We start from the raw sequence: 113825 nt of genomic DNA on the forward strand, positions 1-113825 counted from the left end.
TCATCACCGACGCCACCAAGGCCGAGATGAAGAAGATCCTCGGCGAGATCCAGGACGGCTCCTTCGCCAACAACTGGATCGCCGAGTACAACGCCGGCCTGCCGAAGTACAACGAGTACAAGAAGGCCGACGAGAGCCACCTGCTGGAGACCACCGGCAAGAAGCTCCGCAAGCTCATGAGCTGGGTGGACGAAGAGGCGTAATGCCGCCCGCGGTTTGTACGGTCCCGGAGGCGCCGCGCCTCCGGGACCGTCCGCTTTGGCCACGTCGTACACCCTCGTGCGGGTGATCCTTCCGTGATGGCGCAGGATGCGGGGCCCGCCGCCGATACACTCCCTTAACAAGCGCGTCAGGCTCACAGCGTCGTGCGTCTTCCACGCGGCATGCCATCTCCCCTCCACCGCCTCCGGCCGTCGGGACGCGGCCGCCGGCCAGGGACTAGTGAGGACTCACGTGAGCAACCCCGTCGTACTCATCGCCGAAGAGCTCTCTCCCGCCACCGTCGAGGCCCTGGGGCCGGACTTCGAGATCCGGCACTGCAACGGCGCGGACCGAGCCGAGTTGCTGAGCGCGATCGCCGAAGCCGACGCCATCCTGATCCGCAGTGCCACGAAGGTCGACGCCGAGGCAGTCGCCGCCGCCCCCAAGCTCAAGGTCGTGGCCCGCGCGGGCGTCGGCCTGGACAACGTCGACGTCTCCGCCGCCACCAAGGCCGGCGTCATGGTCGTCAACGCGCCGACCTCCAACATCGTCACCGCCGCCGAACTCGCCTGCGGTCTGCTCATCTCCGTCGCGCGCAACATCGCCCCGGCCAACGCCGCGCTCAAGCAGGGCGAGTGGAAGCGCAACAAGTACACCGGCGTGGAGCTGGCCGAGAAGACCCTCGGCGTTGTCGGCCTCGGCCGTATCGGCGCGCTGGTCGCGCAGCGCATGTCGGCCTTCGGCATGAAGATCGTCGCGTACGACCCCTACATCCAGCCGGCGCGCGCCGCCCAGATGGGGGTGAAGATCCTCAGCCTCGACGAGCTGCTGGAGGTCTCCGACTTCATCACGGTGCACTTGCCCAAGACCCCCGAGACGGTCGGCCTGATCGGGGAGGAGGCGCTGCGCAAGGTCAAGCCGCACGTCCGCATCGTCAACGCCGCGCGCGGCGGGATCGTGGACGAGGAGGCGCTGTTCGCGGCGCTCAAGGAGGGCCGGGTCGGCGGCGCGGGCCTGGACGTGTACGCCAAGGAGCCGTGCACGGACTCGCCGCTCTTCCAGTTCGACAACGTGGTGGCCACCCCGCACCTGGGCGCCTCGACCGACGAGGCCCAGGAGAAGGCGGGCATCGCCGTCGCCCGCTCGGTGCGCCTGGCCCTGGCCGGCGAGCTCGTGCCGGACGCGGTCAACGTCCAGGGCGGCGTGATCGCCGAGGACGTCCGCCCGGGCCTGCCGCTCGCCGAGAAGCTGGGCCGCATCTTCACCGCGCTCGCCGGCGAGGTGGCGGTGCGCCTGGACGTCGAGGTGCGCGGTGAGATCACCCAGCACGACGTCAAGGTGCTGGAGCTGTCCGCCCTCAAGGGCGTCTTCGAGGACGTCGTGGACGAGACGGTCTCCTACGTCAACGCACCGCTGTTCGCGCAGGAACGCGGTGTCGAGGTGCGCCTGACCACCAGCAGCGAGTCCCCGGACCACCGCAACCTGGTGACCGTCCGCGGCACGCTGTCCGACGGCACCGAGGTCGCGGTCTCCGGCACGCTCGCAGGCCCGAAGCACGTCCAGAAGATCGTGGCCGTCGGCGACGACGACGTGGACCTGGTGCTCGCCGACCACATGGCCTTCCTCCGCTACACCGACCGGCCCGGTGTCGTCGGCACCATCGGACGTGTCCTGGGCGACGCCGGGGTCAACATCGCCGGCATGCAGGTCGCCCGTGACCAGGCCGGTGGCGAGGCCCTGGTGGCGCTGACGGTCGACACCGCCGTTCCGGCGTCGGTGCTGGGCGACATCGCCGCGGAGATCGGGGCCACCTCGGCCCGCGCGGTCAATCTCGAGAACTGACGGCGGTCCCGCTCCGCTGGGGGCGGCCGTCCCGGGAGATCCGGGACGGCCGCCCCTGCGCTGTCATGAACCGCACGGCCACCGCGGCGAGGAAGAGCAGTCCCAGCACCGGGTACGGGGACGCGAACGGCTGCAGCCACCACGCCAGGTGCAGGTCGAGGTCGCCGGCCTTCGGTACGAGCCACAGGCTGCGGGCGACGAACACCACGGCGGTCACCCGCAGCACCCAGCGCGGCGCGTCCGCGGCCAGCAGGATCAGCAGCGGCACGCACCACACCCAGTGGTGGGACCAGCTGATCGGCGTGATCAGCAGGGCCGTCACCGCGCAGCTGACCACGCCCCAGGCCTCGTGGCCCTGCCGCCCCAGCCACACCGACAGCGCCAGTCCGCCGCAGGCCACGGCGAACGCCGTGGCCGCCCAGATCATCCCCGGGTGCGGGGTGTGCAGGACACGTGCCACCAGGCCCTGCAGTGACTGGTTGTCGACGATCCAGACCTTGCCGATCCGGCTGGTGTCGAAGATGCAGCGGGTCCAGTAGTCGACGGTCGCGCCGGGCAGGGCCAGCGCGCCGAGCAGCGCCGTTCCCGCGAAGCTCGCCCCGGCCACGGCGGCCTCCTTGCGGCGGCCGGTCAGCAGCAGGTACAGGGCGAAGATCGCCGGGGTGAGCTTGACACCGGCCGCGATGCCGATGGCCACGCCCTTGCCCCGGGCGCCGTCCGGCCGGCTGAGGTCCCACAGCACCAGGACCGCGAGCAGCAGGTTGATCTGGCCGTACAGCATGGTCTGGAACACCGGCTCCAGCCACAGCCCGAGCGCCATCGCCAGCACCACCACGGTCCACCGCGTACCGCGCGACCGCGGCCGGCCGACGGTGCGGCACGACAGGTGGGCGAGCAGGCCGAGCAGGGCCAGGTTGCCGGCCATGAAGACGAGCTTGAGCAGCGGGACCGGCAGCCAGGTCGCCGGGACGAAGAGCATCGCGGCGAAGGGCGGGTAGGTCGCCGGCAGGTTCCACTCGGTGACCGTGAAGCCGTACAGGTCCGTGCCGTTCACGACGGCCGCGCCCTCGGCCCGGTAGACCTGCATGTCGGCCATCGGCACGGGCATCGACAGGCACAGGGCGGTGAAGGCGGCCAGCGACAGCGCCAGCAGCACGAGGGAGAGCAGCAGCCGGCGGTCCGGTCGCGGCCAGGTGGGGGAGTCCTTCGCGGGCATGCCGGGCCGGGTCGTGCGCTCGCGGTCGAACGCCTCCGTGGAGTGAGTCACCGGTTCCCGATCCCCTTGTCCCGCCGTCGGCCGAGCCGGGCGCGGGATCCCCCCGCGTCCTGCGCGCGCTGGTCAGACCCCCCGAGGCCCCGCGCCACGTTACTTGTGCCCCCTTCGGTCGGCAACAGTCCGGTCAGTCGCCGAGGCGCGCGGCCTTGAGCGCCATGTGGAGCAGCAGGCGGTCCTCGCCGTCGTCCAGGTCCAGGCCGGTGAGGCGCTCGACGCGCGACAGCCGGTAGTACAGGGTCTGCCGGTGGATCCGCAGCTCACCGGCGGCGCGACCGGCCTGTCCCGCGCAGTCGAGGAACACCTCGGCGGTGCGGGCGAGTTCGGCGTGCGCGGCTTCCAGCAGCGGGCGCACCGCCGGGTCGACCGCGCCGGACGGCAGCGCGGCCAGCGTCCGGTAGGGGCCGATCGCGCCCCATTCGGCGACGGGGCCGAGCCGCGGCTGCGCCCGGGCGGCCCGGGCGGCGGCCACGGCCTCGTGCCAGGCGCCGGGCAGGGCGTCCAGGCCCTGGCGCGGCGCGCTGACCCCGGCCCGTGCGTCCGGTGCGGCCTGCCGGGTGCCGTTGCCCTCCAGCAGCCGGCCGGCGGCGCTCACGGCGGGGGCCGGGACCGATGCCGACCGCAGCCGTACGAGCGCCGCGAGCCCGGGCAGCGGGACGCCCTCGATGTCGCCCGGAGGGAGTACGCACAAGGCGGCCGCGCCCGGCACCGTCCGCGGCCCCGGCGCCTCGGCGCCGTCTCCGGCTCCCTCGCCGGACCGCCACGGCAGCACGCACACCAGCGCGTGCACCTCCTCCGCGTCGGGCCCCAGGGCGGCCCGCAACTCCTCGCGGGCGCCGTCCCGGCCGCGGCCCGGACGGGCGGTGAGCAGGGCGGCCAGCGCGCGGCCGGCGTCGGCGCCCGCCCGGGACTCGGCGGCCAGCAGCGCGCCGATCCGGGCGGCCACGTCCATGGCCGCGGCGAGGTGCGCGGGGGTGTGCCCGGCGCTCTCCAGCAGCCACACGTAGCCGTGCACCACGCCGCCGTGCCGGGCCGGCAGGCACAGCCGGGGGCGGAAGACCCCGGCGTCGGCCTCCGCGGGGATGTGGACGGGGCCGGTGGCGCGGGCGATGCCGAACCGTTCGAACCAGGCGCGGACCTCGGCGGTGGAGCGCCGGGTCAGGATGGAACGGGTGCGGACCGGGTCCATCACCGCGTCGTCCTCGCTGTCGTGCGCGCCGAACGCGATCAGCCGGAAGTCCCGGTCCTCCAGGGTCGCGGGTGCGCCGAGGAGCGCCGACACCTCGTCGACCAGCTCCTGGTAGTCACCTCGCACGCCGTCATTCTCCCTCATACATCTGTATGAGGGACGCCGTTCCCACGCGTGACAGGTGTCGATGGTGACGGGGGTAGGCGAACCCTAGATTTCACGGACGACGCTGCCTGTCCCCTGGGCAGCCCCTGCCCCAGGAGGAGACCGTGCTGGGTCCCGTACTGCTCGCCGCCTCGCGCAGCGACCGTATGCGCCGCGTCGTCGCGGGCGCGCCGATCACCCGTCCGGTGGTCAACCGCTTCATCGCCGGCGACGAGCTGGCGCCCGCGATGGAGACCGTGCGCTCGCTGACCTCGTCCGGCCTGGAGGTCACCCTCGACCACCTGGGCGAGGACGTCACCGACAAGGCGACGGCCGTGGCGACGCGGGACGCGTACCTGCGGCTGCTGGAGGCGCTGCGCGAGGAGGGCGCAGGCACCCGCGCCGAGGTCTCCGTCAAGCTCTCCGCCTTCGGCCAGGCGCTGCCGGTCGGCGGCCACGAGATCGCCCTGGAGAACGTCCGCCCGGTCGCCGAGCTGGCGAGCGAGATCGGCACCACCGTCACGCTCGACATGGAGGACCACACCACGGTCGACTCCACGCTGGCGATCCTCGCCGAGCTGCGCGAGCGCCACCCGGGCACGGGCGCGGTGCTGCAGTCCTACCTCTTCCGCACCGAGGAGGACGCCCGCCGCCTCGCCGTCACCGGCTCGCGGGTCCGCCTGGTCAAGGGCGCGTACAAGGAGCCCGCCTCCGTCGCGCTCCAGGACAAGGGCGAGGTCGACCGGGCCTATGTGCGCTGCCTGAAGATCCTCATGGCGGGCGAGGGCTACCCGATGGTCGGCTCCCACGACCCGCGGCTGATCGCGATCGCCCAGGAGCTGGCCCACCGGGCCGGCCGCAAGCAGGGCTCGTACGAGTTCCAGATGCTCTACGGCATCCGCACCGCCGAGCAGCGGCGGCTGGCCGAGGACGGCGAGCGCATGCGCATTTACGTCCCCTACGGCGCAGACTGGTACGGGTACTTCATGCGCCGGCTCGCGGAGCGGCCGGCCAACCTGGCCTTCTTCCTGCGGTCCTTCCTCCCCTCCCGCTGAGCCCACGCCCCGATCCCCCAAGGACACAAGGAGATGTCTTTCATGGACGCCGTGACCCAGGTCCCCGCCCCGGTGAACGAGCCGGTGCACTCCTACGCCCCGGGGAGCCCGGAGCGGGCCCGCCTGGAGGCGAAGCTGAAGGAGCTGGCCGGGAACCCGGTCGAGCTGCCCATGACCATCGGCGGCGTGAAGCGCATGGGCGGCGGTGAGCGCTTCGACGTCGTGCAGCCGCACAACCGCGGCGCCCGCCTGGGCACGTACGCCAACGCCACGCAGGACGACGCCCGCGACGCGGTCGAGGCGGCGCTGGCCGCCGCGCCGGCCTGGCGCGCGATGTCCTTCGACGACCGCGCCGCGATCATCCTGCGCGCCGCGGACCTGCTGGCCGGCCCCTGGCGCGAGACGATCGCCGCCTCCACGATGCTCGGCCAGTCCAAGACCGCGCAGCAGGCCGAGATCGACAGCCCCTGCGAGCTCGTCGACTTCTGGCGCTTCAACGTGCACTTCGCCCGGCAGATCCTGGCCGAGCAGCCGATCGCCAACTCGCCCGGTGTGTGGAACCGCCTGGACCACCGCCCGCTCGAGGGATTCGTCTACGCGATCACCCCGTTCAACTTCACCGCCATCGCCGGCAACCTGCCGACCGCGCCCGCGCTCATGGGCAACGTCGTGGTGTGGAAGCCCTCCCCGACCCAGACGCACTCCGCCGTGCTGCTGATGGAGCTGCTGGAGGAGGCCGGGCTGCCCAAGGGCGTGATCAACCTGGTCACCGGTGACGGCATCGCCGTCTCCGAGGTCGCCCTCGAGCACCCGGACCTGGCCGGCATCCACTTCACCGGTTCCACCCGGACCTTCCAGCACCTGTGGAGGACGGTCGGCACCAACATCGAGAAGTACCGCAGCTACCCGCGGATCGTCGGCGAGACCGGCGGCAAGGACTTCGTCGTCGCGCACCCGTCCGCCGACCCGGCGGTGCTGAAGACCGCGCTGACCCGCGGCGCCTTCGAGTACCAGGGCCAGAAGTGCTCGGCCACCTCCCGTGCCTACATCCCGCGCTCGCTGTGGGAGAACGGCTTCAAGGAGGAGTTCGCGGCCGAGGTCGACGGCCTCACCATGGGTGACGTCACCGACCTGTCCAACTTCATCGGCGCCGTGATCGACGACCGCGCCTTCGCCAAGAACAAGGCCGCCATCGACCGCGCCAAGGCCGACCCGTCGGTCGAGGTTGTCGCCGGCGGCAGCTACGACGACAGCGTCGGCTGGTTCGTCCGCCCGACCGTGCTGGTCTCCTCCGACCCGGAGCACGAGATCTTCCGCGAGGAGTACTTCGGCCCGGTCCTGGGCGTGCACGTCTACGAGGACGAGAACTTCGAGGCGATGCTCACCCAGATGGAATCGGTCGCCTCCTACGCGCTGACCGGTTCGGTCGTCGCCCGTGACCGCGCCGCGGTCGCCGACGTGATGGCCAGGCTGCGCTTCGCGGCCGGCAACTTCTACATCAACGACAAGTCCACCGGCGCCGTCGTCGGCCAGCAGCCCTTCGGCGGCGGCCGTGCCTCCGGCACCAACGACAAGGCGGGCGCCGCGCAGAACCTGATGCGCTGGACGTCTACGCGGTCGATCAAGGAGGCCCTGGTGCCGCCGACCGACTACCGCTACCCGCACATGGGCTGAGCTCCGGCCCCCGGTTGACCCGCAAGGGGCAGGGCCCGGCATCCCCCGATCGGGGGGTGCCGGGCCTTCGCCGTCTCAGATAGTAGGAAGTCCGAGTAATTGTGGAGACAGACGAGCCGTGCTGTCCTAGCTTTGTAGAAGCCGAACGTCTCGCTCCACCAGCGACCGGCGGTCGTGAGCCGCGCACCTCTGGCAGGTCACCCCCTGCAGCGCCGCTCCCCGCCCCGTTCTATGGCGACGCAACCCTCCTCTTCTGACCTGGGAGATGTTCACCATGGACGAGACCGCCCGCAAGAACGCCGCCGAGGCCCTGCAGCGCGCCCTCGACCGCCGCGACAACGGCGGCTCCACGGGACACGAGCAGCGATGACCGCCACCGTCCCCCACCCCTTCCGGCGTCTGCGCCGGCTCGCCTACCTGGCCGTGTGCGCGATGGTGAAGTGATCCGTCCGCACGATCCGTCCGCACGTCCCGTCCCTGGTGCCGTGAGGGTGCACGCCCGCCCGGCGGGCCCGGCCATCCGGTTGGGCGCCGTCCGGCCGGGTGGGCGGGCTGCCCACCATGCGGACATCACGTGTCATCCAGTGGACGGCCGAGTAAGGTGACCGGCATGTCTCGCAGCATCAGCCTCGCAGTGATCCCCGGTGACGGCATCGGCCAGGAAGTCGTGGCCGAGGGCCTCAAGGTCCTGTCCGCCGTCCTCCCTCAGGACGTGAAGCTGGAGACCAAGGAGTACCTCCTCGGCGCCAAGCGCTGGCACGAGACGGGCGAGACCCTGCCCGACGCGGAGCTGGAGCAGCTGAAGGCGCACGACGCGATCCTGCTGGGCGCGGTCGGGGACCCCTCCGTGCCCTCCGGTGTGCTGGAGCGCGGGCTGCTGCTGAAGCTGCGCTTCGCCTTCGACCACCACGTCAACCTCCGTCCCTCCAAGCTCTACCCGGGCGTCAAGGGACCGCTGGCGGGCGACCCGCGGATCGACTTCGTGGTGGTCCGCGAGGGCACCGAGGGCCCGTACGTCGGGAACGGCGGCTCCCTGCGCACCGGCACGCCGCACGAGGTGGCCACCGAGGTCAGCCTCAACACCGCGTTCGGCATCGAGCGGGTGGTCCGGGACGCCTACGCCCGCGCCCAGGCCCGTCCGCGCAAGAAGCTGACGCTGGTGCACAAGAACAACGTCCTCGTGCACGCCGGCCACCTGTGGAAGAACATCTTCGACAAGGTCGGCGAGGAGTACCCCGAGGTCACCACCGACTACCTGCACGTGGACGCGGCGACGATCTTCTTCGTCACCCAGCCCGAGCGGTTCGACGTGATCGTCACCGACAACCTCTTCGGTGACATCCTCACCGACCTCGCCGCCGCCGTGACCGGCGGCATCGGCCTCGCCGCCAGCGGGAACATCAACCCGGGCGGCGCGTTCCCGTCGATGTTCGAGCCGGTGCACGGCTCCGCCCCGGACATCGCCGGCCAGGGCAAGGCCGACCCCACCGCGACGGTGCTGTCCGTCGCCCTGCTGCTGCAGCACCTCGGCTACCACGCCGAGGCCGAGCGCATCGAGAGCGCGGTCGCCGCGGACCTCGCGGGGCGCTCCGGTACGCGCAGCACCAGTGAGATCGGCGACACGCTCGCCGCACGAGTAGCCGGCTGACCGCCGGGTCAGCCCCTCAGTCGGCCCGGACGGTCAGCGCACTCCCACGACTGACCAAGACCTCTCGGGCCGCACATGTATGTCCACGGCCCCACCGCTGCGATAATCGGCGGTGGGGCCGCTGTGCGAGGGGAAACTCGGATGTCCTGGCACCTTGGAGGACTGCGGGTGCGGTCCGCCATGACCAGACGCGAAGGACATCATCTATGACGATCCCCACGATCGAGCTCAAGCCCTCCTCGCATCCGCTGCCGCGGGCGCAGCGCGAGGCGATCCTCACCAACCCCGGGTTCGGCCGCCACTTCACCGACCACATGGTGACGATCCGGTGGACCGAGGGCAGGGGCTGGCACGACGCGGAGCTCGTGCCGTACGCGCCGCTGTCCATCGACCCGGCCAACATGACGCTGCACTACGCGCAGACGATCTTCGAGGGCCTGAAGGCCTACCGCCAGCCGGACGGCTCGGTCGCCACCTTCCGCCCCGAGGCGAACGCCGAGCGCTTCCAGGCCTCCGCGCGCCGCCTGGCCATGCCCGAGCTCCCCGTCGAGACCTTCATCGCCGCCTGCGACGCGCTGGTCACCCAGGACCGCGAGTGGGTGCCGAGCACCGGCGAGCAGTCGCTCTACCTGCGGCCCTTCATGTTCGCCACCGAGGTGGGGCTCGGCGTGCGGCCGGCCAACGAGTACCTGTTCATCGTGATCGCCTCCCCGGCCGGCGCCTACTTCCCCAGCGGCGTCAAGCCGGTCTCGGTCTGGCTCTCCGAGGAGTACGTGCGCGCGGCGCCCGGCGGCACCGGAGCGGCCAAGGCGGGCGGCAACTACGCCGCGTCCCTGGTCGCCCAGGCGCAGGCCATCGAGCACGGCTGCGACCAGGTCGTCTGGCTGGACGCGACGGAGCGCCGCTGGATCGAGGAGATGGGCGGCATGAACCTGTACTTCGTGTACGGGGACAGGATCGTCACCCCGGAGCTGACCGGCTCGCTGCTGCCCGGGATCACCCGCGCCTCGCTCCTGCGCATCGCGGAGGACCTGGGCTACGAGGTCTCCGAGGGCCGCATCTCCGTCGACGACTGGAAGAACGGCAACGCGGACGGCTCCCTGACCGAGGTCTTCGCCTGCGGCACCGCCGCGGTCATCACACCGGTCGGTTCCGTGAAGTCCACGCGGGCGGACTGGAGCGTCGCGGACGGGAAGTCCGGCGAGGTCACGATGAAGCTGCGCAAGGCCCTGCTGGACATCCAGACCGGACAGGCCCCCGACACGCACGGCTGGATGCACCCGCTGGGTTCCTGACCCCTCGCGGGGCGCACGACGTCCGAAGCGGCCGCACGCGGTCCCGGAGCACTGTCCGGGGCCGCGTGCGGCCGCTTCGCGTTTCCCGCGTCTCCCCGGCGCGGTTGTCCGTGCGGGATTCCTCGAACGCCGTTCAAGGTGGAGCTGCAGCGCCAGGACGGGCAAGGGCTGGCCAGAGTTTCCCTCATCGGACGTCGCGCTTTAGAGTGGCGTTCTAAACGGTGTCCCGGCGACCCTCGTGGGAGGTGCGGAAGCGTGCGGCTGACCCCGACAGAACGTGACCGGCTGCTGCTCTTCGGCGCGGCCGAACTGGCGCGGGCGCGCCGCGCCCGGGGGCTGCGTCTGAACGTGCCGGAAGCCACCGCGCTGATCGCCGACGCGGTCTGCGAGGCCGCGCGCGACGGCGCGCGTCTCGCGGAGGCCGTCGCGGCCGGCCGCGCCGTGCTCGGTCCCGACGACGTGCTGCCCGGTGTGGCGGACATCGTGACCGAGGTCCATGTCGAGGCCGTCTTCGACGACGGCTCGCGGCTGGCCGTGGTCGGCGACCCGATCGGCGGCGGCGCCCTGCGGGAACGGGCGCCCGGTGCGGTGCTGCCCGGCCCCGCCCTGCCCGAGCGGCCGTCCGAGGTGTTCTTGACCGTGCGCAACACCGCTCCGGTCCCGGTCAGCGTCACCTCGCACTTCCACCTCTTCGAGGCCAACCCCCGGCTGGACTTCGACCGCTCGGCGGCCTACGGCATGCGGCTGAACGTGCCGGCCGGGTCCTCGGTGCGCTTCGGGCCGGGGGAGGAGCGGGAGGTGGGCCTCGTCCCGATCGGCGGCGACCGGATCGCGATCGGCTTCGCGGGGCTCGTCGACGGGCCGCTGGACGCGCCCGGCGCGCGACAGGAGGCACTGCGGCGCGCCGCGGCGTGCGGCTATCTGGGGGCGGAGCGATGAGCATCGATCCGTACGAGTACGCCGCCGTGCACGGGCCGCGCGCCGGCGACCGGGTCCGGCTGGGCGACTCGGGCCTGGTGGTCCGCGTCGAGTCGGACTCGCAGCGCCCCGGTGACGAGTTCCTGGCCGGCTTCGGCAAGACCGCCCGCGACGGGCTGGCGCTGAAGGCCGCCGCCGTACGGGAGACCTGCGACGTGGTGATCAGCAATGTGCTGGTCATCGACACGGCGGTCGGCATCCGCAAGGTCTCCATCGGCATCCGCGAGGGCCGCATCCACGCCGTCGGGCGGGCCGGCAACCCCGACACGCTCGACGGGGTGGACGTCGTGGTCGGCACGGGCACGTCCATCGTCTCCGGCGAGGGGCTGATCGCCACCGCCGGCGCCGTCGACACCCACGTGCACCTGCTGTCGCCGCGCATCATGGAGGCCTCGCTGGCCTCCGGCGTGACCACGATCATCGGGCAGGAGTTCGGGCCCGTGTGGGGGGTCGGCGTCAACTCGCCCTGGGCGCTGCGGCACGCCTTCAACGCCTTCGACGCATGGCCGGTCAACATCGGCTTCCTGGGCCGAGGTTCGTCCTCGGACCCGGCGCCGCTGGTGGAGGCGCTGGCCGAGGGCGGCGCCTGCGGCTTCAAGGTCCACGAGGACATGGGCGCCCACACCCGCGCCCTGGACACCGCGCTGCGGGTCGCCGAGGAGCACGACGTCCAGGTGGCGCTGCACAGCGACGGCCTGAACGAGTGCCTGTCGGTGGAGGACACCCTGCGGGTGCTGGAGGGCCGCACGATCCATGCCTTCCACATCGAGGGCTGCGGCGGCGGCCACGTCCCCAATGTGCTGAAGATGGCCGGGGTGCCGAACGTCATCGGCTCGTCGACCAACCCCACGCTGCCCTTCGGCCGCGACGCGGTCGCCGAGCACTACGGCATGATCGTCTCCGTCCACGACCTCAAGCCGGACCTGCCCGGCGACGCCGCGATGGCCCGCGACCGCATCCGCGCGGGGACGATGGGCGCCGAGGACGTGCTGCACGACCTGGGCGCGATCGGCATCACCTCCTCCGACGCCCAGGGCATGGGCCGCGCCGGGGAGACCGTGCGCCGCACCTTCGCCATGGCCGGGAAGATGAAGGCCGAGTCCGGCCCCCTGGAGGGCGACGGCCCGGACGACGACAACGCCCGCGTCCTGCGCTACATCGCCAAGCTGACCGTCAACCCGGCCATCGCCCACGGCCTGGCCCACGAGATCGGCTCGATCGAGCCCGGCAAGCTCGCCGACATCGTGCTGTGGCGGCCGGAGTACTTCGGGGCCAAGCCGCAGATGGTGCTCAAGTCCGGCTTCCCCGCCTACGGCGTGACCGGCGATCCGGGCGCCGCCACCGACACCTGCGAACCCCTGGTGCTCGGGCCGCTGTTCGGGGCCCACGGCGCCACCGCCGCCGACCTGTCGGTGGCCTTCGTCGCCCGGGCCGCACTGGACCTGGAGCACGACCGCATGCCCACCCGGCGCCGGCGGGTCGCCGTGCGCGGCACCCGCGGCATCGGCCCGGCCGACCTCGTCCTCAACTCCCGTACGGGACAGGTGGACGTCGACGGGCGCACGGGCCTGGTGACGCTCGACGGCGACCCGCTGCGCTCCGAGCCCGCGGAACAGGTGTCGCTCAGCCGTCTCTACTTCTTGTGACAAGGACCAGCACCATGCCCGCAACCCCCGCCGCCGACGGCTACGTGATGCCCGCCGAGTGGGCCCCCCACGCCCGCACCTGGATGGCATGGCCGTCCCCCAGCACGACCTTCGACGGCGCGGAGGACCTGGCCGCGTCGCGTGCCGCGTGGGCCGCGGTGGCGAGGGCGGTCGCCCGCTTCGAGCCGGTGACGGTCGTGGCCCGCCCCGAGGACGCCGCCGGGGCACGAGAGGCGCTGGGGACCGCCGCCACGGTCGCCGAGGCGCCGCTGGACGACGCATGGATGCGCGACATCGGCCCCACCTTCCTCACCGGCGACGGCCGACTGGCCGCCGCGGACTGGACGTTCAACGGCTGGGGCGCCCAGGAATGGGCGTCCTGGGAGCACGACGCCCGGATCGGCGCCCTGGTCGCGGAGAAGGCCGGCGCCCGCCGCTACGCGACCTCCTTCGTCAACGAGGGCGGCGGGATCCACGTGGACGGCGAGGGCACCGTGCTGCTCACCGGGACCGTGCAGCTCGACCCGGGCCGCAACCCCGGCTGGAGCCGGGAGCGGGCCGAGGCCGAGATCCACGCCTTCCTCGGCACTCGCGAGGCGATCTGGCTGCCGCGCGGCCTCACCGCCGACTACGGGCGCTTCGGCACCCGCGGGCACGTGGACATCGTCGCGGCCTTCGTCCGCCCCGGCGTCGTCGTCGTGCACGACCAGCGCGACCCGTCCCACCCCGACCACGCCGTCTCGCGGGAGGCCGCCGCCCTGCTGCGGGCCGCCACCGACGCCCGGGGACGGCGGCTGGAGGTCGTGGAGCTGCCCGCGCCGCGGGTGCGGGAGAGCGACGGCGAGCCGGTGGACCACAGTTACGTCAACCACTACCTCTGCAACGGCGCGGTGATCCTGTGCGCCTTCGACGACCCCGCCGACGAGGTCAACAAGGCGATCTTCGAGCGGCTCTTCCCGGACCGTGAGGTCGTGCTCGTCGACGCCCGTACGATCTTCGCGCACGGTGGTGGCATCCATTGCATCACCCAGCAGCAGCCGCAGGTGTGACACGACCGCCCCCGAAGGACACAAGGTGACCGGATCCGCCCGCCCCCGGAGGCGGCTCAAGCAGCCGCGCGAGGAGGTGATGGCCGCCGCCATGGCGACGATCGCCGAACGCGGGCTGGCCGAGCTGACGATGGCGGGCCTCGGCCGCCAGGTGGGCATGAGCAGCGGCCACATCCTCTACTACTTCGGCAGCAAGGACGAGTTGCTGCTGCAGACCCTGGAGTGGAGCGAGGAGCAGCTCGCGGCGGAACGCCGGCGCGTCCTCGGCCGCACCGCGTCCACCCGTGAGCGGCTGGACGCGGTGATCGGCCTCTATCTGCCGGGCGGCCGCCGCGATCCGCGCTGGACCCTGTGGTCGGAGGTCTGGAACCGGACCACGGCCGCCGAGGACGTCCTGCGCCGCCAGCTCGAACTGGAACTGGTCTGGCACCGGGACCTGGTCGCGCTGCTCGCCGAGGGCATCTCCCGCGGCGACTTCCGGCCGGTGGATCCCGAGCGGACGACGGTGCGGCTGCGGGCGCTGCTGGACGGTTTCGGGGTGCCGCTGGTGATCGGGCTCCCGGGCATGGACCGCGAACAGGCGCTCGGGCACGTCAAGGAGTTCCTGGACGAGGCCCTGTCGCCCGCATAGTGAGACCGTGTCCCACCCGTCGGCGGGCGTGTGGCAGACTGCGAACGTGCCCTCGTTCGTCATGATTATTGGCAGCAGGCGCGCCGGTCCTCAGTGACCGCTCACCGCAGACCTCGGCGGAAGCGATCACCGTGTCCCAGACCCGCGCGCAGACCTCTCGCACCCGCGAGAGGTTTTTTCGTTTCCCGGCCCACCCGTGCCGGGCGCGGACCAGCGCGAGGGAAAATGGGGGCAAGTGGATCCCGGTTTTCCGGAACCACTCACCCGACAGGAGTTGGATCAGACCATGACGGCCGTACTGGACGACAGCTTCCACGTCTTCGACACCACGCTGCGCGACGGCGCGCAGCGCGAGGGCATCAACCTCACCGTCGCCGACAAGCTGACGATCGCCCGGCACCTGGACGACTTCGGGGTGGGATTCATCGAGGGCGGCTGGCCCGGCGCCAACCCGCGCGACACCGAGTTCTTCGCCCGGGCCGCCGGCGAGCTCGACCTGCGCCACGCGCAACTGGTCGCCTTCGGCGCCACCCGCCGCCCCGGAGGCAGCGCCGCCGAGGACCCGCAGGTCAAGGCGCTGCTGGAGTCCGGGGCCCCGGTCATCACGCTGGTCGCGAAGTCGCACGACCGCCATGTCGAGCTGGCACTGCGCACCACGCTGGAGGAGAACCTGGAGATGGTCCGGGACACCGTCTCCCACCTGCGCGCCGAGGGCCGCAGGGTCTTCGTCGACTGCGAGCACTTCTTCGACGGCTACCAGGCCAACCCGGTCTACGCCAAGGCCGTCGTCCGCGCCGCGCACGAGGCCGGCGCCGATGTCGTCGTGCTGTGCGACACCAACGGCGGGATGCTGCCCGCGCAGGTGACCGCCGTCGTCCGCACCGTCCTGGCCGACACCGGCGCCCGCCTGGGCATCCACGCCCAGGACGACACCGGGTGCGCGGTCGCCAACAGCCTCGCCGCGGTCGACGCGGGCGCCACGCACGTGCAGTGCACCGCCAACGGCTACGGCGAGCGGGTCGGCAACGCCAACCTCTTCCCCGTCGTCGCGGCGCTGGAGCTCAAGTACGGCCGCACCGTGCTGCCCGAGGGCGCGCTCGCCGACATGACCCGGATCTCGCACGCGATCGCCGAGGTCGTCAATCTCACGCCCTCCACGCACCAGCCGTACGTGGGAGTCTCCGCATTCGCCCACAAGGCGGGTCTGCACGCCTCCGCCATCAAGGTCGACCCCGACCTGTACCAGCACATCGACCCCGAACTCGTCGGCAACACCATGCGCATGCTGGTGTCCGACATGGCGGGCCGGGCCTCCGTCGAGCTCAAGGGCAAGGAGCTCGGCGTCGACCTCGGAGGGGACCGCGAGCTGATCGGCCGGGTCGTCGAACGGGTCAAGGAACGCGAACTCGCGGGCTACACCTACGAGGCGGCCGACGCCTCCTTCGAACTCCTGCTGCGCGAGGAGATCGAGGGCCGGCCCATCCGCTACTTCCGCGTCGAGTCCTGGCGCGCGATCGTGGAGGACCGCCCCGACGGCATCCACGCGAATGAGGCGACCGTCAAGGTCTGGGCCGACGGCCAGCGCATGGTGGGCACCGCCGAGGGCAACGGCCCCGTCAACGCCCTGGACCGGGCGCTGCGTGTCGCGCTGGAGCGTACGTACCCGCAATTGGCGAAGCTGGAGCTGGTCGACTACCGGGTCCGCATCCTGGAGGGCAAGCACGGCACCGAGTCCACGACCCGGGTGCTCATCTCCACCTCGGACGGCACGTCCGAATGGTCCACGGTCGGTGTCGGCGAGAACGTCATCGCCGCCTCCTGGCAGGCGCTGGACGACGCCTACGCGTACGGGCTGCTGCGCGCGGGGGTCGAGCCGCGCCGGGACTGAGCGCGGGGCGCGGTGCCGGGAAAGGAGCAATGCGGACGCGGGCCGGGCCCGCGTCCGCATTTTCCGCGCATTTCCCATGGGCCGTCAGAAATGCCTGCGGAGAGGCGTACCGCGTATTGATTGCCACAGGCATCCACCTTTCCGGCAGCGGATGTTGGAGCGGTTGACGAATCAATCAGGTGCGTTAGCCCAAAGGTGGACAATTTCCCCAGGGGTGGCTACGGTCGAAATACGGACGCCGCCGTTGCGGAGAGTACAAACCGCAGCCGTACGGTGGCGGAAGCCGGAATCCGCCGGCTGGACGGTGCCCAGCGCATCGCAGTGCAGTTCTTGCTCCCTGACTCATCACGGCACGACTCGTGCGCCCCGGTCAGGTCGAGGCACCGTCCGTGCGTTCACGGTCTCGAAGGAAGAAGACACGAAATGCGCGTGAAGCGAACCATCGCACTTCTGGCCAGCCCGCTCGCCGCAGCCACGGCTCTCGCGTTCTCGCCCGCCATGATGTCGCAGGCCTCGGCCGCACCCACGCACGTGGACGCGGCGGCGACCGCCTCGCACGGCAAGGTCGTCCCCTCGCTGACCGCCACTCAGCGCGGCTTCCAGCAGGGCAACCGGGACGGGCTCTCGGACGCCCAGCAGGGTGCCCCCGGATCCTGCAACGCGTTCGGGTTCAACTTCAACCCGAGGGAGCCCGGACAGGACTACCGGACGGGCTACCGCAACGGATACAACAACGGTTGGACGCAGATCTGCGACCTCCCGTAACGGGCGGATGCCCGGCCGGTCGGCCCGCGAAGGCCCCGCCGCACGCTCAGCGGGGCCTTCCGCGTGAGACCGTCCGGGTCCAACTCCCGCGCATACGCGCGTAGAACGCGGGAACACTCCTCCTGCTCCACCTGCACAGCCGCCCCACAGGATGCACGGTCATCAGCAGGAGGGTTCCCCCATGAAGTTCCGCTCCGCCGTGAGCGCGCTCGTCCTCGCGCTCGGCGTGCTCTTCGCGCCCGGCGCCGGGCTCGCCGCCCCGCACGACGCGTACGCCGTCACGAAACTGACGCACGCCCAGGCCACGGCCATGTTCCGGTCCGCCGGGATCACCTGGTCGTCGTCCGGCGGCTGCTCCAACCGCAACAACGCCACCTGTACGTCGTTCGACCAGCTGAACCAGGCCACCGCGCAAGGTGCCGTGACGCTCAAGCACGCGAGCGGCTGCGCCCTGAACATCACCGGTGGCACCGAGACCGGGCACGCGAGCGGTACGTACTCGCACTGGAACGGCTACAAGCTCGACTACGGCAAGAACAGCTGCGTCACCAACTACATCCACGGCTCGTTCGCCTACATCGGCCTGCGCGGCGACGGCGCGCCCCAGTACCAGTCGGGCTCCGGCAACATCTACGCCGACGAGGGCAACCACTGGGACGTCCTCTACTACAACTGCGGCGGCTGCTGACCTCAACAGCCTTTCGAAGAAGCGCCGTTGACCCGGCCCGGTGGCGCGAGCGCCGCGCCGCCGGGCCCGTGCGCGCCCGAGGCCGCGACGCCGGCGCTCACTCCCACGCCTGGACCTCGATGCGGTCGCCGACCGCGACGACTCCCGGCCGCAGCACGGCCGCCTTCATCGCGAAGCTCACCCTGTTCCCGTACTCCGGCTCCCGCCGGTAGTCCGCCAGGGTGCGCACCGGCTCGGGCCCGGCGCTGCGCCCCGTGGCCTGGTCGACCATCGGGACCGCGCAGCGGACCGCGCGGACGGAGTACCCCAGCACCGCGCTGCCGGCGGTCATGCGGCGCACCCGGTCCTCGGTGTGCGGCTCGGACCAGCCCTCGACCACGATGTTCGCGCGGAAGCGGTCGACGGGCACCGGGGCACCGCCGCGCTCCCGGATGCGCCGGTTGAGCTCGTCGAGCGAGGCCAGCGACGCGACCGAAAGGGCGTGCGCGTCCGCGAAGTTGACCTTTCCGGGGTGCTCGCCCCAGCCGTCCCGGTCGAAGCCGGGCCGCACCCGCACCAGCCGCGAGGGCTGCCCCAGGGCGTCGGAGAGCCAGCGGGCCGCCTCCTCGCCCTGGTCGACCGCCGTGCCGAGCGGCCGGTCGAACATGCTCACCTCGCGCAGCGCCCCCTCGTGCGCCACCTCCACCCGCAACTGCCCGGCGCCGGGCGCCGCCAGCGCCAGGTGCTTGCCGTCGTCGGCCACCTCGGCCCGGACCACGGCCATCCGCGGCAGTTTGCGCTGGCTGCGGAAGGTGCCGTCGGCGGCGTCCACCACCATGAACACCCGGTCGTGGGCCAGTCCGGTGGCGGTCACCTCGGCACGGCTCACGGGCACGCCCGCGCAGCCCTTCACGGGGTAGTGGGTGAGGCTGTGCACGGTCGCGGCGGTCATCGGCGGTGTTCCCTCCCGGATCGGCGGAAAGCCCATTCGACCACGCCCGGGGCGCCCTCGGGGGCCGTGCGCCGTCACCCGGACGGCGCACCGGCGCGCCGCTGCGTGCCCCTGTCGCCGCCGGGGCCGTGGACGCTCGGTGACCAACAGCACACGTACTGACCAGTAACGCCGAACCCCGGCGGATCATAGGGTGAACGCCGTACGCTCCCCACCCTCGAACCCTGGGAGACCGCATGCGTTCCGCGAAGGACTTCTTCCGACCGCTGGCCGTGGGGGCCCCGGCCCCCGTACGGGAGGTACCGTTCCGGCCCTCGCGGATGATCCACTTCTTCGATCCGGGCAACGAGAAGATGGCGGCCAAGGTCCCCTCCATCGCGCCCACCGTGGACGTCCTGCTGGGCAATCTGGAGGACGCCGTCGCCGCCGACCGCAAGGAGGCCGCGCGGGCGGGCCTGGTCGCGATCGCGAAGGGCACCGACTTCGGCGACACACAGCTGTGGACGCGGGTCAACAGCCTCGACTCGCCGTGGGCCCTGGACGACCTGATCACGCTCGTCACCGAGATCGGCGACCGGCTCGACGTCGTCATGGTGCCCAAGGTCGAGGGCGCCGAGGACATCCACTACGTCGACCGGCTGCTCGCCCAGCTGGAGGCCCGGGCCGGGGTGCGCCGCCCGATCCTCGTGCACGCGATCCTGGAGACCGCCTCGGGCGTGGCCAATGTCGAGGAGATCGCCGGGGCCAGCCCGCGGATGCAGGGCATCTCGCTCGGCCCGGCCGACCTCGCGGCCAGCCGCCGTATGAAGACCACCCGCGTCGGCGGGGGACACCCGGGGTACCTCGTGCGGGAGGACCCGAAGGACCCCGATGTCGAGCTGCCGCGGCTGACCTACCAGCAGGACCTGTGGCACTACACCATCGCCCGCATGGTCGACGCCTGCGCCGCGCACGGCATCCTGCCGTACTACGGCCCCTTCGGCGACATCAAGGACACCACGGCCTGCGAGGACCAGTTCCGCAACGCCTTCCTGCTGGGCTGCGTCGGCGCGTGGAGCCTGCACCCGGTGCAGATCGACATCGCCAGGCGGGTCTTCTCCCCGGCCCCGGCCGACGTGGCCTGGGCGCGCAGGGTGATCGACGCGATGGGCGACGGCACGGGCGCGGTGATGCTCGACGGCAAGATGCAGGACGACGCGACGGTGAAGCAGTGCAAGGTCGTCGTCGACCTGGCGGACGCGCTGGCCGCCCGGGACCCCGAACTGGCCGAGGCGTACGAGGCCGCCTGGAAGGAGCAGAGCCGATGACCGAGGCGACCCTGCGGCCCCGCCGCTCCGTGCTGTACATGCCCGGCGCGAACGAGCGCGCCCTGGAGAAGGCCAAGAGCCTCCCCACCGACGCGCTCATCCTCGACCTGGAGGACTCCGTCGCCCCCGACGCCAAGGCCGAGGCCCGCAAGCGGGTCGCCGCCGCGGCCGCATCCGGGGAGTACGGGCCGCGGGAGCTGACCATCCGGGTGAACGCGCCCGGCACCCCGTGGCACGAGGACGACCTGCGGGCCGCCGCCGAGGCCGGCCCCGACGCCGTGGTCGTCCCCAAGGTGGACTCCGCGGCCACCGTGCACGCCGTCGAGCGGGCCCTGGAGGCCGCGGGCGCCCCCGACCGCACCGCGATCTGGGCGATGGTCGAGACCCCGCGCGCCATGCTGGACGCCCGTGCCGTCGCGGCCGCCTCCGAGCGGCTCACGGTGCTGGTGATGGGCACCAACGACCTGGCGAAGGAACTGCACGCCGAGCACGTCCCCGGCCGGGCCCCCCTGCTGACCGGGCTGTCGCTGGCCCTGCTGGGCGCCCGCGAGGCGGGCAAGGCGATCCTGGACGGCGTCTACAACGACGTGCAGGACCTGGCGGGCTTCGAGGCGGAGTGCGTCCAGGGCCGGCAGTTCGGCTTCGACGGCAAGACGCTGATCCACCCGAAGCAGGTGGAGGTCTGCAACAGGGTCTTCGCCCCCTCGGAGGAGGAAACCCACAAGGCCCGGCGCATCATCGAGGCGTTCGAGGCCGCCGCGGCCGAGGGCCGGGGAGTCGTCACGGTCGACGGGCGGATGATCGAGAACCTCCATGTGGATGACGCCCGGCGTGTCCTCGCGCTGGCCGCGGCGGTGACCGGACGCTGACCGTTCACTGAAGTCCGGGTGGACGACCGCTACAAAGAAAGGGCCTCGCACGTGCCGTGCGGGGCATTTCTTGTGTTGGTTCTGTCCAGATGCTCCATGATGCGGGTCCGGACACTGTACGAAGTGGACGCCGTTTCCGAGGGCCCTGCGCTCGTATGGTCGATGTCATGAGCGTTTTGGACGAGGTGCCGACCCAGCCTGCCGAGGCCGAGGACGGCGGCGAAGCCGCCCAGCCGGCGAACGACGCGCGCGGGCGCGTCGCGGAACTGCACGCGATCCGCGAGCAGGTCCGGCTCGGCCCCAGCGAGAAGGCCACCCAGGCCCAGAAGGCCAAGGGCAAGCTGACCGCCCGCGAGCGGATCGACCTGCTGCTCGACGAGGGGACCTTCAGCGAGGTCGAGCCGCTGCGCCGGCACCGTGCCTCCGGTTTCGGCCTGGAGGCGAAGAAGCCGTACACCGACGGCGTCATCACCGGCTGGGGCACCGTCCACGGCCGCACCGTCTTCGTGTACGCACACGACTTCCGGATCTTCGGCGGCGCGCTGGGCGAGGCCCACGCCTCCAAGATCCACAAGATCATGGACATGGCCATCGCGGCCGGCGCCCCGCTGGTCTCGCTGAACGACGGCGCCGGCGCCCGTATCCAGGAGGGCGTCTCCGCGCTCGCCGGCTACGGCGGCATCTTCCAGCGCAACACCCGCGCCTCCGGTGTCATCCCGCAGATCTCGGTGATGCTCGGCCCGTGCGCCGGCGGCGCCGCGTACTCCCCGGCGCTCACCGACTTCGTCTTCATGGTCCGCGAGACCTCGCAGATGTTCATCACCGGCCCGGACGTCGTCCAGGCCGTCACCGGCGAGAAGATCACGCAGAACGGGCTCGGCGGCGCCGACGTCCACTCCGAGATCTCCGGTGTCTCGCACTTCGCGTACGACGACGAGCAGACCTGCCTGGAGGAGGTCCGCTACCTGCTGTCGATGCTGCCGCAGAACAACCGCGAGAACCCGCCGTCGGCCCCCACCAGCGACCCGGCCGACCGGCGCGGCGACGTCCTGCTGGACATCGTCCCGGCCGACGGCAACCGCTCCTACGACATGCACCAGGTGATCGAGGAGATCGTCGACGAGGGCGAGTACCTGGAGATCCACGAGCGCTGGGCGACCAACATCATCGTCGCCCTGGCCCGCCTCGACGGCCAGGTGGTCGGCATCATCGCCAACCAGCCCGCCTCCCTGGCGGGTGTGCTCGACATCGAGGCCAGCGAGAAGTCGGCCCGGTTCGTGCAGATGTGCGACGCCTTCAACATCCCGCTCATCACTCTTCTGGACGTCCCCGGCTTCCTCCCGGGCGTCGACCAGGAGCACGGTGGCATCATCCGGCACGGCGCCAAGCTGCTGTACGCGTACTGCAACGCCACCGTGCCGCGCATCTCGCTGATCCTGCGCAAGGCGTACGGAGGTGCCTACATCGTCATGGACAGCCAGTCGATCGGTGCCGACCTGACCTACGCCTGGCCCACCAACGAGATCGCCGTGATGGGCGCCGAGGGTGCCGCCAACGTCATCTTCCGGCGGCAGATCGCCGACGCCGACGACCCCGAGGCCATGCGCGCCCGCATGGTCAAGGAGTACAAGTCCGAGCTGATGCACCCGTACTACGCGGCCGAGCGCGGCCTCGTGGACGACGTGATCGACCCCGCCGAGACCCGCGAGGTCCTCATCCGCTCGCTCGCCATGCTGCGTACCAAGCACGCCGACCTGCCGTCCCGCAAGCACGGCAACCCGCCCCAGTAAGGGAGACCGACCCCGTGAGCACTCCTGCCGACAGCTCCGCCGCGGCGCTCGTTCGCGTCGAGCGCGGCCACGCCAGCGACGAGGAACTGGCCGCCCTGACGGCCGTCCTCCTCGCCCGCGCCGCGGCCCAGGGCCAGGACGCGACCGCCTTCGTCAACCCCCGCTCCACGGCCGGCTGGCGCCGCCTGGAGCGGCAGTCCGGCTTCAGCGCGCCGCACAGCTGGCGCAGCTGACCCTCCGGTCCCGTTCACGACGGTGGCGCGGCACCCCCCGGGGTGCCGCGCCACCGTCGTTTCCGGGTTCAGGACGCCGTGGGGGAGGTGCCGAGCGCGGCGACGCCCGCGGTGCCGGCCACGAACAGGGTGCCGTCGCCGGAGAGCGCGAGCGCTTCCGCACGGTACGGGGGCACCACCGCACGCCGGGTGCCCGCCGGCAGGTCCCACAGGTGCACCTCGCCGTCGGACCAGGCGGCGGCGGCCACGGGCCCCGAGGGGGTGTCGGCGGCCGCGAGCGACGTCACGACGGCCTCGCGGCGGTCGACGGGCTCTGGCATCGGGTCGCCGCCCGTCTCCCACAGCCGCAGCGTGCCGTCCGCCCCACCGCTCAGGCACAGGGCGAGACCGGCGGCGTCGACGAGGGCCACCGCCGTGAGGGGCGCCGGGTGCAGCCTGCGGGTGACCGGGCCGCGGTCGTGGGCCGTGGCGTCCCACACGTGCACACGGCCGTCGGCGTCCCCCACGGCGACGCGGCTGCCGTGGGCGGCGACCGCGGTGGGCGGCGTCCGCGCGGTGTTGTGCACGTCGGCCACCCGGGACAGGGCGTTGGACATCGGGCCCGCCGTGTGCAGGGTCTCGTCCGCGTCGAGGAGCAGCAGACCGCCGCCCGCGGCCGGCGCGATGCCCGCCGGACGCAGGGCGGCGTCGAGCGGGAGGCGGGAGAGGACCGCGCCGGTCGCGGGGTCCAGCACGGCCAGCCGGCCCACCGGGTCGGCCACGAGCAGCCCGCCCCCGCCGGGTGCCAGGGCCGTCGCCGGCCCGCCGGCGACCCACCGGGCGGTCCAGGAGTGCAGGCGGGCCAGGGGTTCGAGGTACGCGGCCAGTTTCGGGTCCTCGGCCAGTGCGGCCGTGTGGAGGACGGCGGCGCGCTCGGGCCCGGTGAGGCCGAGCGCGGTCAACGCGGGGGCCGCCCGCCGCCACACCGCCCGCAGCCCGCGGGGCGCCGGTGTGCGGGGGTCGGCCAGGGCGGCGGTGATCGAGGGGGCGGGACCGTGCACGAGGAAGCCGGGGTCGCCGGTGAGGCGCGCGGCCGTGCCACCCGCCAGGGCGAGCTCCAGGACGCGGGACCGGACGGCGTCGGGGGCCCGCTCCCAGTCGGGCGTGCCCGCAGGGCCGAGGGGGACGGCCGCGAGCATGCGCTCCGACTCCGCGCCGGCGTCGACCGGTTCGGGCGCGGTCCCGGAGCCGGTCACGGCGACCGTGCGGCACGGCAGCGTCCAGGCGGGCGCACCGCTGCCGGCCACCTCCGCCAGCAGCCGTACATGGGGGAGCGCGAGCAGTGGTTCCAGCAGGCCGCGCACGATCTCCTGGGGAGCCGTTCCGGCCGCCCGGTGCAGATCGGCGGCGGCCAGCAGCACCGGCCGGGTGTCGCGGGCCAGTCTCAGCAGGATGTCCGGGGCGCCGACCGCGCCGTACCCCAGCTGCCGTCCCAGCTCCCAGGCGAAGACCTCGGCCGTGAGCCCGGCCGCGGGGACGAGCGCGTGGACGCGCAGCGCCGGATCCGGGGCGGTGCCGGTGACGTACCAGGCCAGCAGCCGGCTCTTGCCCGCCCCCCGGGCACCGGTGAGCAGGCAGAGCCGCGGGGCGGCCCGGTCGCGCGCCCAGCCGGTCAGCTCCTGTCCGGCCGGGGCCAGTCCGGCGTCCAGCGGTGGCGGGCCCGCCCCGTCCGGCGCGGTCATGCGTCCGCGCTCTCGCGCAACCGGCGCAGGCCCTCCGCCCGTGACGCGGCGGTCTCGCCGTAGGGGAACTCATGGGTCAGCCCCGCGCCGGGGAAGACCCGGCCCAGCCACATCGAGCAGTAGTGGCCCGGCATGAAGCACGCCTCCAGGTCGGTGTGGATGCGCGTCACCTGCTCCGGCTGGACACCCGCCGCCTGCAGCGAGGACCACAGCCGCTCCTCCGGGTGCAGGCACACGGCGCTCGCCTGGGTGAAGATCTTCTTCTCCCCGGTCGCGTCCGCCACCTCCATCGCGGCGAACCACTGCGCGCTCGCGGTGTCCCGGATGTCGTCCAGCACCAGCGGCCACCAGTTCTCGCGGTCCGCGAACGCCTCGGCGTCCGCCGCGCGCAGCCGCTCCTCCAGCCGCCGGAAGACCTCGGACGCCGCGGCCGGTTCGTCCGCCGCGGCGATCGCGCCCAGCGCGAGGTCGAGTTCGAGAAGTCCTGCCGCGAAGGACTCCGGTGAGGAGGAGACGAACCGCGACGGTTCGGTCCAGCCGAGCAGCACCGCGTGCACGGTCCCCCCGGCGCCGGCGCAGATCTCGTACCCCCGGTCGTCCCCGAGCCTGCTCCAGGCCTCGAACTCCGGCTGTCGCAGCGGGCGTTCGACGGACGCGGCGTACGCGCCGAGGGCGACCGGGTCCGCGGGGTCCGTCCGGAAGTAGGGCCCCACCTGGAGCGGCAGGACGTGCTCGTCCACCCGGCGCAGCCCGGCCTCGCCGAACCGTTCGCGGAGCCGTTCGGCGAGCGTCACCACATCCCTCCGGAGACCTCGTCGTGGACGGTCTCCCAGACCCCGTCGCCGTCGGCGTACGGAACCGGGTCGACCTGCGAGAGGGCTTCCCTGATCTCCTCGGCGACGGCGATCAGGTCGTCGATCTCCGGGAACTCCTCCGGGGGGTCGTAGTCCGGCCGGCGGCGCTCCAGGAGGTACATGCCGTAGGCCATGCCGGAGAGGTCGGTGTGGACCTTCTCGATCCGGCGGGTGTCGAGGTTGACCGCGTGGACCGCCCCGGTCCTCCCGTCGAGCACCACGTCGCTGGAGAACGCCCGGCCCAGGTGCGGCCAGCCGCGCAGGTCGGGGGTGAAGCCCTCGAAGTCCACCAGCCGTTCGACGTCGCGGTGCGCCGACAGCGGCGTCAGTCCGTCCGCCAGGTCCTCGCGGAGCTCGAAGAGCAGCCCCTCGGCCCGGGGCAGGCCCACCTCGGCCAGGAAGCGCGCCGTGTCCTGGTGGACGAGCAGGTCCCCCTGCCGGTCGAGGGGGACGCGCACGATCGTCTCCGGGGCGAAGACCTCGGCGAGGAGGGCGGGGGTCACGGGGGCGATCACGGTGATTCCTGTTCGACGGATCCGGGCGGGCGGTCGTGCGGGCTCATGCTAGCGGGCTCGGTGGAGCAGGCTCAGGTACCGTCTCATCTCCTTGTTGCCGTCCGCCTGGGAGGCGCGCAACGCCGCGTTGCGGGCCTCGTTGTCCGCCTTCTTGTCGCCCGTGGTCTCCCACGTGGCGTCCTCCCCGTACTCGAAGCTGTGCGACATGTCCGTGTCCGGGTAGTACTTGTGCAGCCACTCGCCGCAGTACCGGTTCAGCGTCCGGCAGGGCGCGCGTTCGCTGTAGCCGTCCACCACTTGGTGCTGCATGCCGCTGTTGATGAGGGGGACGCCGAGCACGCGCTCGGAGTGCGGACCCCCGCTCCGGCCGACGAGGATGAAGTCGTTCTGCCCGTCGCTGTAGCGGAACGCCGCGTAGTTCTTGCCCTTGTAGTCGTTCTGGATGTGCCGGGCCAGCTGGGTCGCCCGGGACAGTTCGTCGTCGCCTGAGACGACGGCGGTGGAGTGCTTGCGCGGCCCCTCCTGGTCGGGGACGTCGCGGTCGAGCGGCGCGTCCGTGTTCCGGTCCGAGGGGAGGCTGTCGACGTGGATCTTCTTCCCGTCGGGGGAGATCTGGTGGATCCTCCCGGCGTCGTCGACCAGGTAGACCGGCGTCTTGTCCCCGGTCTTGCGCAGCTGTTCCATGGAGTGGACCTTGTGCAGGCCCTCCAGGTCGGCCGCGGTGCGGTCGTCGTTGTCCTTGTGGTTCTTGTGCATCTGCCGGACGCCGCGCCGCATGTCGCCGGTGATGTGCCCGGTGGCGTTGTCCAGGCCGGTGCGGACACCGTTGACCAGGGTCTCGATGAACTGCTCGGCGGCCTGCGTGAGTTCCCCGCCCTTGCCCTTGACCCGGGCGTGGCGTTCGTGGGCGCGCCGGATCCGCTCGCTGCCGCGGGACCGCATGTCCTGGCCGTGGCTGTCGACCTGGGTGTCGAAGTCGGCGTACGCGCTCTCGTCGTGACGGATCTGACCGCTGCCGGCCCCGTCGCTGCCCCCGCTGCCGGAGCCGCCGCCCCCGGAGCCGCCACCGGCGGAGGCCAGTACGAAGCTGCCGTCCTTGGCCCCGGTGAGCTGGTGCCGGGAGTCCTCGACGCCCTGCTCGAAGCCGCCCTTGCCGGCGTCGGCCGCACGGCCGAGGTCGACGCCGTGCTGGATGCCGAGGGCGTTGGCGCCGAGCTGGATGGCCAGGTCGCCGGCCATGGTGCCGAGTGCCGCGTACACCGGCCCGGTCGCCAGCCCGATCACCTGGTCCAGGGCCTGCTGGGCGGCCTCCTTGAACAGGCGTTTGACGATGAGCCGGGTCGCCTGGGTGGCCCCGGCGGCGCCGAGTTCGGACAGACCGAGCGTGAAGGGCGCGGCGGCCTGGGCGGCGATCACCTCGGCGGCCAGGATGCCGAGCTGCACCACGGCGGCGATCTTGGCACCCTCGACGACGAGGGCCACCCCGTCGAGCGCGGTGGCGCCCAGCCGTCCGGCATCCGCCAGATTGCCCAGGTGGGAACCGACCTTGTTCCAGTGGGAGTTGAAGGCGTCCACCGCGGGGCCCTCGGTCGCCCCGAGCAGGCCCGCGACCGCCTCGTGCAGGCCGCCCCCGCCGTGGTCCACGTCGTCGGCGAACTCCCGCAGGGCCGTCGCCATTTCGCGGTAGTCGTCCTCGTCGACGTTCGGCCACATGATGCCGATCAGGTCGAGGAGCCACGCCAGTTCGTCCGGCAGCACGACACCCATGGGCCACCCCCGTCGGCTCAGGCGCGCAGAAGCGCCTCTTGCGTTCCACTTCTATCAAACGCCGTGCGGGGCGTGGCAGTTGCACGACAAACATGGCACAAACGCGAAGGCCCCGCACTCGCCGTGCGGGGCCTTTCGCGTCGTGCGGATCCGCCGTTACCGCAGCCGCGCCATCAGCGCGTGCTCCACCAGCGTGATGAGCGCGCTCTTCGCCTCGCCGCGGTGGCGGGCGTCGGTGGTGATGATGGGGGCCTCGGGGCCGATCTGCAGCGCCTCCCGGACCTCCTCCGGGTTGTACGGCTGGTGTCCGTCGAAGCCGTTGAGGGCGATGACGAAGGGCAGCCCGCTGTTCTCGAAGTAGTCCACGGCCGGGAAGCAGTCGGCCAGCCGGCGGGTGTCCACCAGGACGACCGCGCCGATGGCGCCGCGCACCAGGTCGTCCCACATGAACCAGAAGCGGTCCTGACCCGGCGTACCGAACAGGTACAGGATCAGGTCCTCGTCCAGCGTGATACGGCCGAAGTCCATGGCCACGGTGGTCGTGGTCTTGTCCGGCGCGTGGGTCAGGTCGTCGATGCCCGCCGAGGCGGAGGTCATCACGGCTTCGGTACGCAGCGGGTTGATCTCCGATACGGCACCGACGAACGTGGTCTTGCCCACGCCGAAGCCGCCCGCCACCACGATCTTCGCCGAGGTGGTTGAGCGAGCTGGACCGCTAGAGCTTGCGAAGTCCACTGAGCACCCTTTCGAGCAGTGTCACGTCTGGCTGTCCGCCCGAGGCATCGTCGCCACCGGGCTGGTGAATGGCGACGAGACCGGCCTCCGCCAGGTCGGCGACGAGGATTCGGGCGACGCCGAGGGGGATGGAGAGAAGCGCGGAGATCTCCGCGACCGACTTGATCTCCCGGCAGAGGATGCAGATCCGCTGGTGCTCCGGCAACTGCCCCCGCAGTTGTGACGCCTCCGCGGTCGTGCTGACCAGTGCCTCGAGGGCGAGCTGGTAGCGCGGCCGGGTGCGGCCACCGGTCATCGCGTACGGGCGGACCAGCCCGGACGGGGAGGTGCGTCCGGCCGGGGCCGTGCGCGGTGACGGTGCCTGCGGGGGTTCGTACGGCTGGATCCTCGGCTGCCGATGCGACGGCCTGCCGCCCGGGTCCTGGGTCCCTCCGCCGAAGGCGGGGGGTGGCTCCGGGGTGGGCGCCGAGGGGAAGTTGAACCGCTTGAGGGGCGGCTGCTGTTGGTGATTGCCGTACTGATCTCCGCCTGGGGGCGTTGCCACGGTTCCTCCTCCAGCTGGGTAGCGCGTCCGAGAACCCTACGGGTCCCCGGACGCGCTCGCATGCCTGTCCGTTAGTTGAGCAGGCTGCCCTGCAGTTCCGCGCGCAGATCGGGGGTGAGCACATTGCCCGCCCGGTCCACCAGCAGGGCCATCTCGTAGCCCACGAGGCCGATGTCGCACTCGGGGTGCGCGAGCACGGCCAGCGAGGATCCGTCGGAGACGGACATGATGAAGAGGAAGCCGCGCTCCATCTCCACGACGGTCTGGTTCACATGGCCGCCCTCGAAGATCCGCGAGGCCCCCGCGGTCAGCGAGGTCAGCCCCGAGGCCACCGCGGCCAGCTGGTCCGCGCGGTCCCGCGGGAACCCTTCGGACATCGCCAGCAGCAGGCCGTCGGCAGAGACCACAACCGTATGGGAGACCCCTGGGGTCTGGTCCACGAAACTGGTGATCAACCAGTTCAGGTTCTGTGCCGCCTGGCTCATCGGACTCAACTAACGCTCCTGGTGCTTGGGGCCGAAGCCCTGGCCGTTCGTGTCAGTTCCCGCAGTACGCCCCTGCTGGACACCGCGCCGCAGATTGCTCAGTCGGCCGCGGACGTCCTCGGGTGCTCGGGAGACCATGGGGCCGCCCTGCGGAGTCTGCTGTGCGGTGCCCGGGACCAGGTTGGCCTTGGGGACCCGCCGGGGCAGGCCGGAGGGGGTGACCCCGCCGGCCTTGGGCTTGCGGGCCTGTTCGGCCCGCTGCCAGTTCTCGTCGTTCGTGGAACGCCAGTCGGGGGACTCCGCCGACAGGTCCGGCGTCCCGGCCGGCGTCGCGGGCGCCGGCTGCGTGGGGAAGCCGTTCGCCGGCTGGGGCTCCGACTGGGCCGGCACCGACGGTCCGGACTGCTGCCGGCCGCGGTCGCGGCGCGGCAGGCCCGCGTCCGTCACGGTCGTGTGCAGCGGGCCTGAGGACGGTCCCGGCCCGTCGAAGCCTACGCGCTCCGGGGCCTCGAAGGGGGCGGCAGTGGCGGAATCGGTCGCAGGCGCCTCGGGGTAGGCCGTGGCCTGGGACATCTCCTGCTGCTGCGCGGGCTGCTGGGCGCTCCAGCCGTCCTGCGCGTAGCCGTTCTGCTGCTGCCAGCCGTCCTGGCCGTAGCCGGCCTGGGCGGCGTCGTACTCGGGTGCCGGGGCCGGGAAGCCGCCGTCGGTGTACGAGGGCTCCTGGAAGGGCGCGGCCTGCGTGTCGTAGCCGTGCTGCTCGGCGAAGCCCTGCTGCTCCGGGAGGGGCTGCGCCGGGAATCCCTGTGCGTCGAACCCGGGCTGCGCGAAGGCCTCCTGCGCGAAGGCGTCCTGGGAGAAGGATTCCTGCGGGAAGGATTCCGCGGCGGCCGGGGTCTCGAAGCCGTCGAAGGCCTCCTGCTGCCCGGCGGCCTCGTCGCGGAACAGCGGGCGCTCGCCGCGGTCGTTGGCCGCGGCCTCCAGCTGGGCGCGGCGCTCGCCGCGCTTCAGGGAGCGGCCGACCGGGTCCAGCGCGCGGGCGTCGCCCGGCGCCTCCGCGCGCTCGTAGCGGGAGTCGTCGAAGCCGAGCTCGGCGGCGGTCGGCCCGTACGCGGCGAAGGACTCGGTCTCGGTCTCCGGCATCATCCGGGACACCGTGAAGTCGTCCTCCAGCGGTATCTCCTCGCCGCCGCCACCGTGGGTGATGGGCTCGGGGAGCATGACCAGCGACGTGGTGCCCGCCTGCTCGCCCGAGGGGCGCAGCTGCACGCGGATGCCGTGCCGGTCGGCGAGGCGGCCGACCACGAACAGGCCCATGCGCTTGGAGATCGAGGCGTCGACCGTGGGCGGGTCGGCCAGCTTGTGGTTGATGTCCGCGAAGTCCTCGGCCGTGAGGCCGATGCCCTTGTCGTGGATCTCGACCATCACACGGCCGTCGGGCAGCCGGGTCGCGGTGACGCGGACCCTGGTCTGCGGCGACGAGAACGTCGTGGCGTTCTCCAGCAGCTCGGCCAGCAGGTGCACGAGGTCGGTCACGGCGGTGCCGTGGATGTCCGTCTCCGGAATGCCGACCAGCTCGATACGCGCGTACGCCTCCACCTCGGAGGCCGCGGCGCGCAGCACGTCGACCAGCGGGACCGGCTGGTTCCACCGGCGGCCCGGCTCCTCGCCGGCGAGGACCAGGAGGTTCTCGCCGTTGCGGCGCATGCGGGTCGCGAGGTGGTCCAGCTTGAACAGGCTCTCCAGCTGGTCCGGGTCGCCCTCGTTGTTCTCCAGGTCCGTGATCAGCGTCAGCTGGCGCTGGATGAGGCCCTGGTTGCGGCGGGAGAGGTTGGTGAAGATCGCGTTGACGTTGCCGCGGAGCAGCGCCTGCTCGGCGGCGAGCCGCACGGCCTCGCGGTGGATCTGGTCGAAGGCGCGGGCGACCTCGCCGATCTCGTCGTTGGAGTTGATCGGGATGGGCTCGACCCGGGTGTCGATCTTGCCGGGGTCGGTCCTGGACAGCTGGTCGACCAGGGCCGGCAGCCGCTGCTCGGCGACCTCGAAGGCGGAGGTGCGCAGCCGCCGCATGCTGTTGCTCATCGAGCGGGCCATCATCGCCGCCACGATGAAGGCGATGATCAGGGCGACCAGCACGATGGCGGAGTTGACGATGGCCTCGATACGGGCGCTGTCGGCGATGTCGCTGGAATCCTGCAGCGCCTGGTCGGCCAGGTGCTTCTCGACGTTCTGGTACGCCTCGAAGCCCAGCGTGGTGGCGCCGAACCAGCTCTGCGGCGTGATGCCCTGGGCCGCGAGGCTCTTGGGGTCCTGGCCGGAGGCGATCAGCCCGATCATCTGCTTGATCTCGGGCGGGGCGACGAAGGTCCGGCCGGCGTCCTTGGCCGCCTGCGCGGCCTGCGTGGCCTGCTCCGCGCCCTTCTTGCGGGCAGCGGCCTGCTCGTCCTGGAGCCGCTGGTAGTCGGCCGCCGTGCCGCCGCCCTGGTACTCCGCCTCGGCGACCTGCTGGAGGTAGGCGTACGAGGCGAAGGAGGTGAGCTGGGTCTGGCGCTCCTCGGGGGCCAGCTTGGTGCGGTCCTCGACCAGCAGGTGGGTGCCGATGGAACGGGTCAGCGACTCGGCGGCCTTGGCGAGCTCGATCGCGTACAGCGTGCGTCCGTAGGAGGCGACGCTGCTGGTTCCAAAACCGAGTTCGTTCGCCAGCTCCATCAGCGGGTGCTGGATCTCGACGTACTTCTCCTCGGTCTGCACACCGGGCAGCTGCCGCGTGAACGCGGTCTCGCGCAGCTTCGGCAGGACCTTCTCGCCCAGGCGGATATTGGCGACACGGCGTTCGAGGCGTTCGTCCGCGGGCAGCTCGCGCACCGTGGCGTCGAAGGCGGCGGCGGCCGCGTCGGTGGCGGCACGCGCCGCCACCACGGTCTTGTTCTCCTTGTCGCCCTGGAGCAGGGGAACCACGCTGACGTCGCGCTCGTTCAACACGGCATTGGCGTAGTCCACCGCGGCCCGGACGGCGCGTGCGGTCCGCACCGCGTCGTCGGCGTCCTGCCAGGTCTGCACGGCCGTCTGCACCCGGAAGCCGCCGAAGACCAGGGCGACGAGCACCGGGATGAGGAGGATGACGTTCAGGCGGGTGGCCACCCGCCAGTTGCGCATGGCAAAGCGGCTGCCCGACGCGGCGACCGGCTCCGTGATCTCGGGAGCGGTCTCGGTCTGCACCGTGCCGTGTCGCGCGGGCGGGGTGAAATTGCCACGCGGGTGGTCCGCGGGACCCGGCTCTGCGCGCCTCGTGTTCCTCACTCGACCAACAACCTCTCGGCGACGACGCCGGCGGCGTCGTTCCTACTCTCGGGTTTCGATGAATTCCAGCACGTCATGGGGGTGCTCCACAAACCTCCGGCGGCGATGCCGAACCCATGATCACGCGCTTGTTAAAAGGGGCATAAGCAAAAAGCGGTGGCATTTCAGCAGGGTGATGTATGCGCAGTGAAGCCGGTCGGGCGCGGGCGGTGTTCGAGATGTTCCGATTCGCGGTCGAAACGTTATGAACAGAAGGACCGGCCATGTCAAAAGACACAGCCGGTCCGTACCCGAAGTGGCAAGCTGGAGTGCTTACTTGAGGCGAGCGAGCAATGCGTGTTCCACGAGCGTGATCAACGCGCTCTTCGCCTCCGCGCGATGCCGCGCGTCGGTGGTGATGATCGGCGCCTCGGGGCCGATCTGAAGTGCCTCGCGCACCTCGTCGGGCGTGTACGGCTGGTGGCCGTCGAACCCGTTGAGCGCGATGACGAAGGGCAGACCGCTGTTCTCGAAGTAGTCCACGGCCGGGAAGCAGTCCGCCAGCCGGCGGGTGTCGACCAGCACGACCGCGCCGATGGCGCCGCGCACGAGGTCGTCCCACATGAACCAGAAGCGGTCCTGACCCGGCGTACCGAACAGGTACAGGATCAGGTCGTCGTCGAGCGTGATACGGCCGAAGTCCATCGCCACGGTCGTGGTCGTCTTGTCGGCCACGTGGGTCAGGTCGTCGACACCCGCGGACGCGGAGGTCATCACGGCCTCCGTGCGGAGCGGGTTGATCTCCGAGACCGCTCCGACAAACGTGGTCTTGCCCACGCCGAAGCCACCGGCCACCACGATCTTCGCCGAGGTGGTGGCACGGGCCGCGGGCGGCGCACCGTACGCCGCCTGCTGCCCCGGCCTAGAGCTTGCGAAGTCCACTGAGCACCCTTTCGAGCAGTGTCACATCAGGCTGTCCGCCGGCCTCGCCGCTGCTCGGCTGGTGGATGGCGACCATCCCGGCCTCAGCCAGGTCGGCCACCAGGATCCGGGCCACCCCCAGCGGAATCGCCAGCAGTGCGGAGATCTCGGCGACCGACTTGATCTCCAGGCACAGGTGGCAGATGCGCTGGTGTTCGGGGAGCATCCCCTGGTAGGCACCCGGCTCGGCAGTGGTGCTCACCAGCGCCTCGATGGCGAGCTGGTAGCGCGGCCGGGTGCGACCACCGGTCATGGCGTACGGCCGCACCAGCGGCTGGTCGCCTTCGCCCCCGTACGGCGCATGGTGGGGCGCGCCGTACGGGCCGGGCGAGGCAGGCGGCGGTGTCATGAAGGTCCTCCGGATAAGAGCGGACGCGGTTCTCTTGTCATGGGGCGGTTGTCGGCCGGGCTCGCACGAGCTCAGCCCATCAGACTGCCTTGGAGTTCAGCGCGCAGATCGGGGGTGAGGACGGCGCCCGCCCGGTCGACGAGCAGCGCCATCTCGTAGCCGACGAGGCCGATGTCGCACTCGGGGTGCGCGAGAACGCACAGCGAGGATCCGTCGGAGATCGTCATCAGGAGGAGGAAGCCGCGCTCCATCTCCACCACCGTCTGATTGACGTTGCCGCCCTCGAAGATGCGGGACGCACCCGCGGTCAGCGAGGTCAGACCGGAGGCCACGGCCGCCAGCTGATCGGCGCGGTCCCGGGGGAAACCCTCGGACATCGCCAGCAGCAGGCCGTCGGCGGAGACCACCACCGTGTGGGACACCCCGGGGGTGTTGTCCACGAAGTTGGTGATCAACCAGTTCAGATTCTGTGCCGCCTGGCTCATCTGGCTCAACTAACGCTCCTGCTGGTGAGTGGTGCCAAAGCCGCGGCCGTCGGTCGTGCCCGTACCGGCCTGGCGGCCTTGCTGAATACCGCGCCGGAGGTTGGTCAGGCGTCCGCGCACGTCGTCGGGGGCCCGGGAAACCTGCGGACCACCCTGGGGGGCTTGCTGGGTCGTACCGGAACCGGGCACGAGGTTCGCGCGCGGCACCCGGCGGGGGAGGCCGGAGGGGGTGACCCCACCGGCGGAGGGCTCACGGACCTGGCCGGCCCGCTGCCAGACCTCGTCGTTGGGCGAGCTGCGCCAGGCGGCGGGCTCACGACGGGGCGGCGGCGGGACCTGCTGGGTCTGGGGCTGCTCGGCGCGGACCCGCTGCGGCGGTTGCTGCGGCTGCTGCGGGTGCTGCTGCCGCGGCGGCTGCTGCGGGCGCTGCGGCGGACGGGTCGGGGCACCGCCGGAGAGCGGACCGCTGCCGTTCTGCTGCGGGGCCACCGGGCCCTGCTCGACGTGCACTTGCTGCATGCGCTCGGCACGGCCGGTGCGGAACCAGTCCGACTCGAGGGAGTCGAAGATCGGGCTGGACTCGTCCGCACGGACCGGGGCCGGCGGCAGGGCCATCGGCTCGGACGCGGCCGGCAGCGGGTGCCGCTGCTCGGCGGGCCGCTGCTGCTGACCGGCGGCCGGACCGCGCTGACGCTGGGCCTGCGGGGCCGGAGGCATGGGCGCCTGCGGCATCGGGGCCTGGGGCATCGGGGCCTGCGGCATCTGGGCCTGCGGACGCTGGAAGACGTCGCTGCGGGTGAAGGTGCCCGTCTGCGGCGGCTGCTGCGGCTGCTGGTTCTGGTCCTGCTGGTACTGCGGCTGCTGGTACTGCTCCTGCTGGTACAGGTCCTGCTGGTACTGCGGCTGCTGGGCTTCCTGCCCGTACTGCTGCGGCTGCTCCTGCTGGTACTGCTGCTGGTTCTGGTCCTGCTGGTACTGCGCGGGTTGCTGGGGCTGCTGCCGGCCGAAGGCGGAACTCATGGTGCCGCGCTGCGGAGCCGTGTGCGGGATCGTGTTGAAGTCCGGGCGCTCGAACTGCGCCGTGCTCTCCAGGTCCTCGTGGCCGCGCGGCATGTCCGCCGCCGGGCCGCCGGGAGCGGCGCCGACCGGCTGCGGTGCGGCCGGGAACTGCGGAGCGTGCGGCTGTTGCGTGGGCTGCGGCGGAGTGGACTGCCGCTGCGGGCGGCCCTGGCCGCCCTGGCCCTGCTGCTCGTTCGCCCAGCTCGGGTTGGAACGCTGCGGTGCCGCGGGAGCTCCGGGGCGCCCGCCCTGCGGGGCCTGACCCGGGCCGCCGGGGCCCGAGTTGAGCGCCGGCCGCTGAGCGGAACCGGGCACCTGGCCGCGCTGCGGCGCGCGGCCGACACCGGCGGCCTGCGCACCGGCGCCCACCGCCGCGCCCGGACCGGGACCGCCCGGCTGCTGGCCGCGGTTGCCGGCGGCACCGGGCTGCGGCTTGGCGCCGCCCTGGGTGACGTCGACCGGGAGCATGACGAGCGCCGTGGTGCCGCCCGAGTCGGACGGACGCAGCTGGATGCGGATGCCGTGTCGCAGGGACAGGCGGCCGACCACGAACAGACCCATGCGGCGGGAGACGGAGACGTCCACCGTCGGCGGGTTGGCGAGCCGCTCGTTGATGTCGGCGAGGTCCTCCGGGGAGAGGCCGATGCCGGTGTCGTGGATCTCGATCAGCACGCGCCCGTCGGGCAGCGCGTGACCGGTGACCCGGACCTTGGTCTGCGGCGAGGAGAACGAGGTCGCGTTCTCCAGCAGCTCTGCGAGCAGGTGGACGAGGTCGTTGACGACGCGGCCGGTGACTTCCACGCCCGGCACCGACGTGAGCTCGATGCGCTCGTACTGCTCCACCTCGGAGGCCGCGGCGCGCAGGACGTCGACCAGCGGGACCGGGCGGGTCCACCGGCGGCCGGGCTCCTCGCCCGCGAGGACGAGGAGGTTTTCGCCGTTCCGGCGCATACGGGTCGCGAGGTGGTCGAGCTTGAAGAGGCTGGACAGCTGGTCCGGGTCGGCCTCGCGGGACTCCAGTTCGGAGATCAGGCTCAGCTGACGCTGGATCAGGCCCTGGCTGCGGCGCGAGAGGTTGGTGAACATCGCGTTGACGTTCCCTCGCAGCAGCGCCTGCTCGGCGGCGAGACGGACCGCCTCGCGGTGGACCTCGTCGAACGCGCGGGCCACCTGGCCGATCTCGTCGCGGGTGTGGATGCCGATCGACTCGACCGAGGTGTCCACGTCCTGCGGGTCGGACTCGGAGAGCTGCTTGACCAGCTCGGGCAGCCGCTTCTGGGCGACTTCCTGAGCGGTGTCCTGCAGGCGGCGCAGCGAGCGGACCATGGAGCGGGCGACGACGAAGGCGCCGACGACCGAGATGCCGAGCACGAGGAGGATCAGCGCACCGCTGATGATCGCCTCTTGCTGGGCCTCGTTGCGCAGTGTCAGGGCCTTCTGCTGCATCTCCTCGAGGAGGTGCTGCTCGATGGCCTTCATCGTGTCGAGCTTGGTCTTCGCGGCGTCGTCCCAGTCGAGGTAGGAACCCTCGAAGCTCTGGATGCCTTCTTCGGCCGACGCGATACGGTCGGCGTCGGTGTCGTGCGATTGGATCGCCTGGTTGCCCTGCTCGAGGCCGGTGAGGAGGGGCCCGGACTTCTGCCGGCCGTAGATCTGGCGGAACTGCTCGAGGGCGGTGCGCTCCGAAGTAACTGCGTCCTTCACGAAGCGCCAGTCGTTGGGGCTCAGCTTCTTGCCGTCGGCGAGCGCGGCACTGACCGTGGCGCGCTGGATCGACTCGTACTCCTTGGCGGCGGAGAACGCCGCCAGCGCACGGGTACTGGCGATCATGTCGGTGCTACCGGTCGCCTCGGCCATCTCCTGGGAGAGGTCGATCAGCGACTGGATCAGGCCGTCGTAATCACTGACCGTCGAGGCGATGAACCCGCTCTGCTCGTAGGCGCGCTCGCGGATGCCCTGCAGAGAGCCGAGCTGACGGTGGATCTGTGAGAGCGAGGCTTGGACACCCGTGAGATCGGGGTCGACACCCTCCTCCGCGGCGACGAAGGCCTGGCGGGCCAGCTTGGTGTTCTCCTGGGCGGCGACGATGTCGTCGTCGTTCTCGTCGCGGGGAGTGCTGGACAGCGGACCTGCCGAGACGTCCCGTTCGTTCTGGAGCGCGGCGGCGAGCTTGGTCGCCTGCTCCGTCAGGTCGGTCAGGGACGTCATCGCGTCCAGCTGCTTCACGTTCTCCAGCGAGCCCTGGATGCGCAGGGCACCCAGGGTGGTCGCGGCGACCACCGGTAGCGCGAGCAGCGACACCAGGCGCGTGCTGATGCGCCAGTTCCGCATGGCTATTCGGGAGCCGTGTTTGGGGCCCGAGCGCACACCGCTCTCCGGCGTGGCGCCGCTCTCCGCGCCCGCGGTTCCGACGTCTGCGGTGTCCTCCCGGCGGGCGGGGCCGGTGTCGGCCCCACCGCGCTGCTCCGGGTCGCCCGCAGCGCCGCCATCCCTCTTGAAACGTCCCTGCACTAGCGTCGCAACCTCTGGACCAGGCGTCCCCCGCGCGGGCGGCAGGACGGTGTCGAGTTTGTGGAGTCCCGCCCTCCCCGGCAGGTACCCGTTGGCCGCCGCCGCTCGGCGTTCGCACGCTCCCCCTTGCGCGCCGGCGTCTGTTGATACGGCGGTCCGGGGAATTCCAGCACAGTGCCGGACCTCCAACAAGGCCCGTCAGGTATCGAGTGGAATACGTGACTCAGCGCACCGGGCGCGTCACGCGGTGTCCGGCCGCATTCGGGCGGGCACGGTCAATTCGGGCGCCCCCGGGGGCTCATGGGCCTCTGCCTGCACGAGAGGGCCACCGGCCGCCGGGTGCAATTGGCGTGGATCATCCGTGATGTCGGGTTCACGGACATCGGGTCGCCGTCCGATTCGCCCTTCTTGTCGATCACTTGGTGAGCAAAATCACAGGGGTGTGCCCGTGTCGGTCACCCGGAAAGGGGAATGCCCGCCAGATAGATTGACGTTTGACACCACCGTGTACTACGTCAACCCGCGCCCGGCAGGGCGCCCGGACTCCACGAGGTTCTGACCGCCCCATGAAGACGACCATGATCATGCGTCCCATAGCCAATCCGCGTCGCACCACCCTCGCGCACCTCACGGACGCCGAGGACACGCGGACCGCCGAGGTCGCACCGGCCGTCGAGGGCGAGGCCCCTGTCGTCATCCTGCCGCGGCAGACCGCCAACCCGCGCCGCACGGTCCTGAACGACCTCAAGGAGCAGCCCGCGGGCTGAGGCCCCGGCTCGCCGGACGGGAGGGCGCGGCACCCCCGGGATAACCTGGAGCGTCAGTCTCCGGCCAGTGAGGTGAGTTGCTTCCCGTGCGCATCGCCAGGTTCTCCATCGACGGCAATGTCGCCTTCGGCGTCGTCGAGGGCGACGAGTCCGTCCCGGACGGACTCGTCCTCGACATCATCAAGGGCATCCCGTTCGCCGAGTACGAGCGCTCCGGCACCAAGGTGCCGCTGAGCAAGGTGCGGCTGCTGCCGCCCGTACTGCCCAGCAAGGTCGTCGGCATCGGCCGCAACTACGCCGAGCACGCCGCGGAACTGGGCAACGAGGTACCCGAGGTGCCGGTCGCCTTCTTCAAGCCGTCCACCTCGGTGATCGGCCCGGGCGACCCGATCGCCTACCCCTCCTTCTCGCAGGAGGTGCACTACGAGGCCGAGCTCGCCGTGGTGATCGGCCGGCTCTGCCGCGAGGTGCCCCGCGAACGGGTCCAGGACGTGATCCTCGGCTACACCTGCGCCAACGACGTCACCGCCCGCGACGCCCAGAAGGCCGAGAAGCAGTGGGCCCGCGCCAAGGGCTTCGACTCCTCGTGCCCCATCGGCCCGTGGATCGAGACCGGGCTCGACCTCGCCGCGGCCGGCGACCTCGCCGTCACCGCGACCGTCAACGGCGAGCTGCGGCAGGCCGGGCGCACCAGCCAGATGATCCGCTCCGTCGAGGACCTGATCGTCCACATCTCCGAGGCGATGACCCTGCTCCCCGGCGACGTCGTCCTCACCGGCACCCCGGCCGGGGTCGGACCGCTCCACGTCGGCGACGAGGTCGCCGTCACCATCGAAGGCATCGGCACTCTCACCAACAAGGTGATCAAGCGTGACTAGCGCAGCACCCGTACGCGTACGTTTCTGCCCGTCGCCGACCGGCAACCCCCACGTGGGCCTGGTCCGCACCGCCCTGTTCAACTGGGCGTTCGCCCGCCACCACCAGGGCAGCCTGGTCTTCCGCATCGAGGACACCGACGCCGCCCGCGACTCCGAGGAGTCGTACGAGCAGCTGCTGGAGGCCATGCGCTGGCTCGGCTTCGACTGGGACGAGGGCCCCGAGGTCGGCGGCCCGCACGCGCCGTACCGCCAGTCGCAGCGCATGGACATCTACCGGGACGTGGCCGCCAGGCTGCTGGAGTCGGGCCACGCCTACAAGTGCTACTGCACCACCGAGGAGCTCGACGAGCGCCGCGACGCCGCCCGCGCCGCCGGCCGCCCCTCCGGCTACGACGGCCACTGCCGCGCCCTGTCCGCCGAGCAGATCGACGCGTACGAGCGCGAGGGCCGCGAGCCCATCGTCCGCTTCCGCATGCCCGACGAGCCGATCACCTTCACCGACCTGGTGCGCGGCGAGCTGACCTTCACCCCGGAGAACGTGCCCGACTACGGCATCGTCCGGGCCAACGGCGCCCCGCTCTACACGCTGGTCAACCCGGTCGACGACGCGCTGATGGAGATCACCCACGTGCTGCGCGGCGAGGACCTGCTGTCCTCCACCCCGCGGCAGATCGCGCTTTACAAGGCGCTCGCCGAACTCGGCGTCGGCAACGGCACGACCCCGCAGTTCGGCCACCTGCCGTACGTCATGGGCGAGGGCAACAAGAAGCTCTCCAAGCGCGACCCGGAGTCCTCCCTCAACCTCTACCGGGAGCGCGGCTTCCTCCCCGAGGGCTTGCTCAACTACCTGTCGCTCCTGGGCTGGTCGCTCTCCGCCGACCGGGACGTCTTCTCCGTCGAGGAGATGGTGGCCGCCTTCGACATCGACGCGGTCAACGCCAACCCGGCGCGCTTCGACCTGAAGAAGGCCGAGGCGATCAACGCCGACCACATCCGCCTGCTGGACGCGAAGACGTTCACCGAGGCATGCGGCCCGTGGCTGAAGGCCCCGTTCGCGCCCTGGACGCCCGAGGCGTTCGACCAGGCGGCCTTCGAGGCGATCGCGCCGCACGCCCAGACGCGGCTGACCGTGCTCTCGGAGATCACCGAGAACGTCGACTTCCTCTTCCTCGACGTGCCGGTGGAGGACGAGGCGTCCTGGCAGAAGGCGATGAAGGACCCGGCGGCCGCCACCGCGCTGCTCACCACCGCCCGGGAGAACCTCGCCGCCGCCGACTGGAACGCCGAGGCCCTGAAGGCCGCCGTCCTCGCCGCGGGCGAGACCCACGGCCTCAAGCTCGGCAAGGCCCAGGCACCCGTCCGGGTCGCCGTCACCGGCCGCACCGTCGGCCTGCCGCTCTTCGAGTCGCTCGAAGTGCTCGGCCGCGACCGCACCCTGGCCCGCGTCGACGCTGCGCTGGCGAAGCTCGCCGGCTGACGGAAACCGTCCGCGACCGCCCCGGGTTCCCCGCGGACCCGGGGCGGCGCGCTTCCGGAGCACCGATGCGACGCAGGCCCAAGCCCCCGCCCTCCCCGCTGCCCCAGCGCCACGGGGTCGACGCGGTGCGCCTGCGGCTGCCGGAGGCGGGCCCCTGGACGTCGGTGCGCGAGCACCTCGTCGAGCGGCTGACGGCCCTGCCCGCGGGGCACGTCGAGGCGATGCTGGCGGCGGGGGAGATCCACATGGCCGACGGGCCGCTGACCCCCGACGCGCCCTACCGGCCGGGTGCCTTCCTCTGGTTCCACCGGGAGTTCGCGCCGGAGGTCCCCGTCCCCTTCCCCGTCGAGGTGCTGCACCGGGACGACGCGCTGCTCGTCGTGGACAAGCCGCACTTCCTCGCCACCACCCCGCGCGGCAGCCACGTCACCGAGACCGCGCTCACACGCCTGCGCCACGACCTCGGCCTGCCCGCGCTCAGCCCGGCCCACCGGCTCGACCGGCTGACCGCCGGGGTGGTCATGTTCGTGATCCGCCCCGAACTGCGCGGCGCCTACCAGACCGTCTTCCGCGACCGCCGGGTGCGCAAGGAGTACGAGGCCCTGGCCGGGTACGACCCGGCGCTGGAGCTGCCGCGCACCGTGGAGAGCCGGATCGAGAAGGAGCGCGGGGTCATCGCCGCCCGGGAGGTCCCCGGCCCGCCCAACGCCCGCAGCCGGGTGGAACTCCTGTCCCGCCACGGTTCCCTGGCCCGCTACCGGTTGCAGCCGGAGACCGGCCGCACCCACCAGTTGCGTGTGCACATGAACAGCCTCGGCCTGCCCCTCCTCGGCGACCCCGTCTACCCCCGCGTCCTGCCCGAGCCGGCCCCCGGCGACTTCGGCCGGCCCCTCCAGCTGCTCGCCCGGCTGCTGGAGTTCGACGACCCGGTCACCGGCGAGCGGCGCCGCTTCGTCAGCCGCCGGACGCTCTCCCTGCCCCCGGAACCCGCGCCGCCGGGCGCGGATGCGCACGGATAGAGTCCGGTACATGCCGATCCGCGCCGTGCTGTGGGACATCGACGACACGATCTTCGACTACTCGGCGGCCGAGCGTGCCGGGGTCCTGACGCATCTGCGGAGCGAGGGACTGCTCTCCGCCTTCGAGGCCGACGGGGCCGCCGGTGCCGTCGGGGCCGTCGAGAACGAGGCCGTCGCGCGCTGGCACGCGGCGATGAACCTGCACTACGAGCGCTTCCTGGCGGGCGAGATCACCTGGGCGGAGCAGCGCAGGGAGCGCGTTCGCGCCTTCCTCGGCCCGGATGTGCCGGACGAGGCGGCCGACGCCTGGTTCGCGGCCTACTACGTCCACTTCGAGGCCGCCTGGGCCGTCTTCCCCGACGTCGTCCCCGCCCTCGACGCGCTCACGCCCGGCTACCGGCACGGGCTGCTCTCCAACTCCGCCACCGCCCACCAGGAACGCAAGCTCGCGCGGCTCGGCCTGCGGGACCGCTTCGAGTTCCTGCTCTGCTCGCAGGAACTGGGGTACGCCAAGCCTGCGCCGGAGGCCTTCCTGGCCGCGTGCGAGGCGCTGGGCCTGCCGCCCGCCGAGGTGGCGTACGTGGGGGACAAGGCGGACACCGACGCGCGCGGGGCGAACGCCGCAGGTCTTCACGGTGTGTGGCTGGACCGAACGGGTAGCGTCACCGCCCCCGACCTGCGGCGGATCACCGGACTGGCACAGCTGCCGGCCCTCCTGGCGGCGGATACCCGTTTTGGAGCCCCGTCTTCGATCGGGTAATGTTCTTCCTGCGCCGCCGGGCGGGCCGAAAAACCGGTCCGGAGCGCACGCCGGACAGCACCCCCTACGGGGGGTTGCTTTTTGGTGGGGTATGGTGTAATTGGCAGCACGACTGATTCTGGTTCAGTTAGTCTAGGTTCGAGTCCTGGTACCCCAGCGCAGTTCTTTGCAGAGCCCCCGTTGTGTAGCGGCCTAGCACGCTGCCCTCTCAAGGCAGTAGCGCCGGTTCGAATCCGGTCGGGGGTACGGATCTCTCTCGCAGGGATCGCTAGGGCCCCCGTTGTGTAGCGGCCTAGCACGCCGCCCTCTCAAGGCGGTAGCGCCGGTTCGAATCCGGTCGGGGGTACTTGACACACCATGGGGTATGGTGTAATTGGCAGCACGAGTGATTCTGGTTCATTTAGTCTAGGTTCGAGTCCTGGTACCCCAGCGTAGTTCTGACTTGCCCCCGTTGTGTAGCGGCCTAGCACGCCGCCCTCTCAAGGCGGTAGCGCCGGTTCGAATCCGGTCGGGGGTACATCGGGAAGAGGCCCCTCGCTTCGGCGGGGGGCCTCTTTCTTGCTTGTCGTTGCTTGTCGCTGCGTTAGGTGACCCCGTGCCCGGCCGGGTCAGTCAACTCCGAAGCGCCGCAAGGATTCCTCGGCCTCGGCGAGCCGGCGCAGGCTCAGCAGCACGGGCTCGTAGAGCACGGTCAGCGTCACGGCGGCGGCGGCCTGTTCGAGCGGGGTGTCGTAGAGCTCGACCAGATCCAGGTCGTGGACGGCCTGTTGGGCGGCGAGTCGCGCGTAGGGCTCCAAGTGCCGTGCCCCGCTGGGGTATCCCAGCCGGGTGAGCACGGCGACCGCCGCCACGAGCATCCGGTAGGCGGGGGAGGGGCCGTGGTCCTCGTTCCCGTAGGTCCAGCCGAGCCCGGACATCAGCAGGTCGACCTCCCGGCGGGCGACGGCCGTGGCCGGGTCGTCCCCGTCGGGCTCGGGGCCGTGCGGCAGCGCGAAGGTCGCCGCGCCCAGCCGTGTGTGCTGGTTGAGCGAGTCGTCGTCCATCGCGGCGAGCACCTCGCGGGCGGTGGCCACGGGCACCTTGCCGACCTGGATCAGGGCCCGCACGAAGCGGAGCCGGCGCAGGTGCTCCTCGCCGTACTCGGCCTGGGTGGCCGTGACGCGGCGGCCCGGTGGCAGCAGGCCCTCGCGCAGGTAGTACTTGATCGTCGGTGTCGGCACACCGCTCCGCTCGCTCAGTTCCGCCAGTCGCATGTCCTCTTGCGCCCTTCGCTGGATAGTGGCAGTATCCAATCATGGATAGCGCCACTATCCAATGGCTGCCGCGCCATGCCCGGCGTGGGTCACTGTCGACGGGTGCCCGGCAACCGTCGTGGGCGAAGGGGGAGAGTCATGTCCGTTCAGCTGGTTCCGGGCCGCAACACCGCGGCCGCCGAGGGTGAGATCGTCGTCTTCCACATCGGGATGCGGATCAACCGCCTGTGGGCCCTGCGCAGCTGGCTGCCGGCCTTCATGGCGATGCCGCGCATGCTGCGGGAGCTGTCCCGGGACCGGGACAGCGGGTTCCTCGGCTACCAACTGCTGATGGGCTCGCCGCGGCTGCTGTGCGTCGTGCAGTACTGGGCGAGCAAGGAGCAGCTCATCGCCTACGCCTCGCAACCCGGCAAGGAGCACCGGCCCGCCTGGGCGGAGTTCAACCGCCGGGCCCGGGCCGGCAAGGGGCGGGTGGGCATATGGCACGAGACCTACTCCGCGCCGGCCGGTTCCTACGAGTCGGTGTACGTCGACATGCCCGCCTTCGGGCTCGGTGCCGCGACCGGCGTCGTCCCGGTGGGCCGTCGTGGCGAGACGGCGGCCGAGCGGCTGCGGTCCGCCAAGGGGTAGCGGCCGCTCCCGCATAACCGCGGCGGCGGTTCAGCCGGAACGGCGCAGCGCCTCGGACAGCCGGCCGGCGGCGTCGACGACGGCCTGCGCGTGCATGCGGCCGGGGTGCCGGGTCAGCCGCTCGATGGGGCCGGAGACGGACACGGCCGCCACGACGCGGTTGGACGGTCCGCGCACCGGCGCGGAGACGGAGGCCACACCCGGTTCGCGTTCGCCGATCGACTGCGCCCAGCCCCTGCGGCGCACGCCGGACAGCGCGGTGGCGGTGAACCGGGCTCCCTGCAGCCCGCGGTGCAGCCGCTCCGGCTCCTCCCAGGCCATCAGGATCTGGGCGGCGGAACCCGCCTTCATCGGCAGGGTCGAGCCGACGGGCACGGTGTCCCGGAGTCCGGACAGCCGCTCGGCGGCGGCGACGCAGATCCGCATGTCGCCCTGGCGCCGGTAGAGCTGCGCGCTCTCGCCGGTCACGTCCCGTAGGTGCGTGAGCACGGGGCCGGCGGTCGCCAGCAGGCGGTCCTCGCCCGCCGCGGCGGCCAGTTCGGAGAGCCGGGGGCCCAGGATGAAGCGTCCCTGCATGTCGCGGGCGACCATGCGGTGGTGCTCCAGTGCGACGGCGAGACGGTGCGCGGTGGGGCGGGCGAGACCCGTGGCGCCCACGAGACCGGCCAGGGTGGCCGGACCGGACTCCAGCGCGCTGAGCACCAGAGCCGCCTTGTCGAGAACGCCGACGCCACTACTGTTGTCCATGCAACGATACTCCCGTCTCACTCTGTGAAACGCAAGTTCAATTTTCCCGTGAACGCGGCACGCTGGATGAACAGGCCCGGAGCCCCCGTCCGCCGCAATCGGACGGAGGTGCCGGCAACGACGAACAGGCCGGCAACGCGGCCGGTCGGAGGGAATGCGATGGCCAGGACACTCGCGGAAAAGGTCTGGGAGGATCACGTCGTGCGGCGCGCCGAAGGCGAGCCCGACCTCCTCTTCATCGACCTGCATCTGCTCCACGAGGTCACCAGCCCGCAGGCTTTCGACGGTCTGCGGATGAACGGCCGCCCGGTGCGCCGGCTGGACCTCACCATCGCGACCGAGGACCACAACACCCCGACGCTCGACATCGACAAGCCGATCGCCGACCCGGTCTCGCGCACGCAGCTGGAGACGCTGCGCAAGAACTGCGCCGAGTTCGGGGTGCGGCTGCACCCGCTGGGCGACGTCGAGCAGGGCGTGGTGCACGTGGTCGGCCCGCAGCTGGGCCTGACGCAGCCGGGTATGACCGTGGTCTGCGGCGACAGCCACACCTCCACCCACGGTGCCTTCGGCGCGCTGGCGTTCGGCATCGGCACCAGCCAGGTCGAGCACGTGCTGGCCACCCAGACGCTGCCGCTGGCCCCTTTCAGGACCATGGCGGTCACCGTCGACGGCGAACTGCCCGAGGGCGTCACGGCCAAGGACCTGATCCTGGCGATCATCGCCAAGATCGGTACGGGCGGCGGCCAGGGCTATGTCATCGAGTACCGCGGCTCCGCCATCGAGAAGCTCTCGATGGAGGCCCGGATGACCATCTGCAACATGTCGATCGAGGCGGGCGCCCGCGCCGGCATGATCGCCCCGGACCGGACCACCTTCGACTACCTGCAGGGCCGTGCGCACGCCCCGCAGGGCGAGGACTGGGACGCCGCGGTCGCCTACTGGGAGACCCTGCGGACCGACGAGGACGCCGTCTTCGACCACGAGGTCGTCATCGACGCCGCCTCGCTGTCCCCGTTCGTCACCTGGGGCACCAACCCCGGCCAGGGCGCCCCGCTGAGCGCCTCCGTACCGGACCCGGCGTCCTTCGCCGACCCCAGCGACCGGCTGGCGGCCGAGAAGGCGCTGGAGTACATGGGCCTGGAGGCCGGCACGCCGCTGCGGCAGGTCGCGGTCGACACCGTCTTCGTCGGCTCCTGCACCAACGGCCGCATCGAGGACCTGCGCTCGGCCGCGTCGGTGGTCAAGGGCCGCAAGGTGGCCGACGGCGTGCGGATGCTGGTCGTCCCCGGTTCGGTCCGGGTCGCGCTGCAGGCCGTCGAGGAGGGCCTGGACACGGTCTTCAAGGAGGCCGGCGCCGAATGGCGGCACGCGGGTTGCTCGATGTGCCTGGGTATGAATCCCGACCAACTGGCGCCCGGTGAGCGCTCCGCGTCCACCTCCAACCGCAACTTCGAGGGCCGGCAGGGCAAGGGCGGCCGCACCCACCTGGTGTCCCCCCAGGTCGCCGCCGCCACCGCGGTCAACGGCCACCTCTCGTCCCCCGCCGATCTGCCCGGCGTCGCCGTCCTGGAGGCCTGAGAACCATGGAAGCGTTCACCACGTACACCGGCCGGGCGGTCCCGCTGCGCCGGAGCAACACCGACACCGACCAGATCATCCCGGCCCACTGGCTGAAGAAGGTCACCCGCAACGGCTTCGAGGACGGCCTGTTCGAGGCCTGGCGCAAGGACCCCGAGTTCGTCCTCAACCGGCCCGAGCGCCAGGGCGCCGGCGTGCTGGTCGCCGGCCCCGACTTCGGCACCGGCTCCTCCCGCGAGCACGCGGTCTGGGCACTGCAGAACTACGGCTTCAAGGCCGTGATCTCCTCCCGTTTCGCCGATATCTTCCGCGGCAACTCGCTGAAGAACGGCCTGCTCACCGTCATCCTGCCGCAGGAGACGGTCGAGCGGCTGTGGGAGCTCACCGAGGCCGACCCGGCCGCCGAGATCACCGTGGACCTCCGGACCCGCGAGGTTCGCGCCGAGGGCATCACCGCGCCCTTCGAGTTGGACGACAACGCCCGCTGGCGGCTGCTGAACGGCCTGGACGACATCAGCCTCACCCTGCAGAACGAGGCCGACATCGCCACCTACGAGGCCGGACGCCCGTCCTACAAGCCGCGGACCCTCCAGGTCTGAGCCGTTCCGAGCCCCTTCCCGGCCCCGCGCCGCGCGTCCTCGCGGCCGGTTCCCCGCCTCCCCGCAGCGCCCCCCGCCCCCACCGGGCGGGGGGCGCTGCGGCGTGTTCGGCTCCACACCTCGTGACAACTCACCGCAGATGACACAATCGGCACATGGAACCCGATGGCCAACTCGAGCTGTACGCGTTCCTCGCTGCCAGGTTGAAGCAGGCCCACACCCGAGTGGCGGGTCTGCAAGTGCCGGAGGAAGTCCGGGTGCAGTTGGCCCGCAAACTCCTCGTCATCACCGCCGCCTCGAAGCACGATCTCGCAGGTGCGGCAAGGCGTCTGGAGGATCTGATGAAGGACCTCGACGAAGGCCGATTCCCCGATCAAGAGCCTTCCTGAGCCCGGAGTTCGTTGCGGCACAAGGGTGATTCGCCCGTTTCGTATTTGATTTGCGGTATATATCCGCCTAGCGTGCGAAAAAGGCCCGAACTCATCGCCGGGCAAGTTTCCGAAGGGGAAGACGTGAACAAGGCGCAGCTCGTTGAAGCGATTGCCGACAAGCTCGGCGGCCGTCAGCAGGCCGCTGAGGCGGTCGACGCGGTCCTGGACGCCATCGTCCGCGCGACCGTCAACGGCGACCGGGTCTCGGTGACCGGCTTCGGTTCGTTCGAGAGGGTGGAGCGTCCCGCCCGCTACGCCCGCAACCCGCAGACCGGGGAGCGGGTCAGGGTCAAGAAGACCTCCGTGCCGCGCTTCCGCGCAGGCCAGGGCTTCAAGGACCTGGTGAGCGGGACGAAGAAGCTCCCCAAGGCCGGCGAGGTCTCCGTCAAGAAGGCGCCCAAGGGCAGCCTGACCGGCGGCGTCACCGCCAAGGCCACCACGAAGAAGGCCGCCGCCAAGAAGACCACGGCGGCCAAGACCACGGCCAAGAAGACGGTGGCGAAGAAGACCACGGCCGCCAAGACCACCGCGAAGAAGACCACGGCGGCCAAGACCACGGCCAAGAAGGCGGCGGCGAAGAAGACCACCGCCAAGAAGGCCACCGCCAAGAAGACGGCGCCGGCCAAGAAGGCCCCCGCCAAGTCGGCGGCCCGCAAGACGGCCACCAAGCGCGCCGCCAAGCGGTAGAGCGGCACCGACCCGACACAGCGACGGGCCGGGCACCCCCTCGGGGGCGCCCGGCCCGCTGCGTTGTCCCGCTGCCTCAGGCCCCCGGGTCGGGGAAGGTCTGCAGCGTCACGAAGACCACCCGGCGCGCCTCGCCGCTGCCTTCGGTGCGGATGCGCACCCGCTGACCGGGCCGCAGCAGCCGCAACCCCCCGGCGTCGAACGCGGCCGCATCGAAGGGCAGCGGCGTCCCGTCGTCCAGCAGCACGCTGCCGGCGCGGGTCTCGGGGTCGTAGGTGTACGCGGTCGCCTGCATGTGGGGCAGCCTATCCGGCCGCCCCGAGGCGGGCCTGGCCTGCAACCTGTTCAGCCCGTCGCGGCCACCGGCCCGGCCCGCAGCAGTTCGCGGGTGCGCGGTCCGACGCCCAGGACCAGGGCCGCCCTCAGGTCCTCGCCCGTATCCACGTCCTGGCGCACGGAGTCCACGCCCGGCAGCGTGATCTCACGCGCGCCGGACGCCCGGTGGCGGGCCCGGGAGGCGCCGCCGAAGGCCGGGTCCAGGGGTGTTCCGGGCGTGGCCGCCAGCAGCGTGGTACCGATTCCGGCCGCGTCGGCCAGAAATGCCCGCCCAGGACGCCGGGCGGCCTCGTCGAGCACCATCTGCAGCTCCGCGGCCCGCAAGGCCGGGAGATCGGCGTTGAGGGCCGCCACGGCGGCTTCCGGACGCAGCCGACGGACCTGGCCGGCGCCGTACGCCAGCGCGGCGTTGAGCCCCGCGGCGGGGGAGTCCGCCACCACCCGCGCCCCGAGCGCCGTCAGCGCGGCCCCGGCGAGGGGGTCGTCCGTGACGACCGTCACGTCCTGTACCGCGGAGCAGGCCAGCACCGCGGCCACCGTGTCCTGGGCGAAGGCCAGTGCCAGCCCGGGCCGCACGGGCCCGGCGGCCGTCGCGAGGCGGCTTTTGGCCACGGCCAAGGGCTTCAGCGGAACGACGAGTGACCATTCCGAGGAGTTCGACGGGTTCAACGAGTTCACTGCTACCGACACCGAACTATTGTGCTCGGGGTTTCCCGAGGCCACCGCCACCGCCGCTCCACCCTGGCGTTACGGTGGCTTACCGGCGACACTTGTGCGGCCGCACCGGCCGTACGCCGGTGCGCCGTCACACAGCACGGCCGCGATCCGGTGATCCCGGGTCGGCGGCGGAACGAGGAGGAGTTCTGGTGTCCCGCCGCAGGATCGGCTTCTGGTACCGGCTCGCAGCAGTCATCGCGAAACCACCGCTCGTCGTCCTCTTCAAGAGGGACTGGCAGGGAATGGAGCACATTCCGGCCGACGGCGGATTCATCACCGCGGTCAACCACAACTCGTACCTCGACCCGCTGTCGTACGCGCATTACCAGTACAACACCGGGCGGGTCCCGCGCTTCCTGGCGAAGGCGCCGCTGTTCAAGCCCGCGTTCGTCGGGGCGATCCTGCGTGGCACCGGCCAGATCCCCGTGTACCGGGAGAGCACCGACGCCGCCGACGCCTTCCGGTCCGCGGTGGACGCCATCAACTCCGGCGAGTGCGTCGCCTTCTACCCCGAGGGCACGCTGACCCGCGACCCCGAGATGTGGCCGATGGTGGGCAAGACCGGCGTCGCCCGTGTCGCGCTGATGACCAAGGCGCCCGTCATCCCCGTCGCGCAGTGGGGCGCCAACGAGGCCGTCCCCCCGTACGCCAAGGAGAACAAGGTCCGCCTCTTCCCGCGCAAGACGCTCAGGGTGCTGGCCGGCCCGCCGGTGGACCTGTCCGACTACTACGGGCAGGAGCTCACCGCCGAGGTGCTCAAGGAGGCCACGGACGTCATCATGGCCTCGATCAGCGAGCTGCTCGGAGAACTGCGCGGCGCGACCCCGCCGTCCGAGCGCTTCGACCCGCGCAAGCAGAGGGGAGCCGGCAAGTGACGACGCGCTGCGCGGTCTACGGCACCGGCTCCTGGGGCACCGCCTTCGCGATGGTGCTCGCCGACGCCGGGGCCCGGGTGACCATGTGGGGGCGCAGCCCCGAGGTGGTCCAGGCCGTCAACAGCAGCCACGCCAACCCGGGCTACCTCCCCGGGGTCGAACTGCCCGCGGCGATCACCGCGACCACCGACCCCGCCGAGGCCGCGGAGGACGCCGAGTTCGTCGTCCTCGCCGTACCGTCGCAGACGCTGCGCGGCAACCTGGCCGCGTGGGCGCCGCTGCTGCCGTCGGACGCGGTGCTGGTCAGCCTGATGAAGGGCGTCGAACTCGGCACCGCCAAGCGGATGAGCGAGGTCATCGCGGAGGTCGCCGAGGCCGGCCCGGAACGCGTCGCCGTGCTGTCCGGTCCCAACCTGGCCAAGGAGATCGCCGCCCGGCAGCCCGCCGCGTCGGTCGTCGCCTGCCGCGACGAGACCGTCGCCAAGCGGCTCCAGGCCGCCAGCCACACCACGTACTTCCGCCCGTACACCAACACCGACGTGGTCGGCTGCGAACTGGGCGGCGCCGTCAAGAACGTCATCGGTCTCGCCGTCGGCATCGCCGACGGCATGGGGCTGGGGGACAACACCAAGGGCTCGCTGATCACCCGCGGTCTGGCGGAGACCACCCGGCTGGGCATCGCGCTGGGCGCGGACCCGCTGACCTTCTCGGGTCTCGCGGGCCTCGGCGACCTGGTCGCCACCTGCTCCTCCCCGCTGTCCCGCAACCACGTCTTCGGCATCAACCTCGGCAGGGGCATGACGGTGGAGGAGACCATCGCGGTCACCCGGCAGACCGCCGAGGGCGTCAAGTCCTGCGAGTCGGTGCTCGACCTGGCCCGGCGGCACGGTGTCGACATGCCCATCACCGAGACCGTGGTCGACATCGTCCACAACGGCAAGCAGCCGGTCGTCGCGGTCAAGGAGCTGATGTCGCGGTCCGCCAAGTCGGAACGCTGACGTCCGGAACGGTAAGGTCAACGCGACATGAGCATTCAGCCTTCTTCACGCAAGCCGCGCGTCGCGGTCGTCTTCGGCGGACGCAGCTCCGAGCACGCCATTTCGGTTCTCACCGCGGGCGCCGTGCTGAGCGCCATCGACCGCGACAAGTACGACGTGCTGCCGATCGGCATCACCGGCGACGGCCGTTGGGCGCTGACCACCGACGACCCCTCCCGGATGGCGATCGCCGACCGCACGCTGCCCAGCGTCGAGCAGCTCGCCGAGTCCGCCGAGGGCTCGGTGGTCCTGCCGGTCGACCCGGCCAGCCGCGAGGTCGTCTACAGCGAACCCGGCTCGGTGCCCAAGGCGCTCGGCGACGTCGACGTCGTCTTCCCCGTGCTGCACGGCCCGTACGGCGAGGACGGCACCCTCCAGGGACTGCTGGAACTCTCCGGTGTGCCCTACGTCGGCTCCGGCGTGCTGGCCTCGGCGGTCGGCATGGACAAGGAGTACATGAAGCGCGTCTTCAGCTCCTTCGGCCTGCCGGTCGGTCCGTACGTCGTGATCCGGCCGCGCGAGTGGGACGGCGATCCCGCCGCGGCCCGCAAGAAGGTCGTGGACTTCGCCGCCGACCACGGGTGGCCGGTCTTCGTGAAGCCCGCCCGCGCCGGCTCCTCCATGGGCATCAGCAAGGTCGACGACCTCGCGGGCCTGGACGAGGCGATCGAGGAGGCACGCCGCCACGACCCCAAGGTGCTCGTGGAGTCGCTGCTGCGGGGCCGCGAGATCGAATGCGGAGTCCTGGAGTTCGAGGACGGCCCGCGTGCCTCGGTCCCGGCCGAGATCCCGCCGGTCACCGCGCACGAGTTCTACGACTTCGAGGCGAAGTACATCGACTCCGCCGAGGGCCTGGTGCCCGCGCCGCTCACCGGCGAGCAGACCGCCGAGGTCCAGCGGCTCGCCGTGGCCGCGTTCGAGGCCGCGTCCTGCGAGGGGCTGGTCCGCGCGGACTTCTTCCTGCTGGACAGCGGCGAGTTCGTGATCAACGAGATCAACACCATGCCGGGCTTCACGCCGATCTCCATGTACCCGCGCATGTGGCGGGAGAGCGGGGTCGACTACCCGGAACTCGTGGACCGGCTCGTCCAGGCCGCGCTGCGCCGCCCCACCGGGCTGCGCTGACCCCGGGGTCCGGGGACGTCAGAGCTCGGACGGGATGGACTTCTCGACGGCGTTCCCGAGGTCGGCCAGCGGGTTGACCTCGGGTGCGTACGTCGCCGGCACGCTCACCTCGACGAACGTCGCGCGGCCGGTGGTCGTGAAGCGGTAGCCGTCGCCGGTCTGCTCCATGAGCCAGCTCACCCCGTTGACATCCACCGCGTCCGCGCCCGGGTTGTACGTCGTGCTGCCCGGCGTCAGTGTCTCGGGCCGGGGCACACCGCAGCGCAGTACCACCGTAGGATCCCCCCAGCCGGCGGTGAGGGTGGAGACGGGCGACAACGTCCGCTCGGAGAGCCCGTCCACCCGGCGCGGCAAGGCGTCGTGGAGGCGGCCGCACAGCGTGGCGGCCTCGGCGGAGGGCGACGGGACGGCGACCCCGCTCGCGGGCGTTCCGTCGGCGGACACGTAGACCGCCGCCGCGGAGAGGCACGCGACGGCGGACACGGAGACAAGCGCGACCCGGCGGCGATACATCACCCGCCGAGCGTACAGGGGGTGATCAGAGGTGCACGACCGGGCAGGTGAGTGTACGGGTGATGCCCTCCACCTGCTGCACTCTGGCCACCACGAGGCGGCCGAGGTCGTCGACCGTGTCCGCCTGGGCCCGCACGATCACGTCGTACGGCCCGGTGACGTCCTCGGCCTGGATCACCCCGGAAATCTTGGAGATCACCTCCGCTACCGCCGAGGCCTTCCCGACCTCGGTCTGAATCAGAATGTACGCCTGTACCACGGAACCTCCAGGGCGGCTTACGAGGATCATGTGGGAGGGAACGTCACGGTACCGCGTCGCCGCACGCTGCGGGGAGACCCGCGCGGTACCGGACGCCCGAAAGCCGCCACGGAAGCGATGACAGAACAGGTACAGGACCGGCCACGTGAAGGGGACAGTGGGATGAAGGGCACCGTGGGCGAGCTGGGGGAGTTCGGGCTCATCAGGGAGTTGACCTCGCGGCTCACCTCCAGCCCCGCCGTGCGGCTCGGACCGGGCGACGACGCCGCCGTCGTCACCGCGCCCGACGGGCGCGTCGTGGCCACCACCGACGCGCTCCTGGAGGGGCGGCACTTCCGCCGCGACTGGTCCACCGCCTACGACGTCGGCCGCAAGGCCGCCGCGCAGAACCTCGCCGACATCGCCGCGATGGGCGCCGTGCCGACCGCCGTGCTGCTCGCCCTGGTCGTCCCCGCGGATCTGCCCGTCACCTGGCCGCTGGAGCTGATGGACGGCATCCGCGACGAGTGCCAGGTCGCGGGTGCGGCCGTGGTCGGCGGCGACGTGGTGCGCGGCGACACGATCATGGTCTCCATCACCGCGCTGGGCGACCTGCGCAACCGCGAACCCGTCACCCGGTCCGGCGCCCGGCCCGGCGACATCGTGGCCGTCACGGGCTGGCTCGGCTGGTCCGCGGCCGGACTGGCCGTGCTCGCCCGCGGGTTCCGCTCCCCGCGCGCCTTCGTCGAGGCCCACCGCAGGCCCGAACCGCCGTACCACGCCGGGCCGGCCGCCTCCGAGCTCGGTGCGACCGCGATGACCGACGTGAGCGACGGACTGGTCGCCGACCTCGGGCACATCGCGGCGGCCAGCGGCGTCACCATCGACCTCGCGTCCGCCGACGTCGACGTCCCCGCGCAGATGGCCGACATCGGGCAGGCCGTCGGCGTCGACCCGCTGCACTGGGTGCTCACCGGCGGCGAGGACCACGCGCTGGTCGCCGCCTTCCCGCCGGACACCAAGCTCCCCGCCCGCTGGCGGGTGATCGGGCGCGTGGTGAAGGCCACCACCTCGCCGCAGGTCACCGTCGACGGCGCGCCCTGGGACGCGGCGGGCGGCTGGGACCACTTCGGCGACGCGTGAGGGCGACGACTAGATTCGCCGTATGAAGATCCCACCGCGTGTGCTCACCGTCGCCGGCTCCGACTCCGGCGGCGGCGCGGGCATCCAGGCCGACCTCAAGACGATGCTGGCCCTCGGGACGCACGGCATGAGCGTGGTCACGGCCGTCACGGCGCAGAACTCGCTCGGCGTGCAAGGCGCCTGGGAGCTCCCGGTGGACGCGGTGCGCGCCCAGTTCCGCAGCGTCGTCGACGACATCGGCGTACAGGCGGTCAAGACCGGCATGCTCTCCTCGCCCGTCCTGGTCGAGACCGTCGCCGAACTCCTGGCCCCGCTCGGCGTTCCCGTCGTCGTCGACCCGGTCGGCGTCTCCAAGCACGGCGACCCGCTGCTGGCCGCCGACGCCGTCGACGTCGTCCGCACCCGGCTGCTGCCGCTGGCCACCGTCGCCACCCCGAACCTGGACGAGGTGCGGCAGCTCACCGGCATCGTGGTGGACGGCGAGCCCGGCATGCGCGAGGCCGCCGCCGCCGTCCTCGCCCTCGGGCCGCGCTGGGCGCTGATCAAGGGCGGCCACCTCGACGGCGACGCCGTCGACCTGCTCACCGACGGCACCCGGGAGCACTGGCTGCGCGCCCCCCGCCATGACAACCGTCACACCCACGGCACCGGATGCACCCTCGCAGCGGCCGTCGCCTCCCACCTCGCCCTGGGCCTGGACGTCCCCGACGCGGTCGGCGCCGCCAAGGAGTACGTCACCGGCGCCATCGCCGCCGGCTTCCCCCTGGGCGCGGGCATCGGCCCCGTCGACCACGCCTGGCGTCAGCGCGGCTGAACCCGGGCACAGCAGAAAGCCGGTCCACCGCGAGGTGGACCGGCTCTGGGTAGCCGCAAGGCTGCGCTACGACGTCGAATGCGTCAGCGCGCGACCTTGCCGGCCTTGATGCACGAGGTGCAGACGTTGAGGCGCTTCGGCGTCCGCCCGACCACAGCACGCACCGTCTGGATGTTGGGGTTCCAACGACGGCGAGTACGGCGGTGCGAGTGCGAAATGTTGTTGCCGAAGCCCGGCCCCTTGCCGCAGACGTCGCAGTTGGCAGCCACGGGTCACTCCAAAGACTTCAGATGCACTAACGGATAAATCCCACCGGCGTCGGACGTCCGTTCAAAAGGATTTGAAGGAAAACCGGTGGAACCGAGGGACGGCCCGGGACAGCCCCGGGCAACCGGAGCAGCATACTACGTCCGCTCCTGTCCCTCGAAACTACCATGGTCAGCGGGACGGCCCGGTCCCCCGCCGGGTCCCGCGCCTCAGTACGCTGCGTGCGGAACCCTGCCTCATCCCCAGGTCCCTGGCCGCCCCCGCAGGAGGAACACGTGCCGCCGACGCTCGACGCCCCCGCGGTGCGCGCATGGTGCAGGCTCGCCCTCCAGGCCCTCGGCCGGGCGCGCGAGGAGATCGACGCGATCAACGTCTATCCCGTCGCCGACGGGGACACCGGCACCAACATGTACCTCACCGTCGAATCCGCCGCCCAGGCCGTCGACGCGGTCTTCGACGGGCACGCCGCCTCCGGCACCGAGCCCGACCTGCCCTCGTGCCTGCAGTCCATGGCGCACGGCGCCCTCATCGGCGCCCGCGGCAACTCCGGCACCATCCTCGCCCAACTGCTGCGCGGCATGACCGAAGTGCTGGCCTCCGGCTCGGGGGACCTGCGGCCCGCGCTGCGCCGCGCCGCGGAGTCGGCGTACCAGGCGGTCGCGCACCCCGTCGAGGGCACCATGCTCACCGTGGCCACTGCCGCGGCCGAGGCCGCCGCCGCCACGGCCGACGCGGCCGCCGACGCCTGGGCGGTGGCCCGGGCCGCGTACGAGGGCGCGCGCCGCGCGCTCGCCGCGACCCCGGCGCAGTTGGACGTCCTCGGGAACGCGGGCGTGGTCGACGCCGGCGGCCGCGGACTGGTGGCCGTCCTCGGCGCCCTCGCCGACGCGGTCTCCGGCCAGGCCCCCATGGGCCCGCTCGTCGACGCCCTCCCCAAGGGCCCCGCCCTGCCCTACGGCTGCGCGCCCGGCGGCGACGCGGGCGACCCGCACGTCGTGCCCGGCGGACCCGGCTTCGAGGTGGTCTACCTCCTGGACGCTCCCGACACCGCCGTCGGCGGCCTGCGCCGCAGACTCGACGCGCTCGGCGACTCCCTGGTGGTCGTCGGCGGTGACGGCCTGTGGAACGTCCACGTCCACGTCGACGACGTCGGCGCCGCCATCGAGGCCGGGATCGAGGCCGGACGGCCGCACCGCATCAAGGTCACCCACTTCGGCGATCAGGCCCGCGCCCACGAGCGCGGCGGCAGCCGCGGACAGCGCGGCGAACCCGCCCTGCGCGCCGTCGTCGCCGTCGTGCGCGGCGACGGCCTCGCCGCGCTGTGCGCCGAGGCCGGCGCCGTGGTCATCGCCGTCCGGCCCGGCGAACCGCCCGCCAGCGGCGAGATCGCGGAGGCCGTCCGCCGCGCCTACGCCCGCGAGGTCGTGCTCCTCCCCAACGACGTCGAACTGCGGCACGCGGCCGGGGCCGCGGCCGAACAGGCCCGCACGGAAGGGATCCGGGTCGCCCTCATCCCCACGCGGTCCGCGGTCCAGGGCATCGCCGCCCTCGCGGTCCACGAACCCACCCGGCGCTTCGACGAGGACGTCGTCGCGATGACCTCCGCGGCCGGCGCCACGCGCTACGCCGAACTCGCCGTCGCGGAGACCCAGTCCTGGACCATGGCGGGCGTCTGCCAGGCCGGGGACGTCCTCGGCCTCATCGACGGCGACGTCGCCGTCATCGGCGGCAACCTCGTCGAGACCGGGATCACGGTGCTCGACCGGATGCTGGCGGCGGGCGGGGAGATGGTCACCCTGGTGCTGGGCGCGGGCGCGCCCGCGGATCTGGCGGGGCGGCTGGAGGCGCATGTCCGGGAGAGTCACCTTGCGGTGGACACGGTGGTGTATGCCGGGGGGCAGGAGCGGTGCCCGCTCCTCATCGGCGTCGAGTAGTTTTCCCCCGCCCTCCCGCCCGTGTGCCCTGTGAAGTCAGGTACCCCGACGCGCGTTGTGTGGGGGCCGGGTTCGGGGCCTCCGGGGCTGCCATTCTGGACAGCACATTTAGGTGCCTCAGGTACCCGCCTTGATCGCTCCGGGTTGTGCACCCAAATATGCTCCACAGTCCAGAACGCCACCCCTACGACCCCGCCCCCTCCGTGAGCTTTCGCGCCTGATCCCCGGTGGGTGGTCTGAGGCGGCACCGTGCTCGGGCACCCGTTGGCGCCGCGCTGTCCACGTGCGCAGCCGTCACCGCCCACCGACACCCCACCGGCCGTAAGACGCCTCAGCCGACTTCGGGAGGGGGTGTGTCGGGGTCCGCCCGCAGGGGACGAGCGGTAACTGCGTGGTCGATGCCGAACGATGTGGGCGTAGACCGCGAGCCCCGAGGACGGACTCCGGCGCGGCGCCGACCCCAACAACGAACAGAGCGCAGGGCCCGCACTTACCGCGCCGGGCTGGGGGCACCCCCGGCCGAAGGTTGGGGGAGGGAGGGAGGGCGGGGGAAAAACCCGGAACAGCAAGCGCAGCGGCTGTCGGTCGCGTGCGCAAAGATGGACGCGATGTCTGCTCCCCTTGACGAACCGCTCACCAAATCCGTCGGCGGCCGCACCGCAAAGGTCTTCGCCGACCACCTCGACCTGCACACCGTCGGCGACCTGTTGCACCACTACCCGCGCCGCTACGCCGAGCGCGGCGAACTGACGCGCCTGTCGGACCTCCCCCTCGACGAGCACGTGACGGTCGTCGCGCGCGTGGCGAAGGCGACGAAGAAGACCTACGGCCCGGGCAAGGCGCGGCTGGAGGTGGTGGTCACCGACGGCAGCGGCTCGTTGACGCTGGTGTTCTTCGGCCGGGGGGTGTTCAAGCCGGAGCAGGACCTCCTCCCGGGCCGGCGCGGCATGTTCGCGGGCAAGGTGTCGGTGTTCAACCGGGCGCTGCAGTTGGCGCACCCGGAGTACCAGTTGCTGGACGCCGAGGAGGGCAAGGAGGCCGTGGACGCCTTCGCGGGCCGGCTGATGCCGATCTATCCGGCGTGCAAGCAGGTCAACTCGTGGACGATCGCGAAGACCGTCGACACGGTGCTGACCTCGCTGGGGGCGACGCGGTGGGCCGGCGCGGGGGAGCCGCTGCCGGCGGCGTTGCGCGAGTCGCGCGGGCTCGTCGCGCTGCCGGAGGCGCTGGAGAAGATCCACCGGCCGCGGACGAAGGCGGACATCGCCGTCGCCAAGGACCGCCTGAAGTGGGACGAGGCGTTCGTGCTGCAGGTGGCCCTCGCGCGGCGCCGGGCCGCGGAGTCGGCGTTGCCGGCGGTGCCGCGGGTGCCCGCGGCGGACGGGCTGCTGAAGGCGTTCGACGCGCGGCTGCCGTTCACGCTCACCGAGGGCCAGGAGGCCGTGTCGGCGGAGATCTTCGCGGATCTGGCGACGGACCACCCGATGCACCGCCTGCTGCAGGGCGAGGTCGGCTCCGGCAAGACGATGGTGGCGCTGCGCGCGATGCTCGGGGTCGTGGACGCGGGCGGTCAGGCCGCGATGCTGGCGCCGACGGAGGTGCTGGCCCAGCAGCACCACCGGTCGATCACGGAGATGATGGGCGACCTCGCCGAGGCCGGTCTGCTGGGCGGTTCCGAGGTGGGCACGAAGGTGGTGCTGCTGACGGGCTCCATGGGGGCCGCCGCGCGCCGCCGGGCGCTGCTGGACCTGGTGACGGGCGAGGCCGGCGTCGTCGTCGGCACGCACGCGCTGATCGAGGACAAGGTGCAGTTCCACGACCTCGGCCTGGTCGTGGTCGACGAGCAGCACCGCTTCGGGGTCGAGCAGCGCGACGCGCTGCGGGGCAAGGCGAAGCAGCCGCCGCATCTGCTGGTGATGACGGCGACGCCGATCCCGCGCACGGTCGCGATGACGGTCTTCGGTGACCTGGAGACCTCCGTGCTGGACCAGTTGCCGGCCGGCCGTTCGCCGATCGCGACGCATGTCGTGCCGGCCAAGGACAAGCCGCACTTCCTGTCGCGCGCCTGGGACCGGGTCCGCGAGGAGGTCGAGAACGGTCACCAGGGGTACGTGGTGTGCCCGCGCATCGGGGACGAGGAGCCCGACCCGAAGAAGAAGTCCGCGGAGGACGAGGCGGAGCGGCGGCCGCCGCTGGCGGTGCTGGAAATCGCCGAGCAGCTGGTGAAGGGGCCGCTCGTGGGCCTGCGGGTCGAGGTCCTGCACGGCAGGATGCACCCCGACGCCAAGGACGACGTGATGCGCCGCTTCGCCGCGGGGGAGGTGGACGTCCTCGTCGCGACCACGGTGATCGAGGTCGGCGTCAACGTTCCCAACGCGACCGCCATGGTGATCATGGACGCCGACCGGTTCGGCGTCTCGCAGCTGCACCAGTTGCGCGGCCGGGTCGGCCGGGGCTCGGCGCCGGGGCTGTGCCTGCTGGTGAGCGAGATGCCGGAGGCGAGTCCCGCCCGGGCCCGGCTGGACGCCGTGGCCGGGACGCTGGACGGGTTCGAACTGTCCCGGATCGACCTGGAGCAGCGCCGGGAGGGCGATGTGCTCGGGCAGGCGCAGTCCGGGACCCGGTCCTCGCTGCGGATGCTCACCGTCATCGACGACGAGGACGTGATCGAGGCCGCCCGCGAGGAGGCCGTCGCGCTGGTCGCCGAGGACCCGGAACTGGCCGGGCAGCCCGATCTGCGCAGTGCGCTGGAGAGCCTGGTCGACGCGGACCGGGAGCAGTACCTCGACAAGGGCTGACGGACCGTCAGTGTCAGACCCCCCTGGGAGAATGGACACAGTCCGCGCCGATCCGCTCGGGAATCGGCGTAGTTGGACCTTTGGGGGCTGATTTCATGTCGTTCCGTCATCTCAACGAACTGCCGCTCGGTGAGAAGGTCTTCCGGATCGAGCTCTCCAGCGACGACGACAGCACCGTGACCCTGTCCCTGGCCGGCTGGTCCGAGGACGACCCGGACACCCTCCTCGCCTCCGGCACGCTCGCCCTGCCGCTCGCCGACGTCCCGTCCCTGCGCATCGCCCTCAACCGCGCGCTGCGCGCACTCGCCCTCGTGGCCGACGTGTCCGAGCCCATCCCGGACCGCGACGTGCTGCGGGAGCTGTTCCCGGGGCACGGCGCGCCCTGGGTGCCGCAGCACGAGGAGGAGCTGGTCCGCCGGTTCCACGACGGCGATTCCGTCGCCCGGATAGCCGCCCGCTTCGGCCGCACCCCCGACTCCCTGCGGACGAAGCTGCGCGAACTCGGCCACGACCCGCGCCGCCCCGAGTACTGCCCGCCCGACGGCTGCCTGTCCTGGTCGCGCTACGCCTCGCCCGCGCTGGTGGGTTCGCCCGCGCCGGAGGCCGGGGGCGAGCAGGGCCAGGACTGACCTACGTATCGTGGGGGAGCGGTGCCGCAGGGCGCCGCTCCGCCCGCCCACGAGACGAATGAGCCGCAGATGACCCGCGTGATCGCAGGAGCCGCCGGTGGCCGCCGCCTGGCCGTGCCGCCGGGGACCGGCACCCGCCCCACCTCGGACCGGGCCAAGGAGGGGTTGTTCTCCACCTGGGAGTCGCTGCGCGGCACCCTGGCGGGCGCGCGGGTGATCGACCTGTACGGCGGCTCGGGCGCCGTCGGCCTGGAGGCGCTGTCCCGCGGCGCCGAGCACGTCCTGCTCGTCGAGGCCGACCCGCGGGCCGCCCGCGTCATCCGGGACAACGTGCGCACCCTCGGCCTGCCCGGGGCCGAGGTCCGGGCAGGCAAGGCGGAGAAGGTGATCGCCGGACCGGCCCCGCAGGAACCGTACGACGTGGTCTTCCTGGACCCGCCGTACGCCGTCACCGACGACGAGTTGCGAGAGATCCTGCTCACACTCCGCACGCAGGGCTGGCTCGGCGCCGACGCGGTCGCCACCGTGGAACGGAGCACCCGAGGCGGGGAATTCCGCTGGCCCCAGGGCTTCGAAGGGCTGCGGGCCCGCCGCTACGGCGAAGGGACCCTTTGGTACGGTCGCGCCGCCGACGTCACTGACGCGTCATGAACCAACCGCAGAGCCCTCAGAGCGAGGAGTCACCGTTGCGCCGCGCAGTCTGTCCGGGGTCCTTCGACCCCGTCACCAATGGACACCTCGACATCATCGCCCGTGCCTCCCGCCTCTATGACGAGGTCTACGTGGCCGTGATGATCAACAAGTCCAAGAAGGGGCTGTTCTCGATCGAGGAGCGCATCGCCCTCATCGAGGAGGTCGCCGCCGACTACGGCAACGTCCGCGTCGAGGCCTTCCACGGCCTGCTCGTCGACTTCTGCAAGCAGCGCGACATCCCCGCCATCGTCAAGGGGCTGCGCGCGGTCAGCGATTTCGACTACGAGCTGCAGATGGCCCAGATGAACAACGGGCTGTCCGGAGTGGAGACGCTCTTCGTCCCCACCAACCCCACCTACAGCTTCCTGTCCTCCAGTCTCGTCAAGGAGGTGGCGCAATGGGGCGGTGACGTCGCCCACTTGCTGCCCCCCGTCGTGCTGGAGGCCCTCAAGAAGAAGCTTGCGCAGCAGTAGAGTCTGTGACGTGGACGTCCAGATGAAGCTCGATGAGATCGTGGCCGCCGTCGAGGCCGCCCGGTCCATGCCGATGTCGGCCTCCTGCGTGGTCAACCGTGCCGAGCTGCTCGCCATGCTCGAAGACGTGCGGTCCGCGCTGCCGGACTCGCTCTCCCAGGCCCAGCAGCTGCTGGGCGGCCGGGAGCAGATGGTCGAGGAGGCCCGTGCCGAGGCCGGCCGGATCCTCGAGGCCGCGCACGCCGAGCGCGGTTCGCTGATCTCCGACACCGAGATCGCCCGGCGGTCCCAGCAGGAGGCCGAGCGCATCGTCGGCGAAGCGCAGCGCGAGGCCACCGAGATCCGGGCCGAGGCCGACGACTACGTGGACAGCAAGCTGGCCAACTTCGAGGTCGTCCTCACCAAGACCATCGGCTCGGTCGACCGCGGCCGCGAGAAGCTGCTCGGGCACGGCCACGGCCCCGCGCTGGACGAGAACGGCTACCCGTACGAGGACGACGACGCGCCCGAGCGCAGCGCCGACCCCGAGACGCTGCGCCGCAGCGCCGACGAGTACGTGGACGCCAAGCTGGGCGCCTTCGAGGCGGTGCTGAGCAAGACCCTGGAGGCCGTCGGCCGCGGCCGCCTGAAGCTCACCGGGCACCGCCCGATCGACGAACTGGGCTCCCACCTGGCCCACGACCCCGGCGACGCCGAGGCCCACGACCCCGGCCAGTCGGACGCCGACTACCTGGCGGGCCTGGCCGCCCCCGTGGCGCCCGGCGACTACCAGTACGACGTGAACGCGGCCCAGCAGCAGCCGGCCTACGGCTACCAGCAGCAGCCGGACCCGTACCAGCAGCAGCCGCAGCCCGACCCGTACCAGCAGCAGCACGCCCAGTACGCCGACCCGTACGCGGCCCAGCCGCAGCAGCAGGCGTACTACGACCCGAACTACGGCTGGCAGCAGCCGCAGCAGCCCCAGGGCGGGTACGAGCAGCAGCAGTACGTCCCGCAACAGCACCACCACCAGCCCCAGGGCGCGGCACTGGACGAGACCAGCTTCTTCGACACCAGCATGATCGACCTGAACCGCCTGCGGGAGCTGGAGCAGGAACGCGGTTTGGGTTGAGCCCGGGGGACCGGTATCCTGATCCCTCAGCCGTGTGATCCCCGGCGTTTTGGCGTGCCCACCGTCCTCCCGGACGAACGGGTACCGAACCGATGAAAGCAGGAGTTCTGAACACCCGCCTCGACCACCGCAACCCGCTCGTGTTCGACACGCACGAGCTGGGCCGTCGTCCTGGTGCGATGAAGAAGGTCTCCCGCACGGTTCCGGCGCCGAAGGATCTCGGCATCGAGGTCATCGGCGTCCGCGAGGGCGCGGAGATCACGCTGGACCTCCGCCTGGAGTCGGTGATGGAGGGAGTGCTCGTCACGGGCACCGCCCACGCACCGCTCTCGGGGGAGTGCGTAAGGTGTCTGGAACCGGTCGAGCGCGAGCTCGACACGGACTTCCAGGAGCTGTACTCCTACCCCGACGCCGACACCCGGACCGGTGGGCACCACGGTGCCGCCGACGCCGGTGACGACGCGGAGGAGGAGGACACTCACCTCCTCGAGGGCGACCTGTTCGACCTCGAGCCCGTGCTGCGGGACGCGGTGGTTCTCGAACTGCCGTTGCAGCCGGTGTGCCAGGACGACTGTCCCGGCCTGTGCTCCGAATGCGGGGCACGGCTGGCGGACGACCCGGACCACCGTCACGAGGCCACCGACATCCGTTGGGCGGCCCTGCAGGACATTCAGCTGAGCGGTGCCGACGAGGGCGCCGACGAGAACCAGGAGAAGTAGCCGTGGCTGTTCCGAAGCGGAAGATGTCGCGCAGCAACACGCGCCACCGCCGTTCGCAGTGGAAGGCTGCGCCCGTGAGCCTGGTGGCGTGCGAGCGTTGCCATGAGCCGAAGCAGCAGCACATCGCGTGCCCGAGCTGCGGCACCTACAACCGTCGTCAGGTCCTCGAGGTCTGATCGGCGGGTGAGGGGCCTCATGTCGGACGGAACAACGTCGACAGACGCCGGTAAGGCAGCCTCGTCCCCCGCGGTTCTGGAAGGGCGGCTCGGGTACACACTCGAACCCGCCCTTCTGGTACGTGCGCTGACCCACCGCTCGTACGCGTACGAGAACGGCGGTCTGCCCACCAACGAGCGGCTGGAGTTCCTCGGGGACTCCGTGCTCGGCCTGGTGGTCACCGACACCCTCTACCGCGGCCACCCGGATCTCCCGGAGGGCACGCTCGCCAAGTTGCGGGCAGCGGTGGTCAACTCGCGCGCGCTCGCCGACGTGGGCCGCGGCCTGGACCTGGGCAGCTTCATCCGCCTGGGCCGGGGCGAGGAGGGTACGGGCGGCAGGGACAAGGCGTCGATTCTGGCGGACACGCTGGAGGCGGTGATCGGGGCGGTCTACCTGGACCAAGGCCTGGACGCCGCGTCCGAGCTGGTCCACCGGCTTTTCGATCCGCTGATCGAGAAGTCCTCCAACCTCGGTGCGGGCCTGGACTGGAAGACCAGTCTCCAGGAACTGACCGCGGGCGAGGGCCTCGGCGTCCCGGAGTACGTGGTCACCGAGACCGGACCGGACCACGAGAAGACCTTCACGGCTGCCGCCCGCGTCGGTGGTGTCGCGTACGGCACCGGCACCGGCCGCAGCAAGAAGGAAGCCGAGCAGCAGGCCGCCGAGGCCGCGTGGCGCGCGATCCGCGCCAAGCGGGACGACGACACGGCTGCCGTGAGCTGAACACCGTCGGGTCCTCCCGGCCGGCCCCAGGCCGTCCGGGAGGACCCTTCCGGTTTTTTCCGGACGCCCCGGTTCGCCGGACCCGCCGAGAGGAGTGCACGCCGTGCCCGAGCTGCCCGAGGTCGAGGTGGTGCGGCGCGGTCTGGAGCGCTGGGTCAGCGGCCGCACCGTCGCCGACGCGGAGGTCCTGCACCCGCGCGCCGTCCGCCGGCACCTTGCCGGGGCCGAGGACTTCGCGGACCGGCTGAAGGGCGTGACGTTCGGCCCGGCGCGGCGCCGCGGCAAGTACCTCTGGCTGCCGCTGGAGGACTCCCCGCTCACCCTCCTCGGCCACCTCGGCATGAGCGGCCAGCTGCTCGTCCAGCCGCAGGACGCGCCCGCCGAGACGCACCTGCGCATCCGAGTGGGCTTCGACGACGCCCTCGGCACCGAACTGCGCTTCGTCGACCAGCGCACCTTCGGCGGCCTGTCGCTGCACGAAGCGGTCCCCGGCGACCCGGAAGGGCTGCCCGTGCCCCTGTCGCACATCGCCCGCGACCCGCTCGACCCCGCCTTCGACGACGCCGCCTTCCACACGGCGCTGCGCCGCCGCCGCACCACGATCAAGCGCGCGCTGCTGGACCAGTCCCTGATCAGCGGCGTCGGCAACATCTACGCCGACGAATCGCTCTGGCGCACGAAGCTGCACTACGAGCGCCCCACCGCCACCCTCACCCGGCCCCTGACCGACGAGCTGCTCACCCACATCCGCGAGGTGATGAGCGACGCCCTGGCGGCGGGCGGCACGAGCTTCGACAGCCTCTACGTCAACGTCAACGGGGAGTCCGGCTACTTCGACCGCTCCCTGGACGCGTACGGCCGCGAGGACGAGCCCTGCCGCCGCTGCGGCACGCCGATCCGCCGCCGGCCGTGGATGAACCGCTCGAGCTACTTCTGCCCCCGCTGCCAGCGCCCGCCCCGCCCGTCATGAGGGCCGGCTCCGCCCGGGTGCTCTTCCCCGCTGCGCTCCTCCTGACCGTCGCCTGCACCGCCGGCGAGCCGGAGACCGGCTGCGAGCTGCGCGACACCACGCGGCAGATCACCGACCGGTTCTCGGCACTCGGCACGGTCGTCCGTACACAGTGGTGCGCCATCGACCTCACCGGCGGTTCCGACCGGGTCCCCGGGCCCAGCGACATCCGGCTCGTCGGGTACTTCGACACCACGGCGGCCGACATGCAGGCGCTCCTCGACCACCCCGGCTGGACCTTCCGCCGTTCACAGCCCCAGGACCTCCCCGGCCCCGTCGCCCGCGCCGCCGGTACGGCGTCGGTCCCGTCCTGGACGACCAGCACCGACCTGGAGACGTCGATCACGCGCGACCTCTACTCGGCCGCCTTCTAACTGGACGAGGACTCCCACCACATCCTCTTCGACACGGTCAACCCCATCCGCCTCAAGGACCAGGGGCCCGTCGTCGTCGGCTGACCGTTCCGGCATCGCTCGCCGGCGTCGTGAAGGCTCTCTGACGCGCCACTCGGCCGGGCCCGCCGGGCGGAGGCGGGTCTGCCTGCTGCGCGCGGGAACGGTATGCGCGCTGCTGGACGCGGGGGAGAGCGTCAAGGCCCTGAGCGAGTACCTCGGGCATCACGACCCCGGCTTCACGCTCCGGACGGACACGCACCTGATGTCCACGAGCGGCACACGCCGGCGCACACGGCCGCCGTCGATCGCGTGGGCCGTCTCAGGCCCGCGGTGGACGGCGGCCCGTGGCCGCCTCAGTAGCCGAAGTCCTGGGTCCACCAGGGGCCGCCGTCGCCGAAGACCGCGCCGACGCCGAGGGTCTTGAAGTCGCAGTTGAGGATGTTGGCGCGGTGGCCGTCGCTGTTCATCCAGGCGGTCATGACCTCCTCCGCCGTGGCCTGGCCGCGGGCTATGTTCTCGCCGCCGAGGTCCTTCACGCCGGCCTGCGCGGCGCGGTCCCAGGGGTCGTCGCCGTCGGGGTCGGTGTGGTCGAAGAAGGCGCGGGCGGCCATGTCGGCGCTGAAGTCGGAGGCGAGGGAGTCGAGCTGCTTGTCGTCGGTGACCGGCTGGCAGCCCGCGGTGGCGCGCTCCTGGTTCACCAGGGCGAGGACGGCGGCCTCTGCGGCGCTCTCGGAGCCGCTCTCCACGGGCGGGGCGCTGGCCACCGGCGGGGTGGTCGGCACCAGCGACGCGGGCGCCGAGGTCGGCGGGGCCGCGGGGGCGGAGGTCTGCGGAGCCGCGGGGGTGGCGGGCCTGGAGGGCGTCGGCGGCGCGGGCGTCGCGCTGGTCGCCGGGGCGGAGGGCGGCGTCGATCTGGGCGGCGTCGCGCGCGCGTCGCCGCGGCTGGCCGGCTGGGAGGGGCGGTCCGCGGGGACGGTGCCCAGATCCTGCGGGCTGCTGGAGTTCGGCAGCCCGGCGGCCTGGATCTGGCCCGGCCCGTTGTCGTGGTACGAGATGCCGCCCGAGCCGTCGGGCGACGGCAGGAGGCCGCTGGAGACGCCGATCGCGCCCACGGCGAGCGCCGCGGAAGAGGCCAGCAGGCCGGTGCGTACGGGGTTGCCCTTGCGTCGCCGGGCGTTGCTGCGGTGGCCGCGGGGGCGCGGCGCCTCTGCGACTGGCGCCGGCTCAAAGGCATTACGGCTGTGGCGGCCCATCCGGTGCAGTCCTTCACATCGACGAACGTGTTCACCCGTTCGGGTGAGCCCTGTTGCGGCGTGACTGTACCGAAACATTGGCGGGGCAGGTGTGAACCCTGAGCAACTGGCGGGTTAGCGTGCTGCCGTGAACGAGACCGTCCGCCTCACCGCATGGGTCCGCGGCCGTGTTCACCAGGTGGGTTTCCGCTGGTGGACGCGGGCCAGCGCGCTGGAGATCGGCAACCTGGCCGGCTATGTGAGCAATCTCTCGGACGGCAGGGTCCAGGTCGTGGCCGAGGGTGACCGTATGCTGTGCGACCGACTTCTGCACTCGCTGCGCGAGGGCGACACGCCCGGACGCGTCGACGGCGTCACCGAGATCTGGGGAGAGCCGCGCGGCGGCTACGAGGGCTTCGCCATCCGCTGAGAGCCCGGGTCCGCACCCCGCCCGTTTCGCGGGCGTCCTCGCAGGTGGGACCGAACATCGAAGATCAATAGAAGATCAATGGCAATCGCACTTGGCAAGAGCGCCAAGGAGGTTGCCATTTCGCGTACCGCGTGGAAGGCTGCCGACATCGGGGATTCGGTGATCTTCCGGAAGTATTGTCCGGGCCCTTTCCTCCACCCCACGCGGGACGCCTCCAGTGCCGGTACGCACCGTGAATTCCCAGGCGCACCCGACGGCCGGGCTGTGATCGTGTTGACCGTCAAACTATTTGGTGAGACGCTGGAAGCCCCGCGCACCGCGGCTGTATGCATGGCGAAGGGCAGTCTCGGCGCACACGGCGCGGGTGTCTCCTGACCCCTCACTCACGACCCACACCGCACAACGGTCGGTCACTCAGCGTGGAGGACCATCCATCATGGCAAAGGCGCTTCTCGGTTACGTCGGCGGTCCCGACCCGCGACTTCTCTCCGAGATGCGAAGGCTGCAGCAGCGCGTCCAGGACCTGGAAACCGAACTCGTACGGATCCAGGCCGAGAACGATGCGCTTGCCAACGCTTCGCGCGAGCTCGTCGACGTACCTCACCCGGAGCCTGTTCTCGCTTGATCCGGCCTTTCGGCCGGTCAGTGGAAACGACCCCGTTTGGGAATGTGCAAGGGACGCCCCGGCGTCCCTTCGTCGTTTTCCCGCCCCCTCACCCTCCCATGATCTTCGCCTTCTCCTTCCATGTGCCCCCCGCATTCCTCGGTGAAACCGGGAGCGGCAGGTAGAGTCCCACGGCGTGCACCTCAAGAGCCTGACCCTGCGCGGGTTCAAGTCATTCGCCTCGGCGACGACCCTGCGGTTCGAACCCGGAATCACATGTGTCGTCGGACCGAACGGTTCCGGCAAGTCCAATGTGGTGGACGCGCTGTCCTGGGTCATGGGCGAGCAGGGCGCGAAGTCACTGCGCGGCGGCAAGATGGAGGACGTGATCTTCGCCGGCACGACCGGCCGCCCGCCGCTCGGCCGTGCCGAGGTGTCGCTGACCATCGACAACAGCGACGGCGCCCTGCCGATCGACTACGCCGAGGTCACCATCACGCGGATCATGTTCCGCAACGGTGGCAGCGAATACCAGATCAACGGCGACACGTGCCGGCTGCTCGACATCCAGGAACTCCTCTCGGACTCCGGTATCGGCCGCGAAATGCACGTCATCGTCGGCCAGGGGCAGCTGGATTCGGTGCTGCACGCCGATCCGATGGGCCGCCGCGCCTTCATCGAGGAGGCCGCCGGAGTTCTGAAGCACCGTAAGCGCAAGGAAAAGGCGCTGCGCAAGCTCGACTCGATGCAGGCCAACCTCGCACGTGTGCAGGACCTCACCGGGGAACTGCGCCGCCAGCTGAAGCCGCTGGGGCGGCAGGCCCAGGTGGCCCGACGGGCGGCGGTCATCCAGGCCGACCTGCGCGACGCCCGGCTGCGCCTGCTGGCCGACGACCTCGTCACCCTGCGGGAGGCGCTGCGCACCGAGGTCGCCGACGAGGCCGCCCTCAAGGAGCGCCGCGACACCGTCGAGACGGAGCTGGCCGCCGCGATCCAGCGCGAGACCCGGCTGGAGGAGCAGGTGCGCGCGCTGGCCCCGCGGCTGGCCGACGCCCAGGCCACCTGGTACGGGCTGTCGCAGCTGGCCGAGCGGGTGCGCGGCACCATCGGCCTGGCCGAGCAGCGGGTGCGCCACGCCACGGCGCAGCAGCCGGAGGAGCGGCGCGGTCGCGACCCCGAGGACATGGAGCGCGAGGCCGCCCGGATCCGCGAGCAGGAGGCCGAGCTCACCGAGGCGCTGGAGGCCGCGCAGCGCGCCCTGGACGACACCGTCCACCACCGCGCCGAACTCGAACGCCGGCTCGCCGAGGAGGACAAGGCCCTCAAGGCCGCCGCCCGGGCGATCGCCGACCGCCGCGAGGGGCTGGCCCGGCTCCAGGGCCAGGTCAACGCCGCCCGCTCCAAGGCCGGCTCCGCCGAGGCCGAGATCGGCCGGCTGGCGGCCGCCCGCGACGAGGCCCGTGAGCGCGCGGAGTCCGCGCAGGAGGAGTACGAGGAACTGCGCGCCCGGGTCGAGGACCTGGACGCCGACGACACCGAGCTGGACGAACGCCTGGACGCCGCGAAGGCCGAGCAGGCCGCCGCGGACGAGGCCCATTCCGCCGCCCGTGAGGCCGCGACGGCCGCGGAACGGCAACGGGCCGCCCTGGCGGCCCGTCACGACGCCCTGGCCATGGGGCTGCGCCGCAAGGACGGCACCGGCGCGCTGCTCGCCGCAGGCGACCGGCTGACCGGCCTGCTCGGACCGGCGGCCGAACTGCTCACCGTGGCCCCCGGACACGAGGTCGCGGTGGCCGCCGCGCTGGGCGCCGCCGCCGACGCGGTCGCGGTCTCCGGTCCTTCGGCCGCGGCGGAGGCGCTGCGCCTGCTGCGCAAGGACGACGCCGGACGGGCGGCGCTGCTGGTGGCGGGCGACACCGCGCCGGCCGGAGGCGCCGCCCTTCCCCCGGGGAGCCGTTCGGCGGCCTCGCTGGTCGCGGGGCCCGACGGGCTGCTGCCCGCGGTGCGCCGGCTGCTGCGGGACGTCGTCGTCGTGGACACGCTCTCCGACGCCGAGACGCTGGTGTCCGGCCATCCCGCGCTGACCGCCGTCACCGCGGAGGGCGATGTACTGGGCGCCCACTTCGCGCACGGCGGTTCGGCCGGCGCGCCCAGTCTGCTGGAGGTCCAGGCCGCCGTGGATGAGGCGGCGGCGGAGCTGGAGTCGCTCGCCGTGCGCTGCGCGGAGCTCGCCGAGGCACAGGGACTCGCCAAGGAGCGCAGGGCAGTGGCAGCCCGTCAGGTCGACGAGCTCACGCAGCGGCGCCGCGCGGCCGAGAAGGAGAAGTCGGCCGTCGCCCAGCAGTTGGGCCGGCTGGCCGGCCAGGCCCGGGCCGCGGGCGGTGAGGCGGAACGTTCGGCCGCGGCGGTGGGACGCGCCGAGGAGTCGATGGCCGCCGCCATAGAGGAGTTCGAGGAGCTGTCGTTCCGTCTCAGCGAGGCGGAGGCCGCGCCCGCCGAGGAGGAGCCCGACACCTCCGTCCGCGACCGGCTCGCCGCCGACGGCGCCAACGCCCGGCAGACGGAGATGGAGGCGCGGCTCCAGGTGCGGACGCACGAGGAGCGCGTCAAGGGCCTCGCCGGCCGTGCCGACGGACTGGACCGGGCCGCCCGCGCCGAGCGGGAGGCGCGGGCCCGCGCGGAGCGGCGCAAGGCGCGTCTGGCGTACGAGGCGCAGGTCGCGTCCGCCGTGCTGCAGGGTGCGCACGGCCTGCTCGCGTACGTGCAGGTGTCGCTCTCCCGCGCCGAGGCGGAGCGCGCGGCGGCCGAGCGGGCCAAGGCGGAGCGCGAGGCGGAGCTGGACACGGAGCGCCGCCAGGGGCGGGAGCTGAAGTCCGAACTGGACCGGCTGACCGATTCCGTGCACAAGGGCGAGGTGCTGGGCGCCGAGAAGCGGATGCGCATCGAGCAGATGGAGGCCAAGGCACTGGAGGAGCACGGCGTCGAGCCGGCCGGGCTCATTGCCGAGTACGGCCCCGACCAGCTCGTGCCGCCGTCGCCGCCCGCCGAGGGCGAGGAGCTGCCGGAGGACCCGGAGCACCCCCGCAACAAGCCCCGCGCCTACCACCGCGGCGAGCAGGAGAAGCGGCTGAAGGCGGCGGAGCGCGCCTACCAGCAGCTGGGCAAGGTCAACCCGCTGGCGCTGGAGGAGTTCGCGGCGCTGGAGGAGCGGCACAAGTTCCTGTCCGAGCAGCTGGAGGACCTCCGTAAGACGCGCGCCGACCTGCTCCAGGTCGTCAAGGAGGTCGACGAGCGGGTCGAGCAGGTCTTCACCTCCGCGTACCACGACACGGCGCGCGAGTTCGAGGGCGTTTTCTCGCGGCTCTTCCCCGGCGGCGACGGCCGGCTGATCCTCACCGATCCGGAGAACATGCTGACCACGGGCGTGGATGTGGAGGCGCGGCCGCCGGGCAAGAAGGTCAAGCGGCTGTCGCTGCTGTCCGGCGGCGAGCGCTCGTTGACCGCCGTCGCGCTCCTGGTGTCGATTTTCAAGGCGCGCCCCAGCCCGTTCTACGTGATGGACGAGGTCGAGGCGGCGCTGGACGACACCAACCTGCAGCGGCTGATCCGCATCATGCGGGAGCTCCAGGAGAGCTCGCAGCTGATCGTGATCACGCACCAGAAGCGCACCATGGAGGTGGCGGACGCGCTGTACGGCGTCTCCATGCAGGGCGACGGCGTCTCGAAGGTGATCAGTCAGCGCCTGAAGACATGAGGGCCGTCCGGGTGCAATCCGTGAAGAAATGAAGGGGAGTGGGGCGGACTGCCTTCCCTTGTGCGGCAAAAGTATGCGTTTTGACTTTGAAGCTTAAATGATTAGGGTCTGCGATGTTCTCTTAGTGTTCGAGTGATGGTGACTTGGGGAGTCCCGGCACTCGTAGCTCATGCCCCCACCTGTGGGCTCAACACAGAGTCCGGGAGATTCACCAGTGACCACCACCACGCAGAAGGCCGGCACGGCAGGTCATGCCGATCTCGGCCACGTCATCTTCATCACCGCGGCCGCCGCCATGGGCGGCTTCCTCTTCGGCTACGACAGCTCCGTCATCAACGGCGCCGTCGAGGGCATCCGCGGGAAGTACGACATCGGCTCTGCCGCACTCGCCCAGGTCGTCGCCATCGCGCTCATCGGCTGCGCCATCGGCGCCGCCACCGCCGGCCGGATCGCCGACCGCATCGGCCGCATCCGGGTGATGCGGATCGCCGCGGGGCTCTTCACCGTCAGCGCCGTCGGTTCCGCGCTGCCCTTCGCCCTGTGGGACCTGGCCGTCTGGCGGGTCATCGGCGGCTTCGCCATCGGCATGGCGTCGGTCATCGGCCCCGCCTACATCGCCGAGGTCGCCCCCGCCGCCTACCGCGGCCGGCTCGGCTCGTTCCAGCAGGCCGCGATCGTCATCGGCATCGCCGTGTCCCAGCTCGTCAACTGGGGCATCCTCCAGGCCGCCGGCGGCGACCAGCGCGGGCACCTGCTGGGCGTCGAGGCCTGGCAGCTGATGCTCGGCGTCATGGTCGTGCCCGCCGTCCTGTACGGCGTGCTGTCCTTCGCCATCCCCGAGTCGCCCCGGTTCCTGATCTCCGCCGGCCGTCTGGCGGACGCCAGGAAGGTGCTGCGCGACATCGAGGGCGAGGGCGCCGACACCGACGCCCGTGTCGCCGAGATCCGCTCCCACATGAGGAGCGAGCACCGCTCCACGTTCAAGGACCTGCTGGGCGGGCGCTTCGGCTTCGCCCCGATCGTGTGGATCGGCATCGGGCTGTCGGTGTTCCAGCAGCTCGTCGGCATCAACGTGATCTTCTACTACTCCGCGACGCTCTGGCAGTCCGTCGGCATCGACCCGAGCAGCTCGTTCCTGTACTCGTTCACCACGTCGATCATCAACATCATCGGCACCGTGATCGCGATGGTCTTCGTCGACCGGATCGGCCGCAAGCCGCTGACGCTCATCGGCTCCGCGGGCATGGCGGTCTCCCTGGGCCTGGTCGCCTGGGCCTTCTCCCACAAGACCGGCAGCGGAGGCGACATCACCCTGCCGGGCGCCGAGGGCGCGGTGGCGCTGATCGGCGCGCACGCCTTCGTGCTGTTCTTCGCCCTGTCGTGGGGTGTCGTGGTGTGGGTCTTCCTCGGCGAGATGTTCCCGAACCGCATCCGGGCCGCGGCGCTCGGCGTCGCCGCGTCGGCGCAGTGGATCGCCAACTGGGTGATCACCGCCAGCTTCCCCAGCCTGGCCGACTGGAACCTGTCGCTGACGTACGTGATCTACACGGCCTTCGCGCTGCTGTCGATCCCCTTCGTGCTCGCGTTCGTGCCCGAGACGAAGGGCAAGACCCTGGAGGAGATGGGCTAGACCCGCCTCCCTCGCCGCCACGTGTTCACCGACCGGCCGTCAGTTGAGCGGACTTGGGAACCCGTGCCCGGGTGGCTCCCTGGGGAGGGCGTCGCGTGACCGATACTGGACGGGTTATGGAAACCGTCATTCTTGCCGTAGTCATCGCCCTGGTCGTGATCCTCGCGGCCGGCGGGCTGGTGGTGGGCAGCCGCCGCAGGAAGCAGCTGCCCCCCGCACCGCCCACCGAGACCCCGACGATCACCGCGCCCCCCGCCGAACCCCATGTCGGCGACGAGGCCGAGGAACCGCGGGACGAACCCCGCCGGACCATCGAAGAGGTCGAGCTCCCCGACGCGGACGGGGCCGCGGGCCCCGGCGTCGTCGTCGAGGAGCCCCCCGCCGCCGTCGAGATCGAGCTGCCGGAGCCGACCGCGGGCCGCCTGGTGCGGCTGCGTTCACGGCTCTCCCGCTCGCAGACCGCGCTCGGCAAGGGGCTGCTCACCCTGCTCTCCCGTGAGCACCTGGACGAGGACACGTGGGAGGAGGTCGAGGACACCCTGCTCACCGCGGACGTCGGTGTCGCCCCCACCCAGGAGCTGGTCGAGCGGCTGCGCACGCGGGTGCGGGTGATGGGCACCCGGACCCCCGCGGAGCTGCGCGCGCTGCTGCGCGAGGAGTTGCTGACCCTCGTCGGCACGGACTTCGACCGCACCCTGCACACCGAGGGCAGGCCCAACGCGGACGGGGCGGACCAGCCGGCCGTGCTGATGGTCGTCGGTGTCAACGGCACCGGCAAGACCACCACCACCGGCAAGCTCGCCCGTGTGCTCGTCGCCGACGGCCGCAGCGTCGTCCTCGGTGCTGCCGACACCTTCCGTGCCGCCGCGGCCGACCAGCTGCAGACCTGGGGCGAGCGGGTCGGCGCGCGTACGGTGCGCGGGCCCGAGGGCGGCGACCCCGCGTCGGTCGCCTTCGACGCGGTCAAGGAGGGCATCGCCGAGAGCGCGGACGTCGTGCTCATCGACACCGCCGGCCGGCTGCACACCAAGACCGGCCTCATGGACGAACTGGGCAAGGTCAAGCGCGTCGTGGAGAAGCACGGCCCGGTGGACGAGGTCCTGCTCGTGCTCGACGCCACCACCGGCCAGAACGGCCTGGTGCAGGCCCGCGTCTTCGCCGAGGTCGTGGACATCACCGGCATCGTGCTGACCAAGCTCGACGGCACGGCCAAGGGCGGCATCGTTGTGGCGGTCCAGCGTGAGCTGGGCGTGCCCGTCAAGCTCATCGGCCTGGGCGAGGGCGCGGACGACCTCGCCCCCTTCGAGCCCGAGGCCTTCGTGGACGCGCTGATCGGTTCCTAGTCCCGGTCGGCAAGCACTTCAGTGCATGAGTAAGGGGCGCGCTCCAGGGAGCGCGCCCCTTACTCATGCCTGGGCGGGACCTGGTGCGGGGGTCCGCTCAGGCGTACGCGCGGTCGCGGTGGCAGACGTACGCGAGGGTGCCGAGCAGCAGGCGCGCCTCGGGGGGCTGCTGGGCGGCGTCCAGGGCCGGCGGCCGCAGCCACCGGACGGGGCCCAGGCCGCCGAGGTCGGAGGGCGGCGCGGTGATGTCGTCGCCGAGGCCGAGGCAGCGCAGGTCGAGGTCAGCGTCGTCCCAGCCCATGCGGTAGAGCAGGTGCGGCAGCTCCGCGGCGGCGCCCGGAGCGACGAAGAACTGCGCCCGGCCGTCCGGGGTGGCGACGACCGGCCCGAGGCGCAGTCCCATGCGCTCCAGACGCACCAGAGCGCGTACGCCGGATCGTTCCGCCACTTCGATCACGTCGAAGGTGCGCCCCACGGGCAGCATGAGCGCCGCGCCCGGCACCTGCTCCCATGCGGCCACGGCCTGCTCCAGCGTCGCGCCGGCCGGTACCTCGCCGGCGAAGTCCAGCCGGTGCGCCCCCGGTGCCTTGCAGCCCGGGTCCCCGCAGGAGCACTGGCCGCCCCCGCGTGTGGCGCGCGCACCCGGCGCCACCGCCCAGCCGCACAACCCCGTGTACTCCGCCACGGTGGTGCACGCCGAGGCGTGCGTGCGGCGGCGCGCGCCGGAGCGGATGTTTCGCATCTCCCGCATGCTGCCGATCGTGAAGCCCATGACACCCCCAACGGGTCGAAGTTGCCGATGGTTACGCCCGTGCCTGGTCGGCGTGTGTCAAGTGAAGCGCGCCGCGTGCGGACGTAGTTCATTCGAAGGGGTGGCGAATGGTGGCGTTTCCGCAAGGGGGTCGCCGGATGGGTGATCGTAGGATTACTTTCGGTTGGGAAGCCCCGGGGAGTATGCGGGCCGGCGGGTATGCCGGAGGCAAGGCTCGTAGCACACTGAGCACTTGGGGGCCGAACCAGGCAACGGGTCCAAGCCTCCGCGGTGTTGGGCGACGGAATGGGGGCATGACGGTGGGCGGCACACAGGACAAGCAGCCCAACGCGCAGTTGACCTCATGGTTTGCGCGCAGCGGCTGGTCCAAGGGCGAACTCGCGCGTCAAGTGAACCGCAGGGCACGGCAGATGGGCGCGCTGCACGTCAGCACGGACACCTCCCGGGTACGCCGCTGGCTCGACGGCGAGCAGCCGCGCGAGCCCATTCCGCGCATCCTCTCCGAGCTGTTCTCCGAGCGCTTCGGCTGCGTCGTCCCGGTGGAGGACCTGGGGCTGCGCCCCGCCCACCAGCCACCCGCCGCCACCGGGGTCGACCTGCCGTGGGCCGGCCCGCAGACCGTCCAGCTGATCAACGAGTTCTCGCGCAGCGACCTCATGCTGGGCCGCCGCGGTTTCCTCGGCACCTCCCTGATGCTCTCCGCCGGCCCGTCCCTCGTGGAACCGATGCAGCGCTGGCTCGTGCCCGTTCCTCCGCAGGGCGGCGCCGACCCGCAGTCACCGCTCCGTGAGTCCGGCGACCGCCGGCCGAGGCTCTCCGGCCCCGAGCTGGAACTGCTGGAGGCCACCACGGTGATGTTCCGCCAGTGGGACAACCAGTGCGGTGGCGGCCTGCGCCGCAAGGCCGTCGTCGGCCAACTGCACGAGGTCACCGACCTGCTGCAGGAGCCGCACCCGCAGGCCGTCGCCCGCCGGCTCTACCGCGTCACCGCGGAACTGGCCGCCCTCGCCGGCTGGATGTCCTACGACGTCGGTCTGCACCCCACCGCCCAGAAGTACCTGGTCCTCGCGCTGCACTCGGCCAAGGAGGCCGACGACCAGCCGCTGGGCGCGTTCATCCTGTCGAGCATGAGCCGCCAGATGATCCACCTGGACCGGCCGGAGGACGCCCTGGAGCTCATCCATCTGGCGCAGTACGGCAGCCGCGGCACCGCGACCGCCACCACCCAGGCGATGCTGCACGCGGTGGAGGCCCGCGCCTACGCCACCATGGGCCAGGTCAACAAGTGCCACCGGGCCGTGCGGATGGCCGAGGACGCCTACTCCGACTCCTGTCCCACCGAGGACCCGGACTGGATCAGCTTCTTCAACGAGGCCGAGCTCAACGCCGAGAACGCCCACTCCTACCGCGACCTGGCCTATGTGGCCGGCCGCAGCCCCGCGTACGCCTCACTCGCACACCCCGTGATGCAGAAGGCCGTCGACCTGTTCGCCGGCGACAGCGTCCATCAGCGTGCCTATGCCCTCAACCTGATCGGCATGGCCACGGTGCACCTGCTGGAGAAGGAACCCGAGCAGGCGGCACGCCTCACCGTGCAGGCCATCGACGTGGCCCGGCACGTGCGCTCCGAACGGGTCAACACCCGCATCCGCAAGACCGCCGACTCCGCACTGCGCCACTACGGCCATGTGGCCGAGGTCGCCCAGCTCACCGAACGGCTCGCCTCCGCCCTCCCCGAGGCCGCGGAAACGGCCTGATCCCGCCACCGCCCCAGCACTCCGGCCGCGGCCGGCCATCCCGACAGCCCGACTCGGCTCCCCCATGCCAGGTCAACCGGGTGGCCGTCCGCGGCCGGTCCCGTATACAGCGTGTCGGCCCCGCCGATGGTCACGGAGCAGTCACGGCGGCTTACGCTGAGGCTGCGGTTCATCGTGACGTAACACAGCCGACTTCTTCGTCACGGCCTCGAAACACCGGGTGGCGCCCACGGAAACCCGCCTGGGACAACCTCATGGCGAAAACCGGCCCACAAGCCCCTTTCCCGCACGGGCCGTCCGGATGACGAGGAGACGCCGATGGCAGCAGGCATTTTGACGCTTGCCGCAGACACGCCCAAGTTGGACAGCGGCAGCACGGCGTTCATGCTGCTGAGCGCCGCACTCGTGCTCGTGATGACCCCCGGCCTCGCCTTCTTCTACGGCGGCATGGTGCGGGTCAAGAGCGTGCTGAACATGCTGATGATGAGCTTCATCGCCATCGGCATCGTCACCGTGCTCTGGACGCTCTACGGCTTCACCCTCGCCTTCGACTCCGGCAACGCCTTCGTCGGCGGCCTCGACTGGGCCGGCATGCGGAACATCGGGATCTCCCAACTGTGGGACGGCTACACCATCCCGGTCTATGTCTTCGCCGTCTTCCAGCTGATGTTCGCGATCATCACCCCCGCCCTGATCAGCGGGGCGCTCGCGGACCGGGTGAAGTTCGTCGCCTGGTCGCTGTTCGTCGCGCTGTGGGTCACGATCGTGTACTTCCCGGTCGCGCACATGGTCTGGGCGTCCGACGGCTTCCTGTTCACGCACGGCGTGATCGACTTCGCCGGTGGTACGGCGGTGCACATCAACGCCGGTGCGGCGGCGCTCGGCGTGATCCTCGTGATCCGCAAGCGCGTGGGCTTCAAGAAGGACCCGTTCCGGCCGCACAACCTGCCGCTGGTCATGCTCGGCGCCGGTCTGCTGTGGTTCGGCTGGTTCGGCTTCAACGCCGGCTCCTGGCTCGCCTCAGACGGCGTCGCGGCCGTGGCCTTCACCAACACGCAGGTCGCCACCGCCGCCGCCATGCTGGGCTGGCTCGCCTACGAGCGGATCAAGCACGGCTCCTTCACCACCCTGGGTGCGGCCTCCGGCGCGGTCTCCGGCCTGGTCGCCATCACCCCGGCCTGCGGCTCGGTCAGCCCGCTCGGCGCCATCGCGGTCGGTGTCATCGCCGGTGTGGCCTGCGCCGCCGCGGTCGGCCTGAAGTACAAGTTCGGCTTCGACGACTCCCTCGACGTCATCGGCGTCCACATGGTCGGCGGCATCATCGGCTCCCTGCTGATCGGCTTCCTGGCCACCGGCGGCGTCGGCCAGACCGCCAAGGGCGTCTTCTACGGCGGCGGCTTCGACCAGCTGTGGAAGCAGTTCCTCGGTGTCGGCGTGGTCCTCGCCTACTCCCTGGTCGCCTCGGCGGTCCTTGCCAAGCTCATCGACCTGGTGATCGGATTCACGGTGAGCGAGGACACCGAGGTCGCGGGCATCGACCAGGCCGAGCACGCGGAGACCGGCTACGACTTCGCGGGTGTGGCCGGCGCCGTCCGCTCCGTTCTCTCCTCCCTGGACAGCAGCAGTGGCACCGAGGCCGGCGCCTCTTCGAAGAAGGTGGATGCGTGAAGCTCATCACGGCAGTTGTGAAGCCGCACCGGTTGGACGAGATCAAGGAGGCCCTCCAGGCCTTCGGCGTGCAGGGCCTGACCGTCACCGAGGCGAGCGGCTACGGCCGGCAGCGGGGCCACACCGAGGTCTACCGGGGTGCCGAGTACACCGTCGACCTCGTCCCGAAGGTCCGCATCGAGGTGCTCGTCGAGGACAGCGACGCCGACCAGCTGATCGACGTCATCGTCAAGGCGGCCCGCACCGGAAAGATCGGTGACGGCAAGGTCTGGAGCCTGCCGGTCGACACGGCGGTGCGGGTCCGCACCGGCGAGCGCGGGCCGGACGCGCTCTGAGACAGCACGGGGCGCGGCCGGGATCCGGCCGCGCCCCGTCCGCACGGCGACGGGAGACAGTGTGACGGAGAGCGTCGAGGCCAAGGCCGGCGACAACACCCCGGAGGGCTACGCCGCCGCCCGGCTGGCGCTGCTGAACGGCGACGGACCCTCGGGGCCGGCGCGGCGCAAGGCACTGGCCGGCATCACCGACCGCTGGCTGGCCGCAGTCGCCCACGGCGCGGCCGCGCGGGCCGGCGTCGGCGCGTGGGCCCTGGTCGCCGTCGGCGGCTACGGCCGGGCCGAGCTCTCCCCCCGCAGCGACCTCGACCTGCTGCTCCTGCACGACGGTTCCGGCAAGGCCGCCACCGTCGCGTCCCTCGCGGACGGCGTCTGGTACCCCGTGTGGGACCTGGGCGTCGCCCTCGACCACTCGGTGCGGACCCCCGCCGAGGCCCGCAGGACCGCGGGCGAGGACCTCAAGGTCCAGCTCGGCCTGCTCGACGCGCGCCACCTCGCGGGCGACGCCGCTCTCACCGCGTCCCTGCGCTCCGCCGTCCTCGCCGACTGGCGCAACCAGGCCCCCAAGCGGCTGCCCGCGCTCCACGAACTCTGCCTGGAGCGCGCCGAGCGCCAGGGCGAGCTGTCCTACCTCCTCGAACCCGATCTCAAGGAGGCCCGCGGCGGCCTGCGGGACGCCACCGCACTGCGCGCAGTGGCCGCCTCCTGGCTGGCCGACGCCCCCCGCGAGGGCCTGGAGGACGCCCGGACCCGGCTGCTCGACGCCCGCGACGCCCTCCACATCGTCACCGGCCGCGCCACCGACCGTCTCGCGCTGCAGGAGCAGGACCAGGTCGCCGACGCGCTCGGCCTGCTCGACGCCGACACCCTGCTGCGCCAGGTGTACGAGTCGGCCCGCACCGTCTCCTACGCCTTCGACGTCACCTGGCGCGAGGTCGGCCGGGTCTTGCGCGCGCGGCAGACCCGGCCCCGGCGCCGCGGCCTGCTCGGCCGAGGCCGGCCCGAGCAGAACGGGGCGACGGCCGAGCGCACCCCGCTGGCCGAGGGCGTCGTGGAGCACGAGGGCGAGGCCGTTCTCGCCCGTACGGTCCGGCCCGAGCGCGATCCGGCGCTGCCGCTGCGCGCCGCGGCCGCCGCCGCGCAGAACGGCCTGCCGCTGTCCCTGCACGCGGTCCGCCGGCTCGCCGTCGCCCAGGCCGCCCGCCCGCTGCCGGTGCCGTGGCCCGCCGAGGCCCGCGAGCAGCTGGTGACGCTGCTGGGGGCGGGGGAGTCCACCGTCCCGGTGTGGGAGGCGCTGGAGGCCGAGGGCATGGTCACCCGGCTGATCCCGGACTGGGAGCGGGTGCGCTGCCGTCCGCAGCGCAACGCCGTGCACATCTGGACCGTCGACCGGCACCTCATCGAGTGCGCCGTGCGGGCCTCCCGGCTGACCCGCCGGGTCGGCCGCCCCGACCTGCTGCTCATCGCGGCCCTGCTGCACGACATCGGCAAGGGCTGGCCCGGTGACCACTCCGAGGCGGGCGAGGTCATCGCACGCGACGCCGCGGCCCGCTTCGGCTTCGGCCGCGCCGACGTCGCGACCCTGGCCCTGCTGGTCCGCCACCACCTGCTGCTGATCGAGACGGCGACCCGCCGCGACCTGGACGACCCGGTCACCGTCGAGGCCGTCGCCGAGGCCGTGCGCGACACCGAGACCCTGGAGCTGCTGCACGCGCTCACCGAGGCGGACGCGCTGGCCACCGGCCCCGCGGCCTGGAGCGCCTGGCGGGCCTCCCTCGTCGCCGACCTGGTCAAACGGGTCGCCGCCGTACTGGCGAGCGGTGAGGTGCCGGAGCCCGCCGCCCCCGAGACCACCGCCGAGGAGGAGCGCCTCGCGGTCGAGGCCGCCCGTACCGGCGGCCCGGTGATCGCCCTGCACGCCCACACCGAGTCCGGCCCGCAGGACGCCTCGTCGAAGGCCGCGGACGACGAGCCGGAGCCGGTCGGCGTCGAGCTGCTGCTGGCCGTGCCGGACCGTCCCGGTCTGCTGGCGGCCGCCGCCGGCGTCCTCGCCCTGCACCGGCTCACCGTCCGCGCCGCCGACCTGCGCGCGGTCGACCCCATCGGCGAGGGCCCGGTCACCCTGCTGCGCTGGCGCGTGGCCGCCGAGTACGGGTCCCTGCCCGAGGCGGCCCGGCTGCGCAACGACTTCGCCCGCGCTTTCGGCGGCTCGCTGGACATCGCGACCCGGCTCGCCGAGCGCGAGTCGGCGTACCCCCGGAGGCGCGGCGTGACCCCGCCCCCGCCGCGGGTCACCATCGTGCCCGGCACCTCCAAGGCGGCGACCGTCATCGAGGTCCGCGCCCATGACGCCCCGGGCCTGCTGCACCGGATCGGCAGCGCCCTGGAGACGGCGGGCGTCAATGTGCGCTCCGCCCGGATCAGCACGCTCGGCGCCAACGCGGTGGACGCGTTCTACGTCACCGACGGCAACGGCGATCCGCTTCCCGACGTACGCGCGGCCGAGCTCGCCGAGCAGGTGGAGCGGGCACTGCGCTGACGCCATGGAGACCTTTCAGGGGCCGGGCGGATACCCTGGAGGGCGATCCACCTCCCGCCCCCGACCTGAGGATCCGCGACCGACGTGTTCGACACCCTTTCCGACCGCCTCGCAGCGACATTCAAGAACCTCCGGGGCAAGGGCCGCCTCTCCGAGGCCGACATCGACGCCACGGCGCGCGAGATCCGCATCGCGCTGCTGGAGGCGGACGTCGCCCTGCCGGTGGTCCGCGCGTTCATCAAGCAGGTCAAGGAGAGGGCCGCCGGCGTCGAGGTCTCGCAGGCGCTGAACCCGGCCCAGCAGGTCATCAAGATCGTCAACGAGGAGCTGGTCGGCATCCTCGGCGGCGAGACCCGCCGTCTGCGGTTCGCCAAGCAGCCGCCGACCGTGATCATGCTCGCGGGTCTGCAGGGTGCCGGTAAGACCACGCTGGCCGGAAAGCTCGGCCGCTGGCTGAAGACGCAGGGCCACGCCCCGCTGCTCGTCGCGGCCGACCTCCAGCGTCCCAACGCCGTCAACCAGCTCCAGGTCGTCGGTGAGCGGGCCGGTGTCGCCGTCTTCGCCCCGCAGCCGGGCAACGGCGTGGGCGACCCGGTGCAGGTCGCCAAGGACTCCGTCGAGCACGCCCGGGCCAAGCAGTACGACGTCGTCGTCGTCGACACCGCCGGCCGCCTCGGCATCGACTCCGAGATGATGCAGCAGGCCGCGGACATCCGCGACGCCGTGCAGCCCGACGAGATCCTCTTCGTCGTCGACGCCATGATCGGCCAGGACGCGGTCAACACCGCCGAGGCCTTCCGCGACGGCGTCGGCTTCGACGGCGTGGTGCTGTCCAAGCTCGACGGCGACGCGCGCGGTGGTGCCGCGCTCTCCATCGCGCACGTCACCGGCCGGCAGATCATGTTCGCCTCCAACGGCGAGAAGCTGGACGACTTCGACGCCTTCCACCCCGACCGGATGGCCTCGCGCATCCTCGGCATGGGTGACGTCCTCAGCCTGATCGAGAAGGCCGAGCAGACCTTCAGCCAGGCCGAGGCCCAGAAGATGGCCGAGAAGCTGGCCAAGGGTCCCAAGGAGTTCACCCTCGACGACTTCCTCCAGCAGATGGAGCAGGTCCGCAAGATGGGCTCGATCTCCAAGCTGCTCGGCATGCTGCCGGGCATGGCCCAGATCAAGGACCAGATCAACAACCTCGACGAGCGCGACGTGGACCGCACCGCCGCGATCATCAAGTCGATGACCCCGGGCGAGCGCCAGGACCCGATGATCATCAACGGTTCCCGCAGGGCCCGTATCGCCCGCGGTTCCGGTGTGGAGGTCAGCGCGGTGAAGGGCCTGGTCGAGCGGTTCTTCGAGGCCCGCAAGATGATGTCCCGGATGGCCCAGGGCGGCATCCCCGGGATGCCCGGCATGCCGGGGATGGGCGGCGGCCGTCAGAAGAAGCAGCAGAAGAAGGCCAAGGGCAAGCGCCAGAGCGGCAACCCGCTGAAGCGCGCGGAGGAGGCCAAGGCCGAGGCCGCCCGGCGCGAGCAGCAGGCGGGCAATGCCTTCGGCGTTCCGCAGGACCAGGGCAACCAGTTCGAACTGCCCGACGAGTTCAAGAAGTTCATGGGCTGAGCCCGTCACCCCGTGCCGTGCCGCGGGCGCCCCCGGGAGGGGGGCTTCCGCGGCGCACGGGCATGATGGACGCATGCGCGTTCACATCCGCCTGCCGGAATTCGCCGACGCTCCCGCGTACCGCGAGGCCGTCCTCCGCTCGGCCGAACACGTGGGCCGGTGGAATCCCGTCGAGCCGGACGGCTTGCCGGAACTGCTGCGCCGCCAGGGGCCGGGCCTGCGGACCTTCCTCATCGTCGACGAGGAGACCGGCCTGATCGCGGGGAAGTGCAACGTGGCCAACATCGTCATGGGCCGGTTCCGCAACGCCTCGCTGGGCTACGACAGCTACGTGCCCTTCGCCGGCACGGGCCGGATGACGGAGGGTCTGCGCCTGGTGGTGGAGCACTGCTTCGCCGCGGAGCCGCGCGGGCTGGGCCTGCACCGGCTGGAGATCAACGTCCAGCCGGAGAACGAGCGGTCGGTCGCCATGGCCAAGCGGCTCGGCTTCCGGCACGAGGGTTTCTCGCCCCGGATGCTCTACCTGAACGACGCCTGGCGGGACCACGAGCGCTTCGCGCTGACCGCCGAGGAGTGGCCCGGGGCCTGACCCGGAACTTGAGGGGCGCACTCGGGCGGCTGTCCGTATGGTGCCCATATGGCCAATTCGGTACCGCCCCGGAAGAACCCGGGCGACCCCTGGCGGGCGGAGGGGGCTCCGCCGTCACCGCCCACCCGGCGACGGCGCAGGCTCGGCGGCTGGGGCGGCATGATCCTGGCCGCGGTCGCCGTCTTCGTCATCACTGACCTGGTCCTGTCGCTGGTCGCCGGCGCCCGCCCGATCACGATCTCGTACTCCGAGTTCGGCCGGCAGCTCGCCGCGAACAACATCTCGAAGATCTACTCCAAGGGCGACGCCATCGAGGGCCAGCTCAGGGAGTCCGCCCCCGCGCCCAAGAGCTCGGGGGAGAAGACCTACACCCAGTTCAAGACGCAGCGCCCGGTCTTCGCCAAGGACGACCTGTGGGGCGCGCTGACGAAGAACAAGGTCACCGTCACCGCGCAGCCCGTCGTCCAGCAGCGCGGCATCCTGTACAACATCGCGCTGTCCCTGGCACCGGTGCTGCTGCTGGTCCTGCTGTGGCTCTTCATCGCGCGCCGCATGAGCCGGCTGACCGGCGGGGGAGGCGGCCTCGGCGGGCTCGGCGGCTTCGGACGCAAGACGCCCGTGCCGATCCGCCCCGACCAGGGCCGGCGCACCACCTTCGAGGACGTCGCCGGCATCGACGAGGTCGAGGCCGAACTCAACGAGGTCGTGGACTTCCTCAAGCGGCCCGACGCCTACCGGGCCCTCGGGGCGCGCATGCCGCGCGGCGTGCTGCTCGCGGGGCCGCCCGGTACCGGAAAGACGCTCCTGGCGCGGGCCGTCGCGGGCGAGGCAGACGTGCCGTTCTTCTCCGCCTCGGCGTCGGAGTTCATCGAGATGATCGTCGGCGTCGGCGCCGGGCGGGTGCGCGAGCTGTTCGCCGAGGCGCGCAAGGTCGCCCCCGCGATCATCTTCATCGACGAGATCGACACCATCGGCCGCGCCCGCGGCGCCGCCGGCGGACTCGGCGGCCACGACGAGCGCGAGCAGACCCTGAACCAGATCCTCACCGAGATGGACGGCTTCTCCGGCTCCGAGGGCGTCGTCGTCATCGCCGCAACCAACCGCCCGGACGTCCTGGACCCCGCCCTCACCCGGCCCGGCCGCTTCGACCGCACGGTGCACGTCAGCCCGCCCGACCGCGCCGGCCGCGAGGCGATCCTCCGCATCCATCTGCGCGACGTCCCGCTCCAGGATGACATCGACCTCACGCGGATCGCCCGCGCGACCCCCGGCATGACGGGCGCGGAACTCGCCAACCTCGCCAACGAGGCCGCCCTGCTCGCCGTCAAGCGCGGCAAGAAGGCCGTCGGGCAGCGCGAGTTGTCCGACGCGCTGGAGAAGGTGCAGCTCGGCGCCGAGCGGCCGCTGGTGCTCTCCCCCGAGGAGCGGCGCCGCACCGCGTACCACGAGTCGGGCCACGCCCTGCTCGGCATGCTGCAGCCGGGCGCCGACCCGGTACGCAAGATCACCATCGTGCCGCGCGGCCGCGCCCTGGGCGTCACCCTGTCCACGCCCGACGCCGACCGCTACGCCTACAGCGAGGAGTACCTGCGCGGCCGCATCATCGGCGCGCTCGGCGGCATGGCCGCCGAGCACGTCGTGTTCGGGGTGATCACCACCGGCGCGGAGAACGACCTGGAGCAGGTCACCAACCTCGTGCGCGGCATGGTCGGCCGGTGGGGGATGAGCGACCGGGTCGGGCCGCTGTCGGCGATCCCGTCCGACGCCCAGCAGCCGTACGGGCTGTCGGCCGCGCCCTCCACCCTGGACGTGGTCGACGCGGAGATGCGCCGCATCGTCGACGAGTGCTACGGCACCGCCTGCCGCCTCCTCGACCAGCACCGCGGGCAACTGGACTCGCTGGCGGAGCGGCTGCTGGAGGCGGAGACGCTGGAGGAGGGCGAGGCGTACGCGGCCGCCGGCATCCCCCGGCTGGAGAAGCCGGCCGGGAACCTCGACTAGATGATCGATTCCAGCCGGGCCCGGAGCGGGTCAGACCCGTGCCACCAGGTAGCGGAAGACGTTCTCCATCCGCACGGTGCCGTCCGCGCGCCGGTACGGGTGCAGTGCCTCCCGCAGTTCCTTGCGGACCTGGTCCCCGTCCGTGGCGGCCGCCGCCGCGTCGAAGAGCCCGGTGGAGACCAGGCCGCGCACCGCGCTGTCCATGTCGGGGTAGCCGAACGGGCAGGAGACCCGTCCCGACCCGTCCGGGCGCAGGCCCGCGGCGCGGGCCATGTCCTCCAGGTCGTCGCGGCCGCTGAGGCGGGTCTCCACGGCGGCGCCGCGCGGTTCGGCCAGGCGCGCGGCGACCCGCAGCACCCGCCCGGTCGCGCACCGCTCGGGCGGCCCCCAGCCGGCCAGGACGACGGGGCTGCTGCGCTCGGCGAGAACGGCCGCCGCGCGCAGCGCCGGCACCAGGTCCGACGGCGGCGCCGCCGGGTCGAACGCGGTGATCACCGTGAACGGCTGCGCGCCGGGCGCGGCCGTCGCCCCCGGTCCGCCGGGCACCAGCCGTACGCGGCCGGGGGAGGGTGCGGGGACGCCCCATTGCGGGGCCGGCAGCAGTCGCTGCCGCGCGAGTGCCAGCCGGTGGTCGTCGGGGTCGCACCCGGTGACGGTGGCGCCCCGGGCGGCGGCCATGAGCAGCGCGAGCCCCGCACCGCATCCGACGCCCAGCAGGCGTGTTCCGGTGCCGACGTTCAGGCGCTCGTGCACGGCCTCGTAGAGCGGTACGAGCATCCGCTCCTGGATCTCGGCCCAGTCCCGCGCCCTTCCGTCGGTCCGGTGCATCGGTGGGTGTGCGAGCGTAGGTGTCATAGATCGCCCCTTCAGCCGCGTCGCGGTCTCGCTGAAAGCTTTCCTCGTCCGCTCCCCCGTTACGCCGCGCATGTTCCCGGTTACGCGGTGCACCCCCCTAGGTCAGCCAACTCCCCTTCCGGGCCGTAGTCCAGAGGTTTGAAGGCGGGGATTGAGCCGAACCCGCGACGGGGCGCGCGCCCCGTCGATTCACGTCCGGCGGCGGCGGACCCGTACCATCTGCGGCATGGCAAAGGCTCCCGTACTCACGCCCCAGGCGGACGACTTCCCGCGCTGGTACCAGGACCTGATCAACAAGGCCGAACTGGCCGACAACGGCCCGGTGCGCGGCACCATGGTCATCCGGCCGTACGGGTACGCGCTGTGGGAGCGGATGCAGCAGGAGATGGACGCGCGGATCAAGGAGGCGGGCGCCCAGAACGCGTACTTCCCGCTCTTCATCCCGCAGTCCTACCTGACCCGGGAGGCCGAGCACGTCGAGGGCTTCGCCCCGGAGCTGGCCGTGGTGACCCACGGCGGCGGCAAGGAGCTGGAGGAGCCGGTCGTCGTCCGGCCCACCTCCGAGACCATCGTCAACGAGTACTTCTCCAAGTGGGTGCAGAGCTACCGCGACCTGCCCCTGCTGATCAACCAGTGGGCGAACGTCGTCCGTTGGGAGATGCGCTCGCGGCTCTTCCTGCGCACGAGCGAGTTCCTCTGGCAGGAGGGCCACACCGCGCACGCCACCTTCGAGGACGCGCGCGACTACGCCTCGATGATCCACCGCGAGGTCTACGGCGACTTCATGACCGGCGTCCTCGGCATCGACGTCCTGCTCGGCCGCAAGACCGCCCGCGAGCGCTTCGCCGGCGCCATCAACACCCTCACCCTCGAAGGCATGATGGGCGACGGCAAGGCGCTGCAGCTGGGCACCAGCCACGAGCTGGGCACCAACTTCGCCAAGGCCTTCAACACCTCCTACCTGTCCAGGGAAGGGCAGCAGGAGCTGGTCTGGCAGACCTCGTGGGGCACCTCGACCCGCATGGTCGGCGGCCTGATCATGAGCCACGGCGACGACAACGGACTGCGCGTGCCGCCGCGGCTGGCACCCGTGCAGGCCGTCGTGCTCGCGATCAAGGGGGACGACGCGGTCGTCGCCAAGGTCCGCGAGATCGGCGACCGGCTCAAGGCCGCGGGCGTCCGCGTGCAGGTGGACGTGCGCACCGACACCCCCTTCGGCCGCCGTGCCGTGGACTGGGAGCTCAAGGGCGTGCCCGTCCGTGTCGAGGTCGGTCCGCGCGACCTGGAGAACGGCACCGCGATGCTGGCCCGCCGCATCCCCGGCGGCAAGGAGCCGGTGGCCATCGACGAGCTCACCGCCCTGATCCCCAAGGCGCTGGAGGAGGACCAGGCCACGCTGCTGCGCCTGTCCCGAGAGCGCCGCGAGTCGCGCACCGTGGACGTCGCGACCATCGGCGAGGCCGCCGAGGCCGCGGCCACCGGCTGGGCCCGCATTCCGTGGGCCGACCTGGGCCCGGAGGGCGAGGCCAAGCTCGCCGAGCAGGGTGTGTCCGTGCGCTGCCTGCTCACCGAGGACGGGGCGGTGCCGGATTCGGACGACGCGCCGGGTACCGTGGCGGTCGTCGCGCGGGCATACTGACCGTCAGATGACTGAAAAGCGACGTACGTAATCGGCAGTACGTCCTTCCTTGAGGCGGGTGCGTGACTTCTCCACTGTTCTCCGCACCCGCCCTCGGCCGTACTCATCATCCTGAACTGACTAGTACGTGCAAAATATTTGGGATGGCCCGGTATCGGAACACCGGGCGCCCCCGGCTCGTTGTCACGACGTGAGCACGACACCACCAGTCCTCGCCGCCGAGCTGGCAGTCGCATGGGCCGACATTCAACGGCACCACCCCGAGCTGCCCGATCTGGCCGCCCCCGAGTCCCTGATCGGAGAGTCCTCGTCCGCGTGCGGCACGGAGCTCTCCTTCGAGCGCCTGCTGCACGAGGCCGTCCACGGAGTCGCCGCCGCTCGCGGCGTCCGGGACACCTCGCGGGCGGGCCGCTACCACAACCGTCGGTTCCTGGCCATCGCCGATGAACTCGGCCTGGACCACGCCGAGGAGCCGCACCCCAGCAGCGGCTTCTCCCTGGTCCAGATGCGCCCCGACACCAAGAAGCGCTACCGGGCCACGATCGACCGGCTGCAGCGCGCCCTCAGAGCGCACACCGCGGCGACCGCCGCCGACACCGCCCGCAGCTTCCGCGGGCCCGCCGCCCGGCACGGGTCCTCGGGTGGCGGCGTACGGGTGAAGGCGGTCTGCGACTGCGGGCGCAACGTCCGCGTCGTGCCGTCCGTGCTCGCGCAGGCGCCGATCGTCTGCGGGGCGTGCGGGACACCGTTCCGGATCCCGGAGGCCGCGGCGGCCGTCGCCTGAGGCGGCCGCCCGCGGCGGCGGGCTCGGCGGGCACAGCAAGCACTGCCGGGGCCGCTCCCGGCGTGCGGCGGCATGCCCGCCGTATGGCACAATGGTCAGCTGAGCACTCGGCAGCCGTGCAGGACCCCTCTCTCCTTCGGCTGACGCGTCCGTCGGGCATCCGCCTCCACAACCCCACGTGGCGGTCCGGTGTGCCCAACCCACGTCAACACCAGGAGAACCCACTCCCGTGGCAGTCAAGATCAAGCTGAAGCGTCTGGGCAAGATCCGTTCGCCTCACTACCGCATCGTCGTCGCCGACTCCCGGACCCGCCGTGACGGCCGGGCCATCGAGGAGATCGGCCTGTACCACCCGGTCCAGAACCCGTCCCGCATCGAGGTCGACGCGGAGCGCGCGGCGTACTGGCTGGGTGTCGGCGCGCAGCCGACCGAGGCCGTGCTCGCGATCCTGAAGAAGACCGGCGACTGGCAGAAGTACAAGGGCGAGCCGGCTCCGGCCCCGCTCCTCGTCGCCGAGCCCAAGGCCGACCACCGGGCCCTCTTCGAGGCTGCCGCCAAGGACGCCGGGGACGGGCCCAAGGGTGAGGCCATCACCCAGAAGGCCAAGAAGTCGGACAAGAAGGACGAGGCCGCCGAGGCGGCCGAGTCGACCGAGGCCTGATCGTGCTCGAGGAGGCCCTCGAACACCTGGTCAAGGGCATCGTCGACAATCCCGATGACGTGCAGGTCGCCGAGCGCACTCTGCGTCGCGGGAAGGTCCTGGAGGTCCGGGTGCACCCCGACGACCTCGGCAAGGTGATCGGCCGCAACGGCCGTACCGCCCGTGCCCTGCGCACCGTAGTGGGCGCGATCGGCGGACGCGGTGTCCGCGTCGACCTCGTCGACGTCGACCAGGTTCGCTGAGACACGAAGCACCGGCACGGGCCGGGGGAGGCGTCACCGCCGCCCCCGGCCCGAGCCGTATCCGACAGGCAACGCACAGGAGCGCGAACAAGTGCAGCTGGTAGTGGGACGCATCGGCCGCGCCCATGGCATCAAGGGCGAGGTCTCGGTGGAGGTGCGCACCGACGAGCCGGAGTCGCGGCTCGCCCCGGGCGCCGTACTGACCACGGACCCGGCCTCGGCCGGACCGCTCACGATCGAGACCGGGCGCGTGCACAGCGGCCGGCTGATGCTGCGCTTCGCGGGCGTCAAGGACCGCACCGGCGCCGAGGCGCTGCGCAACGTCCTGCTGATCGCCGAGGTCGACCCGGAGGAGCGTCCGGAGGACCCCGAGGAGTTCTACGACCACCAGCTGATCGACCTCGACGTGGTCACCGTCGACGGGACCGAGGTCGGCCGCATCACCGAGATCTCCCACCTGCCCTTCCACGACCTGCTCGTCGTCGAACGGCCGGACGGCAGCGAGGTCATGGTGCCCTTCGTCGGCGAGATCGTGCCCGAGATCGATCTGGAGGCGCAGCGGGCGGTCATCGACCCGCCGCCGGGCCTGCTCGACGAGACCGAGGCCGAGACGGCCGCCAGCGCCGACAGCGCCGCGAGCGCCGGCAACGGGGACAAGGCCGACGGCGAGGGCGGGGCGGAGCCGGCGTAATGCGCATCGACGTCGTCACGATCTTCCCGGAGTACCTGGAGCCGCTGAACGTCTCCCTGGTCGGCAAGGCCAGGACGCGCGGTCGGCTGGACGTCCGCATCCACGACCTGCGCGCGTACACCCACGACCGGCACAACACGGTCGACGACACCCCCTACGGCGGCGGCCCGGGGATGGTCATGAAGCCCGAGCCGTGGGGCGAGGCGCTGGACGCGGTCCTGGCCTCGGGCGAGGGCGCGCCGGTGCTCGTCGTGCCGACCCCCAGCGGGCGCCCCTTCACCCAGGAACTCGCGGTCGAGCTCTCCGAGCGGCCCTGGCTGGTGTTCACCCCGGCCCGCTACGAGGGCATCGACCGCCGCGTCATCGACGAGTACGGCGACCGGCTCGACGTGCGCGAGGTCTCCATCGGCGACTACGTGCTGGCCGGTGGCGAGGCCCCGGTGCTGGTCATGGTCGAGGCGATCGCCCGGCTGCTGCCGGGCGTGCTCGGCAACGCCGAGTCCCACCGCGACGACTCCTTCGCCCCCGGCGCGATGGCCGACCTGCTGGAAGGCCCCGTCTACACCAAGCCGCCGGTCTGGCGGGACCGCGGCGTGCCGGACCTGCTGCTCAGCGGCCACCACGGCAAGGTCGCCCGCTGGCGCCGCGACGAGGCCTTCCGTCGCACCTCCGCGCACCGCCCCGACCTGATCGAGCGCTGCGACCCGGCGGCGCTGGACAAGCACGACCGGGCGATCCTCGCCGCCCTGGGCTGGGCACCCCGCGAGGACGGCCGATTTTGGCGAGCCCCGGAAGCCGTGGAAGAATAGGCGGCTGCCGCTCTGCGTCCGCCGCGCGCCCCTGCCACAGGGGGACACGACGCCCGTCCGATGCGGCGGCACTCACCACCATCACTATGTCCGCCGATGACCTGTGGCATGGGCGAAGAAAGCAGACACACATGTCCCACGTGCTCGACACCGTCGACGCCGCGTCGCTGCGCAGCGACGTCCCGGCCTTCCGCCCCGGTGACACCGTCAACGTCCACGTCCGCGTGATCGAGGGCAACCGCTCCCGTATCCAGCAGTTCAAGGGCGTTGTCATCCGCCGTCAGGGTTCCGGCGTCCGTGAGACCTTCACGGTCCGCAAGGTCTCCTTCAGCGTCGGCGTCGAGCGTACGTTCCCGGTGCACAGCCCGATCTTCGAGAAGATCGAGCTCGTGACCCGCGGCGACGTGCGTCGCGCGAAGCTGTACTACCTCCGTGAGCTGCGCGGCAAGGCCGCGAAGATCAAGGAGAAGCGCGACAACTGAGTCCGCCCGGGCATATGCGGGGCCGTATAGGCTCTGCGCTCGATGGACACCGAGGTACCTCTTGCCGAGCGCGACCGCGCCGATCCGGCCCCAGGGCGGGATGAGCGGTCGCGCTTCGGCGTACGTACACAGCGGTATGCGCTTCTCGTCGTGGCCTGCGCCGCTGTGATCGCCGCGGTCAACACCTTCGTGGCGCAGCCCTACGAGATTCCCAGCGGGTCGATGGAGAACACCCTGCGATCCGGGGACCGGGTGCTGGTCGACAAACTGGCGTACCGTTTCGGCGGCGCCCCGGCCCGGGGTGACGTCGTGGTGTTCGACGGCGAGGGATCGTTCGTGCAGGAGTCCGGCCGGACCGGCTACGTCAAGCGGGTGATCGGCATCGGCGGGGACCGCGTGACCTGCTGCGACCGACGGGGCAGGATCACCGTCAACGGCCGTCCGCTGGACGAGACCTATCTTTATCCCGGCGACACACCGTCACGGGTAGCGTTCGACATCGAGGTTCCTGAGGGGAGGCTGTGGGTGATGGGCGACCACCGTGCCGACAGCCGGGATTCCCGGGACCATCTCGGTGACCCCGGCGGGGGCACGGTCCCGGTGGACAAGGTGATCGGCAGGGCCGAGTTCACCATCTGGCCGCTGAGCCGGCGCAGGTCGCTGGACGGCGCCCATGGGTAGCCGGGGACGGCCGGGAGAGGGCAGGCCCGTCCGTGCGGCGTACCTGGGCGACGACGAGGAGAGCGCCGCGGGGCCGCGCAGGGGCGGCGGCCGCGCCGAGCGCCGCAGGCTGGCCCGGAAGGTCAAGCGCAAACGCCGGCGTTCCGCGGCCCGCGAGATACCGCTGCTCATCGGTGTCGCGCTGCTGATCGCGCTGGTGCTCAAGACCTTCCTGCTCCAGGCGTTCGTCATCCCGTCCGGCTCCATGGAGCAGACGATCCGCATCGGCGACCGCGTGGTCGTCGACAAGCTCACCCCCTGGTTCGGCACCAAGCCGCAGCGCGGGGACGTGGTCGTCTTCAAGGACCCCGGCAACTGGCTGGAGGGCGAGCAGGCCCAGAGCGGCCAGGACCCCGTGGGGGTCAAGCAGATCAAGGAGTTCTTCACCTTCATCGGCCTGCTGCCGTCAGCGGACGAGCAGGACCTGATCAAGCGGGTCGTCGCGGTCGGCGGCGACACGGTGAAGTGCTGCGACAAGGACGGCCGGGTCACGGTCAACGGCACGCCGCTCGACGAGCCGTACATCTATCCGGGCAATCCGCCCTCGGACATTAAATTCACGGTCAAGGTTCCGCCGGGCCGGCTGTTCGTCATGGGCGACCACCGCTCCAATTCCGCGGACTCCCGGTTCCATCTGAAGGACGCCGGCAACGGCACCGTGCCGGAAAGCCTGGTCGTCGGCCGTGCCTTCGCGGTGGCCTGGCCCTTGGGCCACTGGGCCGGACTGAAGGAACCGACGACTTTCTCCACCGTCGCCGCACCGGCTCCCTCTGGCGCGTCTACCGCCACCGCGAGCAATAGGGTGGCAACATCCAACAATCGGCAAGGAATGATTGCGCTCCCGCCTCCTGCGGAACTCCCGCTCGTTATGGGAGTCGTGGGCCTGCGCCGGATCAGGCGCGGGCGGCAGCGTGGAGTGAGGAGTGGATGTGGGGGACCTGGTGGTCGGCGCAAGGTCCGGACGCGAAGAGCCGGAAGATCAGGGTTCCTCGGAGGGCACGACCGGCGAGGACGGGGTGAGGCCCGGCGAGGGCGCGCGCCCGGAATCCGGCTCGGGCGGCTCGGGCGGCTCCTCCGACGAGGCGGATGACACGACGGACGGCGAAGGCGACTCGCCGCAGAAGCAGCGCTCGTTCTGGAAGGAACTGCCGCTGCTCATCGTGATCGCCCTGGTGCTCGCGCTGCTGATCAAGACGTTTCTGGTGCAGGCGTTCTCCATCCCGTCCGCGTCGATGGAGAACACGCTGCAGGAGGGCGACCGCGTCCTCGTCGACAAGCTGACGCCCTGGTTCGGCTCGGAGCCGGAGCGCGGTGAGGTCGTCGTCTTCCACGACCCGGGCGGCTGGCTCGGCGAGACCGCGCCGGTCGACACCAACCCGGTCACCTCGGCGATCCAGAAGGTCCTCAGCTTTGTCGGCCTGATGCCCTCGGCCGAGGAGAAGGACCTGATCAAGCGGGTCATCGCGGTCGGCGGCGACACTGTGGAGTGCCAGGGCACCGGCCCGGTCAAGGTGAACGGCAAGGCGCTGAACGAGCCGTACATCTACCCGGGGAACACGCCCTGCGGGGACCGTCCCTTCGGCCCGATCAGGGTCCCCAAGGACCGGATCTGGGTGATGGGCGACCACCGCCAGGACTCCCTGGACTCCCGGTACCACCAGGACCTCCCGGGCAACGGCACGGTCTCCAACGACGAGGTCGTCGGCCGGGCGATCGTCGTGGCCTGGCCGATCGGCCGCTGGTCGACCCTGCCGGTCCCCAGTACCTTCGACCAGCCGGGTATCAGCGCGGCCGCCGCCGCGGGACTGCCCGCCGCGGCCGGTGTCGCGGGCGCGGTGCCGCTGGTGCTGCTCCGGCGGCGCCGGCTGATCAACGAGGCGAAGTGACAGGGCTGCCCGGAATCCGTACCGCCGGGTAGGGTGCGGTCGCATGAGCACAGGCACACGCACGGGCACGCGTACGACGACGGGCGGCACGCGCGGGACGGGCGGTGAGGGCGGCGGACGGGCCGGAGCGATACTCTCCGGGCTGGCCGTCGCCCTCGGCTCCGTTCTCTTCCTCGGCGGTTTCGTCTGGGGCGCGATCCTCTACCAGCCCTACACCGTCCCGACCGGGTCGATGACCCCGACCGTGGACGCGGGGGACCGGATCCTCGCCCAGCGCATCGACGGCTCAGACGTCAGCCGCGGCGACATCGTGGTCTTCAACGACTCGCTCTGGGGCGACGTCCCCATGGTCAAGCGGGTCGTGGCGGTCGGCGGCGACAAGGTGGCCTGCTGCGACAAGCAGGGGCGGCTGACGGTCAACGGCAAGCCGGTCGACGAGCCGTACCTGCTCGACCCCAAGGCTCCGGCATCGCCGACCGGCTTCACGGCCACCGTGCCCCAGGGCAATCTCTTCATGATGGGCGACAACCGCGCCACGTCCGAGGACTCGCGGGTCCGGCTCACCGACTCCGACGGCGGCTCCGTGCCGCGCAGCGCGGTGAGCGCGCGCGCCGACGCCATCGCCTGGCCCGCGGGCCGGGCCGGCATGCTGGAGCGCCCTACGGCCTTCGCGGGGCTGTCCGGGGACGGGCCGTCCGCTCCCGGGCCGCTGAGGGCGGTCGTGGCGGCGGTGGTGGGCGGTGCCGTGCTCATCTTCTGCGGAGCCGCGTACGGGCCGGTGGCCCGTCTCGCGGGCCGCCGGCGGACGGCGCGCTGACCGTGGCACGGCGGCGCGCGGCGCGGGTCATCCTGCTCGATCCCACCGACCGGATCCTGCTGCTGCACGGCTACGAGCCGGACGACCCGTCGGTGACCTGGTGGTTCACCCCCGGTGGCGGGGTCGAGGAGGGCGAGAGCCTGGAGGACGCGGCGCTGCGCGAGCTCGCCGAGGAGACCGGCATCACGGGCGTGAAGCTCGGGCCGGTGCTCTGGGAGCGGTCGTGCGCGTTCGACTTCGACGGGCGGCGCTGGGAGCAGGACGAGTGGTATTTCCTGGCCCGTACCGACGACATCCGATTCCATACCGCTGGATTGACGGAATTGGAGCAGCGCAGCGTCACAGGCCTGCGATGGTGGACCTGTGAAGAACTTCTCGGCACGCGTGAGACGGTGTATCCGACCAGACTCGCCGGACTGCTGGGCAGGCTGCTGGGCGAAGGACCCCCACTGTCCCCGATCCACCTGGGGACGGAGCGTGACTGACGCACAATGGGGGGACGTACGGCTGAAGGGGAACATGCCATGAGTGCCGAGGACCTCGAGAAGTACGAGACCGAGATGGAGCTCAAGCTCTACCGGGAGTACCGGGATGTCGTCGGCCTGTTCAAGTACGTGATCGAGACCGAGCGTCGCTTCTACCTCACCAACGACTACGAGATGCAGGTGCACTCGGTCCAGGGTGAGGTCTTCTTCGAGGTGTCGATGGCCGATGCGTGGGTGTGGGACATGTACCGCCCGGCGCGGTTCGTGAAGCAGGTACGGGTGCTCACGTTCAAGGACGTGAACATCGAGGAGCTCAACAAGGCCGATCTGGACCTCCCGTCGGACGACTCCGGCTTCAACGGCTGAGTCGTCCGGCCCGGCCGGCGCAGCGCCGCGACCCGCCCGGGGAAGTTATCCACAGGGCGCAGGCAAGATCATCTTTGGGGCGCCACTTCCGTCACAGTGAGTGACGGAGGTGGTGTGACATGAACGCCCGAGGAGCGATCGGACGGTACGGCGAGGACGTGGCGGCGCGATCCCTGGCGGCCGCCGGGATGACGGTGCTGGAGCGCAACTGGCGCTGCCGGCACCGCGAACGCCACGGCGAGATCGACATCGTGGCGACCGACGGGGACGCCGTGGTCGTCTGCGAGGTCAAGTCGCGGACGGAGGGCGGCCGAGAGCATCCGATGGCCGCGGTCACCGCGCGCAAGGCCGAACGGCTGCGGCGGCTCGCCGAGTGCTGGCTGGCCGACCACGGCGGCCCGCCACCGGGCGGGATCCGCATCGACGTCGTCGGCGTGACCCTGCCGCAGCGGGGCGCCGCCCGGGTCGAGCACGTACGGGGGGCCGCCTGATGGGATTCGCCCGAACGTGTTCGGTGGCGCTGCTCGGCGTGGAGGGCGTCGTGGTCGAGGTCCAGGCCGACCTGGAGCCCGGCGTGCCGGCGTTCACGCTGGTGGGGCTGCCCGACAAGAGCCTGACCGAGAGCCGCGACCGGGTCCGCGCCGCGCTCGTCAACAGCGGCGAGACGTGGCCGCAGAAGAAGCTCACCGTGGGCCTCAGTCCCGCGTCCGTCCCCAAGGGCGGCAGCGGCTTCGACCTCGCCGTCGCCTGCGCCGTGCTCGCCGCCAACGAGCGCGTCGCCCCCCGGGACATCGCCGACCTGATGATGATCGGGGAACTGGGGCTCGACGGCCGTGTCCGGCCCGTCCGCGGAGTCCTCCCGGCCGTCCTGGCCGCCGCCGAAGCCGGCTACCGGCACGTGGTCGTGCCCGAGCGGACGGTGGCGGAGGCCTCGCTCGTACCCGGCGTCCATGTGCTCGGGGTGCGCAGCCTGCGGCAGCTGATCGCGCTCCTCAACGACGAGCTGGCCCCCGAGGAGCCCGAGGACCCGGGCGAGGGGCGCCCCGATCCCATGCTGGCCGGCCTCGCCCTGCCCGGCGCGGGACACGGCACGGGGTTCTCCGACGCCGGGACCCCCGACCTCGCGGACGTCGCCGGGCAGGGCGTGGCACGCCTCGCCCTCGAAGTGGCGGCGGCCGGTGGCCACCACCTCTACCTCAAGGGCCCGCCCGGCGCCGGCAAGACCATGCTCGCGGAACGCCTGCCCGGACTCCTGCCGCCGCTGACGCGGCAGGAGTCGGTCGAGGTCTCCGCCGTGCACTCCGTCGCGGGCATCCTGCCCCCGGGCAAGCCGCTGGTCGAGGAGCCGCCCTACTGCGCCCCGCACCACTCGGCGACGATGCAGTCGCTCGTCGGCGGCGGCAACGCCCTCCCGCGCCCCGGCGCCGTCTCGCTGTCGCACAAGGGCGTGCTCTTTCTCGACGAGGCACCCGAGTTCGGCGGCCAGGCGCTCGACGCGCTGCGCCAGCCCCTGGAGTCCGGACACGTCGTCATCGCCCGCGCCGCCGGTGTCGTCCGCCTCCCGGCACGCTTCCTGCTCGTCCTGGCCGCAAATCCCTGTCCCTGCGGCCGGTACGGGTCGCCCGGCGGCCTGTGCGACTGCACGCCCAGCATGGTGCGCCGCTACCAGGGGCGACTGTCCGGGCCGCTGCTGGACCGGGTCGACCTGCGCGTGGAGGTCGAGGCGGTCAGCCGCTCCGAACTGATGGGCGGCACCGCCGGTTCCGAGAGCACGCGGACGGTCGCGGAACGGGTGCGCGAGGCCAGGGAAAGGGCCGCCGCGCGGTACGTGGGCACCCCCTGGCGGATCAACAGCCAGGTCCCCGGCCATGAGCTGCGGACGCGCTGGGCCGCCGCCCCGGGCGCCCTGCGCGCCGTCGAGCGGGACATGGAGCGCGGCCTGCTCACCGCGCGCGGTCTCGACCGCGTGCTGCGGGTCGCCTGGACCGTCGCCGACCTGGCCGGCCGTGACCGACCCGACGGCGTCGACATGGAACGCGCACTGGAACTGCGCACCGGGGTACGTCGCGGTCTCGCGGCGACAGGGGCGGCGCCGAGCACGAAGGAGGTCCCATGACGCACGGCACGCTCTTCGGTACCGACGACACTCTGGACGAACCCGGACCCGGGGACGAACCGCCCCCGACGGAGGAGGAGCGCTTCGCCCGGGCGGCGCTCACCGGCATCGCGGACCCCGGTGACACGACCGCCGGACGCTGGCTGCGGGAACTCGGCCCCGTCGAGACGCTCAAGGCCCTGACGGCCGGCGAGGCCCTGCCCGGGGCGAGCGAGCAGCGGCGGGCGGGCTACACCCTGCGGGCGTTCCGCGCCGACCCGGCGCGGGACCTTGCCGTGGTGCGGGCCCTGGGCGGGCGGTTCCTGTGCCCCGGGGACCCGGACTGGCCGACGCAGCTGGACGACCTCGGGGACGAGCGGCCGTTCGGGCTCTGGACGCGAGGCCGGCCCTCCCTGCGGATGTGGGCGCTGCGCTCGGTCGCCGTCGTCGGCGCCCGCGCGTGCACCGAGTACGGCTCCCACATGGCGTCCACGCTCGGCGCGGAGCTCGCCGAGTCGGGCTGGGTCGTCGTCTCCGGGGCCGCGTACGGCATCGACGGCGCGGCGCACCGCGGGGCGCTGTCCGTGCGGGGTGCGACGGTGGGGGTCGTCGCGTGCGGGGTGGACGTGGCCTATCCGCCCGGTCATGCCGAGTTGATCGGACGCATCGCCGAACAGGGTCTGCTCCTCAGTGAATTGCCGCCCGCCGCGCACCCGACGCGGTCCCGGTTCGTGCTCCGCAATCGTGTGATCGCGGCGCTGACGCGGGGCACCGTCGTGGTCGAGGCCCAGTACCGCAGCGGCTCGCTGATCACCGCGCGCCGCTCCCGGGAACTGGGGCGCTTCGTGATGGGAGTGCCCGGTCCCTGCACGTCGGCGCTGTCCCAGGGGGTGCACGAACTGCTGCGCGCGGACGGCATGCTGGTGACCGGCGCGGCCGATGTGGCCGAACTCGTCGGCCGGATCGGCCAGGACCTCGGGCCCGAGCGCCGTGGTGCCCTCCTGCCGCGCGATCTGCTCCCGCCCGAGACAGCACGGGTCCTGGAGGCACTGCCCGGCGGACGGGCCGGCGCCGAGTGCGCGGCGATCGCGGCGGCCGCCGCGAGCACCCCCGACGACACCCTTGGCCACCTCCTTGAACTGCATGTTCTCGGCTTCGTGGAACGTGACGGCCCGCGCTGGAAGTTGGCGGAAAACCATCTGAAGGAGGGGTGCGCGCCGACACGCTCCGCCGGTGAACACACCATCAGGTGACAGGACGGTTCTTGACCTGGGACCTCCGGGATGGCGAGCTTATGTCGACGCCGGAACGTCGCGTTCTGCGACCTCGTCGTCACGCTACGCTCAAGGAGGTCCGACTCCCGTCCGCCCCGCAGATCACAGCAGAACGGCTCAAATCCACGCATGCACCCGCACACCCCCGGGTCAGACCGCGCGACGGCGGCGACCACCGTCACCGGTTCCCCCCGGCCTCCCGCCCCCACCTCGCTCGACGCGCTGTGGCGGACCTACAAGTCCACGGGGGACACACGCCTGCGTGAGCAGTTGATCCTGCACTACTCACCCCTGGTGAAGTACGTGGCCGGGCGCGTCAGCGTGGGTCTGCCGGCCAATGTCGAGCAGGCGGACTTTGTCTCCTCCGGTGTCTTCGGGCTCATCGACGCCATCGAGAAGTTCGATCCCGAGCGCGCGATCAAGTTCGAGACCTACGCGATCACCCGCATCCGCGGCGCCATGATCGACGAACTGCGCGCCCTGGACTGGATCCCCCGCTCGGTGCGTCAGAAGGCCCGTGCCGTCGAGCGTGCCTACGCCACACTGGAGGCCTCGCTGCGGCGCACCCCCAGCGAGCCCGAGGTCGCCGCCGAGATGGGCATCGCGCTGGAGGAACTGCACGCGGTCTTCAGCCAGCTCTCGCTCGCCAATGTCGTCGCCCTGGAGGACCTGCTGCACGGCGGCGTCGAGGGCGGCGACCGGCTGAGCCTCGTCGACACCTTGGAGGACACCGGCGCCGACAACCCCGTCGAGGTCGCCGAGGACCGCGAACTGCGCCGGCTGCTGGCCAGGGCGATCAACACCCTTCCCGAGCGCGAGAAGACCGTGGTCACCCTCTACTACTACGAGGGCCTCACGCTGGCCGAGATCGGGCAGGTGCTCGGGGTGACCGAGAGCAGGGTCAGCCAGATCCACACCAAGTCCGTGCTCCAATTGCGCGCGAAACTGGCCGACGTCGGCCGATGACGCGCGTTGCCGACGGGAGGGCCCGGCCTCCGCGCGGCTTCCGTACAGTGGTGGCGTGCCCAAGATTCGAGCGGCCTCGGTGGCCGAGCACCGGTCGATGCAGCGCGACGCCCTGCTGGACGCCGCGCGAACCCTGCTCTCCGAGGGCGGTACGGAAGCCCTGACCTTCCCCGCCCTGGCCGAACGCACCGGACTGGCCAGGTCCTCGGTCTACGAGTACTTCCGCTCGCGCGCGGCCGTGGTCGAGGAGCTGTGCGCGGTCGACTTCCCCGTCTGGGCGGCGGAGGTCGAGGCCGCCATGGAGGCGGCCGACGGCCCCGAGCGCAAGATCGAGGCGTATGTGCGCCGTCAGCTCGCCCTCGTCGGGGACCGCAGGCACCGCGCGGTGGTCGCCATCTCCGCCGGCGAGCTCGACGCGGGCGCCCGCGAGAGGATCCGCGCGGCCCACGGCGGCCTGATCGCCATGGTCGTGGACGCCCTGGGCGCCCTCGGCCACCGTGAACCCCGGCTCATCGCCATGCTGGTGCAGGGCGTTGTGGATGCCGCGGTGCGCCGCATCGAACTGGGCGCGGCCGAGGAGCCGGACGCCATCGCCGACGCCGCCGTCACCACGGCCCTGCGCGGGGTCCTCGGCTGAGAGCGGGGACCGCCGCTCCCTCCGGCGGCCGCGCCCGCCTGCCTTCCGTCCCGTCGGGCAGCGGCACGCCGAACACCGGCAGCAGCCGCGACGGACCACCGCGCAACAGGGCGTCCGGCAGCAGCGACAGCGGATCGAGATAGGCGTCCCCGCGCCGCAGCCCCCAGTGCAGACAGCCGCCCGGGCAGTGCCACGGCCCGTCCGTGAGCTCCCCGACCACCTGGCCCGCGCGCACCTCGTCACCGGCGGCGACCGTCGCCCGCACCGGCTGGTACGTGATCCGCAGCCCTTCCGCCAGTCCGATCACCACTACTCCGCGCCCCGCCACCGACCCGGCGTACGTCACGCGGCCGGGCGCCGCCGCGCGCACCGGTGCGCCGGGGCCCGCCCGCAGATCCACCCCGCGGTGCCCCGCCCCCCATCGCACGAGCGGCGGGTCGAAGCCCCGTTCCACCACCGGCCGCCGCGCCCCGCCGGCCCCCGCCACCGGCCAGGCGCGGTCAGCCGCGCCGCCACCCTGGTCACCCCAGCGAGCGGTCGCGTTCGCGGGCCCCGTGGGCCCACCGAGCCACGTCACCACCGCGAGGTACACCGTCATCACGAACACCGTCGATCTCGTCATGACTCAACGGTGACGGACCCGGCCGGCAAGAGATGATCATGGTCGCGACCTGTGGACAACCGCCCGGGGCCCGCACCCCGCGGGCACGATGTCGCCCGCCGCTCCGGCGGTCCCGTACACTTTCCATGGCGATCCGGGTCACCGGGTCGACTTCGCACGCCCCGCCACCGTCCTCCTCGTGAGCGGTGGACGCGTCCCTCGGTCCCTTGTGGCACGGCGCGTTCGGGGCGTCAGGCGCGGCCGCCGTCCGGTGGCCGCTCAGAACCGAGTATCTCTAGGAGTACGGCCATGGCCGTCGTCACGATGCGGGAGCTGCTGGAGAGCGGCGTCCACTTCGGGCACCAGACCCGCCGCTGGAACCCGAAGATGAAGCGTTTCATCTTCACCGAGCGCAACGGCATCTACATCATCGACCTGCTCCAGTCGCTGTCGTACATCGACCGCGCCTACGAGTTCGTCAAGGAGACCGTCGCGCACGGCGGCTCCATCATGTTCGTCGGCACCAAGAAGCAGGCGCAGGAAGCCATCGCCGAGCAGGCGTCCCGCGTCGGCATGCCCTACGTCAACCAGCGCTGGCTGGGCGGCATGCTCACCAACTTCTCCACGGTCTACAAGCGCCTGCAGCGCCTGAAGGAGCTCGAGGAGATCGACTTCGAGGACGTGGCCGCCTCCGGCCTCACCAAGAAGGAGCTCCTGGTCCTCTCCCGTGAGAAGGAGAAGCTGGAGAAGACCCTCGGCGGTATCCGCGAGATGCAGAAGGTGCCCAGCGCCGTCTGGATCGTGGACACCAAGAAGGAGCACATTGCCGTCGGTGAGGCGCGCAAGCTCCGCATCCCGGTCGTCGCGATCCTCGACACCAACTGCGACCCCGACGAGGTCGACTACAAGATCCCGGGCAACGACGACGCGATCCGCTCCGTCACCCTGCTCACCCGCGTGATCGCCGACGCCGTCGCCGAGGGCCTCATCGCCCGCTCCGGTGCCGGTGCCGCCACCGGTGACAAGGCCGAGGGCGAGCCGCTCGCCGCCTGGGAGCGCGAGCTGCTCGAGGGCGACAAGGCCAAGGCCGACGAGTCCGCCGCCGAGCCGGCCGCCGCTGAGGCCGCTCCGGCCGAGGCCGCCACCGAGGCGCCCGCCGCCGAGGCCGCTCCGGCCGAGGCTGCTCCGGCTGAGGCCGCTGCCGAGACCGCCGAGGCGCCGGCCGCCGACGCCGAGCAGGCCTGAGCCTCGCCCGCCTTCCGATGCGTGTGAGGACGGCGGGGGCTCCGGCCCCCGCCGTCCGCACATAGAACCGCCGGACTCACCGGATTCACCGACTTCCGAGAAGAGACTGACAGACATGGCGAACTTCACCGCCGCCGACGTCAAGAAGCTCCGCGAGCTCACCGCCGCGGGCATGATGGACTGCAAGAAGGCGCTCGAGGAGGCCGAGGGCGACCTGGACAAGGCCGTCGAGATCCTCCGGGTCAAGGGCCAGAAGGGTGTCACCAAGCGCGAGGGCCGCTCCGCGTCCAACGGCGCCGTGGTCTCCCTGATCGCCGGTGACAACAGCGAGGGTGTCCTCGTCGAGCTCAAGTGCGAGACCGACTTCGTCGCCAAGGGTGACAAGTTCGTGGCCGCCGCCGACGCCATCGCCGCGCACGTCGCCGCCACCAAGCCTGCCGACCTGGAGACGCTGCTCTCCTCCGAGATCAAGGACGGCCAGTCCGTCCAGGCCTTCGTCGACGAGGCGAACGCCACCCTCGGTGAGAAGATCGTCCTGGACCGCTTCGCGCAGTTCACCGACGGCTTCGTCGCCTCCTACCTGCACCGCACCAGCCCGGACCTGCCCCCGCAGGTCGGCGTCCTGGTCGAGCTGGACAAGGAGAACGCCGAGGTCGCCAAGGACGTCGCGCAGCACATCGCCGCCTTCGCCCCGACCTTCCTGTCCCGTGAGGACGTTCCGGCCGAGACCGTCGAGAACGAGCGCCGCGTCGCCGAGGCCACCGCTCGCGAGGAGGGCAAGCCCGAGGCCGCCCTCTCGAAGATCGTCGAGGGTCGCGTCAACGGCTTCTTCAAGGAGAACGTCGTTCTCGAGCAGGCCTTCGCCAAGGACAACAAGAAGAGCGTTCAGAAGGTCCTGGACGAGGCCGGCGTCACGCTGAAGCGCTTCGCCCGCTTCCGCGTCGGTGTCTGAGCGTCCTAGCCGCGCAAGCGATTGACCGGCGACCCCGCTAGGGTCGTACGCAGCCTGCCGTTCACCGGCGGCCGGCCGCAGTTGTGACGAGGAGGCCATTGCTACAGGGAACGATCACGAACCCTCGGCAATGGCCTTCTTCGTACGTGCACGAGGAGATCTCCATGGATCAGGGCGCCGACAAGGCCCACAAGACCAACGGCGACGGCTCCAACGCCCAGCGCCGGTACCTGCTCAAGCTCTCCGGAGAGGCTTTCGCCGGCGGCGGGGGACTGGGTGTCGACCCCGACGTCGTGCACAAGATGGCCCGTGAGATCGCGGCGGTCGTCCGCGACGGCTACGAGATCGCCGTCGTCATCGGCGGCGGCAACTTCTTCCGCGGCGCCGAACTCCAGCAGCGCGGCATGGACCGGGCACGCTCCGACTACATGGGCATGCTCGGCACCGTGATGAACTGCCTCGCCCTCCAGGACTTCCTGGAGAAGGAGGGCATCCAGTCGCGCGTGCAGACCGCGATCACCATGGGGCAGGTCGCCGAGCCCTACATCCCGCTGCGGGCCGTGCGCCACCTGGAGAAGGGCCGTGTCGTGATCTTCGGCGCCGGCATGGGCATGCCCTACTTCTCCACCGACACCACCGCCGCGCAGCGCGCCCTGGAGATCGACGCCCAGGCGCTGCTGATGGGCAAGAACGGCGTCGACGGGGTCTACGACTCCGACCCGCGCAAGAACCCCGACGCCGTGATGTTCGACGCCCTGGAGTACTCCGACGTCATCGCCCGCGACCTGCGCGTCGCGGACCTGACGGCGATCACGCTCTGCCAGGACAACAAGCTTCCGATCCTCGTCTTCGAGCTGCTCGCGGAGGGCAACATCGCGCGGGCCGTGAAGGGTGAGAAGATCGGCACGCTCGTCAACGACACGGGCGCCCGCTGACGGACGACGCCGGCCGCAACCCGGCCGGCGATCCGCCCGGAACGGGGATGGACAACAGGCTGCCGGTCGGACACCGTGCAGGGAAGACGCGCGCAGGGGCCCGGATTGGATGGCTCCGCCTTCTGAAGACCAGGAGCACATGGTGATTGAAGAGACCCTCCTCGAGGCCGAGGAGAAGATGGAGAAGGCCGTCGTGGTCGCCAAGGAGGACTTCGCCGCGATCCGTACCGGCCGTGCCCACCCGGCGATGTTCAACAAGATCGTGGCGGACTACTACGGTGCCGCGACCCCGATCAACCAGCTCGCCTCCTTCGCGGTGCCCGAGGCGCGGATGGCCGTGATCACCCCCTTCGACAACTCGGCGCTGCGCAACATCGAGCAGGCCATCCGGGACTCCGACCTCGGCGTCAACCCGACGAACGACGGCCGGATCATCCGGGTGGTCTTCCCGCAGCTGACCGAGGAACGCCGCAAGGAGTACATCAAGGTCGCCCGCGGCAAGGCGGAGGACGCGCGGATCTCCGTCCGCAGTGTGCGCCGCAAGGCCAAGGAGACCCTCGACAAGCTGGTCAAGGACGGCGAGACCGGCGAGGACGAGGTGCGCCGGGCGGAGAAGGAGCTCGACGACACCACGCACAAGTACGTGGCGCAGATCGACGAGCTGCTCAAGCACAAGGAATCCGAGCTGCTCGAGGTCTGATCCCCGGCATCTGGTTCCGGCCCCCGGGCCGGAACCGGCCACGCCGGGCCAGTCGGCCCGGCCGCCGAGCCCCGGCCTGTGCGCCGGCCCTGCTCCTCCGCCCACTCACCCCACCTCCGACCGACCCGGACCGGACGAAAACGCGAGGCGAATCTCCGTGAACGACTCTTCCTGGGGGGCTTCGCCACGCGCCGGCTCCTGGGGAGGCGAGGACGAAGGGGCCACTCGTATGAGCGGCCCCTTGTTCCGCGACGATGCCCCCGAACCGGCGGACCACTCCGCGCGGCCCGATCGTCCCGCGCCGCGACAGGCGGCCCCGGGCGGCCCCGCGAAGAAGAGCGCCGGGCGCAACCTGCGCGCCGCGATAGGGGTCGGCGTCGGCCTCGGTGTTGTCATCCTCGCCTCGCTCTTCATCGTCAAGGCCGTGTTCGTCGCGGTCGTCGCGGCGGCGGTGGTGGTGGGGCTGTGGGAGCTGACCTCGCGGCTCGCGGAACGCAAGGGGATCAAGGCACCGCTGATCCCGCTGGCCGTGGGCGGCGCGGCGATGGTCGTCGCCGGGTACGCGCGCGGCGCGGAGGGCGCGTGGGTGGCCATGGCCCTCACCGCGCTCGCCGTCCTGGTCTGGCGGATGGTCGAACCCCCGGAGAACTACCTCCGTGACGTCACGGCCGGCGTCTTCGCTGCCTTCTACGTACCGTTCCTGGCCACCTTCGTGGTGATGATGCTCGCCTCGCACGACGGTCCGTGGCGCGTCTTCGTCTTCCTGCTGCTGACGGTCGTCAGCGACACCGGCGCGTACGCGGTGGGATGGCGCTTCGGCACGCACAAGCTGGCGCCGCGCATCAGCCCCGGCAAGACCCGCGAAGGCCTGGTCGGGGCCGTCACCTTCGCGATGGCGGCCGGCGCGCTGTCCATGCAGTACCTGATCGACGGCGGTCACTGGTGGCAGGGCCTGCTGCTGGGCCTCGCCGTCGCCGCCAGTGCCACTCTCGGCGACCTCGGCGAGTCGATGATCAAGCGCGATCTCGGCATCAAGGACATGGGCAAACTGCTGCCGGGCCACGGCGGCATCATGGACCGCCTGGACTCGCTCCTGCCCACCGCGCCCGTGGTGTGGCTGCTGCTGGTGATCTTCGTCGGCTCCGGCTGAAACCCGTCGCGCGGGGATGCGATCAACGGCGTCCTGGGGTGGACTTGATCAACCCTCCCCGGACGCCGAGCCACTGGAGCGAGCATGGCCGCCACACCCTTGGTACCGCCCTTCACGCGTGAGACCGCCATCCAGAAGGTCCGCATGGCCGAGGACGCCTGGAACTCCCGCGACCCCGTGAAGACCTCGCTCGCCTACTCGCAGGACAGCCGCTGGCGCAATCGCGCGGAGTTCGTCAACGGGCGGGACGAGATCGTCGCGTTCCTCACCCGGAAGTGGAACCGCGAGCTGGACTACCGCCTGATCAAGGAACTGTGGGCCTTCGACGGCAACCGCATCGCCGTCCGCTTCGCCTACGAGTCCCACGACGACTCCGGCAACTGGTACCGCTCCTACGGCAACGAGAACTGGGAGTTCGACGACCAGGGCCTGAACTGCGTCCGCCACGCCTGCATCAACGACCTGCGCATCGACGAGTCGGAGCGGGCCTACCACTGGCCGCTCGGACGCCGCCCCGACGACCACCCGAGCCTGTCCGACCTGGGGTTCTGAGCCGCGCGGGCCGTGTCGCGGCGCGTGCGCGGTACGCGTGGGGCACACCTGACGCACGCCCGCGGCGGACTCGTGCTGGCCGTGCGATCCCGGTCCGGCTAATCTCGAACACGTGTACGAGTTGCCATCGGATCTGGAACGTCTGCGGGTGATCCGTCTGTACCTCCAGCTGCAGATCGACGCCGTGGACGCCAGGATCCGGAAGGCGGAGGCCGGCGTCCGCCCGCGGCGGCGACCCGCGCCCGCCCGGGCCTGGCGCCTCCAGAGCGTTCCCGATCCCCAGGGCGGCCCCGGCCGCGGCGTCGTCCACCGCGACGACTGCCGCGTCCGCGGCGGGGGACGGCTCAGCGCGAAGGAGTTCGAGATCGCGCTCGGCATGCCCGAGGTCAGCGTGTGCGGGATCTGCCGTCCGGACCGCGGCGCCCTCAGGTCCTGACGTGTGCCTTCCGGGCGCGGCGCTCCGATTCGACCGCCGCGGCGCCGGCGCACACGACCGCGCCCAGGGCGAAGCCCGCGGCGGCCGGGTTGACGTAGCCCGGCACGGCCGTGGCCGCGTAACTGCCGCCGTCCTTCGTCTCGCAGACGAAGCGGAGCGGTACGTACTCCACGCGGTAGCCCACGACATCGAGCGCCCGCTCCCACGGGCCCGGCGACCTGCAGGGGCGCAGCGGTGCCGAATCGGTGCCGCCGTCCTCCGCCTGGATGACGGCTCCCGCGACGTGCATCAGGCCCCACGTGTACATCGCGACCGCACAGGCGCCCAGCAGTGCAGCGCCGCTCTTGAGCCGCACCTCCCGTCCGGCGCCGCGCATCCCGGACCGGCCGAGGGTGCCGAGGCCGTAGCCGGCCAGGGCGAGTACGGCGACGAGGCCGGCGGGGACGAGCAGCAGGAGGACCATCGGGCGAGTCCATCAGCGCGGGAGCCGGACGGCTGTGACGGAGCCCACAGTTCCGGCAACAGGGCTGTCACGGTGTGCGCGGTCCCGAACGGGCGCCGCGCAGCGCGGTGTTGGGGGTGTTCCGTCAGGCGCGACGGGCGGCGGCCTTACGCAGGCCGTGGACGGCGGCGCCGGCGGCGATCACGGCGGCGCCCGTGAGGACCGAGGCCACGGGGAGCGCGAAGGCCAGCACGAGGCAGCCCGCCGCACCGGCGATCGGCACGACGCGGGCAGGACGGCCCTCGGCGGGGCTCAGCGTCCAGGCGGAGGCGTTGGCGACGGCGTAGTAGACCAGCACCCCGAAGGACGAGAAGCCGATCGCGCCGCGCACGTCCGTGGTCGCGGCCAGGACGGCGACGACCGCGCCGACGGCGAGTTCGGCACGGTGCGGGACCTGGAAGCGGGGGTGGACGGCGGCGAGCGCGTGCGGCAGGTGACGGTCGCGGGCCATCGCCAGCGTGGTGCGCGAGACGCCCAGGATCAGGGCGAGCAGCGAGCCGAGGGCGGCCACCGCCGCGCCGGCCCGGACGACGGGCGCCAGCGCGGGCACACCGGCCGCGTGGACGGCCTCGACCAGGGGCGCGGCGGTGCGGGCGATGCCACCGGGGCCCAGGACCAGCAGGACGCACACGGCGACGGCCGCGTAGACGACCAGGGTGATGCCGAGCGCCAGCGGGATCGCCCGCGGGATCGTCCGTTGGGGGTCGCGTACCTCCTCGCCGAGGGTGGCGATGCGCGCGTACCCGGCGAAGGCGAAGAACAGCAGCCCTGCGGCCTGGAGGACGCCGCCGAACGAGGCGTCGGCGCCGACATCGAGGCGGGCCGTGTCCATGACGCCGGAGGTGAGGCAGGAGGTGACCACGACGGCGAGCACCGCCAGTACCACGGCGACGATCGCCCTGGTCAGGAGCGCGGACTTCTGCACCCCGGCGTAGTTCACCGCGGTGAGCGCGACCACCGCGGCGACCGCGACCGCGTGGGCCTGGCCCGGCCACACGTACGAGCCCACCGTCAGGGCCATCGCCGCGCAGGAGGCGGTCTTGCCGACGACGAACCCCCACCCGGCCAGATAGCCCCAGAACTCCCCGAGCCTCTCGCGGCCGTACACATAGGTGCCGCCCGACTGCGGGTAGCGGGCCGCCAGCCTGGCCGAGGAGGTGGCGTTGCAGTACGCCACCACGGCCGCGAGGGCGAGGCCGGGCAGCAACCCGGAGCCGGCCGCGGCGGCGGCCGGGGCGAGTGCCGCGAAGATCCCGGCGCCGATCATCGACCCGAGCCCGATCAGCACCGCGTCGGACACCCCAAGGTGCCGCTTCAGCTCCCCGGTGCCCGTGGTGGCCGACGTGCTCATCACTCACTCCCCAGTCCACCGGCGCCCGGACCGGTCAGGATTGCCGTACCGGCGCACGATAGCGGCACGAGGTGGACGGCTTCCGACCACGGCCGCGCGACGGTGTGCGACGGCCTTCGCGTACGCGTGTCCCGGCCCCCATCGCGGAAGGCGGGTGCGGGCACCGACACCGTTCGCGCAGCGGTCCGGAGGAGGCGAACCTTCGTCTGCGCCGCACCCAACGGGCGCTTTGCGGACCCGGCACGGCCCCGCAGCCGGATTGCACGGCTGGAACAGGGTCCCGGGAGCGCGTCACCGTGCCTTCGGTCCTGGTCGCGAAAACCGAGCGACACCGTGCCGTGGGTTTCAGTACGGTCCGCTGCATGGACGCAGAATCCGCCCACTTGACGTGGCGACCGCTCACCATCGGGGACGCGAAGGCGACGGCCGACCTCCTCAAGGCCATGGAGACGGAAGACAGGATCGGCGAGCACTACGACGAGGAGGACACCCTCCAGGAACTGATGGATCCCTACGCGGACCTGGGGCGCGCGAGCCTGGCTGCCTTCGACGGCGATGTGATGGTCGGCTACACAAAGGCCACCTACAAGCCGACCGCCGAGGAGATACACCGGGTCATGGTCGAGGGCGGGGTGCACCCGGACTACCGTCGCCAAGGGGTCGGCACCGTGTTGCTGGAGGCCGGGACAGCGGGTGCGAAGGCGTTGCACGCGCTGCATCACCCGACGTTGAAGCTCGTGGTCGAGGCCCAGCAGGCCGAGCACATCCCCGGCGCGGCCCCGCTCTTCCGCTCCCAGGGGTTCGCGCCGACCCGCTATTACCAGTCCATGGAGCACCCGCTGCGCGGCGCGATCCCGGACACGGCGATCCCCGACGGCCTGCGGGTCGAGCCGTGGTCGGAGGAGAGCGACGAGGAGTTCCGGATGATCCGGAACGAGGCGTTCAAGGATCATTGGGGCAGCGTCCCGGTGCCCGTTGACGCCTGGAAGAACAAGATCACCAATCACAGCTTCCGGCCCGAGGTCAGCTTTCTGCTCCGGGACGTGGCGACCGGAGCCCCGGCCGGCATGCTGGTGACCATGTCGTGGGACGCCGACACGGCGGCCACCGGCGTGCGCGAGGCCTACTTCATGCTCATCGGGACGCTCCGGGAACACCGCAAGCGCGGAGTCGCCGGCGGGCTGATCGCGCACGCGCTGCGCAGCGCCGCCGACCGGGGCTATGGGAAGGCCGGCCTGAGCGTGGACTCGGCGAATCCCAGCGGGGCGTTCGGGATCTACGAGAAGGCCGGGTTCGTGGCCAAGGAGCGGTCCGTGCGGTGGGCGCTCGACGTCCAGTGACCGGGGTGCGTGGGTGTCGCACGAATCGTCGCCCGTCATTCGGACGCACACGGCGTCGCTCACGCCCCCGTCTGCGCCCGCAGGGGGAGGCCAGGGGGCGCGCAGCCAAAACCGCGGTGGCTGCGGCGGCCGGTGCTCCGATGCTTCGACTCGCCGCCGCGTGAGCCTTCCAAGCCCGGGCACAGGTCGGGCTGCCGCGGGCGGGGCAAGGAGTCGGCCCGATGTGCGGACAGCGGTCGCCGAGCGGCCCCTCCGCGGGGCGAAAGACCTGCGCCCATCCTTGAGCAGTGTCCTTCACCTCTGGCGCCGGACCCAGGGCGGTTCGGTAGGTGACGCCGGACACGCTTGTCCCTTCGCCCAGCCGGGCGAGGGGAGTTGTTGCGTCCGCCCATCGGCAAGTCCCCCGGCGAACACAACAAGGACATAGGCGGAGCTGGGGTTCATGGACGGTCTCACCGCCGATGGACGCGGCCCGTCGTGGTCCTGCTCGCGGCGGTTGAGGTGCCACATGCCTGCCTGATGCACGCGGAGGCCGGCAGGAACCTGCCTGGCCCGGCCGCCGCTATGCGGGGCGCCCATTGATCGACCGCCGGTCCCGGTAGGCGCCGGCCGCGGCTTGTGCTCCCTGGTGCGAGGAACCCCCGTAGGCGTGACCGGCACCAGGGAGCCGACGGCGGGAGACCGCCCGAGTCTCCTTTTCTACGGGATCGAATCGTAGGCGCTCGCGGATTCCCATTTCTTGTCGAACTGGTCCCTGAAGAATGTGTACCAATCGCCGTCGTTGCGACGAGTCACGGTGAAGGTGGGGCGCTGCCAATGATTGGCCCGGAAGGTGGCGAGGCGCATGATCATTTTCCCTCGGTCCGTCGAGGGATCGGAGGCGATCACTGTGTAGTGCGGCACATGGGTCAGGGTCCTGATTTCCAGCCTTCCGGAAACGGGACCGGACAGCGGTGCCGCGAGCCTCCTGAGGTTGCCTTCCAGGTTGGCACTGAGGTCGTCGGCGCTGCGGTTGGCGGCTTCACTGGCCGCGACGGCCATGGCCGGGCTGTTCGGCTCGATGACGAGGATCTTGACGTTCAGGCCCGCGGTGACGGCTCTCCTCAATTCCTGCTCGTACGACGCCAGGTGCAGTTCAAGTGTCCAGCCGTGGAGCCACAATTCGCGGGACGACGAGATCATCTCCTTGATCTCGTCGGCGTCGTCCACCTCGGTGAAGAAGCGGTCTGCGTTCGATCGAGCGAGCCCGGCGAGAGAATCGTTGATCCTGTCGCCCTGTGAGCGAATTCTGAGAAGTGAGAATCCTACGAGAGCCAGTACTGCCAGAACACCGGAAGTAATGACTTCTGGCGAAGTTTTGCCGACCAGCCCTAGAACGCCGAATGCGACGGCTGCGACCAGCGTCA

At 71.8% G+C, this 113825-nt stretch carries 109 protein-coding genes, 5 tRNA genes and 3 pseudogenes (1 of these 117 running past the window's edge); 88 read left to right on the top strand and 29 right to left on the bottom strand.

Annotated elements, in window-relative coordinates:
- Positions 1-203: pseudogene (locus tag ABZ883_RS28560) on the top strand (ketol-acid reductoisomerase); the annotation flags it as partial.
- A 250-nt stretch (positions 204-453) separates the two neighbouring features.
- Entirely contained in the window at positions 454-2043 is a 1590-nt protein-coding gene (gene serA, locus ABZ883_RS28565) for a phosphoglycerate dehydrogenase (protein WP_360911044.1), read from the top strand.
- Here the strand turns inward: serA and ABZ883_RS28570 are convergent.
- Together ABZ883_RS28570 and ABZ883_RS28575 are read right to left on the bottom strand one after the other, a co-directional pair.
- Positions 2027-3259, bottom strand: coding sequence for a glycosyltransferase 87 family protein (locus ABZ883_RS28570; protein ID WP_360911321.1), 1233 nt, complete (start codon positions 3257-3259; stop codon positions 2027-2029). The genes serA and ABZ883_RS28570 overlap by 17 nt on opposite strands.
- 184 nt (positions 3260-3443) lie before the next feature.
- Positions 3444-4631: a helix-turn-helix domain-containing protein gene (locus ABZ883_RS28575; RefSeq protein ID WP_360911046.1), complete on the bottom strand. Its 1188-nt coding sequence runs from the start codon at positions 4629-4631 to the stop codon at positions 3444-3446.
- Between the two features lie 143 nt (positions 4632-4774).
- On the opposite strand from ABZ883_RS28575, the gene ABZ883_RS28580 reads away from it, so the two are divergent.
- The 11 genes from ABZ883_RS28580 to ABZ883_RS28630 all read left to right on the top strand — a co-directional run bounded on the left by ABZ883_RS28580 (position 4775) and on the right by ABZ883_RS28630 (position 17966).
- Positions 4775-5704, top strand: coding sequence for a proline dehydrogenase family protein (locus tag ABZ883_RS28580; protein ID WP_360911047.1), 930 nt, complete (start codon positions 4775-4777; stop codon positions 5702-5704).
- A gap of 42 nt (positions 5705-5746) precedes the next feature.
- Positions 5747-7378, top strand: coding sequence for an L-glutamate gamma-semialdehyde dehydrogenase (gene pruA, locus ABZ883_RS28585; protein ID WP_360911049.1), 1632 nt, complete (start codon positions 5747-5749; stop codon positions 7376-7378).
- Positions 7379-7988: 610 nt separating this feature from the next.
- On the top strand, positions 7989-9026 hold the full coding sequence (locus tag ABZ883_RS28590; protein ID WP_360911051.1) for a 3-isopropylmalate dehydrogenase: 1038 nt from the start codon (positions 7989-7991) through the stop codon (positions 9024-9026).
- Between the two features lie 206 nt (positions 9027-9232).
- Complete coding sequence (locus ABZ883_RS28595) at positions 9233-10321, top strand: branched-chain amino acid aminotransferase (protein ID WP_360911053.1); 1089 nt, start codon at positions 9233-9235, stop codon at positions 10319-10321.
- A 255-nt stretch (positions 10322-10576) separates the two neighbouring features.
- Positions 10577-11260: an urease subunit gamma gene (ureA, locus tag ABZ883_RS28600; RefSeq protein WP_360911055.1), complete on the top strand. Its 684-nt coding sequence runs from the start codon at positions 10577-10579 to the stop codon at positions 11258-11260.
- Positions 11257-12945 carry an urease subunit alpha gene (locus ABZ883_RS28605; RefSeq protein ID WP_360911057.1) on the top strand — a complete coding sequence of 563 codons (1689 nt, stop codon included), beginning with the start codon at positions 11257-11259 and terminating at the stop codon, positions 12943-12945. The genes ureA and ABZ883_RS28605 overlap by 4 nt, the downstream gene beginning before the upstream one ends.
- 14 nt (positions 12946-12959) lie before the next feature.
- A complete protein-coding gene (locus ABZ883_RS28610; protein ID WP_360911059.1) occupies positions 12960-13994 on the top strand; it encodes an agmatine deiminase family protein in 1035 nt (344 codons plus the stop codon).
- 25 nt (positions 13995-14019) lie between these two features.
- On the top strand, positions 14020-14625 hold the full coding sequence (locus tag ABZ883_RS28615; RefSeq protein WP_360911061.1) for a TetR/AcrR family transcriptional regulator: 606 nt from the start codon (positions 14020-14022) through the stop codon (positions 14623-14625).
- Positions 14626-14911: 286 nt separating this feature from the next.
- The gene (cimA, locus tag ABZ883_RS28620; RefSeq protein WP_360911062.1) at positions 14912-16513 is read left to right on the top strand and encodes a citramalate synthase; all 1602 of its coding nucleotides are present in this window, start codon (positions 14912-14914) and stop codon (positions 16511-16513) included.
- Positions 16514-16942: 429 nt separating this feature from the next.
- Positions 16943-17278: a hypothetical protein gene (locus ABZ883_RS28625; RefSeq protein WP_360911064.1), complete on the top strand. Its 336-nt coding sequence runs from the start codon at positions 16943-16945 to the stop codon at positions 17276-17278.
- A gap of 181 nt (positions 17279-17459) precedes the next feature.
- A complete protein-coding gene (locus tag ABZ883_RS28630; protein ID WP_360911066.1) occupies positions 17460-17966 on the top strand; it encodes a hypothetical protein in 507 nt (168 codons plus the stop codon).
- A gap of 97 nt (positions 17967-18063) precedes the next feature.
- On the opposite strand, the gene ABZ883_RS28635 is transcribed toward ABZ883_RS28630, so the two are convergent.
- A complete protein-coding gene (locus tag ABZ883_RS28635) occupies positions 18064-18897 on the bottom strand; it encodes an MOSC N-terminal beta barrel domain-containing protein (RefSeq protein ID WP_360911068.1) in 834 nt (277 codons plus the stop codon).
- A 236-nt stretch (positions 18898-19133) separates the two neighbouring features.
- Here ABZ883_RS28635 and ABZ883_RS28640 point away from each other — a divergent pair, with 236 nt between their 5' ends.
- From ABZ883_RS28640 to ABZ883_RS28655, 4 genes are all read left to right on the top strand, one after another.
- On the top strand, positions 19134-20204 hold the full coding sequence (locus ABZ883_RS28640; RefSeq protein WP_360911069.1) for a CoA ester lyase: 1071 nt from the start codon (positions 19134-19136) through the stop codon (positions 20202-20204).
- Positions 20201-21073 (top strand): CoA ester lyase, encoded by an 873-nt coding sequence (locus ABZ883_RS28645; RefSeq protein ID WP_360911071.1) that lies wholly within the window; start codon positions 20201-20203, stop codon positions 21071-21073. The genes ABZ883_RS28640 and ABZ883_RS28645 overlap by 4 nt, the downstream gene beginning before the upstream one ends.
- A gap of 167 nt (positions 21074-21240) precedes the next feature.
- Entirely contained in the window at positions 21241-22863 is a 1623-nt protein-coding gene (locus ABZ883_RS28650) for an acyl-CoA carboxylase subunit beta (RefSeq protein ID WP_360911072.1), read from the top strand.
- A gap of 14 nt (positions 22864-22877) precedes the next feature.
- Positions 22878-23096 carry an acyl-CoA carboxylase epsilon subunit gene (locus tag ABZ883_RS28655; protein WP_360911074.1) on the top strand — a complete coding sequence of 73 codons (219 nt, stop codon included), beginning with the start codon at positions 22878-22880 and terminating at the stop codon, positions 23094-23096.
- A 68-nt stretch (positions 23097-23164) separates the two neighbouring features.
- On the opposite strand, the gene ABZ883_RS28660 is transcribed toward ABZ883_RS28655, so the two are convergent.
- The 12 genes from ABZ883_RS28660 to ABZ883_RS28715 all read right to left on the bottom strand — a co-directional run bounded on the left by ABZ883_RS28660 (position 23165) and on the right by ABZ883_RS28715 (position 38378).
- On the bottom strand, positions 23165-24817 hold the full coding sequence (locus ABZ883_RS28660; RefSeq protein WP_360911076.1) for a hypothetical protein: 1653 nt from the start codon (positions 24815-24817) through the stop codon (positions 23165-23167).
- Entirely contained in the window at positions 24814-25611 is a 798-nt protein-coding gene (locus ABZ883_RS28665) for a nucleic acid/nucleotide deaminase domain-containing protein (RefSeq protein ID WP_360911078.1), read from the bottom strand. The genes ABZ883_RS28660 and ABZ883_RS28665 overlap by 4 nt, the downstream gene beginning before the upstream one ends.
- On the bottom strand, positions 25608-26186 hold the full coding sequence (locus tag ABZ883_RS28670) for an SUKH-4 family immunity protein (protein ID WP_360911080.1): 579 nt from the start codon (positions 26184-26186) through the stop codon (positions 25608-25610). The genes ABZ883_RS28665 and ABZ883_RS28670 overlap by 4 nt, the downstream gene beginning before the upstream one ends.
- A gap of 48 nt (positions 26187-26234) precedes the next feature.
- Complete coding sequence (locus tag ABZ883_RS28675) at positions 26235-27953, bottom strand: nucleic acid/nucleotide deaminase domain-containing protein (RefSeq protein ID WP_360911082.1); 1719 nt, start codon at positions 27951-27953, stop codon at positions 26235-26237.
- Between the two features lie 156 nt (positions 27954-28109).
- A complete protein-coding gene (locus tag ABZ883_RS28680) occupies positions 28110-28688 on the bottom strand; it encodes an ATP/GTP-binding protein (RefSeq protein WP_360911084.1) in 579 nt (192 codons plus the stop codon).
- On the bottom strand, positions 28669-29232 hold the full coding sequence (locus ABZ883_RS28685) for a DUF742 domain-containing protein (protein ID WP_360911086.1): 564 nt from the start codon (positions 29230-29232) through the stop codon (positions 28669-28671). Before ABZ883_RS28685 ends, ABZ883_RS28680 begins: the two co-directional genes overlap by 20 nt.
- A 71-nt stretch (positions 29233-29303) precedes the next feature.
- Positions 29304-29717: a roadblock/LC7 domain-containing protein gene (locus ABZ883_RS28690; protein ID WP_018562059.1), complete on the bottom strand. Its 414-nt coding sequence runs from the start codon at positions 29715-29717 to the stop codon at positions 29304-29306.
- Between the two features lie 9 nt (positions 29718-29726).
- Positions 29727-32870 carry a nitrate- and nitrite sensing domain-containing protein gene (locus ABZ883_RS28695; protein ID WP_360911323.1) on the bottom strand — a complete coding sequence of 1048 codons (3144 nt, stop codon included), beginning with the start codon at positions 32868-32870 and terminating at the stop codon, positions 29727-29729.
- A gap of 456 nt (positions 32871-33326) precedes the next feature.
- Positions 33327-33935, bottom strand: coding sequence for an ATP/GTP-binding protein (locus ABZ883_RS28700; RefSeq protein WP_319659776.1), 609 nt, complete (start codon positions 33933-33935; stop codon positions 33327-33329).
- Positions 33916-34323, bottom strand: a complete 408-nt coding sequence (locus ABZ883_RS28705) for a DUF742 domain-containing protein (RefSeq protein ID WP_319659775.1) — start codon at positions 34321-34323, stop codon at positions 33916-33918. The genes ABZ883_RS28700 and ABZ883_RS28705 overlap by 20 nt, the downstream gene beginning before the upstream one ends.
- Before the next feature lie 71 nt (positions 34324-34394).
- On the bottom strand, positions 34395-34808 hold the full coding sequence (locus tag ABZ883_RS28710) for a roadblock/LC7 domain-containing protein (protein ID WP_319660047.1): 414 nt from the start codon (positions 34806-34808) through the stop codon (positions 34395-34397).
- Positions 34809-34817: 9 nt separating this feature from the next.
- Positions 34818-38378: a nitrate- and nitrite sensing domain-containing protein gene (locus ABZ883_RS28715; protein ID WP_360911089.1), complete on the bottom strand. Its 3561-nt coding sequence runs from the start codon at positions 38376-38378 to the stop codon at positions 34818-34820.
- Positions 38379-38944: 566 nt separating this feature from the next.
- Here ABZ883_RS28715 and ABZ883_RS28720 point away from each other — a divergent pair.
- From ABZ883_RS28720 to ABZ883_RS28765, 10 genes are all read left to right on the top strand, one after another.
- Positions 38945-39145: a hypothetical protein gene (locus ABZ883_RS28720; RefSeq protein ID WP_360911091.1), complete on the top strand. Its 201-nt coding sequence runs from the start codon at positions 38945-38947 to the stop codon at positions 39143-39145.
- 86 nt (positions 39146-39231) lie between these two features.
- On the top strand, positions 39232-40023 hold the full coding sequence (locus ABZ883_RS28725; protein WP_360911093.1) for a fumarylacetoacetate hydrolase family protein: 792 nt from the start codon (positions 39232-39234) through the stop codon (positions 40021-40023).
- The gene (gltX, locus tag ABZ883_RS28730; RefSeq protein ID WP_360911095.1) at positions 40016-41500 is read left to right on the top strand and encodes a glutamate--tRNA ligase; all 1485 of its coding nucleotides are present in this window, start codon (positions 40016-40018) and stop codon (positions 41498-41500) included. Before ABZ883_RS28725 ends, gltX begins: the two co-directional genes overlap by 8 nt.
- Positions 41501-41565: 65 nt before the next feature.
- Positions 41566-42519, top strand: a complete 954-nt coding sequence (locus ABZ883_RS28735; RefSeq protein ID WP_360911097.1) for a pseudouridine synthase — start codon at positions 41566-41568, stop codon at positions 42517-42519.
- A gap of 10 nt (positions 42520-42529) precedes the next feature.
- Positions 42530-43279: an HAD family hydrolase gene (locus ABZ883_RS28740; protein WP_360911099.1), complete on the top strand. Its 750-nt coding sequence runs from the start codon at positions 42530-42532 to the stop codon at positions 43277-43279.
- An 85-nt stretch (positions 43280-43364) separates the two neighbouring features.
- A tRNA-Gln gene (locus ABZ883_RS28745) sits at positions 43365-43436 on the top strand.
- A gap of 16 nt (positions 43437-43452) precedes the next feature.
- Positions 43453-43525: transfer RNA gene (locus ABZ883_RS28750), tRNA-Glu, on the top strand.
- Positions 43526-43552: 27 nt separating this feature from the next.
- A tRNA-Glu gene (locus ABZ883_RS28755) sits at positions 43553-43625 on the top strand.
- Between the two features lie 12 nt (positions 43626-43637).
- Positions 43638-43709: transfer RNA gene (locus ABZ883_RS28760), tRNA-Gln, on the top strand.
- 14 nt (positions 43710-43723) lie between these two features.
- Positions 43724-43796: transfer RNA gene (locus ABZ883_RS28765), tRNA-Glu, on the top strand.
- A 91-nt stretch (positions 43797-43887) separates the two neighbouring features.
- On the opposite strand, the gene ABZ883_RS28770 is transcribed toward ABZ883_RS28765, so the two are convergent.
- Positions 43888-44532 (bottom strand): MerR family transcriptional regulator, encoded by a 645-nt coding sequence (locus ABZ883_RS28770; RefSeq protein ID WP_360911101.1) that lies wholly within the window; start codon positions 44530-44532, stop codon positions 43888-43890.
- 138 nt (positions 44533-44670) lie between these two features.
- On the opposite strand from ABZ883_RS28770, the gene ABZ883_RS28775 reads away from it, so the two are divergent.
- Complete coding sequence (locus ABZ883_RS28775; protein ID WP_360911103.1) at positions 44671-45162, top strand: DUF4188 domain-containing protein; 492 nt, start codon at positions 44671-44673, stop codon at positions 45160-45162.
- A 30-nt stretch (positions 45163-45192) separates the two neighbouring features.
- Here ABZ883_RS28775 and ndgR read toward each other — a convergent pair whose 3' ends face one another.
- Entirely contained in the window at positions 45193-45909 is a 717-nt protein-coding gene (ndgR, locus tag ABZ883_RS28780) for an IclR family transcriptional regulator NdgR (RefSeq protein ID WP_360911105.1), read from the bottom strand.
- Between the two features lie 159 nt (positions 45910-46068).
- On the opposite strand from ndgR, the gene leuC reads away from it, so the two are divergent.
- From leuC to ABZ883_RS28800, 4 genes are all read left to right on the top strand, one after another.
- Entirely contained in the window at positions 46069-47490 is a 1422-nt protein-coding gene (gene leuC / locus ABZ883_RS28785; RefSeq protein ID WP_360911107.1) for a 3-isopropylmalate dehydratase large subunit, read from the top strand.
- 5 nt (positions 47491-47495) lie between these two features.
- The gene (gene leuD, locus ABZ883_RS28790) at positions 47496-48089 is read left to right on the top strand and encodes a 3-isopropylmalate dehydratase small subunit (protein WP_360911109.1); all 594 of its coding nucleotides are present in this window, start codon (positions 47496-47498) and stop codon (positions 48087-48089) included.
- Positions 48090-48244: 155 nt separating this feature from the next.
- Positions 48245-48478, top strand: coding sequence for a hypothetical protein (locus tag ABZ883_RS28795; RefSeq protein ID WP_360911111.1), 234 nt, complete (start codon positions 48245-48247; stop codon positions 48476-48478).
- Positions 48479-48601: 123 nt separating this feature from the next.
- Positions 48602-49207: an HU family DNA-binding protein gene (locus ABZ883_RS28800; protein ID WP_360911113.1), complete on the top strand. Its 606-nt coding sequence runs from the start codon at positions 48602-48604 to the stop codon at positions 49205-49207.
- A 76-nt stretch (positions 49208-49283) separates the two neighbouring features.
- On the opposite strand, the gene ABZ883_RS28805 is transcribed toward ABZ883_RS28800, so the two are convergent.
- A complete protein-coding gene (locus ABZ883_RS28805) occupies positions 49284-49502 on the bottom strand; it encodes a hypothetical protein (protein ID WP_360911115.1) in 219 nt (72 codons plus the stop codon).
- Between the two features lie 50 nt (positions 49503-49552).
- Positions 49553-50233 (bottom strand): 2-phospho-L-lactate guanylyltransferase, encoded by a 681-nt coding sequence (cofC, locus tag ABZ883_RS28810; protein WP_360911117.1) that lies wholly within the window; start codon positions 50231-50233, stop codon positions 49553-49555.
- 176 nt (positions 50234-50409) lie between these two features.
- On the opposite strand from cofC, the gene ABZ883_RS28815 reads away from it, so the two are divergent.
- Genes ABZ883_RS28815 through ABZ883_RS28825 form a run of 3 tightly spaced genes read left to right on the top strand, consistent with a single transcriptional unit; the run spans position 50410 to position 53297 of the window.
- A complete protein-coding gene (locus ABZ883_RS28815) occupies positions 50410-51135 on the top strand; it encodes a lysophospholipid acyltransferase family protein (protein ID WP_360911119.1) in 726 nt (241 codons plus the stop codon).
- The gene (locus ABZ883_RS28820) at positions 51132-52133 is read left to right on the top strand and encodes an NAD(P)H-dependent glycerol-3-phosphate dehydrogenase (RefSeq protein WP_360911121.1); all 1002 of its coding nucleotides are present in this window, start codon (positions 51132-51134) and stop codon (positions 52131-52133) included. Before ABZ883_RS28815 ends, ABZ883_RS28820 begins: the two co-directional genes overlap by 4 nt.
- Positions 52134-52160: 27 nt before the next feature.
- Positions 52161-53297 carry a D-alanine--D-alanine ligase family protein gene (locus tag ABZ883_RS28825; protein WP_360911123.1) on the top strand — a complete coding sequence of 379 codons (1137 nt, stop codon included), beginning with the start codon at positions 52161-52163 and terminating at the stop codon, positions 53295-53297.
- A gap of 18 nt (positions 53298-53315) precedes the next feature.
- On the opposite strand, the gene ABZ883_RS28830 is transcribed toward ABZ883_RS28825, so the two are convergent.
- Both ABZ883_RS28830 and ABZ883_RS28835 read right to left on the bottom strand, forming a co-directional pair.
- Complete coding sequence (locus ABZ883_RS28830) at positions 53316-53780, bottom strand: DUF3515 domain-containing protein (protein WP_360911125.1); 465 nt, start codon at positions 53778-53780, stop codon at positions 53316-53318.
- Positions 53781-53835: 55 nt separating this feature from the next.
- A complete protein-coding gene (locus ABZ883_RS28835; RefSeq protein WP_360911127.1) occupies positions 53836-54069 on the bottom strand; it encodes an Lrp/AsnC ligand binding domain-containing protein in 234 nt (77 codons plus the stop codon).
- Between the two features lie 162 nt (positions 54070-54231).
- On the opposite strand from ABZ883_RS28835, the gene ABZ883_RS28840 reads away from it, so the two are divergent.
- Positions 54232-55191 (top strand): thiamine-phosphate kinase, encoded by a 960-nt coding sequence (locus tag ABZ883_RS28840; RefSeq protein WP_360911129.1) that lies wholly within the window; start codon positions 54232-54234, stop codon positions 55189-55191.
- 22 nt (positions 55192-55213) lie between these two features.
- The gene (gene thiD / locus ABZ883_RS28845) at positions 55214-56005 is read left to right on the top strand and encodes a bifunctional hydroxymethylpyrimidine kinase/phosphomethylpyrimidine kinase (protein ID WP_360911131.1); all 792 of its coding nucleotides are present in this window, start codon (positions 55214-55216) and stop codon (positions 56003-56005) included.
- Positions 56006-56088: 83 nt separating this feature from the next.
- On the opposite strand, the gene rpmB is transcribed toward thiD, so the two are convergent.
- Positions 56089-56274 carry a 50S ribosomal protein L28 gene (gene rpmB / locus ABZ883_RS28850; RefSeq protein ID WP_014628431.1) on the bottom strand — a complete coding sequence of 62 codons (186 nt, stop codon included), beginning with the start codon at positions 56272-56274 and terminating at the stop codon, positions 56089-56091.
- A 273-nt stretch (positions 56275-56547) separates the two neighbouring features.
- Here rpmB and ABZ883_RS28855 point away from each other — a divergent pair, with 273 nt between their 5' ends.
- From ABZ883_RS28855 to ABZ883_RS28910, 12 genes and pseudogenes are all read left to right on the top strand, one after another.
- A complete protein-coding gene (locus ABZ883_RS28855) occupies positions 56548-58206 on the top strand; it encodes a DAK2 domain-containing protein (protein ID WP_360911133.1) in 1659 nt (552 codons plus the stop codon).
- A gap of 599 nt (positions 58207-58805) precedes the next feature.
- Positions 58806-61004: an ATP-dependent DNA helicase RecG gene (gene recG / locus ABZ883_RS28860; protein WP_360911135.1), complete on the top strand. Its 2199-nt coding sequence runs from the start codon at positions 58806-58808 to the stop codon at positions 61002-61004.
- Positions 61005-61099: 95 nt separating this feature from the next.
- A complete protein-coding gene (locus ABZ883_RS28865; protein ID WP_360911137.1) occupies positions 61100-61633 on the top strand; it encodes a hypothetical protein in 534 nt (177 codons plus the stop codon).
- A gap of 69 nt (positions 61634-61702) precedes the next feature.
- A complete protein-coding gene (gene rsmD / locus ABZ883_RS28870) occupies positions 61703-62284 on the top strand; it encodes a 16S rRNA (guanine(966)-N(2))-methyltransferase RsmD (RefSeq protein WP_360911139.1) in 582 nt (193 codons plus the stop codon).
- Positions 62285-62319: 35 nt separating this feature from the next.
- Entirely contained in the window at positions 62320-62799 is a 480-nt protein-coding gene (gene coaD / locus ABZ883_RS28875) for a pantetheine-phosphate adenylyltransferase (RefSeq protein ID WP_360911140.1), read from the top strand.
- A 10-nt stretch (positions 62800-62809) separates the two neighbouring features.
- Complete coding sequence (locus tag ABZ883_RS28880; RefSeq protein ID WP_360911142.1) at positions 62810-63910, top strand: cell division initiation protein; 1101 nt, start codon at positions 62810-62812, stop codon at positions 63908-63910.
- A gap of 92 nt (positions 63911-64002) precedes the next feature.
- A complete protein-coding gene (locus ABZ883_RS28885) occupies positions 64003-64629 on the top strand; it encodes a DUF177 domain-containing protein (protein ID WP_360911144.1) in 627 nt (208 codons plus the stop codon).
- Between the two features lie 2 nt (positions 64630-64631).
- Entirely contained in the window at positions 64632-64805 is a 174-nt protein-coding gene (gene rpmF, locus ABZ883_RS28890) for a 50S ribosomal protein L32 (protein WP_026251550.1), read from the top strand.
- A gap of 19 nt (positions 64806-64824) precedes the next feature.
- Positions 64825-65538: pseudogene (gene rnc / locus ABZ883_RS28895) on the top strand (ribonuclease III); the annotation flags it as partial.
- 136 nt (positions 65539-65674) lie between these two features.
- Entirely contained in the window at positions 65675-66541 is an 867-nt protein-coding gene (gene mutM / locus ABZ883_RS28900; RefSeq protein WP_360911147.1) for a bifunctional DNA-formamidopyrimidine glycosylase/DNA-(apurinic or apyrimidinic site) lyase, read from the top strand.
- Positions 66538-66954 (top strand): hypothetical protein, encoded by a 417-nt coding sequence (locus tag ABZ883_RS28905; RefSeq protein WP_360911148.1) that lies wholly within the window; start codon positions 66538-66540, stop codon positions 66952-66954. Before mutM ends, ABZ883_RS28905 begins: the two co-directional genes overlap by 4 nt.
- A 193-nt stretch (positions 66955-67147) precedes the next feature.
- Positions 67148-67335, top strand: a pseudogene (locus ABZ883_RS28910) (site-specific integrase); the annotation flags it as partial.
- Here ABZ883_RS28910 and ABZ883_RS28915 read toward each other — a convergent pair.
- Entirely contained in the window at positions 67329-68228 is a 900-nt protein-coding gene (locus ABZ883_RS28915) for a CAP domain-containing protein (protein ID WP_360911150.1), read from the bottom strand. The pseudogene ABZ883_RS28910 and the gene ABZ883_RS28915 overlap by 7 nt on opposite strands.
- Positions 68229-68355: 127 nt before the next feature.
- Between ABZ883_RS28915 and ABZ883_RS28920 the strand changes: the two genes are divergently transcribed.
- The 6 genes from ABZ883_RS28920 (at position 68356) to ftsY (ending at position 75968) form a co-directional block, all read left to right on the top strand.
- A complete protein-coding gene (locus tag ABZ883_RS28920) occupies positions 68356-68637 on the top strand; it encodes an acylphosphatase (RefSeq protein WP_360911152.1) in 282 nt (93 codons plus the stop codon).
- Positions 68638-68715: 78 nt separating this feature from the next.
- Positions 68716-69012, top strand: coding sequence for a hypothetical protein (locus ABZ883_RS28925; RefSeq protein ID WP_360911154.1), 297 nt, complete (start codon positions 68716-68718; stop codon positions 69010-69012).
- A gap of 61 nt (positions 69013-69073) precedes the next feature.
- Positions 69074-69262 carry a hypothetical protein gene (locus tag ABZ883_RS28930; RefSeq protein ID WP_319659739.1) on the top strand — a complete coding sequence of 63 codons (189 nt, stop codon included), beginning with the start codon at positions 69074-69076 and terminating at the stop codon, positions 69260-69262.
- 175 nt (positions 69263-69437) lie between these two features.
- Positions 69438-72995 carry a chromosome segregation protein SMC gene (gene smc / locus ABZ883_RS28935; RefSeq protein ID WP_360911157.1) on the top strand — a complete coding sequence of 1186 codons (3558 nt, stop codon included), beginning with the start codon at positions 69438-69440 and terminating at the stop codon, positions 72993-72995.
- A 214-nt stretch (positions 72996-73209) separates the two neighbouring features.
- Positions 73210-74625 (top strand): sugar porter family MFS transporter, encoded by a 1416-nt coding sequence (locus ABZ883_RS28940; RefSeq protein ID WP_360911160.1) that lies wholly within the window; start codon positions 73210-73212, stop codon positions 74623-74625.
- 116 nt (positions 74626-74741) lie between these two features.
- Complete coding sequence (gene ftsY, locus ABZ883_RS28945) at positions 74742-75968, top strand: signal recognition particle-docking protein FtsY (protein ID WP_360911162.1); 1227 nt, start codon at positions 74742-74744, stop codon at positions 75966-75968.
- Between the two features lie 97 nt (positions 75969-76065).
- On the opposite strand, the gene ABZ883_RS28950 is transcribed toward ftsY, so the two are convergent.
- On the bottom strand, positions 76066-76740 hold the full coding sequence (locus ABZ883_RS28950) for a bifunctional DNA primase/polymerase (RefSeq protein WP_360911164.1): 675 nt from the start codon (positions 76738-76740) through the stop codon (positions 76066-76068).
- 293 nt (positions 76741-77033) lie between these two features.
- On the opposite strand from ABZ883_RS28950, the gene ABZ883_RS28955 reads away from it, so the two are divergent.
- From ABZ883_RS28955 to ftsH, 7 genes are all read left to right on the top strand, one after another.
- Complete coding sequence (locus ABZ883_RS28955; RefSeq protein WP_360911166.1) at positions 77034-78497, top strand: hypothetical protein; 1464 nt, start codon at positions 77034-77036, stop codon at positions 78495-78497.
- A gap of 318 nt (positions 78498-78815) precedes the next feature.
- The gene (locus ABZ883_RS28960) at positions 78816-80165 is read left to right on the top strand and encodes an ammonium transporter (RefSeq protein ID WP_360911168.1); all 1350 of its coding nucleotides are present in this window, start codon (positions 78816-78818) and stop codon (positions 80163-80165) included.
- Positions 80162-80500 carry a P-II family nitrogen regulator gene (locus ABZ883_RS28965; protein WP_360911170.1) on the top strand — a complete coding sequence of 113 codons (339 nt, stop codon included), beginning with the start codon at positions 80162-80164 and terminating at the stop codon, positions 80498-80500. Before ABZ883_RS28960 ends, ABZ883_RS28965 begins: the two co-directional genes overlap by 4 nt.
- Before the next feature lie 61 nt (positions 80501-80561).
- Complete coding sequence (locus tag ABZ883_RS28970; RefSeq protein WP_360911172.1) at positions 80562-83039, top strand: [protein-PII] uridylyltransferase; 2478 nt, start codon at positions 80562-80564, stop codon at positions 83037-83039.
- 84 nt (positions 83040-83123) lie between these two features.
- Positions 83124-84656, top strand: coding sequence for a signal recognition particle protein (gene ffh / locus ABZ883_RS28975; RefSeq protein WP_360911174.1), 1533 nt, complete (start codon positions 83124-83126; stop codon positions 84654-84656).
- Positions 84657-84729: 73 nt separating this feature from the next.
- The gene (locus tag ABZ883_RS28980) at positions 84730-85245 is read left to right on the top strand and encodes a GNAT family protein (RefSeq protein ID WP_360911176.1); all 516 of its coding nucleotides are present in this window, start codon (positions 84730-84732) and stop codon (positions 85243-85245) included.
- Between the two features lie 48 nt (positions 85246-85293).
- Entirely contained in the window at positions 85294-87246 is a 1953-nt protein-coding gene (ftsH, locus tag ABZ883_RS28985; protein WP_360911178.1) for an ATP-dependent zinc metalloprotease FtsH, read from the top strand.
- 30 nt (positions 87247-87276) lie between these two features.
- Here ftsH and ABZ883_RS28990 read toward each other — a convergent pair whose 3' ends face one another.
- On the bottom strand, positions 87277-88074 hold the full coding sequence (locus ABZ883_RS28990; RefSeq protein ID WP_360911180.1) for a methyltransferase domain-containing protein: 798 nt from the start codon (positions 88072-88074) through the stop codon (positions 87277-87279).
- A gap of 253 nt (positions 88075-88327) precedes the next feature.
- Here ABZ883_RS28990 and proS point away from each other — a divergent pair, with 253 nt between their 5' ends.
- The 18 genes from proS (at position 88328) to ABZ883_RS29080 (ending at position 102655) form a co-directional block, all read left to right on the top strand.
- Entirely contained in the window at positions 88328-89740 is a 1413-nt protein-coding gene (gene proS, locus ABZ883_RS28995; protein WP_360911182.1) for a proline--tRNA ligase, read from the top strand.
- A gap of 190 nt (positions 89741-89930) precedes the next feature.
- Positions 89931-90524, top strand: coding sequence for a hypothetical protein (locus ABZ883_RS29000; RefSeq protein ID WP_360911184.1), 594 nt, complete (start codon positions 89931-89933; stop codon positions 90522-90524).
- A gap of 229 nt (positions 90525-90753) precedes the next feature.
- Complete coding sequence (rpsP, locus tag ABZ883_RS29005) at positions 90754-91185, top strand: 30S ribosomal protein S16 (RefSeq protein WP_360911186.1); 432 nt, start codon at positions 90754-90756, stop codon at positions 91183-91185.
- 2 nt (positions 91186-91187) lie between these two features.
- Entirely contained in the window at positions 91188-91427 is a 240-nt protein-coding gene (locus tag ABZ883_RS29010; protein WP_319659722.1) for an RNA-binding protein, read from the top strand.
- 91 nt (positions 91428-91518) lie between these two features.
- Positions 91519-92118 (top strand): ribosome maturation factor RimM, encoded by a 600-nt coding sequence (gene rimM / locus ABZ883_RS29015; protein ID WP_360911189.1) that lies wholly within the window; start codon positions 91519-91521, stop codon positions 92116-92118.
- Complete coding sequence (trmD, locus tag ABZ883_RS29020; protein ID WP_360911191.1) at positions 92118-92927, top strand: tRNA (guanosine(37)-N1)-methyltransferase TrmD; 810 nt, start codon at positions 92118-92120, stop codon at positions 92925-92927. Before rimM ends, trmD begins: the two co-directional genes overlap by 1 nt.
- Positions 92928-93058: 131 nt before the next feature.
- Entirely contained in the window at positions 93059-93409 is a 351-nt protein-coding gene (gene rplS, locus ABZ883_RS29025; RefSeq protein ID WP_360911193.1) for a 50S ribosomal protein L19, read from the top strand.
- Between the two features lie 42 nt (positions 93410-93451).
- Positions 93452-94090: a signal peptidase I gene (gene lepB / locus ABZ883_RS29030; RefSeq protein WP_360911195.1), complete on the top strand. Its 639-nt coding sequence runs from the start codon at positions 93452-93454 to the stop codon at positions 94088-94090.
- Positions 94083-95219 carry a signal peptidase I gene (lepB, locus tag ABZ883_RS29035; RefSeq protein WP_360911197.1) on the top strand — a complete coding sequence of 379 codons (1137 nt, stop codon included), beginning with the start codon at positions 94083-94085 and terminating at the stop codon, positions 95217-95219. The genes lepB (ABZ883_RS29030) and lepB (ABZ883_RS29035) overlap by 8 nt, the downstream gene beginning before the upstream one ends.
- Complete coding sequence (gene lepB, locus ABZ883_RS29040; protein WP_360911199.1) at positions 95146-96015, top strand: signal peptidase I; 870 nt, start codon at positions 95146-95148, stop codon at positions 96013-96015. The genes lepB (ABZ883_RS29035) and lepB (ABZ883_RS29040) overlap by 74 nt, the downstream gene beginning before the upstream one ends.
- Positions 96016-96058: 43 nt before the next feature.
- Positions 96059-96832: a signal peptidase I gene (lepB, locus tag ABZ883_RS29045; protein ID WP_360911201.1), complete on the top strand. Its 774-nt coding sequence runs from the start codon at positions 96059-96061 to the stop codon at positions 96830-96832.
- Positions 96829-97317 carry an NUDIX hydrolase gene (locus tag ABZ883_RS29050; protein ID WP_360911325.1) on the top strand — a complete coding sequence of 163 codons (489 nt, stop codon included), beginning with the start codon at positions 96829-96831 and terminating at the stop codon, positions 97315-97317. The genes lepB (ABZ883_RS29045) and ABZ883_RS29050 overlap by 4 nt, the downstream gene beginning before the upstream one ends.
- A 39-nt stretch (positions 97318-97356) precedes the next feature.
- On the top strand, positions 97357-97683 hold the full coding sequence (locus ABZ883_RS29055; RefSeq protein ID WP_018562949.1) for a DUF2469 domain-containing protein: 327 nt from the start codon (positions 97357-97359) through the stop codon (positions 97681-97683).
- A 119-nt stretch (positions 97684-97802) separates the two neighbouring features.
- The gene (locus ABZ883_RS29060) at positions 97803-98174 is read left to right on the top strand and encodes a YraN family protein (RefSeq protein WP_360911203.1); all 372 of its coding nucleotides are present in this window, start codon (positions 97803-97805) and stop codon (positions 98172-98174) included.
- A complete protein-coding gene (locus ABZ883_RS29065) occupies positions 98174-99799 on the top strand; it encodes a YifB family Mg chelatase-like AAA ATPase (RefSeq protein WP_360911205.1) in 1626 nt (541 codons plus the stop codon). The genes ABZ883_RS29060 and ABZ883_RS29065 overlap by 1 nt, the downstream gene beginning before the upstream one ends.
- Positions 99796-101031, top strand: coding sequence for a DNA-processing protein DprA (dprA, locus tag ABZ883_RS29070; RefSeq protein WP_360911207.1), 1236 nt, complete (start codon positions 99796-99798; stop codon positions 101029-101031). The genes ABZ883_RS29065 and dprA overlap by 4 nt, the downstream gene beginning before the upstream one ends.
- Before the next feature lie 150 nt (positions 101032-101181).
- Positions 101182-102018, top strand: coding sequence for an RNA polymerase sigma factor WhiG (whiG, locus tag ABZ883_RS29075; RefSeq protein ID WP_360911209.1), 837 nt, complete (start codon positions 101182-101184; stop codon positions 102016-102018).
- Between the two features lie 79 nt (positions 102019-102097).
- Positions 102098-102655, top strand: coding sequence for a helix-turn-helix domain-containing protein (locus tag ABZ883_RS29080; RefSeq protein WP_360911327.1), 558 nt, complete (start codon positions 102098-102100; stop codon positions 102653-102655).
- On the opposite strand, the gene ABZ883_RS29085 is transcribed toward ABZ883_RS29080, so the two are convergent.
- Entirely contained in the window at positions 102624-103277 is a 654-nt protein-coding gene (locus ABZ883_RS29085) for a M23 family metallopeptidase (protein ID WP_360911211.1), read from the bottom strand. The genes ABZ883_RS29080 and ABZ883_RS29085 overlap by 32 nt on opposite strands.
- A 288-nt stretch (positions 103278-103565) precedes the next feature.
- On the opposite strand from ABZ883_RS29085, the gene rpsB reads away from it, so the two are divergent.
- From rpsB to ABZ883_RS29120, 7 genes are all read left to right on the top strand, one after another.
- Positions 103566-104501 (top strand): 30S ribosomal protein S2, encoded by a 936-nt coding sequence (gene rpsB, locus ABZ883_RS29090; protein WP_360911213.1) that lies wholly within the window; start codon positions 103566-103568, stop codon positions 104499-104501.
- A gap of 115 nt (positions 104502-104616) precedes the next feature.
- Entirely contained in the window at positions 104617-105453 is an 837-nt protein-coding gene (gene tsf, locus ABZ883_RS29095) for a translation elongation factor Ts (RefSeq protein ID WP_360911215.1), read from the top strand.
- Positions 105454-105617: 164 nt separating this feature from the next.
- Positions 105618-106388: a UMP kinase gene (pyrH, locus tag ABZ883_RS29100; protein ID WP_360911217.1), complete on the top strand. Its 771-nt coding sequence runs from the start codon at positions 105618-105620 to the stop codon at positions 106386-106388.
- 142 nt (positions 106389-106530) lie between these two features.
- Positions 106531-107088, top strand: a complete 558-nt coding sequence (gene frr, locus ABZ883_RS29105; protein WP_319660044.1) for a ribosome recycling factor — start codon at positions 106531-106533, stop codon at positions 107086-107088.
- A gap of 157 nt (positions 107089-107245) precedes the next feature.
- Positions 107246-108238, top strand: a complete 993-nt coding sequence (locus ABZ883_RS29110) for a phosphatidate cytidylyltransferase (RefSeq protein ID WP_360911219.1) — start codon at positions 107246-107248, stop codon at positions 108236-108238.
- Positions 108239-108322: 84 nt separating this feature from the next.
- Complete coding sequence (locus ABZ883_RS29115) at positions 108323-108790, top strand: nuclear transport factor 2 family protein (RefSeq protein ID WP_360911221.1); 468 nt, start codon at positions 108323-108325, stop codon at positions 108788-108790.
- A gap of 112 nt (positions 108791-108902) precedes the next feature.
- On the top strand, positions 108903-109226 hold the full coding sequence (locus ABZ883_RS29120) for a DUF6233 domain-containing protein (protein ID WP_360911223.1): 324 nt from the start codon (positions 108903-108905) through the stop codon (positions 109224-109226).
- Here ABZ883_RS29120 and ABZ883_RS29125 read toward each other — a convergent pair.
- Positions 109216-109689: a hypothetical protein gene (locus ABZ883_RS29125; protein ID WP_360911225.1), complete on the bottom strand. Its 474-nt coding sequence runs from the start codon at positions 109687-109689 to the stop codon at positions 109216-109218. The genes ABZ883_RS29120 and ABZ883_RS29125 overlap by 11 nt on opposite strands.
- 124 nt (positions 109690-109813) lie before the next feature.
- Complete coding sequence (locus tag ABZ883_RS29130) at positions 109814-111079, bottom strand: APC family permease (protein ID WP_360911227.1); 1266 nt, start codon at positions 111077-111079, stop codon at positions 109814-109816.
- 362 nt (positions 111080-111441) lie between these two features.
- On the opposite strand from ABZ883_RS29130, the gene ABZ883_RS29135 reads away from it, so the two are divergent.
- Entirely contained in the window at positions 111442-112419 is a 978-nt protein-coding gene (locus ABZ883_RS29135) for a GNAT family N-acetyltransferase (RefSeq protein ID WP_360911229.1), read from the top strand.
- A 699-nt stretch (positions 112420-113118) separates the two neighbouring features.
- Here ABZ883_RS29135 and ABZ883_RS29140 read toward each other — a convergent pair.
- A protein-coding gene (locus ABZ883_RS29140; RefSeq protein ID WP_360911231.1) for a hypothetical protein crosses the window boundary here: on the bottom strand, positions 113119-113825 show its 3' portion. 25 nt of this gene lie beyond the right edge of the window; 707 of the gene's 732 nt are visible here — the last part of the coding sequence; its start codon lies off the right edge, out of view; it ends in the stop codon at positions 113119-113121.

The organism is Streptomyces sp. NPDC046977, assembly GCF_040644455.1.
GTDB lineage: Bacteria > Actinomycetota > Actinomycetes > Streptomycetales > Streptomycetaceae > Actinacidiphila.

Bases quoted from the DNA above. Each gene is read 5' to 3' on its own strand.
- ABZ883_RS29115 (WP_360911221.1), top strand. From the start codon at position 108,323: ATGGCCGCCACACCCTTGGTACCGCCCTTCACGCGTGAGACCGCCATC.
- whiG (WP_360911209.1), top strand. From the start codon at position 101,182: ATGCACCCGCACACCCCCGGGTCAGACCGCGCGACGGCGGCGACCACC.
- ABZ883_RS28590 (WP_360911051.1), top strand. From the start codon at position 7,989: ATGTCTCGCAGCATCAGCCTCGCAGTGATCCCCGGTGACGGCATCGGC.
- ABZ883_RS28885 (WP_360911144.1), top strand. From the start codon at position 64,003: ATGAAAGCAGGAGTTCTGAACACCCGCCTCGACCACCGCAACCCGCTC.
- ABZ883_RS28865 (WP_360911137.1), top strand. From the start codon at position 61,100: ATGTCGTTCCGTCATCTCAACGAACTGCCGCTCGGTGAGAAGGTCTTC.
- rpsB (WP_360911213.1), top strand. From the start codon at position 103,566: ATGGCCGTCGTCACGATGCGGGAGCTGCTGGAGAGCGGCGTCCACTTC.
- ABZ883_RS28610 (WP_360911059.1), top strand. From the start codon at position 12,960: ATGCCCGCAACCCCCGCCGCCGACGGCTACGTGATGCCCGCCGAGTGG.
- ABZ883_RS28595 (WP_360911053.1), top strand. From the start codon at position 9,233: ATGACGATCCCCACGATCGAGCTCAAGCCCTCCTCGCATCCGCTGCCG.
- ABZ883_RS28805 (WP_360911115.1), bottom strand. From the start codon at position 49,502: ATGCAGGCGACCGCGTACACCTACGACCCCGAGACCCGCGCCGGCAGC.
- lepB (WP_360911201.1), top strand. From the start codon at position 96,059: ATGAGCACAGGCACACGCACGGGCACGCGTACGACGACGGGCGGCACG.
- ABZ883_RS28645 (WP_360911071.1), top strand. From the start codon at position 20,201: ATGACCGAGGCGACCCTGCGGCCCCGCCGCTCCGTGCTGTACATGCCC.
- ABZ883_RS28955 (WP_360911166.1), top strand. From the start codon at position 77,034: ATGACGGTGGGCGGCACACAGGACAAGCAGCCCAACGCGCAGTTGACC.
- ABZ883_RS29055 (WP_018562949.1), top strand. From the start codon at position 97,357: ATGAGTGCCGAGGACCTCGAGAAGTACGAGACCGAGATGGAGCTCAAG.
- pyrH (WP_360911217.1), top strand. From the start codon at position 105,618: ATGGATCAGGGCGCCGACAAGGCCCACAAGACCAACGGCGACGGCTCC.
- ABZ883_RS28775 (WP_360911103.1), top strand. From the start codon at position 44,671: ATGTCCGTTCAGCTGGTTCCGGGCCGCAACACCGCGGCCGCCGAGGGT.
- rplS (WP_360911193.1), top strand. From the start codon at position 93,059: ATGTCCCACGTGCTCGACACCGTCGACGCCGCGTCGCTGCGCAGCGAC.
- lepB (WP_360911197.1), top strand. From the start codon at position 94,083: ATGGGTAGCCGGGGACGGCCGGGAGAGGGCAGGCCCGTCCGTGCGGCG.
- ABZ883_RS29130 (WP_360911227.1), bottom strand. From the start codon at position 111,079: ATGAGCACGTCGGCCACCACGGGCACCGGGGAGCTGAAGCGGCACCTT.
- ABZ883_RS28770 (WP_360911101.1), bottom strand. From the start codon at position 44,532: ATGCGACTGGCGGAACTGAGCGAGCGGAGCGGTGTGCCGACACCGACG.
- dprA (WP_360911207.1), top strand. From the start codon at position 99,796: ATGACGCACGGCACGCTCTTCGGTACCGACGACACTCTGGACGAACCC.
- ABZ883_RS29065 (WP_360911205.1), top strand. From the start codon at position 98,174: ATGGGATTCGCCCGAACGTGTTCGGTGGCGCTGCTCGGCGTGGAGGGC.
- ABZ883_RS28825 (WP_360911123.1), top strand. From the start codon at position 52,161: ATGAGCATTCAGCCTTCTTCACGCAAGCCGCGCGTCGCGGTCGTCTTC.
- thiD (WP_360911131.1), top strand. From the start codon at position 55,214: ATGAAGATCCCACCGCGTGTGCTCACCGTCGCCGGCTCCGACTCCGGC.
- leuD (WP_360911109.1), top strand. From the start codon at position 47,496: ATGGAAGCGTTCACCACGTACACCGGCCGGGCGGTCCCGCTGCGCCGG.
- ABZ883_RS28570 (WP_360911321.1), bottom strand. From the start codon at position 3,259: ATGCCCGCGAAGGACTCCCCCACCTGGCCGCGACCGGACCGCCGGCTG.
- ftsY (WP_360911162.1), top strand. From the start codon at position 74,742: ATGGAAACCGTCATTCTTGCCGTAGTCATCGCCCTGGTCGTGATCCTC.
- ABZ883_RS29060 (WP_360911203.1), top strand. From the start codon at position 97,803: ATGAACGCCCGAGGAGCGATCGGACGGTACGGCGAGGACGTGGCGGCG.
- ABZ883_RS28925 (WP_360911154.1), top strand. From the start codon at position 68,716: ATGGCAATCGCACTTGGCAAGAGCGCCAAGGAGGTTGCCATTTCGCGT.
- ABZ883_RS28640 (WP_360911069.1), top strand. From the start codon at position 19,134: ATGCGTTCCGCGAAGGACTTCTTCCGACCGCTGGCCGTGGGGGCCCCG.
- rsmD (WP_360911139.1), top strand. From the start codon at position 61,703: ATGACCCGCGTGATCGCAGGAGCCGCCGGTGGCCGCCGCCTGGCCGTG.
- ABZ883_RS28720 (WP_360911091.1), top strand. From the start codon at position 38,945: ATGAAGACGACCATGATCATGCGTCCCATAGCCAATCCGCGTCGCACC.
- lepB (WP_360911195.1), top strand. From the start codon at position 93,452: ATGGACACCGAGGTACCTCTTGCCGAGCGCGACCGCGCCGATCCGGCC.
- ABZ883_RS28960 (WP_360911168.1), top strand. From the start codon at position 78,816: ATGGCAGCAGGCATTTTGACGCTTGCCGCAGACACGCCCAAGTTGGAC.
- ABZ883_RS28675 (WP_360911082.1), bottom strand. From the start codon at position 27,953: ATGGGTGTCGTGCTGCCGGACGAACTGGCGTGGCTCCTCGACCTGATC.
- ABZ883_RS28630 (WP_360911066.1), top strand. From the start codon at position 17,460: ATGAAGTTCCGCTCCGCCGTGAGCGCGCTCGTCCTCGCGCTCGGCGTG.
- pruA (WP_360911049.1), top strand. From the start codon at position 5,747: ATGGACGCCGTGACCCAGGTCCCCGCCCCGGTGAACGAGCCGGTGCAC.
- ABZ883_RS28705 (WP_319659775.1), bottom strand. From the start codon at position 34,323: ATGACACCGCCGCCTGCCTCGCCCGGCCCGTACGGCGCGCCCCACCAT.
- ABZ883_RS28635 (WP_360911068.1), bottom strand. From the start codon at position 18,897: ATGACCGCCGCGACCGTGCACAGCCTCACCCACTACCCCGTGAAGGGC.
- ABZ883_RS28690 (WP_018562059.1), bottom strand. From the start codon at position 29,717: ATGAGCCAGGCGGCACAGAACCTGAACTGGTTGATCACCAGTTTCGTG.
- trmD (WP_360911191.1), top strand. From the start codon at position 92,118: ATGCGCATCGACGTCGTCACGATCTTCCCGGAGTACCTGGAGCCGCTG.
- proS (WP_360911182.1), top strand. From the start codon at position 88,328: ATGGCAAAGGCTCCCGTACTCACGCCCCAGGCGGACGACTTCCCGCGC.
- ABZ883_RS28795 (WP_360911111.1), top strand. From the start codon at position 48,245: ATGGAACCCGATGGCCAACTCGAGCTGTACGCGTTCCTCGCTGCCAGG.
- ABZ883_RS28740 (WP_360911099.1), top strand. From the start codon at position 42,530: ATGCCGATCCGCGCCGTGCTGTGGGACATCGACGACACGATCTTCGAC.
- ABZ883_RS28695 (WP_360911323.1), bottom strand. From the start codon at position 32,870: ATGCGCAACTGGCGGGTGGCCACCCGCCTGAACGTCATCCTCCTCATC.
- ABZ883_RS29085 (WP_360911211.1), bottom strand. From the start codon at position 103,277: ATGACGAGATCGACGGTGTTCGTGATGACGGTGTACCTCGCGGTGGTG.
- ABZ883_RS29125 (WP_360911225.1), bottom strand. From the start codon at position 109,689: ATGGTCCTCCTGCTGCTCGTCCCCGCCGGCCTCGTCGCCGTACTCGCC.
- ABZ883_RS28710 (WP_319660047.1), bottom strand. From the start codon at position 34,808: ATGAGCCAGGCGGCACAGAATCTGAACTGGTTGATCACCAACTTCGTG.
- cimA (WP_360911062.1), top strand. From the start codon at position 14,912: ATGACGGCCGTACTGGACGACAGCTTCCACGTCTTCGACACCACGCTG.
- ABZ883_RS28605 (WP_360911057.1), top strand. From the start codon at position 11,257: ATGAGCATCGATCCGTACGAGTACGCCGCCGTGCACGGGCCGCGCGCC.
- tsf (WP_360911215.1), top strand. From the start codon at position 104,617: ATGGCGAACTTCACCGCCGCCGACGTCAAGAAGCTCCGCGAGCTCACC.
- ABZ883_RS29135 (WP_360911229.1), top strand. From the start codon at position 111,442: ATGGACGCAGAATCCGCCCACTTGACGTGGCGACCGCTCACCATCGGG.
- ABZ883_RS28840 (WP_360911129.1), top strand. From the start codon at position 54,232: ATGAAGGGCACCGTGGGCGAGCTGGGGGAGTTCGGGCTCATCAGGGAG.
- ABZ883_RS28650 (WP_360911072.1), top strand. From the start codon at position 21,241: ATGAGCGTTTTGGACGAGGTGCCGACCCAGCCTGCCGAGGCCGAGGAC.
- leuC (WP_360911107.1), top strand. From the start codon at position 46,069: ATGGCCAGGACACTCGCGGAAAAGGTCTGGGAGGATCACGTCGTGCGG.
- ftsH (WP_360911178.1), top strand. From the start codon at position 85,294: ATGGCCAATTCGGTACCGCCCCGGAAGAACCCGGGCGACCCCTGGCGG.
- ABZ883_RS28915 (WP_360911150.1), bottom strand. From the start codon at position 68,228: ATGGGCCGCCACAGCCGTAATGCCTTTGAGCCGGCGCCAGTCGCAGAG.
- ABZ883_RS28735 (WP_360911097.1), top strand. From the start codon at position 41,566: ATGCGACGCAGGCCCAAGCCCCCGCCCTCCCCGCTGCCCCAGCGCCAC.
- ABZ883_RS28930 (WP_319659739.1), top strand. From the start codon at position 69,074: ATGGCAAAGGCGCTTCTCGGTTACGTCGGCGGTCCCGACCCGCGACTT.
- ABZ883_RS28660 (WP_360911076.1), bottom strand. From the start codon at position 24,817: ATGACCGCGCCGGACGGGGCGGGCCCGCCACCGCTGGACGCCGGACTG.
- ABZ883_RS28990 (WP_360911180.1), bottom strand. From the start codon at position 88,074: ATGCACCGGACCGACGGAAGGGCGCGGGACTGGGCCGAGATCCAGGAG.
- ndgR (WP_360911105.1), bottom strand. From the start codon at position 45,909: ATGGACAACAGTAGTGGCGTCGGCGTTCTCGACAAGGCGGCTCTGGTG.
- ABZ883_RS28950 (WP_360911164.1), bottom strand. From the start codon at position 76,740: ATGGGCTTCACGATCGGCAGCATGCGGGAGATGCGAAACATCCGCTCC.
- ABZ883_RS28980 (WP_360911176.1), top strand. From the start codon at position 84,730: ATGCGCGTTCACATCCGCCTGCCGGAATTCGCCGACGCTCCCGCGTAC.
- recG (WP_360911135.1), top strand. From the start codon at position 58,806: ATGGACGCGATGTCTGCTCCCCTTGACGAACCGCTCACCAAATCCGTC.
- ABZ883_RS28905 (WP_360911148.1), top strand. From the start codon at position 66,538: ATGAGGGCCGGCTCCGCCCGGGTGCTCTTCCCCGCTGCGCTCCTCCTG.